We start from the raw sequence: 111,183 nt of genomic DNA, 5'->3' as shown, positions 1-111,183 counted from the left end.
GCGTGACGACGGGCGAAGGCGTCAGCCGCTCCAGCATCTGGTAGAGAAGGTCGATCTCCTCCCAATCCGTATCGACGGCGCGTTTCGCCCTTGAATGCAGTGCTGCGATCGCTGCCTGCACCTGATAGGGGCCGGGCTTGCGGTGACGGATCGCCTTGTCGAGCAGCGCCAGCGCTTCATCGATCAACGTCCGGTCCCAAAGCGAGCGATCCTGATCTTCCAGAAGGATGATCTGCCCGTCCGCATCGAACCGCGCATCCTTGCGCGATTGCTGCAGGAGCATCAGCGCCAGCAGCGCCATGGTCTCCGGCTCGGAGGGAAAGATCCGCAACAGCAGTCGGCCAAGCCGGATCGCCTCGTCAGCAAAGGCTGCCGCCTCGCGATGCGTTCCGCCGGCCGAATAGCCTTCGTTGTAGATGAGGTAGATCATGGCGCTGACAAGCGCCAGCCTTTCGCTCCGCTCCACCGCGCCCGGCGTTTCGAAGGGAACGCCTGCTGCGGCGACACGCGCCTTAGCCCTTGTAATGCGCTGCTCCATCGCGCTTTCGCTAACGAGGAAGGCGCGGGCGATCTGCTGCACCGAAAGGCCGGAAACAATGCGAAGCGCCAGCGCGATCTGTTGCGTCGCAGGCAGATCCGGATGGCAGCAGATGAAGAGCAATCGCAAAATATCGTCGCGATAGCCCGAGCCATCGAGCCGCTCGGCCAGATCGCTTTCGGCATCGCTCGTATCGGAGATCGTCTCCTCATCCGGCAGGCTCTGCAATCTCGCCTGCTTGCGCACCGTATCGATGCCGCTGTTGCGGCCGACAAAGATCAGCCAGGCGACGGGGTCGCGCGGCGGCCCCTTGTCTGGCCAGGTCTTCAAGGCCCTGAGGCAGGCCTCCTGAAAGGCCTCCTCGGCGGTATCGAGATTGCGGAAATAGCGCAAAAGCGCGCCCATCACCTGCGGCCGGGCGTTGGTAAGTGCGATGTCGATCCAGGCAATGTCGGTCATGTCGCAACAGCTCCCGGCCGGAAGACGTAAAGCGGACGGATTTCATAGGAGCCGACGCCGGGGTTGGCCGCGGCAAGCTCCTTCGAAAAATCAATGGCTTCGTCTAAGGTTTCAAAATCGACGACGTAAAAACCGAGCAACTGCTCCTTCGTTTCGGCAAAGGGACCGTCGATCACGATCGGCTCGTTCTTGCCCTTGCGCAGGGTCGTTGCCGCCGTCGTCGGCATCAGCCGTGCCACCGGCCCGAGCTTGCCAGCCTTTGCCAGCGGCTCCTGCACGGCAATCAACCGTGCCATCGTCGCTTCTTCCTGTTCCTTGGACCAGGCAAACACGGTGTCTTCGTCGTTGTAGCATAGGATCGCGTAAAGCATGGATATTCCCTTCTCCCTTTAAAGACGAAGGAATATCACCTGCACCGACAGGCTACGTCAAAAAATATCGAAGAAGGCGTCAGATGTTTCCACGAAGGATCGCCAGGATACCGGTCTTCGCATCAAGCTCCGCAATGGCTCCGATAAGCGTCAGCCGCAGATTGACCGTTGGCGAGCCCTTATCTCAAGGGTTGATGACGGCCGCAGCCGTTATCGGTGCCGGCCGCTTGGCCTTGGCATCGGCCTCCACCGTCCGACCAACCTTCGCCTTGCCGGTCCATAGCGGCAGACCGACGGATTGCGAGACGCTGGCATCAGTGGTGAACACCGGATAACCGCGTTCGATCAGCCGTTCGAGAACCTCCCGGTCCTTGCGGACGTGCAGCCGGGCGAGATTTTCCTGATTATAGACGTGTCCGCCGGAATCGGGATTGATGCCGGTGATGATGACTTCGGTCGCGCCGTTGTAGATCGCGAAGAGTATGGCGTTGATGCCGTTCGAGCATTTGTCGTCCGCGCCGAGCTCGCTGCACTTTACCCCGCCGACCCGGTCAAGCAGCGCCATGCGCTTGTAGCGATCGACGATCTCCAGCTTGTCGTAGCTGTAATTGAACCTCCGCAACCCTTCTTCCAGCCGTTCACGCTCTTTCCGCCAGAGCAGGACGTAGAGCATCTTGGTCCGTTCGCCGTTCAGAACGCGGCGCACCTCGACGGCATTGGTGTTCGTGCCTTCGATCTGGTTGAACTGGACGAGCGTCACGTCGGGCGCCTCGATCCCCCAGCCCTTCGTCACCGTCTGCGAACCATTGATGGTAATGACCTTGAAGCTTTCATCGAAATCCACCGGCTTGTTCGAAACCGGCGCCGAGCCGACGACGAGAACAGGCCCATCGAACCGCTCGGCGAGCATCGGCGGCTTCGGCCGGGTCAAATGATATTTGATCTGTCGATAGTAATGTTTCTTCAGTTCAGAAAATTGAGCAGCCATTATTCGCTTTATCGTCTCTTGAGAAGGCGTCCGCCCTCAAAGGGCACGGTCCGGCGAAATGTGGCCCGGAATCCTCCCCAAGCCACAAACAATACGAGTATCGCTGCGTGCCCTTATATAAGCAAAATAAAGAAATCTTACATGATATAACCTGGGGTGAGCAGCCGATGAAGGCCGATCATCCCTGCCGTGTACTCAAGGTGCGCGAGACGGCGCTCTTCCAGCCTTTGAGCTTCGCGTTTCGGGTCTTGTCATCCATGCCAGGCTCGAAACGCTTGTCGCGTGCCCAGGCCTTGGCGAAGCCTGCGCGATCCGGCCAGACGCCGGCCCGGCTGCCAGCGAGCCAGGCAGCGCCCAGCGCGGTCGTCTCGAGGATCGTCGGGCGGTCGACCGGTGCATTGAGCAGATCGGCAAGCCGCTGCATCGTCCAGTCGGAGGCGACCATGCCGCCGTCGACGCGCAGGACAGTCTCCTGCCCGTTGCCGTTGCGCCAATCCCTATGCATGGCGTCCAGGAGATCGCGCGACTGATAGCAGACAGCCTCCAGCGCCGCCCGAACGATCTCCTCAGGTCCTGTATTGCGCGTCAGCCCGAAAATCGCACCGCGTGCATCCGGGTCCCAATGCGGTGCGCCGAGGCCGGTGAAGGCCGGCACCAGATAGACCTCCTGCAGCGGATCGGCCTTGGCCGCCAGCTCGCCGGAGTCCGAGGCACGCTGGATGGCTTTCAGGCCATCGCGCAGCCATTGTACGGCAGCGCCCGCAATGAAGATCGAACCCTCAAGCGCATAGGTCGTCTCGCCATTCAGCCGATAGGCGATGGTGGTCAAAAGGCGGTTCTTCGAGCGCACCATGTCCGCGCCGGTGTTCAGCAGCGCGAAGCAGCCGGTGCCATAGGTGGATTTCATCATGCCGCGTTCGAAGCAGGCCTGGCCGATCGTCGCCGCCTGCTGATCGCCGGCAACGCCGAGGATTGGGATTTCAGCGCCGAAATGCGTGGCCTCCGTGACGCCGAAATCAGCGGCACAATCCTTCACTTCAGGCAGCATGGCAGCGGGAACGCGCAGGATATCGAGCAGCTCCTCATCCCATTCGTTCGCGCCGATATTATACATCAGCGTCCGCGAGGCGTTGGTCGCATCTGTGACGAAACTCCTGCCCCCTGTCAGCCGCCAGATCAGGAAAGTATCGACCGTGCCGAAGCAAAGCTCGCCCTTGGCGGCGCGGGTGCGCGCGCCTTTCACGTTGGTCAGCAGCCAGGAGAGTTTGGTACCGGAAAAATAGGGATCGAGCAGGAGACCGGTGCGGCGTGTGAAGAGCTTTTCCAGGTCCTGCCGCTTCAGTTTCTCGCAATAGCTTGCGGTGCGGCGGTCCTGCCAGACGATGGCATTGTGGATCGGCTTGCCCGTCTCGCGATCCCAGACGACCACAGTCTCGCGCTGGTTGGTGATGCCGAGTGCGGCAATATCCTTGGCGGTGATGCCGGCCGCCTCGATCGCCTTGCGTACGGTGACAAGGACGGAGGACCAGATTTCTTCCGGATCGTGCTCCACCCAGCCAGGCTTCGGATAATGCTGGGTGAATTCCTTCTGTCCGACGCCGGCAACCTTCATCTTGCCGTCGAAAACGATAGCCCGCGTCGACGTCGTTCCCTGATCGATCGCCAAGACATAACCGCTCATGCATTCCTCCCGCCTGTTGCATCCCGAAACAACAGATACGCGAGCAAAACGAATGTGAAAAGAAAGCAAAACGAAATTTTTTCGCTGAAGGTAAGCTTTTCGGTTCACAGTATCGTGGCCGAAGGGCCGCCAGCATTGCGATTGCCATATCCGGAGGTTTGGGACTAGGCTGAGATCGTTTTGCACTGCAGCAGGAAGCTGCGCTGTCCAAGGAGAAGATCATGGCAAGAACAGTTGTCGTCACCGGTTCCACGAGCGGTATCGGCCTCGCCATCGCGGCTGCCTTCGCCGCCAAGGGCGATAACGTCGTCATCAACGGCTTCGGAAAGCCCGAGGAGATCGATGCGATCAAGACGAAGCTCGAAGCCTCCGGCGGCGGCAAGGTGATCTATCATCCGGCCGACATGACGAAGCCCGCCGAGATCGCCGATCTGATCGCGACCGCCAACTCCACCTTCGGCAGCGTCGATGTTCTCGTCAACAATGCCGGTATTCAGCACGTGGAGAAAATCGAGGATTTCCCGATCGAGAAATGGGATCAGATCATCGCGATCAATCTCTCCAGCTCCTTCCATACCATCCGCGCCGCCATCCCACTGATGAAGGCGAAGAAGTACGGGCGCATCATCAACATCGCCTCGGCGCACGGCTTGGTCGCCTCGCCCTTCAAATCCGCCTATGTCGCGGCAAAACATGGTATATTGGGCCTGACCAAGACGGCAGCGCTCGAGCTTGCCGAATTCGGCGTGACGGTAAACGCCATTTGCCCCGGCTACGTCCTGACCCCGCTTGTCGAGAAGCAGATCCCGGATACCGCCAAGGCCCGTGGCATGACCGAGGAGCAGGTCAAGAACGAAGTCATCCTCAAGGCTCAACCGACGCATGAGTTTGTCAAGGCCGAGGAGATCGGCGCCCTGTCGCTCTACCTCGCAAGCGACGAGGCACGCCAGGTCACCGGCACGCACGTCTCGATTGACGGTGGGTGGACCGCGGAATAACCATAGACGGTTAGGGCCGGATTCGTTCGCGCATCCGGCCCCGACAAACGAATAATAAACGGGAACGACATGAGCGACAGCATCCGCTTTATCCTCAACGGCGAGGATATCATTCTATCCAGCCTGCGCCCCACCGAGACGCTGCTCGACTTCCTGCGCCTCAACCGACGGCTGACGGGAACGAAGGAAGGATGTGCGGAGGGCGACTGCGGCGCCTGCACTGTGCTTGTGGGACGCCTGATCGACGGCGGCCTGCACTATGAATCGGTCAATGCCTGCATCCGCTTCGTCGGCTCGCTGCATGCGACCCATGTCGTCACCGTCGAGCATCTTGCAGCTCAGAACGGCACGCTTCACCCGGTGCAGCAGGCGCTGGTCGACTGCCACGGCTCGCAGTGCGGTTTCTGCACGCCTGGCTTCGTCATGTCGCTCTATGGCCTCTGGCTGACGACGGAAAAGCCGAGCCGGGCGCAGATCGAAAAGTCGCTCCAAGGCAATCTCTGTCGATGCACGGGCTATGAGCCGATCGTCAAGGCGGCCGAACAGGTCAGCCAGAAGCGGCCGAGCGCGCTCTTCGACCCGCTCGAAAAGACAAGGGCCGATATCATCGCCCGCCTGTGGGCCATGCAGGGCGGCGATACCATTGAGATTTCCGAGGGCGAGGATCGCCTTATCGTCCCCGGTTCCGCATCAGCACTGGCACAGGTGCTTGCCGACGAGCCGCAGGCGACCGTCGTTGCCGGCTCGACCGATGTCGGCCTATGGGTCACCAAGCAGATGCGCCGGCTGAATCCGGTCGTCTTTATCAACCATCTCACCGATCTGCAGAAAATTACCGTTGACGATGCGGGCCTGACTATCGGCGCCGGCGTCACCTATAGCCGTGCCTTTACTATTGTCGGCGAAAAGATCCCGGCCTTTGCCAACCTCATCAACCGTATCGGCGGCGAGCAGGTGCGCAACATGGGCACCATCGGCGGCAATATCGCCAACGGTTCGCCGATTGGCGACACGCCGCCGCCGCTGATCGCGCTCGGTGCAACGGTGACGCTGCGCTCGACGACAGGCACGCGCAGCCTGCCGCTGGAGGATTTCTTCATCGACTACGGCAAGCAGGACCGGCATCCCGGTGAGTTCGTCGAGAGCATCTTCGTGCCCTATCCGGCCAAGGATGCGCATTTCGCTGTCTACAAGATCTCCAAGCGCCGCGACGAGGATATTTCGGCCTCCTGCGGCGCCTTCCATCTGTCATTGGATGCAGCCGGTAATGTCGAAGATATCCGCATCGCCTTCGGCGGCATGGCCGGTACGCCGAAGCGTGCCCGCACCGTCGAGGCGGAATTGATCGGCAAGCCATGGACGGAAGCGACCGTTATGGCCGCACGCAATGCCTTCGACGCCGATTACACGCCGCTCACCGATTGGCGGGCATCGGCCGAATACCGCCAGCTGACCGCCAAGAACCTTCTCATCCGCTTCTATCTTGAGACATCAGGCGCGCCGCAGGAATTGAGCCGCTTCGAGGTGCTGGCATGATGACGAATTTCGGATTTATTCGACCGTATTTCTTGGATACGGCACAGCACCTTTCGCCGGATGACGGCAGCCGCTTCCTTCCCCCTTCTCCCCTCGGGGAGAAGGTGCCCGAAGGGCGGATGAGGGGGTTACGCGGCAAAGAGCAAGCATCCTTTCATCTGATCTCAGGACACGCATCGCTTCGCGATGCATTCCCCTCATCCGGCCTGTCGGCCACCTTCTCCCCACTGGGGAGAAGGGAAACCGCGGAGGCTTGAAGCATGGACAAATCCACCTTCGAAGAGCGCAAGGTTGTCATCAACGGCTCGATGCACGGCTCGCTGCGCCATGACTCCGCGCGCAAGCACGTCACCGGAGCCGCCGATTATATCGATGATATTCCCGAGCCCGCCGGCCTGCTGCATGGAGCACTCGGTCTTTCCGATCGCGCCCATGCCGAGATTGCCGGCATCGATCTCTCAGCCGTAAAGGCCTATCCGGGTGTAGTCTGGGTCTTCACCGGCGCCGATATCCCCGGCGTCAACGATACCAGCTCCAACGGCATGCACGACGAGCCACTGCTCGCCGAGACCAAGGTCGAATTCCACGGCCAGCCGATCTTCGCCGTCATCGCCGAGACCCGCGATGCTGCCCGCCGCGCCGCCCGCCGCGCCAAGATCGATTATCGTGATTTGCCGCATTGGAGCGATATCGACGGCGCGCTCGCCAATGGCGCACCGCTCGTCTACGAGCCGATGACGCTGAAGCGCGGCGAACCCGAAACCGAGATGGCGAACGCCAAGCATCGCATCAAGGCGCAGATGCGCATCGGCGGTCAGGAGCACTTTTATCTCGAGAGCCATATCGCCATGGCAGTCCCCGGCGAAGACGATGAAGTCGCCGTCTGGTCGTCGACACAGCATCCGAGCGAAATCCAACACATCGTCGGCCACGTCCTCGGCATCCCGTCCAATGCCGTGACCGTCAATGTGCGCCGCATGGGCGGCGGCTTCGGCGGCAAGGAGACGCAGGGCAACCAGTTTGCAGCGCTCGCAGCCGTCGCCGCGAAGAAGCTCGGGCGCGCCGTGAAATTCCGGCCCGATCGCGACGAAGACATGAGCGCCACAGGCAAGCGGCACGACTTCCTGGTGGATTACGAAGTCGGATTCGACGACGAAGGTCGCATCCACGCCGTCGATGCCACCTATGCCGCGCGCTGCGGCTTCTCCTCCGATCTTTCCGGCCCGGTTACCGATCGCGCGCTCTTCCATGCAGATTCCAGTTATTTCTACCCGCATGTCCATCTGGTCTCGAAGCCGTTGAAGACGCACACCGTCTCCAACACCGCCTTCCGCGGCTTCGGCGGCCCGCAAGGGATGGTCGGCGGCGAGCGCATGATCGAGGAGATCGCCTACGCGCTCGGCAAGGACCCGCTGGAGGTGCGCCGCGCCAATTTCTATGGTCAACCAGGCTCCGGCCGGACACTGACGCCCTATCACCAGGAGGTCACTGACAATATCATCAACCGCATCGTCGACGAGCTCGACCAGAGTTCCGACTATCAGGCGCGGCGCAAGGCCATCATCGAATTCAACCGTTCCAGCCGCTTCATTCGCAAGGGCATCGCGCTGACGCCGGTGAAATTCGGCATTTCCTTCACCATGACCGCCTTCAATCAGGCGGGCGCGCTGGTGCATATCTATCAGGATGGCTCCATCCATCTGAACCACGGCGGCACCGAGATGGGCCAGGGCCTCTATACAAAGGTTGCGCAGGTTCTGGCCGACAGTTTCCAGGTCGATATCAACCGCGTGAAGATCACGGCTACGACAACAGGCAAGGTGCCGAATACATCGGCGACAGCAGCCTCCTCCGGCTCCGACCTGAACGGCATGGCAGCCTATGACGCTGCCCGGCAGATCAAGGAAAGGCTCGTCGCCTTCGCGGCTGAAAAATGGGGCGTTGGCGCCGAGGAGGTGCAGTTTCTGCCGAACCGCGTACGCGTCGGTGAGGTGGAAATTCCCTTCCCGGATTTCATCAAGCAGGCCTATTTCGCCCGCGTGCAGCTTTCCGCCGCCGGTTTCTACAAGACGCCGAAGATCCACTGGGATCGCAAGGCCGGCCGCGGCACGCCCTTCTATTATTTCTCCTATGGTGCCGCCTGCTCGGAAGTGTCGATCGATACGCTGACCGGCGAATATCTGATCGACCGCACCGACATCCTTCATGACGTCGGTCGTTCCCTCAACCCCGCGATCGATATCGGCCAGGTCGAAGGCGCTTTCGTGCAGGGCATGGGCTGGTTGACGACCGAAGAGCTCTGGTGGGATGCGAAGGGCCGGCTGCGCACGCACGCGCCATCGACTTACAAAATTCCGCTCGCTTCAGACCGGCCGAAGATCTTCAACGTCCGCCTGGCGGAATGGTCGGAAAATACGGAGGCGACCATCGGCCGCTCCAAGGCCGTCGGGGAGCCGCCCTTCATGCTCAGCATATCCGTGCTGGAGGCTCTATCGATGGCGGTCGCCAGCGTCGCGGATTACCGCGTCTGCCCGCGCCTCGATGCGCCGGCAACACCGGAACGGGTGCTCATGGCAGTCGAACGGCTGAAGGGGATGTGATTACCCTCTCCGGGTATTCGCTCCTTGCCACCTACGACAGTCGGCAGTCATCATAACGCGGCTCCCGCCCATCAAGAAATCCAAGGTCCCGCTTCACGCGGTCCGGCATCTCGTCGAGATCGAGATGCGGCGATGGCTCCGCGTGCTTGACCAAGGCCTGTGCCAACGATTCCAGAAGACGAGCCAGAATCCTTGGCCTTGCGGTTTCCACCTGTTCCACGACATAGCAATCCATGACAATACCTCAGTCGGATCAATGATATGAATTGCAGTCTGGCGCGAAAAATGCTGGAATTCCAATCGAACTATTGTCTCCATACATAAAGAAAACTTATCCATGAAGCTCTCAAAACGCCTCCCGCTGAATGCGCTCCGCGTCTTCGAGGCCGCCGCGCGGCTTGCCAGTTTTACGCGTGCAGGTGAGGAGCTTGGCATGACGCAGACGGCGGTCAGCTATCAGATCAAGTTGCTGGAAGAGACCGTGGGCGAGCCGCTATTCCTGCGTCGCCCGCGGCAGATCCTGTTAACCGAGGCGGGAGAGCAGCTGGCGCCAAAAGTGGCTGAAGCCTTTGCCCTGCTACAGGAGGCCATAGCCTCGATCAGTGGCGATGCCGAAACGACGCTGCGCATTCATTCGACACCCACCTTCGCCTCACAGTGGCTGGCTCGTCATGTCGGGTCTTTTCAGCTCAAACATCCCAATATCGCCGTCCGGCTGGATACCTCCGGCTCTATCATCGATTTCTCACGGGAGCCGTCTGACATCGCCATCCGCACCGGTCGCGGCCAATGGCCCGGCCTGCGCTCGCACCTCCTGATGAAGGTCTATTTCACGCCGATGCTGAGCCCGGCACTTGCTGAGACCATCGGCGGCATACACGAACCGGCCGATCTCCTGAAGCTCCGCATCATCGACGCAGGCGACCCATGGTGGGCGCAATGGTTCAAGGAGGCCGGCGTTCCCGATCCCGGCCTTCAGGGCCGGCCGCGAAGCAGACTGGGCGCCCAGTCCTTCGAGGCGAGCGCGGCATTGGCCGGTCAGGGCGTAGCCATCCTGACCCCGGAGTTCTATGCGGATGATCTGGCTTCCGGTCGGCTGATACAGCCCTTCGATATTCTTTCGTCCGACAATACCGACTACTGGATCGCCTATCCCGAAAACAGGCGCCATACGCCGCGCATCCGCGCCTTCAGGGATTGGATTCTCCGCGAGTTCGGCATGCCGCTGGAATAGCGCTCAATAGTCCATGTCGGGTGCATAAAAGCAGCGCGGCGTATTCTCGTCCGGAAACAGACAGAGATGATAGGCTCCGTCGGGCGAACGCATGGTTTTCTGCTGCGGCAGATTGAAGATATGCGCGTGGGTTATGTAGCGATGATCGCCCGGATTGAGCGTCACTCGATAACCGCCGGGTACAATGGTGACGGTGCGCGAGGGGATCATCTCGCAATCGCCCGTCTTGCTGTCACCATTGCAGCAATAAGGGTCGTAGGACCAGCCGGAGGGCGCCTCGTGCGCCAAGGCGAAGGCTGCGGAGAGAAGAAAAAATACGAACGTCAGAATACCACGCATGGGCAATTCTCCGTCGAAAGATAGACGGCTGCCGCGGACACGGCCCGCTCCAAGCAGCCGAGGGCGTATTATTAAAAAACTGCCATAATCTGATCTAATGCGGCCGGGGCGCCAGACAAGAGCGTAGCTTTTTGCTGACACAGCAAACTCTCCCCTTCCCTCCGTCGCGAACATTTTGCAAGGTGCGGAGTCGGAGGAAGAAAAAGGGGAACTGAATGTATGAATACGCCATAGCGTGGGAATGGCTGGCCTTTGCTGCCCGCTGGTTCCACGTCATAACCGCCATTGCCTGGATCGGTTCATCCTTCTACTTCATCGCGCTCGATCTTGGGCTGGTGAAGCGCCCGCATCTTCCACCCGGCGCCTATGGCGAAGAATGGCAAGTCCACGGTGGCGGCTTTTATCATATCCAGAAATATCTCGTGGCTCCCGCGCAGATGCCGGAGCATCTGACCTGGTTCAAATACGAAAGCTATTTCACCTGGATTTCCGGCTTCCTGATGCTGTGCATCGTCTACTATGGCGGCGCCAACCTCTTCCTCATCGACAGGCATGTGCTCGATGTCAGCGTTCCCGTTGCGATCCTGATTTCGCTCGCTTCGCTTGCCGGCGGCTGGATCGTCTACGACCTGCTTTGCAAGTCTCCGCTCGGCAACAACACCTGGGGCCTGATGATCGTGCTTTACGCCGTCCTGGTCTTCATGGCCTGGGGCTACACACATCTCTTCACCGGCCGCGCCGCCTTCCTGCATCTCGGCGCCTTCACCGCGACGATCATGTCGGCGAACGTTTTCATGATCATCATTCCCAATCAGAAGATCGTTGTCGCAGATCTCATTGCCGGCCGCACGCCCGACCCTAAATATGGCCGTATCGCCAAGCAGCGCTCGCTGCACAACAACTACCTGACGCTGCCTGTCATCTTTTTCATGCTGTCCAACCACTATCCGCTGGCTTTCGGCACCGCCTATAATTGGGTGATCGCGGCGCTGGTTTTCCTCATGGGGGTCACCATCCGTCACTGGTTCAACACGACACACGCCCGCAAGGGTCATCCAACCTGGACCTGGATCGTTACCGTCGTCCTCTTCATTGTCATCATGTGGCTTTCGACCGTTCCCAAGGTGCTGACCGAGGAGAAGGAGGCCAATGCAATTCCTCCCGCCTTCCAGCAGTATGCCTCGGATATACATTTCTCGTCCGTCAAAGAAATAGTTTCGACGCGCTGTACCATGTGCCATTCGGCCGAACCCGTCTACGAGGGGATTGTTCGGCCGCCAAAGGGCGTAATGCTGGAAAATGACGAGCAAATCGCTATGCATGCCCGGGAGATCTATATTCAGGCCGGCCGCAGCCATGCCATGCCTCCGGGCAATGTCACCGAGGTGACGCCCGAGGAACGCAAATTGCTGGTCGCCTGGTTCGAAAGCTCCATCGGAGAAAAAAGCCAATGACCACCCTTCTGCGCGGCAGACTGCTTTCCTTCAAGCGCCTGCCGCAAAGCCTCGATGATACGGGCAGCTATGCTTACGAAAGCGACGGCGGCCTGCTGATCGAGAACGGCATGATCGTCGCGACCGGGCCCTATGCTGATATAAAGGCGCAGGCGCCGGAAGGTATCGCCGAAATCGACCACCGCCCGCATCTGATCCTGCCCGGCTTCATCGACATGCACCTGCATTTCCCGCAGATGCAGGTGATCGCCTCCTATGCCGCCAACCTCTTGGAATGGCTGAACACCTACACCTTCCCCGAGGAATGCCGCTTCGTCGAAAGCGCGCATGCCGAGCGCATCGCCACGCATTTCTACGACGAGATGATCCGCCACGGCACCACGACGGCCGTTGCCTACTGCTCGGTACATAAAACCTCCGCCGACGCCTATTTTGCCGAAGCCATGCGCCGCAATATGCGCATGGTGGGCGGCAAGGTGATGATGGACCGCCATGCGCCGCAAGGCCTGCTCGACACGCCTGAGATGGGCTATGACGAGACCCGCCAGGTGATATCAGACTGGCACGGCAAGGGCCGCAACCATGTCGCCATCACGCCGCGCTTCGCCATCACCTCGACGCCGGCGCAGATGGAAGCCACGGCCGCGCTTGCCCGTGAATTCCCAGACCTGCATATCCAGACGCATCTGTCCGAGAACCACGACGAGATCGCCTTTACCTGCGAGCTCTATCCGGAAGCGATCGACTATACCGATATCTATGCGCGCTACGGGCTGCTTGGACCAAAGAGCCTGTTCGGTCATGCGATCCACCTTTCCGAGCGCGAAGCCGATGCCATGAGCGAGGCCGGTGCGGTCGCGGTGCATTGCCCGACCTCGAACCTCTTCCTCGGCTCCGGCCTATTCCCGCTGAAGGCGCTGGCCCGCCGCGAGAAGCCCGTCCGCATCGGCGTCGCCACCGATATCGGCGGCGGCTCCAGCTATTCCATGCTGCGCACCATGGATGAGGCCTACAAGATCCAGCAGCTGCTCGGCGAGCGGCTGAACCCGCTGGAAAGCTATTACTACATGACGCGCGGCAATGCCGAGGCGCTCTCACTTGTCGACAAGATCGGCACGCTCGACATCGGCACCGAAGCCGACCTGATCGTCCTCAACGCCGCAGCAACGCCGGCCATGGCGCTGAAGATGGAGGTCACGAAGAGCCTCACCGAAGAGCTGTTCCTGCTTCAGACCATGGGCGACGACCGCGCCGTCGTCGAAACCTATGTTGCTGGAAAGCCGATGAAATCGATCCTGCAATGAGGCAATCCCAACCCTCCTTAATGTAACCATCCGGAAAGCAAAGAGCCATGACCGCGCCGCTGACCATCGCCGAACTGAAAACGCTTGCGCAGCGGCGCGTGCCGAAAATGTTCTTCCAATACGCCGATTCCGGCTCGTGGACGGAATCGACCTACCGGGCAAACGAGGCGGATTTCGCCAAGATCAAGCTGCGCCAGCGCGTCCTCGTCGACATGTCCGACCGATCGCTGGCAACCACCATGGTCGGCCAGAAAGCCTCAATGCCGGTGGCGCTGGCGCCGACGGGGATGACCGGCATGCAGCACGCCGATGGCGAGATGCTGGCGGCGCGCGCGGCGGAAGAATTCGGTATCCCCTTCACGCTGTCGACCATGAGCATATGCTCGATCGAGGATATCGCTTCGGTCACGAAGCAGCCCTTCTGGTTTCAGCTCTACGTCATGAAGGACCGCGATTTCGTCCTGAACCTGATCCAGCGCGCCAAGGCGGTAAAATGCTCGGCGCTGGTGCTGACGGCCGACCTGCAGATCCTCGGGCAACGCCACAACGATATCCGCAACGGATTGTCCGCACCGCCAAGAATGACGGCGAAAAATCTCTGGCAGATGGCGATGCGGCCGGGCTGGTGCATGGGTATGCTCAAGACCAAGCGCCGCTCCTTCGGCAATATCATCGGCCATGCCAAGGATATTGCCGACATGACGACGCTGTCGCACTGGACGCATTCGCAATTCGACCCCAAACTCTCCTGGAGCGACGTCGCCTGGATCAAGGAGCAATGGGGCGGCCCGCTGATCATCAAGGGCATTCTCGACGTCGAGGATGCAAAAGCGGCCGTCGATGTCGGCGCCGACGCCATCATCGTCTCCAATCATGGCGGCCGACAACTTGACGGCGCCCATTCCTCCATCAGCATGCTGCCACGGATCGTCGATGCCGTCGGAGACAAGATCGAGGTGCATATGGATGGCGGCATACGCTCCGGTCAGGACGTGCTCAAGGCCGTAGCACTCGGCGCCAAAGGCACCTTCATCGGTCGCCCCTTCCTCTATGGCCTGGGCGCCATGGGCAAGGAAGGGGTGACGCTCGCGCTCGAAATCATCCGCAAGGAGCTGGATATCTCCATGGCGCTCTGCGGCAAGCGGGATATCAAGGCCGTGGATCGGTCGATACTCGCTGATTTCTAGTAATGGAAGCGGCATTGTAAAACGATAAGCGTTTGCCGATCGCCTTCACCTTCGACTTTGTAAATCAGCCTATGCTCTTGCGTGATGCGACGTGACCATTGCCCTTTGAGTTGATTGCGCAGGGGCTCTGGTTTGCCGAGTCCCTCAAACGGGTGGCGTAGTGCGTCCCGCAAAAGCTCGTTGATTCTAACGGCTATTTTACGGTCTCTTTCCTGCCAATATAGATAGTCCTCCCAAGCATGTGCGTGCCAGGCAAGCAACATGACGGGCTTACTTCGGATCGAGCAAATCGTGGGAAACGAGGTTCTTTCCCTCGTTTGCATCGGTAATCGCTTCCATCAATCTTGCCGCGTTTGCCGGTGTCGACAGGACATGAAGCGTCTCGATGATACCTTCATATTCTTCCTTGTCGATCAGAATGGCTGATGGCTTATCGCGACGAACAATTTCCACGGCGACACGATCCTGCGCGACTTCATCAAGCAAGCTTGCAAGTTCATTTCGTGCTGCTGAAAACATGACCGTTCGCATGTTCCGCTCCTATAACCACACTTGTACAATAAATGGTACAAGTCCAACTTAAAGTCAAGAAACATGCCTAGCGCAGCCAGCCCTTCGCCAGACCACTCGCCCACTCCCCGCGGCCATTCTGCGCGGCGAGCTTCGCCATCGCCATGTGATCATAGGCGACCGGCCGGAAGACCGGCAGCCAATGATCACCAATCTTTTCGAGAATGGCATAGGAGGCAAAGGGATGGCCCGCCTCCACCTTGTGATAGTAGGGCAGGTCATCGTCGTAGGCGGGGCAGCCGACACTCCCGGAATTGACGATCAGGCGCCCGTCGGAAAGGCGAACGGCGCGTGGAATATGGCTGTGACCGCATAAGATCAGCGGAAAATCGATGCCGGCAGCCAGCGCCTCGATCTCTTCCAGAGGCTTCAAATAGACCTCGCCGTCGGGCGAAACGGATTCGAGCCAATAGACATTATCATCAGCCGGGGTCGCGTGGCAGAGATAGGCTTCGCCAAGATAAGCTGCACTGACCGGCAAGGCGCGCAGCCATTCAAGGTGACGTTCCGTCAGTTCAGAATGCGCTGCCCGATCTGAAACATGCATCGCCTCCGGCGCCAGTTCGATCAGATAGCGGTCGTGATTGCCACGCACCGTCGGCGCATTCAGTTCCAGCAGCATGTCAGCCGTCTTGCCCGCCGTCAGCGGCCCGCTGAAGCAATCGCCGAGATTGACGATCTTAGTGATGCCTTGCCTGCGGATATCCGCAAGCACCGCCTCAAGCGCGAGGTGATTACCGTGGATGTCCGCAATAGCTGCAAAGCGCATGTCTCAGCTCCCGCGATAGGTGGAATAGCCGTAAGGCGAGATCAGCAGTGGCACGTGGTAATGCGCCGTCGTATCGGCGATGCCGAAGCGGATCGGTACGAGATCAAGGAACGCCGGCTCCGCCAGCTTGGTGCCGCTGGCACGCAGATAGTCCCCGGCCCGAAATAGCAACTCGTAAGTGCCCGCAACGAAGCTTTCGCCGATCAGGATGGGACCGCCATCCACGCGGCCGTCCGAGTTGGTCGTGACTGTCTTCACATGCCTGCGGGTATCGCCCTCGATCCTGAAGAGATCGATCACCAGGCCTTCGGCCGGCTTGCCGAGAGCGGTATCGAGCACATGGGTGGTCAGTCCGGTCATAGCGTCGGTGCTCCGATGATGAAGGGCGTGTCGAAGAAGTACTCTTCCAAATTGTTTCCGGGGCCATCGCGATCCACGATGAGGAAATCGCTCGGCTCGTCGAGTGCCATCAAGGGATAATGCCAGACATTGACCCGATAATTCACGCCCTGATCGCCACGCGCCAGGAAAACCTGCGGTCTGCCGGGCTTGCCGCCCTCATCTTCTGCAACGACGACGAGGAACGGCCAGCCATTCAGCGGCACGAAACACTGGCTGCCGAAGGGGTGGCGCTCCATCATGTCGATCGAGAAGGGAAAGGCACGCGGCTGGCCGCGAAAGAGGTTCAGGATAACCCGCGCCCCGTCGCCAAGAGCTTCGGCATTCGACAACGCATGGAACCGCTCGGTCGTGCCGCCATTGATGTATCGCATGGTCGCAGGATCGGCCTCGATCACATCGCCGAATGGCTCGAACGCTGCCTTTGTCAAAGGATTGATGTCTAGATGCTGTGTCATTGACTGATTATTCGCCTTCCGCTCGCCAGTGGCGAATGGAGTCCAGTTGCAGGAGCAACTCCGGAAGAGATTTGTGAGCGATATCCCACAGGGCTGCCAACTCGATGTCGACATATCCTTGCGCAATCCGATTCCGGAAGTCCTGCATCACATGCCAAGGCAGCTCCGGATGGTCAACGACAAACTCCGGATATTCCTCGGCAATGCGGGCGGCAACCTCGCCGATCAGCAGAAGATTCATGCCGACGGCACGCTGTTTCTCGATATTGGTGGAGAATGTCGCTTGATCGGTTTCCCTGAGGAAATGGCCGGCTTCGGATGCAGCCTGCTGCATGCGTTCGAGATAGGTAATCAGTCGATCCAGGCTCATGCCGGCTTTCCTCCGCCGGCAACGCCCGATTCCGGTGAGATGACGCGCCTCTTGGCGTCACCAATCATCCGTCCACTTCTATCTTTGTCCAATGCTTTCCGCGGCCCCATGGCTCAATATCCTGCCAAGCGGATACTAAGCCATGAGTAGACCGAAAAACAGCGCGTACCTCAACGGGAAATCAGCCCAAGGGCATGGGTTGGAAGAATCGCGGCTCTGAGGCCAAACGTCAGGCTTGAGGCAGCATGGATTGCAGACGCAGCAGCGCGATCCTTTCGACCTGAGCGGCAGCCGTCGCAAATTCCGTGTCCCGGCCGTTGCCAATCCGGGTTTCGAAGGCGGCAAGGATATCGTCCTTGCCGAGCCCCTTCACTGCAATGATGAAGGGAAAGCCGAATTTCGTCACATAGGCGGCATTCAGTTCGGTAAACCGGGCGTGCTCCTCGGGGCTCAGCCGGTCGAGCCCGGCACCGGCCTGCTCCTTGCGGCTATCCTCGGTAAGCTTGCCGGCAATCGCCAGCCGGCCGGCGAGATCGGGGTGTGCCCGCAGCACGCCAAGTCGCTCCGCCTCGCTGGCGGCGCGGAAGGCCTGCACCAGCGCGACATGCACGCCGCCGGAGGTCAACGGCTCGGCAATGGCGCCCTGATCGTAGGCGCGCTCGGCAACGAAAGGCGAATGTTCGAAGACGCCGCCGAAGCGGCCGACAAAATCATCCCGCGAGATCATATCAGCGCACGCCCCCGGGAAGGTGATTTTCATACCAATGGTTGGCGATCTCGATTCGCTTCGGGATCCAGACCTTGTCGTGCTTCTGCACATATTCGATGAATCGCCGCAGCGCGGCGGCGCGGCCGGGGCGGCCGACGAGACGGCAATGCAGACCGACAGACATCATCTTCGGGCTGCCCTGCTTACCCTCTTCATAGAGCGTGTCGAAGGCATCCTTGAGGTAGGTGAAGAACTGGTCGCCGGAATTGAAGCCCTGGGGTGTCGCAAAGCGCATGTCGTTGGTCTCAAGCGTATAGGGAATGATCAGAAACGGCTTGCCGTTGAGACCATCGACCCAGAAGGGCAGATCGTCGGCATAGGAATCGGAGGAATAGAGGAAACCGCCCTCCTCCATAACGAGCCGTAGCGTATTGTCGGAAGGCTTGCCCTGGTACATGCCGTAGGGCCGTTCGCCGGTGAGTTCGGTATGCAGCCGAACGGCCTCGAGAATGTGCTTACGCTCCAGATCCTCGGAGAAATCCTTGTATTCCAGCCAGCGATAGCCGTGGCTGGCGATTTCCCAGCCCGCCTCCTTCATGGCGGCAACCGCTTCCGGATTGCGGGCCATGGCCAGCGTCACGCCATAGACCGTCGCCTGAACCTTGAGTTCGGTGAACATGCGCCACAGCCGCCAGAAGCCGGCGCGCGAACCATATTCGTAGATCGATTCCATATTGAGATTGCGCTGGTTCGGCCAGGAGGCCGCGCCAACGATCTCCGAAAGCAGGTTTTCCGACCCCGGATCACCGTCGAGAATGCAGCTCTCCCCGCCTTCTTCATAATTGATCACGAACTGCACCGCGATGCGGGCATCGCCGGGCCATCTCGGATCCGGCGTATTGCGGCCGTAGCCGATAAGATTACGGGGATAGATTTCCGACATTGAAGCACCTTCTCTGATCGCGGAACGGTAGCATCCACGCCACGAAAGTCGAGACGGAAAGTGGGAAAATCACTTTCGCTTCAAAGCGGGGTATTGGCGTGCACGCCATCCGCTAATCTAGGCGATCTTGCGGGCGCTGACCTTTCCCATCGGATGCAGCGAATGCACCCGGAAGGGACCGCCGGCGCCCTCTTCCATCATGAGCGCGATGTTGGAAACGGGGACGGGCGCAGCCAAAGCGGGTTCGAAGAAATTGCGCAGCGCACGCTCGATGCGCGCCATGTCGGCTGGGCTTACCGTCCCTGTCAGCATCATCTGGAAGCGGAACTCGTCCATGACATGCGGATGCCCCCAGCGATGCAGATTGGCGAACTGCGTGGCGGAAAGCCCATCCGGATCGATGCGCTCTATTTCCGCTTCGCTCAAAGGAGCCCGGTATTGATCGAAGGTCTGCACCAGCGATGCCGCGAGGAAATGCATCTGCTGGCTTGGTGCGGAGGGAACAAGGCCCAGCGCACCGCCGAGGCGCGCGACCTCGAGCCTTGGGATTTCGAAGGGCGCGACCGTGCCGGAGAACCGCATCAGGTCGCGCAGCAGCCCCGCCTCGGACATATCCTCGGCCAGCCGGAACGGCGCCTTCAGAATCCCCATGAAGCCATAGCGGCGCGGAACCGCGGTGTAGAAAGCGATCTCATGGATACCAAGCCCACGGACCGCCGGCGGATCGACCATCTCGCCGGAATAGACATTGCGGCCGAGCCAATTCGCCGCCACAAGCGTCAGCGGATCGCTCGCAGACGGTGTGAAGCAAATGGCATACCGCATAAATTCCTCCAGGGCGTAACGTCAGCAGGCCAAACCGGCACCGATGGCCAAGGAGATAGGTGATTTGCGTGACAGATTGACGACCCAGAAGAGGCCTGAATTCACGTTTTATGTGATATGACTGAAATATGACTCGCTAAAGTGAAACTCTGCGGCAAGTTGAAGCGACCTGGCACCCCCGCCGCCTCGCGCACCGCCGCCTCCGCGAGCCTATGCGCCAGCCCAAAGCTCACCTTGAAGCCACCCGTGAGCGCAATCAGCGAGGGACGATCGGGATGCGCACCCACCATCGGATCGCGATCCACAGCCTTCGGACGCAAGCCCGCCCAACGCTCAACGACTTCAGCGCCAGCCAGCACCGGCGCCATGATGCGCGCCGCATTGAGCAAGTTATCGAGCTGCCCGTCCGTCGATAAGGGATCGTCAAATCGGTTCTCGCTCGTGCTGCCGACCGCGACCAACCCATTCTCATGCGGAACGATGTAGAGGCCATCGCGGAAGATAACGGGCATGTCGCCGTCGACATCGGCCTTCAGCATCGCCGCTTGCCCTTTGACCGGTTGGCCGAGCGAGGCTTTGCGTCCCTCCGTCAATTCATCAAGGATCGGAAATGAACGGTAGCCGGCAGAAAGGACGCAACGGCCGAAGCGAATGTCGCCATCGCTCGAACGCGCAATGCCCCGCTCCGGATCGATACTCTCGACGGCAACGCCCTCGCAAAGCCGAACATGTCGTGCCGCTGCCAGGAACCTCCGCAGGACCTCCAGAAACGCCCGCGGCGCGACGCGGGCCGCCAGTGTATCGTGGACAAATCCGCTTTCTCCGGCTGAAGGTTCGATCCAGCCCTCGATTGGTGCGGCATCCAGCACATGCCAGTGAAACTGCCGATCCCCATGCCGCCAACGCGTTTCCGCATCCCGGGAATGGCCAAGCGCAATCTGCCTCAGATGCGGCTTTGGCAACGGAATCAAGCGACCGACGCGACGATAACCAGCTGAAAAACCGGTCTCCGCTTCCAGGGCCGCAATCTCCTCCTCCAGCGCGACAAGCGCATCGAACTGAAACTGCTTCTTGTCCGACCATTTATCCGGCATGTGCGGCATCAGCGCGCCAAGCAGACCGCCGCTCGCCCCCTGCCCGAAACGGCCGGCTTCGACAAGCAATGTCGGGATACCAAGACGCTCGGCATGGACGGCTGCCCATAGCCCCATGATCCCGCCGCCGACGATCAGCAGATCGACGGACGATTGACCGGCAGGTCTCGGAGGATTATCGGCTCTTTCCATGACAGATCCAGTTTCCGACCAGGCCAAGGCGCCCGAAACCCATGCGGCAAGCCCGGAGCTCGAATGGCGCGACGGCGATATGCCCTATTCGACCGCATTTGGCGACCATTTTTATTGCCAGACCGATGGCAGGCTGGAATGTGGTCACGTCTTCCTGGCCGGCAATGGACTGCCTGCCCGCTGGCACGGACAGCGAGATTTCCTTATCGGCGAACTCGGCTTCGGCACCGGCCTGAACTTCTGCGAGACCTGGCGCCAGTGGCGACAGCAGGCCATCCCCGGTTCGAACCTGCACTTCATGTCCTTCGAACTCTATCCGATGCGGGCCGAGGAAATCGACCGTGCCTTATCGCACTGGCCCGAAATCGACAGCGAGCGACAGGCTCTTGCCGCAGCCTGGCCGGACAACCCGCAGGGTGTCGTGTCGCTGAGGCTAGATGCAAATACGCGCCTCTGCGTCGTCTGCGATCCGGCTCTCGAAGGCGTCAGCCGCGCCGAACAGGGTTTTGATGCCTGGTATCTCGACGGTTTCGCACCCTCCCGTAATGCCGACATGTGGTCGCCGGAACTGATGCAGACGCTCCATGACAAGACGGTTCCGAACGGCACCTTCGCCACCTATGCAGCCGCCGGTTTCGTAAGGCGAAACCTGCAGGCGGCAGGATTTGTGGTGGAGCGACGCCAAGGCTTTGCCGGCAAGCGCGAAATGCTCTGCGGCATCAAGCCCGCCTGAGGCCGGAGCGATGTACCGGGGCAGGAGGAAACCATCTCGAGGGCTCAGATGAGCTCGCCAAGATGCTGGCGAACCCACTTGGCCTCTTCCGAGGCCGTCCGCCGAAAGTGCCGTTTGAAATCCCGGCTGAATTGGGCGGCGCTGGCATAGCCGACCGATGCCGCCACCTCCGCAATCGTCCCACTTTGACGCGCAATCATCAACCGTGCCTCGTGAAGCCGTATCGCCTTCACATATTGCATCGGACTGCTGCCGGTCAGGGCTTTGAAATGGACGTGGTAGGAGGGAACACTCATCCCCGCCTCGCGCGCCAGCGCGGCAACCGAAATCTCGGAACTATAGGTTTCGCGCAATCGGGCCAGGCTTCGTACGATCTTCCCGGAAATGCCCTGTTGTTGAAGGGCTGAGATCATCGCTCCGCCCTGCGGGCCGACGAGAACCCGGTAGTGCAGCTCGCGCAGGATGGCTGTTCCCAGAACCGCAAGCTCGATGGGATCGCTGAGCGCCCGCAGCAGGCGCAGCACGACATCCTCGATCATCGGCTCCATCCTGCTTGATATTAGGCTTCTCACTTTGCCGGCCGCTGGTCCGGACTGTCTCGCTCCCACCTCAGAGGCGATCTCTGCAGCCAGAAGCATGTCGAACTCGAGATAAACGGCAAGCAAAGGGCGTTCTGCACTTGCTGATGATTCCATCCGGAACGGAACAGGCACCGACACGGCCAGATAATGCTCCTCATCGTAGAGATAGACCTCGCCTTCCAGCACGCCCTGCTTTCGCCCCTGCAGAACGAATACCGCGCCCGGCTTGTAGAGCACGGGGACATCATGAAGGACTGCTTCGGTCCTAAGAATACGAACCCCGGCAAGCGCTGTTGCATTGTATCCCTGGCTGGGAGCAAGAAGCCCCGCCAGCTCCACCAACTCCCGGCGCTTCGACCCTTCGTCTTCCGGTTTCAGAGGATTTGGCAAGATATCCATAGCTTTTGCAATCGCAGGCGATGATTTCGAAGATTATCTGTCATAGGCATCAAGCAATCAAGACGAGATTTCGACCATGTCACAGAAGACTTTTTTCATCACCGGAGCGAATTCGGGCTTCGGCTTCGCGATCGCAGCCGCCGCGAGCAGCCAGGGCCATAAGGTTATCGGCAGTGTCCGCTCGAAACAGTCACAGGTGACATTCGAGGAACGCTTGCCGATGGCACGGTCCATCCTATGCGATGTGACGGAATTCGACCGGATTGCAGACGTCGTTCGACAGACGGAAGAAGACCATGGACCGGTCGACGTGCTGATCAACAATGCCGGCTACGGCCACGAGGGAATTCTTGAAGAGTCGCCCCTCGAGGAGATGCGGCGCCAGTTCGACGTGAATGTCTTCGGCGCCGTTGCGGTCGCGAAGGCCTTCCTGCCGCGCTTCCGCCAAAGACGCAGCGGCTTCATCGTCAACGTCACTTCCATGGGCGGCATGATCACCATGCCCGGCATCGCCTATTACTGCGGAAGCAAGTTCGCCCTTCAGGGCATCTCGGAGGTCATGCGAGCGGAGATGGCACCATTCGGCGTTCGGGTGACCGCCCTTTGCCCCGGCTCCTTCCGGACCGACTGGGCCGGGCGCTCGATGGTCCGGACCGAACGATCAATCGCGGATTATGACGCGCTGTTCGATCCGATCCGGCAGGCGCGGCAATCCAAAAGCGGTAAGCAGCTCGGCGATCCCGACAAGCTTGCGGCTGCCGTTCTGGAATTGATCGAATCGGACGCCCCTCCGCCGCAGCTCCTGCTCGGCAGCGATGCCCTTGGACTTGTATCGGACAGGATCGAGCGCCTCAAGCAAGAGATGGAAGCCTGGAAATCCGTTACCGTTTCCACCGATGGCTGACGGCCGCGACCGTTGCGCTGGCCGAAAGACGGCATCCAACCATGCACCCAAGTCTAGATCTGAACACTAGTTCTTCGAGCGATCAGCCACCAGAGCGGTATCGCCCAGATAGCGCCGGATCTTCGTCTCGAGAAGTTCGGGACTGATCGGTTTGGACATGCAATCGTCCATGCCCGACTGCATGCATGTGATGCGATCAACATCCAGTGCCTGCGCCGTAACCCCAACAATGGGTACGTGCCATCCCTGCCCGGCCTGCGTCTCGAACTGCCGGATCATGCGGGTCGCCTGATGACCATTCATGACCGGCATGGACACATCCATGAGGATCAGCGACGGCCGCAGCTGGCGCCATGCGTCGACGGCCGCCTGACCGTTCTCCACGACGAGGAACCGCAAGCCGGTCGCCTGCAGGATCTGCGTGAAGACGATCTGGTTCACCTCGTTGTCCTCGGCCACGAGGACGTCGATGGCGTTGCCAGACTTGGTCGAGGTCATCCGATCCGTAGCCTCGATCGCAGCGGCCGCTTCTGCCTCCAGTGGCAGCCGACGTTCAACGGGGACCAATCGCTCCCCCAGCTTCTTCCGCCGCGATGCGCGCACGACATCGATGATCGTGCCGCGCAGCACATTGGCGCGCACAGGCTTCATCAGATGCGCCTGGCCGTTGACGGCGGCAAATTCCCTGTCGTAACCGGCGACACCCATCGACGTCAGGAACACGATCGGGAGCGTATCGAAGCGCGGATCGGCGCGCAATGCGCTCGCGATCTGATAGCCATTCATGCCTGATATGCTGTAGTCGACGATGATCGCATCGACCGACACGCCCATGTCGAAAGCAGCATCCAGAATGGCGAGCGCGGTCCTGCCATCCTCGGCGGCATACCCGTCGAAGCCCCATTGCAGCAGCTGCTCGGTCAAGATGCGCCGATGGATCGGGTCGTCTTCCACGATCAGGACGCGGGCATCCCTGATATTGGCCGGCAGCTCCGCGACTTGGCTGCGCGCTGCAACCAGCGGCATCGGCAGATGGGCGGTGAAAACCGATCCCTTGCCCCATTCGCTCTCCACCGACAGAGAGCCGCCGAACAGATGGACGAGGCCGGCAGTAATGGTAAGACCAAGGCCCGAGCCCTCAAGCCGCCGGGCAAAGGAGGAATCCGCCAGTGAGAATTTGTCGAAGATCGTATCGAGCTTTTCTTCCGGAATGCCGATACCGGTGTCTTCGACACGCAGCGTGAGCAATATATTGTCGTCTGGCGCCGGCTGGCTATCCAGCTCCACCAGCACATGCCCTCGCTCGGTGAACTTGATCGCATTGCCGACGAGATTGGTCACGATCTGGCGAAAACGTCCGGCATCGCCGAGGATTGCCGCCGGCACGCCTGGAGCGATGCGCGCCATCAGCTCGATATTCTTTTCCGATGCGGCGGCAGCCAGCAAGGTCGCGATATCCTCGACGGCCTCTGCAGGATCGAATGCCATCTTGCGCAGGTGCATTTCGCCGGTATCGATGCGGGAAAAATCGAGAATATCGTTGATGATGGTCAGCAGCGCATTGCCCGACTTGACGATGATATCGACGAAGGTCTTCTGCCGCGCATCGAGATCGGTCTTGCCAAGCAATTCCGCCATGCCGAGGACGCCGTTCATCGGCGTGCGGATTTCATGGCTCATATGGGTCAGAAACTCGGATTTCGCCCGGTCCGCAGCATTGCTGCGCGCCAGGAGCATCTGCAAATCCGCCTCGCGCTCCTTCATCTCTGTGACATCGGTCAGCGCCACCGTCCAGCGGCGATGCTCGCCGAGGGCGGCGTCGAGCTGCATCCAGCGGTCGCCTTTAATCTGGAATACGCAGGAGATCGGCTTGCCGGCCGCGATGCTTTCCCCCCAGGACGCTCGCACAGCCTCGGCATCCTCACCGAAGTCTCCGCGTTGCGCGCAATAATCGAACGCCGCGGACCAGTCTTTGCCGACTTCCAGAAGCTCCGCCGGCAGCTTCAGCATATCCTTCAGCCGGTCGTTGGCCAGCATGATCGTACCGTCTTGGACGATCATTAAACCTTGGGACATGGCCTGCATGGCATCGGCCATGAGTTCGCCGAGGCGTTCCAGCGCCAGCCTGGCCTCGGTGATCTCACGGAATTGCTGCTTGACGGCGGAAATATCCGTGTAGGACATCAGCGTCCGCCCGTTGGAAATGCGGCGCGCGTCGATGATGACGGATTTGCCGTCGGCAAAATTCACTTCCGTCTGCAGATGCTCGCCTGCCTTGCGCAGTGCCGCCAGGCGCGCTTGATAAATGTCGTCGATGCTACGGCCGTCGGAATCGAAACGCGCCAGCTCATAGTGTTTTGCGATCAGATCCCGATAGGGGCGGCCTTCGAAACGCTCATCCTTCGAGAATTCGAAAATGTCATAGAAGGCGTCATTCACGTATTCGACGACATAGCCGCTGTCGTGGATCAGGACACCGATCGGCATCGAGCGAAGAATATTGTCGAGATCCTGATGCAGTCTCCTGGCAGTCGCTTCCAGAAACACCCCGAAAATATAGATGCGGTCTTCCGAAGGGGAAAAACTCTCGATCTGGATGCGCGATCGCTCGCGACCCGATGCGTCGAAGCATAGTGCCACCTCTTCCGAACCGAAGACCAGCGCACGGCGTTCCCTGTCTTCCCTGTCGGCGCTCTCGCCCGCATCGAGAAGATCGTGACTGCGATTGCCGATGAAGTCGGAGATATCGCGCCCGAAGAACCGCGCATAGGCATCGTTGACGGCGACGTAACGAAGCTCGCTGTTCTTGATGTAGGCGGGCCTGTCCAGACTGGCGATCCGGCGGCACGCTATGTCGAGCAGTTCACCGTCCAAAGTCAAACGGAGCCTCTCTTTTCACCGCGCATGACAGTTCATGAAACGACGCTCTAGCACAATTGGCTTTAACAAGGCGTTAACCATGTTTAAACCACCGCGCCGACGTCGCGTTCAGACCATGCACTGTCCTATAACGGTCATGCCTTGGTCGCAAACGACGGCGGCATGCCGGGGGAAACTCTGCCAAGAATCCGTCAACGGATCATTGGGAGCGAGCGCCATGAGCGACGAAGAAAGCCTGACCTTGAACGAAGCGCAGATCGCAACGGCAACGGGCGAACGGCGGCGGCGGGCTGGAGGACGTGGGGCTGAACGCAGCCGCAAGCCGAGCGGCACGAAATACCTCAACCTCGTCAACAATCTCGCTCGCACGGAACTTCTGTCGCCCGAAGCGCTCGACGATATCCACGAGGCATCGCTGACCATTCTCGAAGAGATCGGCATGGATATCATCCTGCCCGAGGCGCGCGAGCGCATGAAGGCTGCCGGCGCGCATGTCACGCCCGGCAAGGAACGCGTCCGGTTCGATCGCAACATGATCATGGAGCTGATCGCTTCGATCCCCTCGAACTTTACGCTGCACGCCCGCAATCCCCTTAGAAACGTTGAGATCGGTGGCCGCAATCTCGTCTTCGCGCAGGTTGCTTCCGCCCCCTTCGTCGCCGACCGCGACGGCGGCAGGAGAGCGGGAAATCAGGAGGATTTCCGCAAGCTCATCAAGCTCGCCCAGTCCTTCGATGTCATCCATATGACCGGCGGCTATCCGGTCGAACCCATCGACATCCATGCCTCGGTGCGCCATCTCGACTGCCTTTCCGACATCGTGAAGCTCACCGACAAGGCCTTTCATTGCTATTCGCTCGGCCAGCAGCGCAATCTCGATGCCATCGAAATCGCCCGCATCGGCCGCGGCATCACAATGGAGCAGATGGAGCGCGAGCCTTCGCTCTTCACCATCATCAACTCCTCCTCGCCGCTGCGTCTCGACGGACCGATGCTGCAGGGGATCATTGAAATGTCCTCGCGCGGCCAGGTAGTCGTGGTGACACCGTTCACGCTGGCGGGCGCCATGGCGCCGGTGACGATCGCCGGCGCGCTGGTGCAGCAGAATGCCGAGGCGCTCTGCGGCCTCGCCTTCACCCAGATGGTGCGTAAGGGCGCACCGGTCATGTATGGCGGCTTCACCTCGAATGTCGACATGAAGACGGGCGCACCCGCCTTCGGCACACCGGAATATATGAAGGCGGTCATCGCGGGCGGACAGCTCGCCCGCCGATACGGCATCCCCTACCGCACCTCCAACACGAACGCTTCGAATACGCTCGATGCGCAGGCGGCCTACGAATCGGCGCTGTCGCTCTGGGCGCTGACCCAGGGCGGCGGCAATTTCGTCCTGCATGCAGCCGGCTGGAGCGAAGGCGGGCTAACCGCCTCCTTCGAGAAATTCATCCTCGACGTCGACATGCTGCAGATGGTCGCGGAATTCCTCAAGCCGCTCGATGTCAGCGCCGATGCCCTGGCACTTGATGCCGTGCGCGATGTCGGCCCCGGCGGCCACTATTTCGGCACGGCACACACGCTCGCCCGCTACGAAACGGCCTTCTATTCGCCGATCCTGTCAGACTGGCGAAACAACGAGACATGGACGGAAGCCGGGCGGCCGACAACTTACGATCACGCCAACCGCATCTATAAGGAAACGCTGGCGCGTTATGAACGCCCCCCGCTTGATCCGGCGATCGAAGAGGAGCTCGACGCCTTCGTCGCCAAGCGCAAGGCAGAGGGTGGCGTTCCCACCGATTTCTAGCTGAAAACAAAGGGCTTTTACGCCTCAAATCATGAACGAAATTTAATGTCGCGGCTCCTTTTTTGGCCGCGACTTCGCCCCCTTTCCTGCGCAACGTCAAACTCGGCTTAGGCTAGGAGCCAGCCTGTGTTTTGGGAAAGGGATGTCAATGTCTGTGCTTCGCACATTAACGACGGCCGGTTTGATCGCGCTGACGCTTGGCAGCGCCGCTGCCGTAACCACTACCACTGCCAGCGCCTCCGACCGCGGCGCCTTCTTCGGCGGTCTTGCCGCCGGTGTTGTCGGCGGCGCCTTGATAGCCGGGGCTGCACGGCCCGCCTACCCAGCTTATTATCCGGCATATCCGGCCTACTACGACGGCCCAGCCTACGAGCGCGTCTATGTACGCCCCTACCCCAGCTGCTACTGGGCATGGCGCCACGATGCCTGGGGCCGGCCCTTCCGCGTCGAAGTCTGCCGCTGAAGCCTGAGGGCACAGCAAGGTACAGACGAAGTTCCCTATCAATCGTCTCCGATCTCTCACGCCGCCGGATTTCCGGCGGCATTTTCGTCTGTCTGTTGAAAAGCTTTCGCTCACACCCCTTGACATTGGTGGCATTTAAGACCAAATGCGCTCCAGCTTTCACCTTCCGGCCGCCGCGTGAGCGTGCCCTGCGGGACAATCTGTACGCAAGAGAAGGACAAAAGCGCTTTTATGAATGAGGCCGCGCCAGGCGCTGCGGCCAGATGCGCTGGAAAGCTATTTCCAACTTACAAGTTCCCACTTCACGCGGGGTTCTTGACGCCAGAGACAGACCGGACCGCATGGTGCGACCCGGCCTATTTGCTTTGGCGCCCCCGAAAGGTATTGAATTGACTGATTTTCACTCGCTTGGTCTCTCCAAGCAGATCGTCGATACACTGTCGCAGAACAATTTCGCGACGCCAACGCCCATTCAGGCTCAGGCCATCCCACTCGTTCTCCAGGGCCGTGATCTCATCGGCCTCGCCCAGACTGGCACCGGCAAGACGGCCGCCTTCGGCCTGCCGATCATCGAAATGCTGCTGAAGGAAGCCAAGCGCCCCGACAACCGCACGGTCCGCACGCTGATCCTCGCCCCGACCCGCGAGCTGGTGAACCAGATCGCCGACAATCTGAAGCTCTTCGTCCGCAAGTCGCCGCTGCGCATCAACCTCGTGGTCGGCGGCGCGTCGATCAACAAGCAGCAGCTTCAGCTGGAGCGCGGCACCGATATTCTCGTCGCGACGCCCGGCCGTCTCCTCGACCTAATCAACCGCCGCGCCCTCTCGCTCGGCCATGTCACCCATCTCGTTCTCGACGAAGCCGACCAGATGCTCGATCTCGGCTTCATCCACGACTTGCGCAAGATCGCCAAGCTTGTTCCGGCCAAGCGCCAGACCCTGCTGTTCTCGGCTACCATGCCGAAGGCGATCGCCGATCTCGCCTCCGACTATCTGACCAATCCGGTCAAGGTCGAAGTCTCGCCTCCGGGCAAGGCGGCCGACAAGGTGGAGCAGTATGTCCACTTCGTCGCCGGCCAGAACCACAAGACCGAGATCCTCAAGGAAACCATCTCCGCCAATCCGGATGGCCGTGCCATCGTCTTCCTGCGCACCAAGCATGGCGCCGAGAAGCTGATGAAGCACCTCGATCACGTCGGTTTTGCCGCTGCCTCCATCCACGGCAACAAGAGCCAGGGCCAGCGCGAGCGCGCTCTCAAGGGCTTCCGCGATGGTGACGTCCGCGTTCTCGTCGCAACCGACGTCGCCGCCCGCGGCATCGATATCCCCGGCGTTTCGCATGTATACAACTTCGATCTGCCGGAAGTTCCCGATGCCTATGTTCACCGCATCGGCCGCACCGCCCGCGCCGGCCGCGATGGCATCGCCATCGCCTTCTGCGCGCCCGATGAAATTCGCCTGCTGCGCGACATCGAACGCCTGATGGGTATCGAGATTGCCGTTGCCAGTGGCGAAGCCCCGGCCGATCGCGGCCGTCCCGTTCGCGGCAAGGGTCGTGGTGGCCAAGGTAATGGTAATCACGGCAATGGTGGCCAGGGCAGAGGCCAAAACGGCCAGGGACGCGAGCGTGGCGAAAGCCGCCCGCAACGCCCGGCCCGCCGTCCGTTCTTCGACAAGGAAAACGGCGAGGCTCGTGGTGAGGCTGGCGATCGCCAGGATCGCCGCCCGCGCAACGATCGCCCGCAGCGAGAAAACAATCGCAATGCCGATTTCCGTGGCCAGCGTCGCAACGAACCGACGCCGCGTCAGGAACCCGACAACGACCTCGCCTCGACCTCGGACTTCCGCCCCGCTCGCAAGCAGCACAACGGCCAATCCAACGGCAACGGTGCCGCGCATGAGGGCGGAGCCCATCGCGGCCAGCGACATTCCCATGGCCGCCCCGCAGGCCGCCACAACGAAGAACGCGGCGCCCAGGGCGAACAGCGCAATGGCGGCAACGGCCGCATGAAGCGCCGTGGCCCCGGCAATGGTGGCCAGCGCCGCGAACGTGCTTGATAAAGTTCAAGGGGGCCCACTGGCCCCCTTTTTTTACGCCTCACACATCTACCCAAATGACTACCGACTCAGTCATGAGCGTAAATTCGAAACTTTGCGGCTGCCTGACATTCCGTTTCGCTTGGCGACCAATGTTTGGATAACTGTTTCCTGCCTGCAGACACTTCCCGGCATAGCTTGCAGCATGTCTGGAGGGTTGGGAGGCGCTGCATTGCAAACGACGGCAACACAGCCAATGTCGGCAAGCGACTGGGGACAACTCGTGCTTCTCGGCGCGCTGTGGGGCGGATCATTCTTCTTTGCCCATATAGCGGTGGCAGAAATCCCGCCGCTGGCGCTGGTCCTCTATCGGGTTTCGATTGCCGCGCTTGTCCTGCATGTCTGGTTGCGCCTGCGTAACATTTCCTTTGCGCCCGCCATCGCCAGATCAGCTTCGTTCCTGGGGCTCGCGCTGCTCAACAACATCATCCCGTTTTCTCTGATATTCAGCGGTCAAACCGAGATCGGAGCGGGTCTTGCCTCGGTGCTCTATGCGACGACGCCCCTCTGGACAGTCCTGGTCGCAAATCTGCTGACTGCAGACGAAAAGCTTTCCGCCAGCAAACTTGCCGGCGTGGCTCTCGGGATTACCGGCGCCGCCATCATGATCGGCCCAGGGCTCTTCGCCAATCTCGGCGGGCCGACATGGGCGAAGCTTGCGATCATCGGAGCGGCAATTTCCTATGCGTTTGCAGCCGTTTTCGCAAAGCGATTTCGAGACATGAAGCCGGTCGTCGTCGCGGCCGGCCAACTGAGTGCCTCCGCCATCGTGATGGTGCCGATCGTCCTTCTTCTCTACCATCCGAGCGAAATCGTAAGTACGAATATCTCGATCTGGCTGTCCATCGGCACTCTCGCAATTGTGACGACCGCCTTCGCCTTCATTCTGTATTTCAATCTCATCGCCTCTGCGGGGGCGACGAATGCATCGCTGGTGACGCTGCTCGTGCCGGCAAGCGCAATCATCTTGAGTACCGCATTCCTTGGAGAGCGCCTGGAACCTTACGAGTTCCTCGGATTGGCCCTGATCGTCTCTAGCCTGGTGGTTGTCGATGGCAGGCTTCTGCGATGGCGGCGACGGATCGACGCCCGCAAGAAGCCATAGAGCCTATTCCGGCACCACATCCGCCTGACGCCTGTTGGTGAGATAAATACCGATCACCACAATCACGGTACCGACGATGATCGGCAGTGTCAGCGGCTCGCCGAAGGCGATGGCCGCCTCGATGGCGACGGCAGGCGGCATCAGGTAGATCAGCGATGCCGCGCGCGACACCTGCCCGCGGCGGATGAGATAGAGAAGCAGACCAACGGCGCCCATAGACAGGCCGAAGACCGACCAGAGCAGCGACAGGATCGCCGTCTGGGTGCCGTCGAAGCGCAGGCCTTCGAAAATGAAGGCGAGCGGCACGGTGACGATCAGCGCGCCGACATATTGCAAGGTCGCGATGGTTCTGAGGTCGCCAGTCTGCAGGTGCCGCTTCTGGTAGAGCGTGCCATAGGTCACCGAGACCATACCAAGCAGATTGACGACCAGGGGAATGGCAGATTGCCAGAGATTGGCCGTATCCGTTGTCAGAAGCTTCGGTGAGATCGCGATGGCAATACCGATGAAACCGAGCAGCAGGCCAACTTTCTGCGTCGGCTGCAGCCGCTCGCCGACGAGAAGCGGTGCGGCCATGGCGGTCATCAGCGGCTGCAGCGCCGCGATGATGCCGGAAATGCCGGCCGGCACGCCCTCGGCAATCGCCCACCAGAGACCCGCCAGATAGATGCCATGCAGGAAAATGCCGGAATAGATGGCTCGGAACACGCTCGACCAATCGCGCGGCCACCGGGCGCCGACGATCGAACAGAACAGCACGAAAGCAAGTGCCGACAGGCTGTAGCGGATCATCAGGAAGGTGAAAGGGCCTGCATGCAGCGAAGCATATTTGGCGACGATCCAGCCGGTGGACCAGAGAAGGACGAAGATCGCCGGCGCGAGTTTGTCGAGGGACATGGGAATCGGACCGATATATTTGGCGCTTGGGATCCGGAATCCTGGTCGACTCGGGGTGTCGCGCGGAGGGGTTGAAGGCTGATAGCCGATGGCGGTTGCGCGGTCAAAATCGATCTGCTGAAAATAGCAATCAATTTTTCTTCACGTCTGGCGAACCACCGCACTGGTTTCAGAAGCCTCAGCGGCCACCCAGGCGCTCAGTCCGCAAAAGAAGCAGATGCTCAAATTTTGATCCACAGATTGCGACAAGACCCGGCAGGCAGCACCTCCGCTCCTCCTAAATGCCTGTAAATCCGGCATTTTTCGATGGTGCGAAATTCGCGATGGCAACTGCGCATAGTTCTTGCATTGTAAAAACCATTGTATTCAAATGGGTAAAAACACGGGGACCGCACCTTTGGCATTTGATGAAATGATTACTGCGGATGAAAGTCCGCGCGCGCCTTACGAGAAATACTTCGAGTGGTACTCAGGCCAGGACAGGGGCCACCTCATTGCCAAATCCCGCGATGCGGAAACCATCTTCCGGAAGACGGGCATCACCTTCGCGGTCTACGGACACGCAGACTCCTCCGAAAAGCTCATCCCCTTCGACATTATCCCCCGCATCATATCAGGCCGCGAATGGCGCAAGCTCGCCCAGGGTATCGAACAGCGGGTCATCGCCCTCAATGCCTTCCTCCACGACATCTACCACAAGCAGGAAATCATCCGCGCCGGCCGCATCCCGCGCGAACTGATCGAGAAGAACGACGCCTTCCTGCCTGAAATGATCGGCTTCCGCCCGCCGGGCGGTGTCTACACCCATATCGTCGGCACCGACATCGTGCGCACCGGCGAGGACCAGTTCTATGTGCTCGAGGACAATGCCCGCACACCGTCCGGCGTCAGCTACATGCTGGAAAACCGCGAAACGATGATGCAGATGTTCCCCGAGCTGTTTCACCAGAACAAAGTGCAGCGCGTCGAGGACTATCCGCTGCTGCTGCGCCAGAGCCTGGCATCGCTCGCGCCTCCCGGCTGCACCGGCAAGCCGCGTGTTGCCGTACTGACGCCAGGCATCTACAACTCCGCCTATTACGAGCATTCCTTCCTCGCCGACATGATGGGCGTGGAACTAGTGGAAGGCTCGGATCTGCGCGTCATCGACGGCAAGGTGAAGATGCGCACGACGCGGGGCTATGAGGCGATCGACGTGCTCTACCGCCGCGTCGACGACGATTTCCTCGATCCCCTCACCTTCCGCCCGGATTCCGCGCTCGGCATCCCCGGTATCATGGATGTCTATCGCGCCGGCAATATCACCATCGCCAATGCACCCGGCACCGGCATTTCCGACGACAAGGCGATCTATTCCTACATGCCCGAAATCGTCGAATTCTACACCGGCCGCAAGCCGATCCTCGAAAACGTGCCGACATGGCGCTGTTCGGAGCCGGACAGCCTGCAATATGTGCTCGATAACCTCGCCGACCTCGTCGTCAAGGAAGTCCACGGCTCCGGCGGCTATGGCATGCTCGTCGGACCGACGGCCACGAAGAAGGAGCGGACGGCCTTTGCCGAGAAGCTCAAGAGCAAGCCGAACAACTACATCGCGCAGCCAACCCTTTCGCTGTCAACCGTGCCGATCCTCGTCAACAAGGGCATTGCCCCGCGGCACGTCGATCTGCGGCCGTATGTCCTCGTTTCCGACAAGGTGCGGATCATCCCCGGCGGGTTGACCCGCGTGGCGCTGAAGGAAGGCTCGCTGGTGGTCAACTCCAGCCAGGGCGGCGGCACCAAAGACACCTGGGTTCTGGAGGACTGATCGGACATGCTGGGAAGAACCGCGAATGGCCTCTACTGGATGTTCCGCTACATCGAGCGCGCCGAAAACATAGCCCGCCTTGTCGACGCCGGCCAGCGCATGTCGCTGACCCGCAGCGATGCCGTCGATGACGACTGGGACGGAGTCCTGCAAAGCGCCGGCGTACGCGAGGCCTACGATGAGGTGCATAACAAGCTGACCGGCGCCGACGCGATCGACTATCTGATGCGCGACCGCTCCAATCCGTCAAGCGTCATGTCCTGCATCGAATATGGCCGCAACAATGCCCGCATGGTGCGCACGGCGTTGACCCGCGACACCTGGGAAGCGACCAACGAATGCTGGATCGAGCTGAAGTCGATGCTCGGCCGTCGGCTCAAGACCGCGGAATTGCCCGAGATGATCGACGTCATCAAGCAGCGCGCCGGCTTGATCCGCGGCGCCTTCCACGGCTCGATGCTGCGCAACGAGCTCTATAACTTTGCCCGCATCGGCACCTTCATCGAGCGCGCCGACAACACGGCCCGCATTCTCGACGTGAAATATTACGTCCTATTGCCGTCCGTCTCGCATGTCGGCTCCTCGCTCGACAATGCCCAATGGGAATCGATCCTGCGCTCGGTTTCCGCGCACCGGGCCTATAAATGGGCTTACGATCCTGAATACAAGCCGGCAAACATCGCCGACTTTTTGATCCTCAATGGGCAGATGCCGCGTTCGCTCGCCTATTGCTATGAAAAGATCGTCAGCAATATCGGCTATCTCAGCGCCGAATATGAAAAAAAGCTGCCAGCGCACGATACGGCGGTAGCCATCCGCAAGTCGCTGCAAAAGCTGACGATCAAGCGCATCATGGACCAGGGCTTGCATGAGTTCCTCGAGGATTTCGTCGCACGCAACAACCAGTTGGGCGCCGAAATATCCGACGGCTACCGGTTCTACGAATAGGCGGGCGATATCATGAAACTGACCATCAGCCATATCACGGAATATCGCTACGACGAGCCGGCGCAATTTTCGCTGCAGCGGCTGCACCTCACGCCGCTGACGGGCGTTGGACAGACGGTCATCGACTGGAAACTCTCGGTCGAAGGCGCCAAGCCCGAGGTGGAATATGACGACCAGTTCGGCAATCGCGCCACGCTCGTTTCCCTCGACGGCCAACAGGATTCCACCAGGATCATCGCATCGGGCGAAGTTGAAACACAGGATCTGAACGGCGTGATCGGCCCACATGTCGGGTTCAGCCCGCTCTGGCTCTTCCTGCGGGATTCGCCGCGCACCAAAGCAGGCAAGCTCACGAAGGAGCTGTTGCGCGGCGTTTCCGGCGACAACGAGCTCGGCAAGATGCACGCGTTGATGAAGGCAATCCACGAGACCGTGGAATACAAGCCGGGCACCAGTGACACTGAAACGACAGCGGAGCAGGCATTGGAGGCAAAGAGCGGCGTCTGCCAGGACCACGCCCATATTTTCCTCGCCGGCGCCCGTGCGTTGCAGATCCCTGCCCGTTACGTCTCCGGCTACCTGATGATGGAAGGCAAGAACGAGCAGGCAGCCACGCATGCTTGGGCGGAAGCCCATATTCCCGGCCTCGGCTGGGTCGGCTTCGATCCAGCCAACGACGTCTGCCCCGACGCCCGCTACGTCCGCATCGCAACCGGCCTCTGCTATCGCGACGCCGCTCCCGTGTCCGGCATGCGGATCGGCACACCGGGCGAAACACTTACCGTCAAGGTATCGGTGGCAAGCCAGGGGCAGAGCCAGAGCCAGAGCCAATAGCCGCAATTCACCCGGCAGGGAAAACCTCGACATGGCCTTTGCCGCCATAGCGAAGGATTGCATCATCGGCTGTCAGTAGCGGAATACGATGAAAGCGCGCTGTTGCCACAATAATACGGTCTGCCGGATCGGCATGGAATTCACCCGGCAGCCGAACGCTATCCACTGCGATCTGTGGCTCTATGGGAGCTAGCTCCAAACCGGGTAAGGCGAGTGCTGTACCGAGCCAACGGCCGACGTCGTCACCAAGTGCAATGCGTCCCTTTTCCGCGAGCATGGCAATTTCCCAGGGAGTGATCGCCGAGATCAGAATGCGACTGCGCGCCGTCGTTTCATCGATAAGTTCACGAGCCGGAGCGCTCAGCCTCGGATCGTCATGCATAGCCCAGATCAGAACGTGCGTATCGATGACGATCAATGCGTCGCATCCCATTCTTCAGCATCGACAACAGGCAGAAACGGATCGTCATATTGGAGAACACTGCCCTTCATCGCGCCGATGATACTGGGGCGATTTGATTTCTCCGGCGCGGGGGCCAACAAAGCGACCGGCTTTCCACGCTTCGTAATGATAATGGGCTCTCCGTCGTTGCCCATTTGATCGATCAGATGAAGGCATTTCGCTTTGAATTCGGCGGCGCCGACAGATTTGACAGACATGGACACAACTCCCGTACAGATGTACATAAAATATGGTCATCTAAAGCGAGATGGTCAATACCACAAAGTGCGGGAATGAAGAAGGGGCGGAGCTTTCGCCCCGCCCCTATCAAACTCCAGACACCAATCTCAGTGGCTGTCGCGGTTGTTCGGGATTTCCGAGCCGCGCGGGCCGACAAGGAAGTCGAGGTCGGCGCCGGTGTCGGCCTGCATGACCGACTTCACGTAGAGGCCGCCATAGCCGCCGGCGAGCGGCTTGACCGGGGAAACCCACGCGGCGCGGCGCTTTGCCAGTTCCTCGTCCGAAACCTCGAGCTGGATGGTGCGGGCGGGAACGTCGACGGCGATGATGTCGCCGTTTTGAACCAGCGCCAGCGGACCGCCATCGGCAGCTTCCGGGGCGGTGTGCAGGATGACGGTGCCATAGGCCGTACCGGACATGCGCGCATCGGAAATGCGGATCATGTCGGTGATGCCCTTCTTCAGCACCTTCGGCGGCAGGCCCATGTTACCGACTTCGGCCATGCCCGGATAACCCTTCGGACCGCAATACTTCAGCACCATGATACAGTTCTCGTCGATATCGAGATCGTCACGGTTGATGCGGGCGTGGTAGTCCTCGATGCTCTCGAAGACCACGGCGCGGCCCTTGTGCTGCATCAGATGCGGCGAAGCGGCCGACGGCTTCAGGACGGCACCCTTCGGTGCGAGATTGCCGCGTAGAACGGCGATACCGCCCGACTGCGTCAGTGCCTTTTCCTTCGGGACGATAACGTCGTCATTGTAGTTGACGACATCCTTCACACCGGCCCAGATCGTGTCGCCCGTAACCGTGATGGCGTCCTTATGCAGCAGGCCCATTTCGCCAACCGCCTTGATGACGACGGGCAGACCGCCGGCATAGTAGAACTCTTCCATCAGGTGCTTGCCGGACGGCTGCAGGTTCACGATCGTCGGCACTTCGCGGCCGAGACGATCCCAATCGTCCAGCGAGAGATCGACACCGACGCGGCCGGCGAGCGCCAAAAGGTGCAGCACTGCATTGGTGGAGCCACCGACGGCGCCGTTGACGCGGATAGCATTCTCAAACGCTTCCTTGGTCAGGATGTCCGAAGGCTTCAGGTCCTCCTTGACCATATCGACGATGCGACGGCCTGACAGTTGCGAGATGACGCGGCGGCGCGCATCGACAGCCGGGATGGCGGCATTGCCCGGCAGTGTCATGCCGAGTGCTTCGGCCATCGACGCCATGGTCGAGGCCGTGCCCATGGTCATGCAGCTACCGGCCGAGCGGGCCATGCCCTGCTCCGCATCCATGAATTCATCCAGCGACATCTCACCGGACTTCACCATTTCCGAGAACTGCCAGATCGCCGTGCCGGAACCGACATCCTTGCCGCGCCACTTGCCGTTCAGCATCGGGCCGCCGGAAACGAGAATGACGGGGATGTCGACGGACGCCGCGCCCATCAACAGGCTCGGCGTGGTCTTGTCGCAACCGCCGAGCAGCACGACGCCATCGACCGGATTGCCGCGGATCGCTTCTTCCACGTCCATGGCGGCGAGGTTGCGGAACATCATCGCCGTCGGGCGCAGCGTGCTTTCGCCGACGGAGAAGACCGGGAATTCGACGGGGAAGCCGCCCGCCTCGTAGACACCGCGCTTCACGCGCTCTGCAAGATCGCGCAGATGCGCGTTGCAGGGCGTCAGTTCCGACCAGGTGTTACAGATGCCGATGATCGGACGGCCGTCGAACGTATCGGCCGGCAGGCCCTGGTTCTTCATCCAGGAGCGATGCATGATCGCATTCTTGCCTGTGCCGCCGAACCAGTCGTAAGAGCGCAGCTTGCGCGGCCATTCAGCTTTCTTTTTCATGTCTCAGTACCCTTTGCGTCGCCCAGGCCGCCTCGTTCGCGCCTGGACTTTGAAATCGATGATCAGGCGAGCGTGTAAGCCGTCTTGACGGTGGTGAAGAATTCGGCGGCATATTTGCCCTGCTCACGCGGACCGAAGGACGAGCCCTTGCGGCCGCCGAACGGCACGTGAAAATCGACGCCTGCCGTCGGCAGGTTGACCATCACCATGCCGGCTTCCGCATTGCGCTTGAAATGCGTCGCATGCTTCAGGCTCGTCGTGGCAATGCCCGAGGACAGGCCGAAGGGCGTGTCGTTGGCCGTGGCCAAGGCTTCCTCGTAATCCCTAACGCGGATGACGGAAGCAACCGGGCCGAAGATCTCTTCGCGGCTGATGCGCATCTGGTTCGTCGCTTCCGTGAAGAGCGTCGGCTGGAGGTAAAAGCCGGGTGTGTCGCGGTTGACGAGTTCGCCGCCGAAGGCAAGCTTGGCGCCTTCCTGCCGGCCGATCTCTATATAGTCGGTATCCGTCTTCAGCTGCTTGGCATCGACGACCGGGCCGATATGCGTGCCCGACTTCAACGCGTTATCGACGTTCAGCGTCTTCAGCTTTTCCGTCAGGGCGGCCACGAACCGGTCGTGAATGCCCTCGGTGACGATGAGACGCGACGAGGCCGTGCAGCGCTGGCCGGTCGAAAAGAAGGCGGAATTGGCAGCCGCCTCAACGGCAACAGTCAGATCGGCATCGTCAAGCACGACCATCGGGTTTTTACCGCCCATTTCCAGCTGATACTTGCGGCCATGCTCGACGGAGGACAGCGCCACGCGCTTGCCGGTGCCGACCGAACCGGTGAAGGTGATGCCGGAAAGAACCGGGCTGTCGAGCATTGCCTGGCCGACGACCGAACCCTTGCCCATGACGAGGTTCAACACGCCCTTCGGTAGGCCGGCGCGGTTGAGGATATCGACAATCGCCCAGGAACAGCCGGGCACCAGATCGGCCGGCTTGAAGACGACGGTGTTACCGTAGCAGAGCGCCGGCGCGATTTTCCAGGCGGGAATGGCGATCGGGAAGTTCCAAGGCGTGATGATGCCGATGACGCCGAGCTGCTCGCGGGTGATCTCGATACCGATGTTCGGGCGCACAGAAGGCACGACCTCGCCTGCCAGGCGCAGCGCCTCGCCGGCGAAGAAATCAAAAATCTGCGCGGCGCGGATCGTCTCGCCAATCGCCTCGGGCAAGGTCTTGCCTTCCTCGCGGGCCAGCAGCGCGCCGAGCTCGTCCTTGCGGGCGAGAATCTCGTCGCTGGTCTTTCTCAGGATGGAATGACGCTCGAGGATGCCGGAACGCGACCAGGCCGGAAAGGCGGCCTTGGCGGCAGCGATCGCATCCGCGACATCCTGCGTGCTTGCGCTCGCATAGAGGCCGACGACCTCGTTCGTATCCGACGGGTTGATGTTCTCGGTGCCGTTCGTCCCCGTCCACTCGCCGGCGATCAAGTTCTGATGAATGGTCATGGCGTCATGCCTTCCTGGATCGTATTGAAAATACCCGGCCGATCCCTGGCGGCCGGGCTCGATGCATTACAGCTGGCGAACAGCCACCTCTTCCTCTGCATCGACCGCGAGAGGATTGCGTAGCGGCAGACCGAATTCGCCAACTTCGATTTCGAAGACATCGCCGACTTCCGGCTTGATGCCCTCGGCGAACGAAAGCGTCGCCGTGCCGAACATGTGCACATGCACGTCGCCCGGAACACGGAAGATGCCGTACTTGAAGTGGTGATATTCAAGGTTCGCGAAGGTGTGCGACATGTTCGCTTCACCCGACAGGAACGGCTTTTCGAAGATCACCTTGTCGCCACGCTTGATGCGGGACGTGCCGCGAATGTCTTCCGGCGCCGCTCCGATGCGGATTTCCGGGCCGAAGCTTGCCGGACGCAGCTTGGAATGGGCGAGATAGAGATAGTTGATCCGTTCGGTGACGTGATCGGAAAATTCGTTCGACAGTGCAAAGCCGATGCGGAACGGCGTGCCATCCTTGGCGATGACATAGATACCAGCCATTTCCGGCTCTTCACCACCGTCAAGCGCGAAGGAAGGCGACACTAGCGCGGCACCCGGCGCCGCGGCGCCGTAACCGTTGCCCTTGTAGAACCATTCCGGCTGCACGCCCTTCTCGCCCGCCTTCGGCTTGCCGCCCTCGATGCCCATCTTGAACATCTTCATGGAGTCGGTCAGCGTCTCCTCAGCGGCTTCCGTCGTCTTCTTGTGCATGGAATCGCGCGTAGCCGCGGAACCCAGATGCGTCAGGCCCGTGCCGGTCAAGTGCAGATGTGCAGCATCGGGATGCGTGATCGGCGGCAGGAAGCGGCCTTCGGCATAGGCCTTGTCGAGATCGATTGACTCGCCGAAACCATGAGCCTCGATGACCGAAGCGAGCGACTTGCCGCTATCGGCAGCTTCGATCGCAAGCTTGTAGACGCTGCCGCCATTGACGACGGCCTTGGCAGCTTCGCCGGGTCCATTGCGGACCGCAACGACGATCTCGCCGTTCGAACCCTTGATCTGCGAGATGAGCATGTCTTTCATCCTTTCCTAACAGACAGAGATCGGATGCGTTCTACCGTTCCGGCGCTCAGCGAGAGCCGGACTCTGTCATGGATTTGGTTTTAAAAGCTGGGTTGATCGCTAAGCGATCAACCCTTGTTCTTGTTGTAGACGTCGATGAACACGGCGGCGAGCAGCACCGCACCCTTGATCATCTTCTGCGAGTCCGTCTGGTAGCCGAGAATCGACATGCCCTGGTTCAAGACACCCATGATCAAAGCGCCGATGACGGCACCCGTTACCTTGCCGACGCCGCCGGAGGCCGAAGCGCCGCCGATGAAGCAGGCTGCGATGACGTCGAGTTCGAGGCCGTCACCGCCCTTCGCGGTTGCCGAATTCAGGCGCGTCGCGATGATGATACCGGCGATGCTCGCCAGGATGCCCATGTTGATGAAGGTGTAGAAGGTCAGGCGGCGGGTATCGATACCCGAGAGCTTCGTCGCCTTCTCATTGCCGCCCATGGCATAGATGCGGCGGCCGATCGTCGTACGCTGTGTGGCGAAGCTGTAGAGCGCGATCAAAAGCAGCATGAGAACCAGAACGTTCGGCAAGCCCCTGTAGGAGGAGATCTGATAGCCGATGAAGATGGCGGCGGCGGCAACAACCAGATTTTGGGCGACGAAAAAGCTGAACGGCTCGACATCGATACCGTGCTTTTCGTTGACGGTGCGGCGGCGCCATGACAGCAGGAACATGACGATCGGGATGGCGACCGTCAGCAGGATCGACGTCGAATGGATACCGCCCATATCGACGAAATCCGGGATGAAGCCCGTTGCAACGATCTGGAATGCCGGCGGGAACGGACCGATGCTGCTGCCGTTACCGGTCGTATTGATGATCGTATAGGTCAGGCCGCGGAAAACCAGCATGCCCGACAATGTCACGATGAACGACGGAATGCGGTGATAGGCGATGAAATATCCGTGCCAGGCGCCGACCGCGGCACCCATCAGCAGACAAATGACCGTCGCGAGCGCGAGATTCATATGCATCTGCACGACAAGGACGCCCGCTACCGCCCCGACGAAACCGACGACGGAGCCAACGGAAAGGTCGATATGGCCGGCCACGATAACAAGCAGCATGCCGAGCGCCATGATGACGATGAACGAGTTCTGCAGCACGATGTTGGTCAGGTTCTGCGGCCTGAAGAGAACGCCGTTCGTCAAGTACTGAAACAGCAGCATGATGACGACGAGCGCGATCAACATGCCGTATTCCCGGATGTTGTTGCGGATATGGTCGCCGATCGAAACGACGTGGCTGCTTTCTGTGGCTGGGTTGGCCGAACTCATTGTTGTTTCTCCCCTGAGCGCATGATAGCGCGCATGATGCTCTCCTGGCTTGCCTCTGCCTTCGGCAGTTCAGCTACGATGCGACCTTCGTTCATGACGTAGATGCGGTCGCACGTGCCGAGAAGCTCGGGCATTTCCGATGAAATCATCAGAACGCCCTTTCCGTCGGCGGCAAGCTGGTTGATGATGGAATAGATTTCATATTTGGCGCCGACGTCGATGCCGCGTGTGGGCTCATCGAGAATCAGAACGTCCGGGTTCGAGAACAGCCATTTCGACAGCACCACCTTCTGCTGGTTGCCGCCGGAGAGGTTGCCCGCTTCCTGGAAGACACCGGACGAACGGATGCGCAGCTTGGAGCGATAGTTCGTCGCCACCTGCAACTCGCGCACATCGTCGATGACGGTCGCCTTGGAAACGCCAAGCAGATTGGCAAGCGTCGTGTTGTGCAGGATGCTGTTGGTCAGAACCAAGCCGAGCTGCTTGCGGTCTTCGGTCACATAGGCAAGACCGGCATCGATCGCCTTGCGCACCGTGCTGGTATCGACCAGCTTGCCCTCGAGGAAGACTTCGCCGCTGATCTTGTGGCCATAGGATTTGCCGAAGACGCTCATGGCGAATTCAGTGCGGCCTGCGCCCATCAGGCCGGCAATGCCGACCACTTCGCCCTTGCGCACATTGATGTTGATATTGTGCAGGACCTGGCGATCACGATGCTGCTGATGGAAAGCGTTCCAGTTCTTAACTTCGAAGATCGTTTCGCCGATCGGCACCGAGCGCGGCGGATAGCGGTCAGCCAGCTCGCGGCCAACCATGTTGCGAATGATAATGTCTTCGCTGATCTCTTCCTCGTGACAGTCCAGCGCCTTCACCGTCATGCCGTCGCGCAACACCGTGATCTGGTCGGCCACCTTGCGCACTTCGTTGAGCTTGTGCGTGATGATGATCGACGTGATGCCTTGGTTGCGGAATTCCATGAGGAGATTGAGCAGAGCATCGGAGTCGTTTTCATTGAGCGATGCCGTCGGCTCGTCGAGAATGAGCAGCTTGACGCTCTTCGACAGGGCCTTCGCAATCTCGACGAGCTGCTGCTTGCCGACACCGATGTCGGTCACGAGCGTATTCGGAGATTCCTTGAGGCCCACTTTGGAGAGAAGCTGTTTGGTCCGGCCGAAGGTTTCCTGCCAATTGATCATGCCATTGGCGACAACTTCATTGCCGAGGAAGATATTTTCGGCAATCGACAGGAGCGGAACGAGCGCCAGCTCCTGGTGAATGATGATGATGCCGATGTCTTCGGAATCCCTGATGGTCTTGAACTGACGGACCGCCCCATCGTAATAGATGTCGCCGTCGTAAGTGCCGGCCGGATAGACACCCGATAGCACCTTCATGAGGGTAGATTTGCCGGCTCCGTTTTCGCCGACCAAAGCATGAATCTCACCCTGACGGACTTTCAGATTGACATTTTCCAAAGCGTTCACACCGGGGAACGACTTGGTTATGTTCCGCATTTCGAGAATGGTATTGTCCATTGTCCGTATCCAACGCCGCGATCAAACATAGCAGACCGCGCGATCGTCTTAAATATCAAAGCCAGGGCTCGCATTGAGCGAGCCCTGACCGCTATGTCGGAAGATTACTTCAGCTGATCAGCCTTGTAGTAACCGCCCTCGACGAGAACCTTCTCGTAGTTGGTCTTGTCGACTGCGACCGGGGTCAGCAGGTAGGACGGAACAACCTTGACACCGTTGTCGTAGGTCTTCGTGTCGTTGACTTCAGGCGTCTTGCCTTCCATCAGGGCGTTGACCATGTTGACGGTGACCTTGGCGAGGTCACGGGTGTCCTTGAAGATCGTCGAATGCTGTTCGCCAGCAATGATCGACTTGACCGACGGAATTTCGGAATCCTGACCGGTGACGATCGGAAGCTTCACGCCGCCGGAACCGTAGCCGACGCCCTTGAGTGCGGAAAGGATACCGATCGACAGACCGTCATACGGAGACAGAACGGCATCGACGTGACTATCGGTGTAGTAGGCCGACAGCAGGTTATCCATACGAGCCTGGGCCGTTGCCGGATCCCAACGCAGCGTACCGACCTTGTCCATGCCCATCTGGCCGGACTTTACGACCAGCTTGCCGCTGTCGATATACGGCTTCAAGACCGACATTGCGCCATCATAGAAGAAGAAGGCGTTGTTGTCGTCCGGAGAACCGCCGAACAGCTCGATGTTGAACGGGCCCTTGCCATCCTTGAGGCCGAGAGCGTCGACGATCGAGCCAGCCTGCAGGACGCCGACCTTGAAGTTGTCGAAGGTCGCATAGTAGTCGACATTGCCGCTGTTGCGGATCAGGCGGTCATAGGCAATGACCTTGATGCCGGCATCGTGAGCCTTCTGCAGGACGTCCGACAGCGTGGTACCGTCGATCGAAGCGATGACGAGGACCTTGTCGCCCTTGGTGACCATGTTCTCGATCTGCGAGAGCTGGTTCGGAATGTCGTCGTCGCCATACTGCAGGTCGGTGCCGTAACCGGCAGCCTGGAGCTGCTTGACGATGTTGTTGCCGTCATCGATCCAGCGTGCCGAAGCCTTGGTCGGCATGGCGATGCCTACCGTGCCCTTGTCCGCCGCGAAGGCAGGTACCACCAGCGTAGCGACGCCGAACGCAGCGCCGGCCATCAATGAGATAATGGATTTCATTACTCTCTCCCTTGTTGTTAAATGCGGCGGACAAAAAATGCCCGCCCGAAACTGCGGCAGGTTCCGTAGAAGGAATGATTTACTTCTAATTGTGAGAAACGAAGTAGGTCTCCTCCACGCTCTCACGGTTTATGAGCTGTACCCAGCGCACAATCGGCAAACTCGTACGATTTCGTATAACTGTCAAATAGAATAACTGGCTAAATATATACCAAGCTTGGTATAATGTTAAAAAATAGTACTTTTTTGCCGATGAAGGGGAAAATTGGCCGTTATGGAGAAAATATATAACGATTATGTGAGCGATGGCATTGAGATTCATTCCGACAGTTTTCGCGACGATGCGTTGTTGAAAGCCGGTTTGAAGCTCAATCACCTGCGCATGATCGTCACGATCGAGGATCACGGGCAAATTTCAGCGGCCGCTGAGTCCATGAACATGTCACAACCTGCGGCTTCACGCATGCTCTCAGAAATGGAGTCGATTGTCAAAAGCCCGCTTTACGAGCGTGTCGCCAGAGGCGTCGTCTTGACCCCTTTTGGCCTCGCTTTGGCCAAGCGGGCGCGCAAGATCCTGCTGGAGCTGCGCGAGGCGGGTCGGGAGCTTGGAGCCCTACGGACAGGCAGGGGCGGCTCGGTCTTTCTGGGGGCGGTGACCGCGCCTGCGATTAGCCTTGTCGTCCCGGCGATCCAGCGCGTGACACGCACCTATCCCGGCATAGAGATCAATATCGAGGTCGAGAACAGCAATGTGCTCGCGCGCGAGCTGCTGGCGGCTCGCCACGATTTCATCATCAGCCGCATCCCGGACGATCTCGATCCGCGCCTGTTCACGGCCCATGAGATCGGTGTCGAAAAAGCCTGCCTGGTGGTTCGCAACGGCCATCCGCTGCTCGATAAGGGCGTTGCCGGCCTGCATGATTTGGCCGGTTACGACTGGGTATTCCAGCCGCCGGGCACGCTGCTTCGTCGCAAGGTGGAAGACATTTTCCTTGCTGCCGGCGTGCCCTTGCCGGAAAACGTCGTCAACACCTCGTCTCTGCTTCTGACGCTTGCGGTCGTCTGCAAGACGGATGCAATCGCGCCGATTGCGCTCGACATGGCGCAATTCATCTGCGGGCAGACCTCCCAGGCGGGCGAATCCTCCATCCTGCCGATCGATTTCGATATCGATGTAAGGCCCTATAGCCTCATCACCGCCCGCGAACGCGCCATGCCGCCGAGCGCGCGGCTGCTGCACGACATGATCCTGGAAGAGAGCCGGCATCTCTCGCTGACATAAATGCAAACCATAAGCTCCGCGCCAACTTCCTCTCCTATGAAGCTTGGCGTGGAGACCACACATGCTGTTCAAGCAATCATTGTTTCAATCCGTGCTCGATCGCCTCGACGGTGAAGAGGAAGCTGCGGAACAGGAAGAGGCCGCGCATCGCATCCGCGGTCTGAACGTCAGCTTTGCCGCAACGGTGCTAGGCGGCGAGACGCCGGACACCCACCGGCCAGACGAAGCCTACCGCGACAATCTCGGCGATCCCGTCATCTTGCCGGGCCCGGACCCGGAGCCCGAACCCGCTCCGCAAAAGCCGGAGCTGCCGATCATGCCAGAACATCTGGCACGAACATCGCGGGAAGAGGTTGCCGCCGAGCTCGCAATCACCTCCGACCTCACACGCGAAGCTCTGCAGGAAAAACGCCGCAGCTTCGCCAAGGCCAACCACCCCGACAGCGTCATCGCCCTCTTCCGCGAACAGGCGACGATCCGCATGACGCTAGCCAACCAGCTGATCGACGAAGCCATACGCCGCCTCGGACGATGATTATTTCTTGTCCTCGGAGGGCGGCTCATCATCCTCGGCGGCATCGTCTTGCGCGGGCGCATCGCTGGTTGCTGCTGCAGGCGGTTGCGGCTTGAAATTCAAGAGCAGCATCCACGCCGAATAGGCGCCGAGCGCGCCCGACAGCATCGCCCAGAATGGCTGTGAGCCAAGCGTTTCCACCGCTGCCCAGCCAAAGCAGACAGCCACGATGAGAATGCGTACCCAAAGCGGCTTGTAGATGGGATGGCTGGGATCGATCAGTTGCATGGGTCTCTTTTGCCTGTTCAAGAAGACATGTCTTTAACGCATCATCGGGAAAATTGTGAAGCCGTCTGCATAAAATAAGGTTTCGCGGACGGATTTCGGCTAAGCCGCCATCGAACGGCGATTTTGAGATTGTGAAGTCCAGGCGGCTTGACGCCGCCATCGGAAAATGGAATGAAAATTCCATAGGGATTTACATTCGGTCCATTTATTCCGAATCCAGGGAGGTAAAAATGACTGTCAGATTTGGTCTGCTCGGCGCCGGACGCATTGGTAAGGTGCATGCGAAAGCCGTCAGCGGCGATGCCAATGCCAAGCTCGTCGCCGTCGCGGATGCCTTTCCGGCGGCCGCGGAAGCCATCTCCGCTGCCTATGGCTGCGAAGTGCGCACCATCGAGGCGATCGAGGCCGCCAAGGATATCGATGCCGTCGTCATCTGCACGCCGACCGATACCCATGCCGATCTGATCGAGCGCTTCTCCCGCGCAGGTAAGGCCATCTTCTGCGAAAAGCCTGTCGATCTCGACGTTGCTCGTGTCCAAGCCTGCATCAAGGTCGTCAATGAGACCAACGGCAAGCTGATGGTCGGCTTCAACCGCCGCTTCGACCCACATTTCATGGCTGTCAAGAAAGCCATCGACGAAGGCCGCATCGGAACGGTCGAAATGGTGACGATCACCTCGCGCGATCCGGGCGCGCCGCCCGTCGATTACATCAAGCGCTCCGGCGGCATCTTCCGCGACATGACGATCCATGACTTCGACATGGCGCGCTTCCTCCTCGGCGAAGAGCCCGTCGCCGTCACTGCAACTGCCGCCGTTCTGGTCGACAAGGCAATCGGCGAAGCCGGCGATTACGACAGCGTTTCTGTCATCCTCCAGACGGCATCTGGCAAGCAGGCAATCATATCCAACTCGCGTCGCGCCACCTACGGCTACGATCAGCGCATCGAGATCCATGGCTCGAAGGGCCTGGTTTCGGCTGAAAACCAGCGCCCCTTCTCCATCGAAGTCGCCAACGGCGATGGCTACACCCGCCCGCCGCTGCATGATTTCTTCATGACGCGCTACACCGAAGCCTATGCCAACGAGATCGCAAGCTTCATCGCCGCGATCGAAAAGGGCGCCACCATCACACCATCGGGTGCCGATGGTCTTGCCGCGCTGAAGCTGGCGGATGCTGCCCTGCAGTCGGTCAAGGAAGGCCGTCTGGTAAAGATCGACTGAGCCGTCTCCATTCCGCAAGGAATGTGATCCTCCCAAAAGTCCGCCGCGATTTCCATTCGCGGCGGACTTTTTCTTTGGCGCGATCCGGAACTCCCATAGAGACCTGGATGGAACCTCTTGCGAATCACATAAGTCCATGCTTATCTGTTCGACATGATAGAGAATGAGATATTCCGGGCTTTGGCCGATCCGACCCGCCGCACCATCTTCGAGAAGCTGGCGACGGGCGGCATGAATGCCAGCGCCCTGCGAGAAGGTATCGACATCAGCCAGCCGGCCATGTCCCAGCATCTCGCGGTTCTGCGAAGCGCCGGGCTGGTCAGGGAAGAACGACAGGGGCGTTTCGTGAATTACGAGGTCGATCCGGAGGGACTTGCCCTCATTGCCCAGTGGCTGGCGAAATACCGCGCATACTGGCCCGCCCGCATCGAAGCTCTCAAGGTGTTGCTGAAGGATATGGATCAATGAACAATCCCGAGATCCCCGAGCGAAAGAACGGCATCGAGCTGGAATACCAACTCGACGAACCGCCGCAAAAAGTCTGGCGTGCAATCAGCACCCCTGAGCTTCGCCAAAACTGGCTGCCGCAGGAGGCCTTGGCCAATCCCGAGGCGATATCGGTCACGCCCGGCAAGGAAGTCAGCTACAGGCTGCGAGACGACGCACCGCCCTTCCTCGAAAGCACCGTGACTTTCAGAATATCTTCAAACGCAAGCGGTGGCACCAGCCTGCGGATCATCCACGAGCTCGATGACGTTCGGATTCGCGAAACGGAAAGAGCTGCAGCAAACAATAACAGCCTGACCGTCATGCGCGCCGCCTGACGCTCTGAATAGATCAACAATTTCAAGAACATTGGAGTTCGCCGATGCGCGAAGCGATGCAACTCGTCCCTATGGTCGTCGAACAGTCCAGCAGAGGGGAGCGATCTTTCGACATCTATTCCCGCCTGCTGCGCGAGAGAATCATCTTCCTGAATGGTGAGGTCAACGACGACGTCTCGGCCCTCGTCTGTGCGCAACTGCTGTTTCTCGAGGCCGAAAATCCCAAGAGACCGATCCATCTCTACATCAATTCGCCCGGTGGCGTCGTAACCAGCGGTCTCGCAATGTATGACACCATGCGGTACATCCGCGCGCCGGTACATACACTATGCATGGGAACCGCTCGTTCGATGGGCTCTTTCCTCTTGATGTCAGGCCAGCCGGGTGAGCGCTCCGCGCTTCCAAATGCCAGCATCCATATTCACCAGCCATTGGGCGGTTTCCAGGGACAAGCATCGGACATCTTTATCCACGCGGAAGAAATGAGGCGAACGAAGCATCGCATGACGCGACTCTATGCCGAGCATTGCGGCCGCTCCTATGAAGAGTTCGAACGCGCCATGGACCGCGACCACTTCATGACGGCGGAAGAAGCTCTCGAATGGGGGCTGATCGACCGTATCCTTCAGGTCCGCGAAGACGAACAGCCTTTAGGCCTGGCAGATTGATGCAGATTGATTAAAATGACGACCCCTACGGCCAAGCGCATTGCTAAGCCTTGCCCTGTCCTCACGCCTCTCAGCCCGCTTGGTCGCGCAGCTCCACGATCGAGCCTCCCCTCTTCACGATATCATTGTCGATGATCGAGAATGCGCGGTCCAGATGCCCTTCGAAGACGAGCGTTGGCTCGTCGACGATGACGCGCAGCTCCGGCATACCCTCCATGCGCACGACATGCGATTCCGCCAAACCTTCGGTTATGCCCTCGATCAGCAGATCATAGTAGCGTACGCCCGGCCCTGTGATGACGATCGGCATTCGCTCGTGCAGGCTCAAGACACGCGAAAGGCCGTTGCCGAGCGCCAGGCCGGCCTGGCGAAAGGCCAGTACATTGCGGCGCCCCCCGTGGCGCGCGCTCGCGGCGATCTTGTCGAGCTCGGCGATCGGCACGAACTTCGCCGGGATCGTATCGAGCGGCACATCGAAGGCCGTGCGCAGCATGGCGTAGAAACCGGCATACGCCTCGATACATCCCCGCGCGCCGCAGCGGCAAAGGCCGCCGCCGGGCACATGCATCATATGCCCGAAATTCGGTGCCGATATCTGGTGATGGCCTTCATGGTCTCGGCGCACGATGCCAAGCCCGATGCTATGGCCGAGCGATAGCGCCGCCATTGCGCGAAAATCACCACGCGTATCGATTTCTTCCTGCCGCCCGAGCGCGGCAGCCACCAGCAAAGTCTCGTTGCCGAGAATGACCTGCGCCGACCATTCATCGCGAAGCACGGCGGCGAAATCGATTTCCTCGCGCCCAAAGATCGGCGACCAGCGCAGCACCGGCTCGGACGCATCGACGAGCCCCTTGCTGCTGATCGAGATCATCAGCACTTTGTCGCGCGGCAATTGCGAACGGGTGACGATGCGGTTCAAGGCATCGCGCAGTCCGGCCACGAAGCGCTCGACGCCCGTGGCGTTCTGCTGCCTGTCCTCGGTAAAGCGGTCTATCAGCCGGCCGGTATAATCGACGAGGGAATATTGCACGGCATCCGACGAAATGACGACGACGATCAGATAGCCGCAATCGCGCCGTTGCGAAAACAGGACGCGCGGTCGCCCGCGGCCGCCGGCCGCCTGTTGCTCCGCCTTTTCGATGATCTGCGCCCGCTCGAGATCCGCCGTGATGACCGATACGGTCGCGGAGGAGAGCTTCGTGAAATCAGAAAGCTCGGTATGGGCAAGCGGGCCATGCCGGCGCAGCGCCGACAGAACCAAAGCGCTGTTCTTTTGACGGACCAATTCGGTGCTCGATTTGGCCAGCATTGGCGAACTCCCTGCTCATTCAACCCTCCTCCTCCGCAGCCCGTGATAGCTTTTTCGGATGACCGATGAAACCTGGTAGTGCGGGTGTTGACAGCTGAAAAAATCTCTGACACTAAATTTCTCGACTGTCGAGAAAAAAGTCCAAAGCTTTTCTTGTCAGCATTTTCGCCGCGGCCGACGGGAGTTCAGGATACGTGCGGTCGCATTCACTCGGGAGGATCACATGAAAGCTTTCATCAAGCTGGCTGCGGGCGCGGCCATCGTTTTGACCATGCAGACCACTGCCTTCGCCAAGGATCTCGTCGTCGGCGTTTCCTGGTCGAACTTCCAGGAAGAGCGTTGGAAGACGGATGAGGCAGCCATCAAGAAGGCACTCGCGGCAGCCGGCGCCAAGTACATTTCCGCCGACGCCCAGTCGTCCGCTTCCAAGCAGTTGACCGATGTCGAGTCGCTGATTTCGCAGGGTGCCAACGCTCTCATCATTCTCGCCCAGGATTCCGATGCCATCGGCCCAGCCGTTGAAAAGGCCGCCGACGAAGGCATTCCGGTTGTCGGCTATGACCGCCTGATCGAAAATCCGGCAGCCTTCTACATCACCTTCGACAATAAGGAAGTGGGCCGCATGCAGGCTCGCGAAGTCCTGAAGGCAAAGCCGGAAGGCAACTATGTCTTCATCAAGGGTTCGTCGTCCGACCCGAACGCCGACTTCCTGTTCTCCGGCCAGATCGAAGTGCTGAAGTCCGCCATCGACGCCGGCAAGATCAAGAACGTCGGCGAAGCCTATACGGACGGCTGGCTGCCGCAGAACGCGCAGCGCAACATGGAACAGTTCCTGACCGCCAACAACAACAAGGTTGACGCGGTCGTCGCCTCCAACGACGGCACCGCCGGCGGCGCAGTCGCCGCTCTCGACGCCCAGGGCCTCGCAGGCTCCGTGCCGGTTTCCGGCCAGGACGCCGACAAGGCCGCTCTGAACCGCATCGCGCTCGGCACGCAGACCGTTTCGGTCTGGAAGGACTCGCGCGAACTCGGCAAGCGCGCCGCTGAAATCGCCCTCGCTCTTGCCGGAGGCAAGACCCAGGACCAGATCGAAGGCGTTCAGACCTTCAACGGCGGCCCGAAACACGTCGCCATGAAGTCGGTCTTTCTGACCCCGATCCCGATCACCAAGGACAACCTGAACGTCGTCATCGACGCAGGCTGGATCTCCAAGGCTGAAGCCTGCCAAGGCGTCAAGGCCGGCAGCGTCGCTGCCTGCAAATAAGCACCCGGCTTGACGGGCTGACCCGAAGATAATGCCGACGCCGCAAGGGGCTCTCCATTGCGGCGTCGAATGCGGATGAGAGGCCCGCAACCAAGCCCAGAATGGGAATGAAGGCCTCCCGCATGTGTTGCGTCATCGCATATCCGATCGGCCTGCCGGATGGCGGTCGTGGACCCGGGAGAACCGGATGGGCGAGCGATGACGTCTATTGTGACCAGCGCGGATACTGCCCAGCGATCGAGAAAGAGCATTCGCGGGCCTGCGCCCAACAAGTGGGAGAACGGCAAAGCGATGGCCGACATGACACATTCCACAACATCGAGCGGTCCGCGCAATGCAGAAGAAGGCGCCATCACGCGCTTCCTGCGTGCAACCGAAATCGATACCCGCCTGCTCGGTATGGTCGGCGCACTGCTGGTCATCTGGATCGGCTTCGATCTTTATACCGGCGGGCTGTTCCTGACGCCTCGAAATCTCTGGAACCTTTCCGTACAGACCTGCGAAATCGCCGTGCTCGCCACCGGCATGGTGCTCGTCATCGTCACCCGCAACATCGATCTTTCCGTCGGCTCGCTGCTCGGTTTCGTCGCCATGGTGATGGGCGTCATACAGGCAAAATATCTGCCGACCTATCTCGGCTTCGACAGTTCCTGGACCTGGGCGATTACCCTGGTCTGCGGCCTCGCAGTCGGCACGCTGCTCGGCACCTTCCAGGGCGTGATCATCGCTTTCTTCAATGTCCCCTCCTTCATCGTCACCCTCGGCGGCTTCCTCGCCTGGCGTGGCCTTGCCTGGTATGTCACCAGCGGCCAGACGGTCGCCCCGCTCGATGCGACTTTCCGCATCATGGGCGGCGGTGCCGAAGGCTCGATCGGCGCCACCTGGAGCTGGATACTCGGTGTGCTCGCCTGTGTCTTCATCGTGCTCGGCATTATCGGCGGGCGGCATCAGCGCAAGCGCTTCAACTTCCCGCGCCGCCCGCTCTGGGCCGAATATTTCCTCGCCATCCTCGGCTCGGTTCTGGTCCTCGGCACCATCTATGTGTTCAACATCTACTACTGGCCGGTCGGCATCGCGAAGAAATACGCGACCGAACACAATATTACCTGGCCCGAGACCGGCCTCGATATCCCCTACGGCATCGCCGTGCCCGTGCTGATCGCCGTCGGCATCGGCATTGTCATGACCTTCATCGCCACCCGACTGCGCTTCGGCCGCTACGTCTTCGCGATCGGCGGCAATCCGGAGGCAGCCGAGCTCGCGGGCATCAAGACCCGCTGGGTGACGGTGCGCATCTTCGGGCTGATGGGCTTGCTTGCGGCGGTCGCCGCCGCTATCTCCACCGCCCGCCTGAACGCCGCCGCCAATTCGCAAGGGACGACCTACGAACTCTTCACCATCGCCGCGGCCGTCATCGGCGGCACATCGCTTGCCGGCGGCAGCGGCACCATCGCCGGCGCCATGCTCGGCGCCCTCGTCATGCAGTCGCTGCAATCGGGCATGGGGCTCGCCAATGTCGATACGCCGATCCAGAACGTCGTGGTCGGCGTCGTACTCGTCATCGCCGTCTGGCTCGACATCGTCTATCGCTCGCGCGCCAAGTAAAAGGAATTCTGAACCATGACGGATCAAACCACTCCGCTTGTGGAAATGAAGAACATTTCCATCTCCTTCGGCGGCATCCACGCGGTCGACAACGCCTCGGTCGATCTCTACCCCGGCGAAGTCGTAGCGCTCCTCGGCCATAACGGCGCCGGCAAGTCGACGCTGATCAAGATTCTCTCGGGCGCCTACAAGCGCGACAGCGGCGATATCCTGATCAACGGCGAGCCTGCCGATATCCGCAGCCCACGCGACGCCAAGAAATACGGCATCGAGACGATCTATCAGACGCTCGCCGTCGCCGACAATGTCGACGCTGCCGCCAACCTCTATCTTGGCCGCGAGCTGCAGACCCGCTGGGGCACGCTTGATGACGTCGCGATGGAAGCCAAGGCCCGCGAAGTGATGGGGCGCCTCAACCCCAACTTCAAGCGCTTCAAGGAACCGGTAAAGGCGCTCTCCGGCGGCCAGCGCCAGTCGGTCGCGATCGCCCGCGCCATCCTCTTCGATGCCCGAATCCTGATCATGGACGAGCCGACTGCGGCGCTCGGCCCGCAGGAGACGGCGCAGGTCGGTGAACTGATCAAGCAGTTGAAGAAGGAGGGCATCGGCATCTTCCTCATCAGCCACGACATCCACGATGTCTTCGACCTTGCCGACCGCGTGTCGGTCATGAAAAACGGCCAGGTCGTCGGCCACGCCCGCACGGAAGACGTCACCAAGGACGAAGTGCTGGGCATGATCATCCTCGGCAAGGTGCCGCCAAAGGCCACCCCCGGCCCCGGCGCGATGAAGGAATGAGCCGATCCGGCCACCGAAACCGAGGCCGCGCGTCAAAAGCCCGCGGCCTCCCCACCAAAATGTCCGATCTCACGCTTTCCTGAATTTTCCCGATTGAAGCCAAGCGCTTCCTAGGCTAAGAACCAGCCATCGGACAGGCGATTCAAAACCGCCACGGCATGCACCCGTAGCTCAGCTGGATAGAGTGTTGGATTCCGATTCCAAAGGTCACAGGTTCGAATCCTGTCGGGTGCGCCATTTCATAAGCATTCTAGATATAACTACGAACATAACCGGGCCGGCAGCAGCTGCTGGTTCGAACTTCCGCGTGTACTTCGAGGATGAAAGCGATTGTGGCGCGGCGCTAGCTTTGGCGCAGATCGGCGCTAGCTTTGGCACGGCAAAACTGAGAGCCGTCAGATCTCATCATCTGTGTCGCCCTGCTGTGCCGGGTCATAGGGCTCGTAGAATTCCTCATCATCAGCGTTGCCGCTGACAACGATAATAGACCCTTCCAAATTCCCGATGCAAAACGGTACATCCTGTCCAATCGCGACGTCGAGAACGGCATACCGAAACCATGATCGAAGAAGCGGCAATGGAACATCGGCGACTTCGCGAATTTGATGGATACACTCCATGGTGCTGCCCGAGAAATGGTCAGCTTTCCCGCCAAAGGCTATCCACACATCGAAAATCGACTTCCGCCGGGAATAAGGGAGCGACATTGTTTACTTCCACATCTGGCAGCGGTTAATGCAATACATCGTGTAGCGCGCAAAATTGCGTGGCACAGCGCGCAAGATCAGACGGCAACTGAAATCTATTTTGAGCGTGCCTCTGAGAACGCCACATTCGGACGGGGCATTATCTCGGGATTCGGATCGGCTACGATGTGTTCGTAGAACAGCTTGCCCTTCAAGGTGAGGCAGCGTGGTCGCTGGTCGTCCGTTATCCAATCACCGTTAAATGTCGATTCCCTGGGGCCAATTAGATTCATGTTTTCCAGATCCGCAGCCATCAGGGTATTCACATCTACTAGATACTGATCATAGAACATGCCGTTTACGGCGTACTTCTCCGGTCTGGCTTGGCCCGCCCCATCTGGACTGAAATCGACATCAAGCATCTTCAAAGTGCCAGGGCCAACGCCTCCGATGCCCGACATTTGTTCTTGCTCTTTTATGTACGTCAGCATCCGCAGGTGATGGTCTGTGATCCTGTCGAGCAGGGAGAAAACCAGGACAGACATGTCGAAAGAAAACCGACGCTCAAAAATTCCCTGGACGGTCACGGCCCGTAGCGCTTCCAACTTGCGCTCGCCAATGGAACGAGCGGCTGCCTCCATTGCTCGAGTGAGAAGCGGCCGGGTTTCCGGCTTCTGTAGTGCCGCGTCCAAATCGATAACCGCCTCAGACTCTAGGCGAGCGAGATCTTGCGCCACGCCCTCAACGTATCGCTTCATAAACTCATACGAAGGATCAGTCCAAAGCTGGTCGAGGTGCAACTGCAGAATACTTCCAACTCCGGACACACAGCCTAGCAAGGCCATGCACACTTTACGAACCGGCTCAGAAGAGGAACGCGGAACAACGAGAGGCGTTTTCACTGACATAGTTCCTTCGTGCTGCTAGGATGCGAATTGGGTTATTTAGAAGGCGATTTCGTGTTGAATGCAATGCGCTCGGGCCTCTCCTATTGATCCCTCTTGAATATAGCGCCAAGAACCATCACGTAGCTGAGCGGGCGGCCCAGCGTGTCATGCGGCGAATGAAAACACGAGCAAGAGTGTGCCCGCATGGAAGGCATGTCCAAATGGTCCGACAGCATCCCGTGGCTGTCCTATCACAAAGGCGAAACGGCCTGTTTCTGGTGCCCTCGGTGCCGGATCTCGAAAAACTACAGCGTCGATTCAATGCTCAGCGTCCTGGGCGATATCAGCGTCAAGAGCCTGCCGGATGTCGTCTCCAAGGCTGTCGGCTGCCAACACTTCGCCAAGACCGGCTGGGATCGATGCCGCATGGCACCGCTGCCCGATCGGGCATTTCAAAAGGTTGAATGGTCGCCCGAAGTCAAGGTCCCTCGCGTTATCTGGAACTGAGGGACACAACCCGTGGCAACATCTCGGAATGGCAGAGCCCTCACGCAAAATGCCGCTGCGGCCACCCTGAGCAGCCCTAGATTACGTGCCGGCGGGAAATTTCCCGCCGCGCCGATGTTCTGCCTGTAGGAGCGGATCAGCCCTGCCACCCGCTCAATGATTCTTGTTCGGCCCCTTGCCGGTCGCGAAGCTGCAGGTCTTGATCTTGCAGCTCGGATCGTCGCTGGTAGGCACGCTGGCGCTGGCCATGGCACCCTGCCCCAAGCAAGCCATCGAATTCGAGACCGTCCGGCTGTACATCATCAAGCCCGGATGGTGTGAGGGGTATCTCAGCACGATCGACCCTTCCTGGGCCATCTTTTCATGCACGGCGGCGCAGGTCATCGATTTGGAATTATAGGCCGACATGGCCATCGCGTTCGTGGAGAACAGTCCAATTGCGGCAAGTATGATGATCGTCTTCATGGGGCTTCCTTTGGTCGCGCCGAAGGGCGCTATCGAAAATGAGATAGTCGTTGATTAGCATTGGATTTGTGACAGTGAACCGACTTCCCTTATCGGCTGTTTGACCACTGCCAAGGATGACCTGGCGCCCGTCTGGATACGTCTGCGCTGGAGGTCACCATGCATCGCATGGCGCCTGTCGGCAGGGTGCGATGCTGATGGAGATTTAGAAATCGTCCGTCAAGATAGATAGGGCCCGATAGGAAGACCGGGCCTCATTCTGTGAAGATCAGCCTGGGCCAAAAGCCTCAGAAGGTCCGTTCGAAACGCAGGATACCTGAGAAGGTATCGTCGCTCGGCAGATCATAGTGAACGTAGGTGAACTCCGGCTCGACCAGCAGGTTCTTGACCGGGTTGAACTTGACGTTCGTGGTCGCTTCGAAGATCTTGGAGTCGGTATAGGCAAGCTGAACGTTCCACTTCAGCTTGTCGTTGATCGGGACGCCGACGCCGCCCCAGACGGCCCAATCACCCCAACCACAATCCGCGCCGTGAACGACGCCGTCGGATGTCGTGCAGGCCGAGACGTTCTGGTTCGAACCGGCATACTGGTTGAGCTTGTCGCCATCGGTATTCCAGCCACCCATCAGGAAGGCCGAGAAGACGCCGAAATCGGCATCGATACGCGCCTTGATGGCACCTTCCTCGACAATGGAGTCATAACCGCCGACCACGCGGAACTGCCAGGCGCCGGCCTTGTAGCCCAGACCGGCGACAACGTTCGGAGCGTAGTGATCAGCCTTCGAAAGCTGCCAGCTGCCGCCATAGGCGCTGGTGGTCGTGCCGGAATTGCTGTCTTCGAGCGAGATGACGCCCGTGAAGCCCGTGCCGCTGTCGTAGTTGTAGGTCAGCTGGTTCAATTCGTACGGACCGTCATAGATGACGTCGTCCTGGATCACGTCGCCGGCATAGCCGACGAACTGGTTGTACTGAGAATCAGTTTTACCGACGGTGAAGCCGCCGAGGGTAATATAGGCCCAAAGCAAGTTCGTGCCGGTCGAGCCGCCATCGTTCCAATCCCAACGCACGATGGTCTCGGTCTTCAGCGGACCGTATTCGGTGTCGGTAGCGGTATTGAGGTTGAGCTCGGCGCGGGTATGCCACTTGGTGCCGAAGTTGCTGTCGCGATTGTAAGGATCCTTCCACTGACCTTCGGTGCGGACCTTGCCGCCGACGCGCAGGCAGGTCTCGGTGCCAGGGATGAAAAAGTAACCGGCGCCGAACGCGTCACAGATGCGCACATATTCCAGCGGCTCCGGTTCGGCGGCGACGATAGCGTCAGCCGCCTGAGCGCCGGATACGACACAGACGGCCGCAGCCGAGCCGATAAGCAAGCTCCTGATGTTCATGCTAACTCCATCCTTCAAACGAACTTGCGCGAGATACGAACCTGGGGGTGCTCGACATCAAGTTCCAGTGCCTAACTCGAAGCATAAGGCCTCGCTTCCGGATAGTAAGCTGCATTTACTATTTTGCTTTTACAAGGATTTAAGAAGGCTCCCAACATATGTGACAGCACCTACATATGGCGTGTTGCTCAAACGACGCACATGTGTATGAACGATGACAACCAGGTGACAACTGGGTGACAAAGCAGGCAACCAAGCCTGATTAGCCATGCTCTACGAGATACATTGCTGGACTGACTGCGATGAGTCTTGCTAGACTTGAAACCACACAAGCAGCATATCCATCCATGGCAAATCGCAGGCAGGATCATCATGCCGAAGATCGATGTTGCAGCCGTGCCGGAAATCAAGGGCACGCGTTATCCCGCTCCTTTCAATGATCACTCCACCGAGCGCGTCAGGCAGCGACTGGGCGATGCCGGCGGCCTCAAGGATTTCGGCGTCAACCTGATGCGGCTGCCGCCGGGCAACTGGTCGAGCCAGCGGCATTGGCATTCGGAGGAGGATGAATTCGTCTACGTGCTGGAAGGCGAGCTGACGCTGATCGAGGATGATGGCGAGACGGTGCTGCGCGCCGGCGATTGCGCGGCCTTCCCGAAGGGCTCCGGCAACGGCCATCATATGATCAACAAGTCGAATAGCACGGCAATCTATCTCGAGGCCGGCACGCGTTCACCGACCGACCTCATCACCTGCTCGGACGTCGACATGATGAGCTCCAGCACGGACGGCCGTTTCGTGCATAAGGATGGCCTGCCCTATCCGGACGGCTAGTCCTGTTCGCCGGCGCTCGCCACCGGTAACTTGAAGGACAGGAGATGAGTCGGAGCGCCATGCAGCATGACCTCCCGCTCGAAGCCGAAGCCGCATTTTTCCAGAACGCGCCGGGAGGCAACGTTGACGGGCCGCACCAGCCCGATAACGCGTTTCGCCCGCAGATCATGGCAGGCGAAGTCCAATGCCTCCGTCACCAATTCCGTCGCATAGCCGCTTCCCCAATAATCGGGGTGCAGATGATAGGAGAGATTGAGCCCCTCGAATTCCGTCGAGACGGTAACGCCGCCAAAACCGATCAGCCGTCCTTCCGTTTCGATCGCCCAGCGCCCGAAGCTGTTCACGCGCCAGTGCGCCTGATCCCGGGCGAGACGCCGGGCACTTTCCGCGGGCGAATCCGGCGTTGGATCGGGCCGATGGGCGACCAGTTCCGGCAGCGAGAACAAAGCTGTGACGAAGTCGAGATCCCGCTCTTCCGGCATCCGCAGGGAAAGGCGTGAGGTACGACGGATCATGATGCCTCTACTCGAAGGGTCAAACAGCTTCTGCGAGTTCAGGCGGATCGTAGCAGCAGGCATCCGTGGAAACACCCATGCGACATCCGCTCGCCTCAAGCGCTTCCGCGACCACTTGCACGAACAGGCGGCGGAACCATACCGAGCGGCTGTCGGCCTGATCGACGCGGCGATAGAGCATCGTCACCGGATCGGCCGGCAGCTCGAATGGCGGCTCCGAAATCGTCAGGTCGTGCAGCTGCGCCATACAGCGGGCAATCGCTTCGGGAACCGTTGCAATGGCTGGAATGGCCCGGAGCGTCGACGGCAATGCGGAAAAGCGGGGGACCGTTGCCACGACCTGCCGGCGATGGCCGAGGCGCGCGAGAGCGACGTCGACTCCCGTAGATATGGCGCCCTCAACAGAAACGGTCACATGTGGCGCGCTGGCGAAATGCTTCAGGCTCAGCGGCGTCGCACATTTGAGATGCCCGCCATCGTAGATGCAGAGCGACGCCTGTTGGAACAGCGGCGCGCGAACATGCCAAGAAGCCGGTTCGTCATGCACGGAGATGCTGAATTCAATGGCGCCCTCGTCCAGCAGCCGCACGGCATCCCGCCGGTCGAAGGCAATGCTGGTCAGCCGGGCATTCGGCGCGAGCTCGCGCAGCCGCGCCGCCAGCGGCCCAAAGAAGGAGGATTCGAGATTATCGCAAAGCCCGATGCGGAACTCGCCGTGCCAGTTTTCCGGGTCGAAGGCTGCCGGCGGGCGGATGGCGCGCTCGATGCCGGACAGCGCATCCTCGATCGCCGGCGCGATGGATAGCGCCCGTGGCGTCGGCTGCAAGCCGCGCCCGACGCGCACGAACAATTCATCATCCAGCGTCTCGCGCAGCCGGCGAAGGGCCGCGGAAAGACCAGGCTGACCGAGCAACAAGCGTTCCGCCGCGCGGCTCACATTCCGCTCCTGCATCAGCACGGAGAAGGCCAGCAGCAGATTGAGATCGATTTTTCGAAGCGTCGCATCATTCATCATCGCCAGTAATACCTGACATGGTTACTATCAATTTGCAATAGGGTTTGAAGATGTACATTTTCTCGTTCCCTGCCGCTTTCACCCTCCCAAGAACCGGCAGCCTAGAAAGGAACGATCCCGATGACTTCTTCCCAAACCCGAAGCGGGGCGGGATTGGCGTTGCTGCTGCTATGCGCCGCCAATTTCCTCGACGCCATGGACGTCTCCACCATTGGCGTGGCCCTGCCCGCAATCCAGAAAGAGCTAGGCATGCAGGCGACCTCGCTGCAATGGGCCGTCAGCGCCTATGTGCTCGGCTATGGCGGCTTTCTGCTGCTCGGCGGCCGCGTTGCCGATCTCTTCGGCCACCGCCGCGTCTTCCTTTGGTCGCTCGGCGTGTTTGCTGCCGCCAGCATTGCCGGCGGTTTCGTCGACAGCGCGCCGACCCTGATCGCCGCCCGTCTGATCAAGGGCATTGCGGCCGCCTTCACCGCGCCGGCAGCGCTTGCCCTCCTTCTCTCCGTCTTCGGCGAAGGCAATGCCCGCGCCAAGGCGCTCGGCGTCTTCTCATCCACCGGTGCGGCCGGCTTTGTGCTCGGCATGGTGCTGGGTGGAGCGGCAACCCTCATCAGCTGGCGCGCGACCCTCGTCATGGGGGCTCCCGTTGCCATCCTGGCACTGATCGTTGCCCCGCTCGTCCTGCCGGCCGACCATAAGCGGAGCGGCCCACGCGCTCGCTTCGATTGGGCCGGCGCCCTGACGATCACCCCCGGCCTGCTGCTCTTCGTCTTCGGCGTCACCAATGCTGCCGCCGATGGCTGGCAGGCCTTCGCGACCTGGGGTTCGCTCCTCGCCGCATCGATCCTCATCGTGCTGTTCCTGATCGTGGAGTCGCGCCATCATGATCCGATGGTGCCGCTTGCCATGTTCCGCCGCACCAAGCTCAGCCATGCCAATGCCGTCGCTGCGCTGTACCAGGGAGCCTATGTCGGCTTCCAGTTCATCGCGACGCTCTATTACCAGACCGTCGTCGGCTGGTCGGCCTTCGCCACCGGCTTCGCTTTCGCCATCGGCGGCACCTGCGTCATGTTCCTGGCACCACGTTTTGCAACGATCGGCCAGAATCGCGGTACGACCCTGCTTATGACCTTCGGCGTGGGGTTGCAGGCCATCAGCTATCTCTTCTGGGTACTGTCGGCCGGCCAGATCGACACGATGGTGCTCGTCGCCATTTCGCAGCTTCTGCTCGGCGTCGGCTATGCCATGACCTATCCGTCGATCCAGGTTGCGGCCCTCTCTGACGTCGGCGACGATGAATCCGGCCTGGCTTCAGGCATGCTGTTTGCCTCCTTCCAGATCGGCGGCGGCATCATCCTGGCGGCGGCGTCAGCCGTCTTCAGTGCGGCTCCGAGCTTCGGCTGGAACCCCTATATTGCCGGCATCGGTTTCGTGACGATCCTCGCTGCCGCCATCACGCTGCTTGCAGCCGTTGGCCCGCGTTCGTCGGCCACCAGGGCCGCAAATTATCAGGCTGCAGAATAGTGAAAAGAAGATGACCCGCCTCTCCGGCGGGTCAATCCTTCCGGGCGCCGGAGGCTTCGGCGGCGCGGCGCATCAGGAAATCACGCTCCCTCTGATTTTCAGCAAGCGCGGCTGCCGTCTCGAAGGCTTGCCGCGCTTCGTCGTATCGACCGAGCTTGTGGAGAAGATCGCCTCGAACGCTCGGCAGAAGATGATAATCCTTGAGAGCAGGCTCATCGCGGAGACCATCGATGATCTCCAATGCCATCTCGGGACCTTCAGCCATGCCGACGGCGACAGCGCGATTGAGTTCGACGATCGGGGAAGGAACCAGCAAGGCAAGTTCCGCATAGAGATGGGCAATCCGCCTCCAGTCGGTTTCATCGGCCGTTCGCGCCCTTGCGTGACAGGCGACGATCGCGGCTTGCAAGGCATAAACCCCGTCGGCACCGCCGAGTTCATGCACCCGCATCAGCCCTTTCAGACCTCGCTGGATCTGCAGCCGATCCCAGCGGTCGCGATTTTGATCGAGCAGCAAAATCGGATTGCCGTCGGCATCCGTCCTGGCCGCCGCGCGGGATGCGTTCAGCTCCATCAAGGCCAGCAATGCATGTGCCTCCGGCTCTTGCGGCGCCACGGACGTCAATATTCGCCCGAGCCGTAGCGCCTCATTGCACAATTGCAGCCGAAGCCAGTTTTCGCCCCGCGCCGCCGTATATCCCTCGTTGAAGATCAGATAGACGACCTCCAGCACCGAGGCGAGGCGCTGCGAAAGCTCCTCGCCATGCGGCGTCTCATAGGAAAGCCCGGACTCCGACAAGGTCTTCTTGGCGCGGACGATGCGCTGGGCGATCGTTGCCTCCGCCACAAGAAACGCCCGGGCGATTTCCTCGGTCGTCAGGCCGCAGATCATCCGTAGGGCAAGCGCCACCCGCGCTTCGCGCGAGATCAGCGGATGACATGCCGTGAAGATCAAGCGCAGCATCTCATCGCCGATCTCATCGTCAAGAGGAGTATCTAGATCGGGCATGATCTGCTCTTCCTCCTCCATCTCGCGAACGATCATCTCGTGTTTCTGGTCCAGCATCCGACACCGACGCAAATGGTCGAGCGCCCGGCGCTTGGCCGTGGTCATAAGCCATGCGCCAGGCCGCTCGGGGATGCCTGTCTTCGGCCATCGTTCCAAGGCAACGATCAACGCTTCCTGTGTCAGATCTTCAGCCAGCGGCACGTCGCGCAACAGTCGCGACAAGCTGGTGATGAGCCGCGGTTGTTCGATCCGCCAGACGGCCAGGATCGCCTGATGAGCACCGGCGGCCGTCAAGATCGCCTGCCTCGATGACAGATCGAGAGCATCATGCCCTTGCTTCGGCGAGCGGGTCGCACACACCCTCCGCATTTGGCTCGAAATAGGCGCGCACTTCACATGTGCCTTCCCAGCCGGGCATGAAATCCTTGTGCAGTTGCATGAACTCGACCGCCAGCGCCACGGCCTCCTCCTTGCTTTGCAGCTCGAAGATGGCATAGCCGCCGACCACCTCCTTGGCCTCGACGAAGGGGCCGTCGATTACGCTCAGCTTGCGATCCTTGATCGTGACGCGGGCACCCGTCGCAAGCGGCATCAATCCCGCCGTATCGATCATACGGCCAGCCTTGATTTCCCGATCGGCGAGCTTGTGCATGGCTTCCAACAGCTCCGGCGTCGGATGCATGTGGTCGCTAGAGGTGACGATAGACATGAAACGCATGGGAAGTGTCCTCCGGAAGCGAGGTGCCGGCACCATTGCCGCTGAATAAACCCGCTCATATTGACGACGAAGCAGCTTTCTGGAAATCGACAGTCGTTGCAAAAAAATCAGAACGCAGCCGCACGGCGGTAAATTCGACACCATCTGTTTATCTCAGCGGACCGGCCGCACCCGACCACTTTTAGATCAAGCTTCTGAATCAAGCGACCCGACGATCCCTCCCTTCGTTTTGTTGACTTCCCATGATCGTTGCAAGATGGTGAGACGAAATCGATCCGCGGACTTTCGAAAGCCGACGCTTCCAAGTGGCGGTCTTCCGCAAAGCTTCGCAGACAACACGGCAGGAGCTTGTTTTCATGTTCGACCATATTTCGATCGGCGTCAAAGACCTGGCGCGGGCGCAAAAATTTTATGACGCAGCCCTTTCTCCCCTTGGCTACGAGCGCGTCACCAACTTCGACGGCACGGTCGGATACGGGGCGGAGCGTGCCCAGTTCTGGGTCAGTGAGGTGGAACGTCCCGTGCCGGCCGATCGCGGTTCCGGCCTGCATTTCTGTTTCGTGGCGCCGAGCCAGGCAGCCGTCGACGCCTTCTATGCCGCCGGCATCGCCAATGGCGGCGAAGACAACGGCAAGCCGGGCATCCGGCCCGACTACAGCCAATTCTACTATGCCGCCTTCGTCATCGATCCAGATGGTTACCGGCTGGAAGCCTATTTCAAGACCGGCGAATAGGTCGCCGCGCGGGACAGAGGGCAACGCGAACACTTTGCCGCATTCATCCGACGCGGTTGTGCGGTCTTGATAGGCCTTCCCGATCATCGCCTTTCAGCCTGGCTTAAGGCTTCTGTCGTAATAGTCGCTCGATTGTGTTTTCCTGCCGCCTTAACAACGCGGACGGGCATACATCTCAACACGTTCATTCAGCGGCCGACTTTTAGATGTACGAAAACTCCGTTGCCTACACAAAACGGAACGCGCCAGTAAGCAGATACTTTTTTGTGTCTGTCGCGCTGTTCGTGCTCTGGTGGGCGCTGCTGCTTGTCTTCAATCGATTTCCGAGCATCGATCTCGCCGTTGCTAAAAGCGTCTTCACGACGGAGCCTTGCACATCGGCCATCACCGTCGGTAACGTCTGCGGTACCTTTGCCCTCGCCAAAAATCCTCTCCTCCGCATAGTGCGAAACATGACGCTCGCCTTGCCATACATCGCCATTCTTGTCCTGTTCGCTGCCCTGATTTCATCTCGGTACAAATACGGCCCAAGCTGGCGGACATTGAAAGCGGATCAGTATATCGCCGCGCTGATATCGCTTGGCGTCGGCTGCGGCCTCATCGTGAACGCGCTGCTCAAAACCTATGGCGGTAGGCCAAGACCGCGCAGCACGGATCTCTTCGGCGGCTCGCTGGATTTCGTTCAGGCAGGTTCGTTCGCCGGTCGATGTCTTGCAAACTGTTCCTTCGTCTCGGGCGAAGCGTCGTCTGGCGGCTGGCTGCTTTGCCTTGTGCTGCTTCTGCCGCCGCGGCTGCGCCTCTCCGTGGGTATCCCGCTCGCCATCATCTCGATCATGATGCCGGTCATGCGCGTGATGACCGGAGCCCACTATCTATCCGACGCGGTGCTCGGCTGGCTATTGTCTTTAGTAGTCTTTGCCGCGGCCATAGCGGTGATCGATCTCTTCCGATCACGAACGCCCGCTCAATCCTGAAACGGGCCTGCCTCAACCGGCATTGCGCATGCGGATCAGACGGCGGCGCTTCGCCGCCTTGCGGACACGAACCGCCATCTCACTCAGCGCAAAGGGCTTCACCAGATAGTCGACGGCGCCGATATCCATGGCCGTCATCTGATCGGACAGCTGATCATAGGCAGACATGACGATAACCGGGGTCGTATCCCCGCGTGCTTCCATGAGCTTGAGCAGATCGAGGCCGCTTCCATCGGGCAATCGAAGATCGAGAAGCATCACATCGTGGGCTTCAGCCGCTACGGCAAGCTTGGCGGATTCCAAATCTATGGACCAGTCTACAGACCAGCCGTCCGCATGCAGATGATCCTGCACGGCATTGCCTATAAGCGCATTGTCTTCAACCAGTAGAAGTCGCACGATTGCATCCCCAATTGCAATCGCGCAGCTATGATGCCTATTTCTGACGGCGACCTGAACCTTGGATGTGAAGCCGGCAAAAACGGGAGATAATCGGAATCCGGTCCGAAATAGCCTGCCAAAGACCTTATCGTTCAGGTAGATGTCAGGATTGCTGACCATGGTGGCCGGCTTTAACGGCCGAAGCGCACCTTGCAGTAGGGGGCTTCCCGGCGCCCAGCCGATAGCCTATGCCTCGGAGACGACCATTGACGAATGAAAATGCACCATCTGGCCGACAAATATTTCGGCCAGCCATCGGCAGCATCACGCTTTGCTTCATAGTCACTCTTTATGTACTTCTTGTGACAAACCGGATGTTTTGGACCAAGGCTTACGGCTATTTCGTCGCCGAGCCCGCCGCCTTTGCCGCCTTCGTACTTGGTATCTCCGCGGCGATCATGGCGCTCTTCACGTTCTTCTCGGCTAAATACGTCACGAAGCCGGTCCTGATCTTCTTCGTGCTGGTAGCTTCGGTATCTTCCTGGTTCAACGACCAGTTCGGCGTCATCATCGACAAGGAAATGATCCGCAATGCGGCCGTTTCGACAGGTGCCGAAAGCGGCCATCTGATCACGACGCGTTTCATCACCTATGTTTTGCTGACGGGCGTCTTGCCGTCGCTTGTCATTGCATGGGTCCGGATCGTCCATCGTCCGATCCTCAAGAAGCTCGCCTACAATACCGCCGTCATCCTCGCCTGCTCGGCGATCTTCGTCGCCGCTGGAACGACCTTCTATAAGACCTATGCCGGCATCGGCCGCGCTCATCGAGACATGATGGATACGCTTAATCCTGTGATGCCGATCACAAGCGCAGTGCGGTACGTCATCGATGCGCAAAGGAATGCAAACGTCGTTGCCCAGCCACTGGGCACGGATGCCCGCAGAGTCGGCGCCGTCGACAACGGCAAGCCGCGCGTCACGATCATCGTCGCCGGAGAAACGGCGCGTGCGCAGAACTTCTCGCTTGGCGGCTATGCCAAGATGACCAATCCGGAGCTGGCAAAGCGCAACGTCGTCTATTTCCCGAATACGAGCAGCTGCGGTACCGCGACGGCCACCTCCATACCCTGCCTGTTCTCGGTCTACACGCGCCAGCAATACAGCCATCGCAAGGGACTTGAGACGGAGAACCTGCTCGATGTCCTGACCCATGCCAAGGTCGATGTGACCTGGCTGGACAACGACACCGGCAGCTACGACGTCACTAATCGCGTCTCCTACACCTTTCTGCCGCACTCTGCCGATCCGCGCTTCTGCCAGGACGGCGAATGCAAGGACGAGATCCTCGTAGACAAGGTTGACGGCTGGCTGGACAAGGTGAAGGGCGATAGCGTGCTGGTGCTGCACCAGCTCGGCAGTCACGGCCCCGCCTACTATCAGCGCTACCCGGAAGAATTCCGGCGGTTTCAGCCGGACTGCCGCTCCAACGACTTCAGCTCCTGCTCGCAGGAGGAAATCACCAACGCCTATGACAACACGATCCTCTACACGGATCACATTGTCGCCATGGTCATCGACAAGCTGAAGCAGCGCTCAAACTCGATATCCGGCTCCGTGCTCTATTTCTCCGACCACGGCGAGTCGCTCGGCGAAAACGGCATCTATCTGCACGGCACGCCCTATATCATCGCACCCTCACAGCAGACGCATGTGCCGATGCTGGTATGGATGGCTGACGACCTCGCCAAGGCCGCCGGTTTCGACATGGCTTGCCTTGCAAAGCGCGCTGCCGAAGGCACCTACTCTCACGACAACATCTTCCACAGCGTTCTCGGCATGATGGACGTCTCGACGAAGGTCTATGATCCGAGCCTCGACGTGTTCGCCGCCTGCCGCACACCATCGAACAAGCTGGCATTGAAATGATAGACTAGGCGATGTCCGGCGGCCTCTTTTCTGAAGGAGCCGCCGGATCGCCGCATTACTCAAAGACGCTTTGGCTCGCGAATCGTCCGCTCGTTTTCGACATTGCCGGTATTCAGCGTCGTATTGCGCTCGAACAACACGACTTCGCAGGTCGGCTCGGCGACCGGGCAATGTTCTACCCCATGCGGAACGATGATGTATTCGCCAGGGCCAAGGACGATATCGCCGCCGTTTTCCTCGCGCAGCTTCATGCGCAGCGTTCCCTTGACGACGAGGAACAGCTCGTCCTCTTCCTCATGGTGGTGCCAATGGAATGCGCCTTCCAGTTTGGTGAGCTTGATCTGGAAATCGTTGATGTCGCCGCCGACGCGCGGGCTCCACGTCTCGTCGAAGGCTGCAAAAGCTTTGGTAAGATTGATCTTTTTCAGTGCGACCATGTGTTTTGTCCTTGATTCAACTAGGCTGACGTCGAAGCTAATATTGGCGTGAGTACCACCGATCGCAACGCCGGCGTTGCCGAATGTCGCCGGCTGCCATCGGCATATCGAATTCTTCGAAGATTTCAGCCGAAACTTTCCGGGTAGTGGATGGTCGGAAGCGACACTACATGCTGTCTCAACATTCTCATTTCGACACATGACAGGAAAAATCATGACGACAAACAATGTCGAATTCGGCCTGGATACTTTCGGCGACGTCACATTCGATGGCAACGGCGCGCCGCTGCCGCATGCGCAGGTGCTGCGCAATGTCGTCGAGGAAGGCGTCCTTGCCGATCAGCTTGGAATAGACTTCTTCGGCATCGGCGAGCATCATCGCGAGGATTTCGCGGTCTCCTCGCCCGAGACGATCCTGGCTGCTATTGCCAGCCGCACATCGAAAATCCACCTCGGTTCGGCCGTAACGGTACTGAGTTCGGACGATCCGATCCGCGTATTTCAGCGCTTCTCAAGCCTGAACGCGGTTTCGAACGGCCGTGCCGAAGTCATTCTCGGCCGCGGCTCGTTTACGGAGTCCTTCCCGCTGTTCGGCTTCGAGCTGTCGCAGTACGAGCAGCTCTTTGAGGAAAAGCTCGATCTGTTCGCTGCGCTCCGTAAAAACGAGCCGGTGAACTGGGAGGGCAGCATCCGCCCGCCGCTGCGCAACCAGAAGGTCTTCCCGACTATCGAAAGCGGCCAGCTGAAGACCTGGATCGGTGTCGGCGGCAGCCCGGAATCGGTGGTGCGCGCCGCTCACTACGATCTGCCGCTGATGCTGGCGATCATCGGTGGCAGCCCCTATCGCTTCCAGCCCTATGTCGACCTCTATCACCGCGCCTATGAGCAGCTCGGCAAGCGGGTGCAGCCGATCGGCATCCATTCGCCCGGCTATATCGCCGAAACGGACGAACAGGCACGCGAGGAGCTGTGGCCCTGCTTCAAGGCTATGCGCGACCGCATCGGCCGCGAGCGCGGCTGGCCACCCATGACGCGCTCGGAATTCGACAACGAGATCGAAAAGGGTTCGCTCTATGTCGGTTCGCCGGAAACGGTCGCCGCCAAGCTCGCCCCTATGGTCAAGACGCTCGGCATCAGCCGCTTCCAGCTGAAATACAGCGCCGGCGCACTCGGCCATGACAAGATGCTGCGCTGCATCGAACTCTATGGCCGGAAGGTGATCCCGGCGGTGCGCGCGGCATTGGCGGAATAGCCGCAGCCAGCTCTCTGCGCTTGCCTTACAACGCGATTAAAAAAGGGCCGCTTTGCAATACAGCGAAGCGCCCTTTGTTTGCGCTGTCATTCTTTTGCAGCAAATGCTACAGATAATATAATCGGTAGCATTCACTACAAAAGATATCCGATGTCAGAAACGACGCAGAAACCTCGTACTTTCGAAGACCGCGTTCTCGATGTGATCGAGACGCTCGCACCCGCAGAGCAGCGCATCGCCCGCTTTTTCGTCGACCAGAAGCAAGCTGCGCTGCTGAACTCAGCCGCCCAGATCGCGCAGCTCGCCGGCACCAGCGACGCGACGGTCGTCCGTACCGCCCGCGCCCTCGGCTTCGAAAGCCTCTCGACCCTGCGGGCCGCCCTGCTTGAGGAGCTGACCGGAGCGCCGTCACCCGGAATGCGGATGCAACGCACGCTGGCTGAAACGGGCAGCCACGCCGGCAATGCGCTTCACCATGTCATCGGCATGCACGAGCAGGCTTTGGATGTTCTGCGACGCGAGGAATTTGCCGTAAGCTTCGAACGCTGTGTCGATATTCTAGCCAAGGCAGCCCGACGTCACGTATTCGGCATCGGCCCCTCGGGCGCCATGGCGGATTATGCCAGCCTGCAGTTCAACCGCATCGGCCTGCCGACCAACGCGCTCTCGGTCTCCGGTATAGTGCTTGCGGATCGCCTGCTCTGGATCGGCAAGGGGGATGCGGTGCTGGTTATGGCCTATGCGCCGCTCTATCGCGAAGTCGAAGTGATCCTCGACCATGCGAGCAAACATGGCGTTCCAGTCATCCTCATCAGCGACGATCTCGGCCTGCTCACGGCCGACAAGGTGGCTGAGGTCCTGCCAGTGCCGCGCGGCAATGCCGGCCATCTCGCCATGCATAGCGGCACAATGGTGCTGATCGAAGCCCTGATCGTCGCGCTCGCCGCGAAGGGCAAGGATGCCGCCATCGACAGCCTCGATCAGCTCAGCCAGCTGCGCGGCGCCATCGACAAGACATGGAGCAAGCGCGGCACGAGGAAACGCAAGTGAATGGCAACCAGACCGCCAAGCCGGAGTGCTTCATGCGTGAGCTCATCTAGCACATGAGGAAGAATAATCCGGAAAATACCGCACGAATTCAAAGTCCTAACCGTCATTCGGGAATCAGTTCATGAACAGCCTCACACCCATTCTCTCCACCGTGACGGCATCCTTCCTCGGCTCCTTTGTCGAAGTCGTCGAGGCCTTCACCATCGTTCTTGCCGTCGGCGTCACGCGAAGCTGGCGCCCGGCACTGACCGGCGCCGCGCTTGCGCTTGCCGTGCTGGCGGCCCTCGTTCTCATCTTCGGACCGCTGCTGGCGCTGATCCCGATCGAAATCCTGCAATTCGTCGTCGGCGTTCTGCTGATCCTCTTCGGCATGCGCTGGCTGCGCAAAGCCATTCTCCGCTCGCTCGGCGTCATCGCCCTGCACGACGAGGAAGCGGCCTTCTCGAAGGAGACCGCCGCCCTGCAAGCACAATCAACCGATCGCCGTGCCGATTATCTCGCCGGCCTTGCCGCCTTCAAGGCCGTGCTGCTTGAAGGTGTCGAAGTGGTCTTCATCGTCATCGCCGTCGGCGGTGCGCATGGCCTGACACTCTATGCCGGCCTCGGCGCGCTCGCCGCCTTCGTGCTCGTCATGCTGATCGGGCTGCTGGTGCATCGCCCGCTTGCTACCGTGCCCGAAAATACCCTCAAATTCGTCGTTGGCCTCATGCTGACAAGCTTTGGCATCTTCTGGACCGGTGAAGGTATCGGCGCGCATTGGCCGGGCGAGGATCTCGCACTGATCGCCATCTTCGCGATCGTCTCGCTCGCCTCCTACGCCATCATCCGCACCATGCGCGGCAACCCAACATCAAAGGCAGCCCAATGAGCATCCTGCGCATCGCCCTGTCCGAGCTTATCGGCATGTTCATCGATGATGGCAGTCTCGCCACGCTCTGCCTCATCCTCATTCTCGTCATTGCCGGAGCGGTGGAGTTTCTCGCCATGCCGCCGCTCGCGGGTGGCGTTCTGCTGCTGATCGGCTGCCTCGCCATTTTGCTCTACAGCGTCCGTCGCGCCGTGAAACGATGAGATTCACAACCCTCTGCAAGCGCTTGGATTTGCAGAGGGTTGTCGGGTCAGCTGCCAATCCGCTTTAGCTCTCGACAGACGCTTTCGCAGATGCGAAGAATTTCGCACGGCAAATGCAAAGGAGAAACGGCATGAGCAGCGCCTATCCCGAAGTCTATCTGGTACGACACGGACAGACGGAGTGGAGCCTTTCCGGCAGGCACACCGGCCGCACCGATATTCCCCTAATCGCTGCTGGCGAAGAGGCCGCCCGCAAGATCGCCGGTCGCCTACCCCTAATCGATTTCGCCGCCGTCTGGTCGAGCCCGTCGCAGCGGGCGCAAAATACCTGCGCGCTGGCCGGCTTCGGCGACCGCCGCGTCGTCAAGGACGATTTGGCGGAGTGGGATTATGGTACCTATGAAGGCATTACCACCAAAGCGATCCTTGCCGAACGCCCCGGCTGGCAGGTCTTCCGCGACGGCTGCCCGAACGGCGAATCTGCCGCCGATGTCGGCGCGCGTGCCGACCGGATCATCGGCGAACTTCGCGGTATCAACGGCTCCGTCCTGATCTTCTCCAGCGCCCATTTCCTGCGCGTCTTCGCCGCCCGCTGGGTCGGCCTGCCGCCGGAAGGTGGCGCGCATCTGGTTCTCGATACCACGAGCATCAGCGTGCTTGGCTATGAGCACGACCTGACCGAGCCGGTCATCCGCCGCTGGAACGAGATCTGACAAAGGCGCAGCAACTCGCCACTTCTCCATGAACGTTTCGAGCGGCTTTGGGCCGCTCGAGATTTTTCAGGAAGTCAGCCTCCCGCCCTTACCAAGCCTTGAAGCCCAACAGCTTTTCACCGAGCGGCGTGAGTTTGGCCGCCGTCGCATTGTGCTTTTCCCATTCGCGAGGGTCGCCGGGAAAGGCGTCGCGCTTCGGGGAATCCAGTTCCCTCCACAGACGGATCCGTTCTTCGCGCTCGGCAACATTGTTGTATTCCGCCGGATGCATGGAGATGTACTGCGCCATGCGCACGCGGTTGTCCGAATGGTTGGGACGGACGCCGTGCGCCAGCAGCGAGTTGAATATCATCAGATCGCCCGGCTCCATGTCGATGTTGACGACCGACAGCCCTGTCATGTCTGGATGCATCGGATCGCGATCGGCTGGCTGCGTCTTTTCCCATTCCTCGAAATGCTCGAAGAGCTCAGGCACGCACTGAAATCCGCCGACATCGCCATCCTGCTTCTTCAGGCTCAAAACGCCCTGAACGCCGATCGGCAGCGGCCGGATCGAAGTATCGACGTCCCAGTGAATGAAGCCGTTCGGGTTGCCTTTCACCTTCTTCGGCGGATTGAGATTGGCACGATCGATGGTGACCCAGAGATCCTCGCGATCCCAGATGTCGACGAAGACATCGTAGATCCGCTTTTCCATGCGGTTGTCCCAGAGATACTGGTGATTATAGATCTCCAGCATGCCGGTATTGTTGAGCTCTTTCATCTTGTGCTCACGCCGCTGCGGCGCATACCAGGTGGAGGGATCGTTCGGGTCCTTCTCGTCAAAACGCCACAAGAGGTCGGCAAGCCGCTCGACATTGACAGCCGGCACAGCCTGACGCACGATCACATAGCCCTTTGTGATCCAATGCTGCCAATCGTCCTTCGACAGCACCCTGAGCGGCAATGTCTTCTGGATATCCTTCAATTGCGTCGTGACCGCGGATGCGGTCGGGTGCGCGTCTCGTTTCAAGGCAGGCTGCATAAGTTTCCTCCATCTTGGCTACCCCTTTTGATTTCGGGTGACGGAAAACTTGTAGCGCCGAAGCTCGCGCTCATGTTGCCTGGCTCTGGCCAATTCTGATACTATTCTGGCTTCTGCTATGCTATGGACGCCCCATGAGGCCCTATCTCGAAGTTTTGCCTCGATCGCCGGAAGCATCCTGGAGCATGCTGAACCGCAGGCTCGACGACTGCATTCCGTTCCAATGGCACCACCATCCGGAATTCGAGCTGACACTGACGCTGAATTCCATCGGGCAACGCTTCATCGGCGATCATAGTGGCGACTATGACGACGGCGATCTCGTTCTCATCGGCCCCAATCTGCCGCATAGCTGGGTTTCACGCGCCAAGATCGAGGAAGAAAAGCCGCATATCGCCTTGGTACTTTGGTTCAATCGCGACTGGCTATTGCAGATAACAGGCGGCGCCGTCGAATTCCGATCGATCGAAACGATGCTGCAGCGTGGAAATAACGGCCTGCGCTTTTCGCAGACGACCTCGGCCGCCGTCCGCTCCGCTTTCGAAACCATTTTCGAAAAGCCGCCGGTCGAGCGCCTTCTGGCTTTGCTCGGCATTCTGGTGAGGGTGGCGGAAGACCGGCACGCGACGCCGCTCGCAAGCGCGCCGGCGCAGGCGCCGGATCTCAAGGAAAGCCGCGAGCGCATCGACCGCATTCTCACGCACATGCATCTTCACTATGCCCGCGCGATCAGCCTCGATGAGCTGGCCGATATCGCGGCGCTCAGCGTCTCCGGCCTGCACCGCATGTTTCGCCGCCATACCGGCGGGACGATATCGGATTACCTCATGCGCATGCGCATCGGCGATGCCTGCGCCCGCCTCTCTTCCACGGATCAGGCCATCCACCATATCAGCGATTCCATCGGCTACAGCTCGCTCGCCAATTTCAACAGGCAGTTCAAAGCGCTGAAAGGCATGACACCGCGCGAATATCGGGCGATGTTTCTCAGGCGTTGACGGGCATGATCTCAAGCAGCCTGGCAATCCTCGCCGCCGCCGCATCCGCTGCCTGCGCTTCCATGCGGGCAATACCAAGCAGCAATCCGGGCCGAGCAGGTCCCAGATACAGTGCCGATATCGGCCGAACAGCGAAACCATTAGCGTTGATGATCCGCGCAACGGCGACATCATCGGTCTTTGCATCGCGGAACCAGCTTGCCAGCTGCAGCCCGCCACCACCCGCTGCAACCTCCAGCCAATTACCACAATGACGATTGAGTCCTTCGACGGTCGCCGCCATGCGCTCGGCATAAATGCCGTTCATGTGCCGCAGATGCGCACGAAATCGCCCCTCTCGCATGAAATCGGCCAGGGCGGCCTGGATATGAACGGGCACGACGGCGCCTCTCAGCCGTTGCGCCGCTTCGGTCGCCGCCAGAAGCCGCGTGGGAATGACGGCGTAAGCGACGCGCAGACCGGGCGCGAGAGTCTTCGAAAAGGTGCCGATATAAGCAACCACTTCACCGTGATCGATACCCTGCAGGGCGGCAATAGGGCGCGAGGCATACTGGAACTCGCTGTCGTAATCGTCTTCCAGCACGATCGCGCCATTGGCGCGAGCGAATTCCAGCAACGCAAGACGACGCGGCAGGCTCATGGTCACGCCGGTCGGATATTGATGCGAGGGCGTGACATAGATCAGGCGCGGCGATGGCCCGGTCCCTTGCGCGATATCGATGCCCTCGGCATTACAAGGCACCGGCACGAGGCTGGCCCCAGCCATCCGCAGGATCGCCTGCGCGCTGGCATAGCCGGGGTCCTCCATCCAGGCGATGTCACCCGGATGATCCGGCTGAAGCAATAGGCCCGCAAGCAAGCCGATCGCGGCACCCGTCGACGGCACGATCACGATCTGCTCGGGGCGAGCGACCACGCCACGTGTCGCCGAGATGTGTTCGAGTATAGCCTCGCGCAACTCGCGAATGCCGCCATGATCGCTGTAGCCGAGATCATGCACCCGCAGCGATCGGCCCCGAGCACCGAGACAGCGCGCCCATGCGGCATGGGGAAAGGTCGAGACATCGGGCACCCCCGGCTCGAACAATCCTCCCCTTTTGAATTCCGTAACGCGCGGCAGATTTGGCGGCGGTGGTGCGGACTGCCCCGACAATGGCGTCGTCGGGAATGCCGCGACGCGTGTCGCCGCACCTGATGTCGAGTGAAGGTAGCCTTCCGCCTTGAGCCGATCATAGGCGTTGACCACGGTCGACCGCGCAACGCCGAACGAGACGGCCATTACCCGCGTCGACGGCACGCGCTGCCCTGGCGGCAACTGCCCGTGCAGGATGCGGTCGCGCATCAGGCGGTAGACTTGCCCCTCCAAATCGCCCGAAATCCGGTCCAGTGCCGGCCACTGCGCCACCGCTGTCATGAAACCTCAACTGGTCTGCTAAAAATCAAAAAACTGGCTGTTTATAGCCTACCTCTTTGCTGGCAGAGATCAACGCCCGATCTGTGAGGAAGATATGGCCGATCACTATCCACCTGATACCAGCACCTACCCGACCACCGAGCGCACCCGCGTGCGGCGCAGCCCGAAGCGCGGCAGCCACGCCCATGCCGATGTCCATGCCATTCTGGATGCCGCCCCGCTCTGTCACGTCGGCTATGTCATCAATGGTGCGCCCTATGTGACGCCGACCATGCATTGGCGCGAAGGCGATTACGTCTATTGGCACGGCTCGTCCGCCAGCCGCTTCCTGCGCGCCGCGGAGGACATGCCGGTCTGCCTGACCTGCAGCATCATAGACGGCTATGTGCTGGCCCGTTCCGCCTTCAATCACTCGGTGAATTACCGTTCGGCCATGGTCTTCGGCACGGCCCGGCTGGTCGATGATATCGAGGAAAAAGTCGATGCGTTGCGCCGTTTCATCGAAGACCTGTTTCCCGGCCGCTGGAACAGTTTGAGGCCAATGACCGGGCAGGAAGTGAAAGCGACCTCAGTGATGCGGATGAAAATCGACGAGGCCTCGGCCAAGATTCGCAACGGCCCACCAGGCGATATTGACGAGGCGGATCATCCCGTCTGGGCCGGCGTCCTGCCCATCGAAAGCCGCCTGGTATCACCACAACCCGCCCCCGGCTTGCCCGACGGAATGGAACTGCCACAATCCCTAGCGGAGCTGATACAATCCGGCCGGCTCCGCTAGACAATATTTGATGACCAAAGGACTTTGACATGGATCTGACGAATTGGAAGGGGGTCGCCCGCCCCGAGCGCATTACCCTTGACGGCCGCTACGCCCGGATCGAGCCGCTCGATGCGGTCCGACATGGCGACGATCTCCTTGCCTCGGCCCGCGCCCCCGGAGCGGAAAATCGTTTCCGCTATCTCTTCGAAGACGCACCGGTCGATCGCGCCACCTTCTCGCCCTGGCTTGAGAAAGCGGCATCCAGTACCGATCCGCTCTTCTTCGCAACGATCGACAAGCGCACGGGCCGCGCCGAGGGCCGGCAGGCTCTGATGCGCATCGACAACACGCACGGCGTCATCGAGATCGGCAGCATCCTCTGGGGACCTGCCATTGCCCGCAGCCGCGTGACGACCGAAACGCTCTATCTGTTCGCATCCTACGTCTTCGACACGCTCGGCTATCGCCGTTTCGAGTGGAAATGCAACAACCTCAACGAACCGTCGAAGCGGGCAGCCGAACGCTTCGGTTTCGTTTTCGAAGGCATCTTCCGCCAGCACATGGTCGCGAAGGGTAAGAACCGCGATACGGCCTGGTTTGCCATGATCGACGCCGACTGGCCGCGGCTGAAGGCCGGCTACGAACGCTGGCTGGCCCCGGAGAATTTCGATGAGGCTGGCCAGCAGAAAACGAAATTGACATTCGCCTAGGCCCAGTCCTGTAGCTCCGGCCTATAGCAGCTTTCGGAAGTAGACCACGCGCCTGGTTTCGACAAAACCAAGCGCGGCATGGAAGGCGTGGCTCGCAAGATTGTCGATCAGTGCATCCGAGGCAAATTCGGTGCAACCAACCTCCCGCCCCCATGCGGCGACAGCCTGGCAAAGTGCCCGCGCCACCCCTCCGCGCCGATCTTCGGGACGCACGTAGATGCCTTCGAGGAAGAGAACCGGTGACGTCTTACAGCCATTGACGTAATCGTGCCGCAATGTCGCTTCAGCAAAACCGGCGACATGACCGGCAGAATTGATCGCAAGATACGCAAAAGCATTTTCATTGGCGCGAAATTGTGCCAGTTCCGCGCGATGATGTTCGTACGAACTATCTGGCCAAAGTTCGGCGCGCAACCGCGCCCACGCCTCCAGATGTTCGTCTGCCGCCTGCTCTATGCGCATGTCTTGATCTCCTATCCAACTGCCTGTTGCCGGCCAACGGAAAAATTTCGCTTTCGACTCCACAATCATCGCGCTACATATCCCGCATACTCACGCGTAAATTTTTCGCTGATCAGAATCTGAGGTTGATGGAATGACATTTCAAAGCAGTTCGCGTCTTTACGCTGCTGTTTCCTCTCTGTTGTGGCCAGCCATCCTATGCGGTGGACTAACGGGAGCCTATTTCGCCTTCGAATCGAATATGCATCTGCTCTGGTTCAACGTCGTCTATCTGTCGACGGTAGCGGTGATTGCCCTTTTCGAGCGGTTGATGCCTTACGAGAAGACTTGGCAGAAGCGCGATGGCGAGACATTCAACGATATCGCCCACACGCTGCTGAACAAGGGCGGCGTGCAGATCGCCGCTGCGATCGGCACCTCCTTCCCGATGGCCGTCGCAACCGTCGCGCAGCCGGTGCTGAGCTACCATTCGCATTTCTGGCCGGATCAATGGCCGATGGCGCTCCAGGTGGTGCTCGGCCTCGTCATCGCCGAGTTCGGTCTCTATATGGCGCATCGCCTGGCGCATGAGCATCTGTCGCTCTGGCGCTTTCATGCGCTGCACCACAGCGTCGAACGGCTATGGGTCATCAACACAGGCCGTTTTCACGTCATCGATACTCTGTTCAAGATCGCGCTCGGTCAGATTCCGCTCTATCTGCTCGGCGCGCCGTTGCCGGTCTTCCTCTGGATCGGCGCGGTCACGGCTTTCATCGGCCTTTTGACCCATTGCAATGTCGATATGCGTACCGGCCCGCTCGACCTCATATTTTCGACGCCCCGCCTCCATCGCTGGCATCATTCCAAGATCCTTGCCGAGGGAAATACGAATTATGGGGAAAACCTCGTGATCTGGGATCAGCTTCTCGGCACCTTCTACAACCCGCCGCGTCCGTCCTCGACTGATATCGGCATCACGGGCAAGGTGGCCAAGGGTTTCCTCGCCCAGCTCGTGCAGCCATTCTCCAGGGCGGGCAGCAAGGAGATTATCGGCAAGAAGCCCAAGGAACTGATTCTCAAGGAAGAACAGGCGGCAAAAGCCGCCGCCGAAAAGCAACGCGCCGCCGCCTCGATGCGCAAATCGGGCTAACATAGCCCGCGAAAGACGCACCCGTTTCGCGTTTGGGCGGGTGCGTTGTCGCGCATGCCTTGTGGACAGAAACATCATGAAAAAATACGGCCCCGTAATATGCGTATTTCCGTTTCAAACTGAGAAGAACTTGTCATTTAACGTGTATTGAAAAAGGCAGGCTGGGGGTTTACCTAACTCCCAGCATTTAATTCAGATGAAAGATCAGGAAAATCATTGAGATGGAAGGGAGGTTTGCCACAGAATACCTTAAGCAACTTCACAGAATATTTTTCATTTCCAGAGAAATAGATCGGCTTGAGCGAGAATTCATCAAGCAAGGCATAGCACATTTCCATGTTTCCGGCGCCGGTCACGAATCCACTGCGCTGCTCAACGAGTTTCTCCAGGACGACGACTGGCTGCATCTGCATTATCGCGACAAGGCCCTGATGCTGGCGCGCGGCATGCCCATTCGTGAGTTCTTCTCCAGCCTGCTTGCAACAGCCAATTCCCATTCCGCCGGCCGTCAGATGAGCGCGCATCTGTCCTCCCGCGCCCTCAACATCACGTCGATCGTCGGCCCCGTCGGCAACAATGCCCTGCATGCTGTCGGCGTCGCGGCATCCCTGAAGCATAAGCCGGGAATGCCGATCGCCATCTGTTGCGTCGGCGACGGCACCACCCAGCAGGGCGAGTTCCTCGAAGCGGTCGCCGAAGCCGTGCGCAGCCAGTATCCCGTCGTCTTCGTCATCGAGGACAACAGCTTCTCCATCTCGACACGCACGGGCAAGCAGACGTTCTTCGACCTGCCGGCTGGTCCCGCTTCCTCTTTCTACGGCATCGATATCATCCGCACGGATGGCGACGATCTCACCGCATCGCGCGACGCCTTCCGCAAGGCCGTCCGTCACAGCCGCAACAACCGCACGCCCAGCATCGTGCTTCTGAACGTCGAGCGCCTTTCCGATCACACCAATGCCGACGATCAGAAGACCTATCGCACCCTGCTCGAAATCGAGGCCGGCTCCTCGCGCGACCCGCTGCCGAATCTGCGGGCAATGCTGCAGAAGGCGGGTATCGACGCCGATGCTCTGCAAAAGATCGAACAGGAATTGATTGCGGAAGTGCAGGCAGAAGCCGCCCTTGCCCGCAAGGAAGACGCCCCGAAGGTCGAGCCGGAGGCTAAGGCTCCCTACCCAGCTTCCTTCGATAAGAGGGCAGAATATCGCGGCAACGAGACCGCATCGACGCTGACGATGCGCGAGGCGCTGAATGTCGTTCTCGACAAGCAGCTGGCCGGAAATCCCGAAGTTGTTCTCTTTGGCCAGGATATAGAGGATCCGAAGGGCGACGTTTTTGGTGTGACGCGCGGCCTCAGCACCAAATATCCTGACCGCGTCCGCAACGCCGCTCTCAGCGAATCGACAATCGTCGGCACGGCGGTCGGCCGCGCGCTGGCGGGCCAGCGCCCCGTCGCCTTCCTGCAGTTCGCCGATTTCCTGCCGCTCGCCTATAATCAGATCGTCTCGGAAATGGGCAGCATGTTCTGGCGCAGCAATGGCGCCTGGGAAGCGCCCGTCATCCTGATGGTGAGCTGCGGCGGCTACAAGCCAGGCCTTGGTCCGTTCCATGCCCAGAGCTTCGAGGGAATGCTGGCGCACACGCCGGGCATCGACGTCGTTATGCCCTCCAGCGCCGGCGATGCCGCCGGTCTGCTGAATGCCGCCTTCGAATCGCGGCGCCCGACGGTCTTCCTCTATCCGAAGGCCGTACTCAACAATTCCGACGGCCGCACTTCCGAGGATCTGGACAAGCACTTCGTCCATCCCGGCCTGTCGCGCCATGTTACCCGCGGCCGCGACATCACGCTCGTCAGCTACGGCAACACGGTTTCGCTCTGCGCCAATGCCGCGAGCGCTTTCGAGGCCCAGGGCTTTTCCGTCGAGGTGATCGATCTGCGCTCGATCTCGCCGTGGGACGAGAAGGAAGTGCTGGCGAGTGCACGGCGCACCCGCCGCCTGATCGTCGTACATGAAGATAACCGCACCGTCGGCATGGGCGCGGAAATCATTGCCACCGTCACCGAAAAGACCGATGTGCCTGTTGTCGTGCGCCGGCTCGCGCGCTCGGATGCGCACATCCCCTTCAATTTCCGTAATCAGCTTGAGACCCTTCCCTCCTATCGCAAGCTGGTCGACCTGATGGCTGAAGTGCTTGAATGCGAGGTTACCTGGCACGAAGAGGATGACAGCGGCCCGACGGCAGCGATCAAGGCGATCGGCTCCGGGCCCGCCGACGAGAACGTCCTCGTGACCGATATACTCGTCAAGCCCGGCGACAAGATCGAAGTCGGCCAACTGGTGGCCGTCGTCGAGGCGACAAAAGCCTCTGTCGAGATCTGCGCCAATATCGGCGGCGTCGTACAGGAGGTCTTCGCCAAGATCGGCGACCAGATCGCCACCGACAGCCCACTTCTGACTGTCGACGCCAATCGCGACCTTAGCGAGCAGAACTTCGCGCTCGCCTCCGAAATCCAAAACAAATTCGTGCTGCGCCGCCTGAAATCGCATGTCATCCCGGCGCTGCGCCGCCATACCGGCAGCTTCTCGGAAGTCGTCATCAACGGCATTGGCATCGCGACCGGCGCCCGCCGCGTCACCAACGAAGAAATCATCCATAACTGGCCGAACCGCCGCGCCGACGAAATCCTCGCGTTGACGGGCATCAAGAGCCGCTTCTGGGTCGGGCCTGAAGAAGGCACGCTGAGTCTTGCCACGAAGGCGGCGCGTGATCTTCTCAAGCAGAACCAGATGTCGATCCACGATGTCGATCTGGTGATCGCCGCCACCGGAACGCCCGACATCGCCACGCCGTCGCTCGCAAGCCGCGTCGCGGTTGCCGTCGCCGAAGACGGCGTGCGGCCTTCGCTTGCGGCCTATGACATGGGTGCCGCCTGCTCCGGCTATCTCTATGCGTTGCAGCAAGCTTATGATTTCATTGCACAACAGAACGACGCCAAGGTGCTCATCATCACCTCGGAAGTCCTGTCGCCGCTGCTCGACATGAACGATTTCTCCACCGCAATCCTGTTCGGCGATGCAGCGACCGCCAGCCTCGTAACCAGCCGCGATATGGCGCGCAACCCGCTCTTCACCGCGAGCCGCCCGATCGTCAGCGGCCGACCGGAGCCGGGGGACCTGCTCTATGTTCCGCTTCCGGACGATGGCGTCATTGCCATGAACGGCCGCTCGGTCTTCACCGAAGCGGTGCATTCGATGACCCGCTCGATCGAAAACGCCTGCGTCGATGCCGGCATCGAGCTTGCCAATCTTGATCTGCTGGTGCCGCACCAGGCCAACCAGCGCATCATCGACACGATTGCCAAACGCAGCGGCCGCCCGGCTCTCAGCGTCATCGAGACCTATGGCAATACCAGCTCGTCAAGCATTCCGCTTGCCATGCTGCATGTCGCCAACGAACACTCAGAGCCGCTCAATCTCGGCCTAGTGGCCTTCGGCGGCGGCATGACGGCAGGTGCTGCAATCGTGCGGACCGTGAAGTAACCGCGGTTCCTCCCCAACGCTCCACTCAAAGATTCCATACAGCGCGGCCGATTGGCCGCGCTTTTCATATGGTTTTTTCGCGCCCAATCACTACATATACGCGAGCTCACAACTTGCATGATCGCCCATAGGCGGAGAGAAGTATCAAATTTCTGCAACCTATGCGGCCCATCATTCATTACAATTCATTCATGTTTGACGCCACGCTCCCTTGAAAAGCACCGCAGCGGTGCTTTACTTGATAGCCATGGCAAAGACACACGCACCAACGCACCGCTCTCGTCTGCGATATGATCTCGCTCCCGATGACGAAGCGCGGCAGGCTCTGGACGAGACCTTTGCCGCATACGGGCAGATGATGAAACTCCTGGGCGAAATCGTTCCGGACAGAGCCGGAGCAAATCTCGTCACGCTTCACGATCTTGCCTATGAGACGATCCGCGAACGCACCGCTTTGCCCGCGCGCCTCGTGACGCTCGGCCTGCGTGATTTTGCGGCCAATCGAAGCGGGCTTGCCGATTGGAACCGGCTGCCGCTCGACGAAAAGCTCTTTGCCATCAAGGGTCCGTCAGACCTGACAATCTCGACGGTGCGCGGCCGTGTCGCCGTGCCCTTCGACGTGGCCGGCTATTTCAAAGGCTGGGACAGCAATATCCCCGCCTATCTGATCGCCGATGGAGGCCACTACGCGATTCACATCGGGGTAACACCAAACTCTCCCCGAACGGAGGATAACATGACGATGCATGAAGGCATTCTTTCCCGCATGGGACGACTGATCGCAGGCCTCGCCAATGCCGCAGTCGACACCGTAGAAGGCGCCAACAAGGTCGCCGTCATCGAGCAGGCGCTGCGCGAGATCGACGCCGCCGCCGATGAAGCGCGTGCCGATCTAGGCAAGGCGCGCGCCGAGGAATACCGCATCCGGAGCCGCCGCAGCGAAATCGGCGCCGATCTCGACGCGCTCGACGCCAAGATCCGGCTTGCGATCACGGCCGATCGCGAAGACCTCGCCAAGGCCGGCGTCGCGCGCCAGATCGACCTCGAGGCGCAGACCGCCGCGCTCGACAAGGCGCTCGCGGATGCGAACGCACAGATCGACGACGGCCAGAAGGCACTTCAGGCTGTTCTTGCCACCCGCCGCGAGGCGGAAGCACGGCTTGTCGATTTCAAGCGCAGCATCGCCCGCCATGCTCGCGAGGAAGCAACGGGCGAAAATCCACGGCCGACAGCGGCCGCCGGTGCAGCCCGCGCGGCGGCGGCCGTTTCCCGATTGACCGGCGTACCCTCGGGCGAGCCCGCAACAAGCGCCGAGCTCGATGAGCTCGACCGCCTGCATCGGGAGCAGGCCATCGAAGCACGCCTTGCCCGCTTCAAGGCCAGCGGCCAGTAACCGATGCACCTGTTTCTCGCACCCGAATGTGCGCCCTTTGCCATCGCGGCAATGATCCTGATCGGACTAACGGCAATCGAAATCCTGTCGATGCTGCTTGGCTTTTCGCTAAGCGAACTCATCGGCAAGCCGCATTTCGAAGGTCACGATGGTGTGCTCGCCGGCCTGCTGTCCTGGATCAATATCGGTGGCGTGCCGCTGCTGATCCTGATCATGCTGGCCCTCGGCATCTTCGCCGTGACGGGTTTTGCCATCCAGACCGTGGCCGACGTGATCTGGGGACCGCTGCCGGCGATCGTTGCCTCAGTGCCGGCCCTCGCCGTCACGATCCCTCTCGTCCGGGGCTCGACGCGAACGATCGCAAGGATCGTGCCGCGCGACGAGACCTACGCCGTCGAGGCCGATGACTTCGTCGGTCGCACGGGCACGGTTTCCATCGGCCCTCTGGATCAAGGCCTGCCTGGCCGCGTCAGCGTCAAGGACGCGCATGGCAACTGGCATCAGTTGCGCGCCAGCGCCGCCAAGGGTGAAAGCCCTTTGCCGATCGGCGCCCAAGTTCTGCTTGTCGACCGCAAGGCCGACATCTTCATCGCAGTTTCCGCCCCCTCGGATCTCGTGAGGTCCGATGACAAATCCTCTACGGAGCAACCTTCATGAACGGCCTTTACGACCTTATTCTTCCCACAGGCATAGGTCTCGTCCTGATCCTCGGGATCGGCTTCGTCCTTGCCTCGCTCTATGTCCGCTCGAGCCGCGATGAGGCCTATGTGCGCACCGGTCTCGGCGGCCAGAAAGTCGTGCTCGACGGCGGCTCCGTCGTGCTGCCGATTTTCCACTCGATCGCTCGCGTCAACCTCAAGACGCTGCGCCTGGAGGTCCAGCGCGGCGAGAATGATGCGCTGATCACCAAGGACCGCATGCGCGTCGATATCGGTGCCGAGTTCTATGTCCGCGTCAAACCGGACAGCTCCTCGATCGCTCTTGCCGCCCAGACGCTCGGCAATCGCACCAACGACAGCGAACAGCTGCGCCAGCTGATCGAAGCGAAGTTCGTGGACAGCCTGCGCTCGGTGGCGGCCACGATGAGCCTCGATGCCCTGCAGGAACAGCGCATGGATTTCGTCAAGGCCGTGCAGGATGCGGTCGGCTCCGACCTGCAGTCCAACGGTCTCGAACTGGAATCCGTGTCGCTGACGCGCCTCGACCAGACCGATATCAAGCACTTCAACGCCAACAACTTCTTCGATGCGCACGGTCTCGCCGCGCTGACCCGCGTCACCGAGGCGCGCAAGAAGGAGCGTAACGAAGTCGTCCGCGATACCGAAGTCGCGATTGCCCAGAAGGACCTGGAGGCTCGTCAGCAGTCGCTCGCGATCGAGCGGACGAAGCGCGAGGCGGAACTAAACCAACAGCGCGACATCGCCAACAAGTCCGCCGCCACCCGCGCCGAAACCGCTCAGCAGGAACAGGCCGCCAAGCGCGCGGAAGAGGAAGCCCGCATCGCCGCCGAGCAGGCGATCGCCGAACGCGAAGCTGCGGCAAAGCAGGCCCGCGAATCCGCCAACATCGACTCGACCCGCGCCGTGCAGCAGCGCGACACCGAAGCCCGCCGCGATATCCAGATCGTCGCACAGGAAAGCGCTATCGCGGTTGCCAACAAGAGCCGTGAGGAGTCTGAAGCCAAGGCAAAGGCAGAAGCCGCTCGCGCACTCGCTATCGCAGCCGAGGAAAAGGTCGGCACCGCCAAGGCGGTCGAGATCGCCGAACGTGAGAAGCAGATCGCCGTGATCGATGCGCAGAAGCGCGCCCAAACCCAGGCAACCGCCGTCACCATCGCTGCAGAAGCCGAAAAGCAGGCCGCGACCGACCAGGCCGACGCCATCAAGACGCTGGCAACGGCAGAAGCCGACGCTGCGATCATCAAGGCCAAGGGTATTCTCGAAACCGGTAAGGCGACGGCCGAGAGCGAAGCGCTGCTCAACGAAGCGCGCAACAAGCTCAGCCCCGCCATCATCGAATTCGAGATCACCCGCGAGCGCATCCGCATCGTGCCCGCCGCCCTTGCCGAAGCGGTCAAGCCGATCGAAAAGATCTCCGATATCCGGATCTTCGACACCGGCGGCATGCTCGGCCGCAATGGCAACGGTGCGGGCGGCGGCAGTGGCGTCGGCCTTGGCGAAGGTCTTGCCGGCCAGCTACTCTCCTACCAGGCCAACAAGCCGATCCTCGACCGCCTGCTGAAGGAGGCCGGCTTCGATGGCGACAATGCCATCTCGGCCCTGCTTGGCAATCTCGATGGCAAGACCAACGCTGCACAGCCCGAGGAAGAGGAATATTACGACGACGCCGAAGAGACGGATAAACCTGCCTAACGGCTGCTGATCGTCAGCAAACACAAAACCCCGGAATTCCTTAGGGATTCCGGGGTTTCCGTTAAATTAAACGGCCGATGAGATCAGGGTTTCGGGCGATTTCTGAACGCCTCGGCTTCGGCGTAGAACTTCTTTTCCCATTCCTTGTGGTTGTCGAGACCTTCCTTGATGAAGGGGGTGAAAATCGCCAGGTTCATCAGGGCCCAGTTGACGAAACGAGCCGGGAATTTCAGCGGCTTGACGAAATCGACGAAGAGCACCACGCGCGTCTTGTCGGAATGATTCCAGGCTTCGTGCTCATAGGCATCGTCGAAGATCAGCGCCTTGCCTTCCTGCCAATGGCAAACCTGCTTGTCGACGCGGATGGCGAGCTTCTCGTTCGGTTCCGGCACGATGAGGCCGAGATGCAGGCGCAACACGCCGTTATAGGGGCCGCGGTGAGCCGGAAGATGCTTGCCTGGTTCGAAAATCGAGAACATGGCCGTCGTCAGGCCGGGGATCTTCTGCACGGCTGCCCAGGTATTCGGGCATGCCTTGATGTTCTGCTCCGACTTCACGCCGAAGCCGAGGAGGAAGAAGGTCTTCCAGCGCGTATCCGTCGAAATGGTCTTCACGTCGGTGGAGATGTCCTGGAAGGTCGGCAGCTCGCTCTGGCGCAGCAGCACTTTTTCGAGCTCGGCGCGGATGGCCGGAAAATCTTTTTCTATCTCGGCGGCCCAGGGGAAAGTCGCTGTGTCATAGACCGGCGGATTGCCGAGCTTGGCATATTTCAGGTTGAGGCTTTCGGCCCAGGCAACGATGCCCATGAAAAAGCGGGTCATGGCGCTCGGGCGGTCCATCGGCGCAATGCCGGCGGTGCCGAAGGTCTGTTCCGGAGCAGGAGATTGGTTGGAAGTGGGAGCAGGTGCGCTCAAGGGACTCTCCGTCATGTCTGTCTTTTGGGGCGGTGCGGTCCGGGAGGAAGTTACGCGAGGAATCCGCATGCGAATCCCGGAGCGAGAACAGGCTTGTCATTGGGAGTGCTTTGCCTGTGCTTATCCTGATCGACGCCCGACTCCTTGTGTTATGCGGTGATCTTAATAGGCGATTATATGAGTTGATTAGTCGAATTTCGCAAGAGAGTCCGTTCGCAACGAGCGGTGGTTTGTCGTGGAATAAATCTCTGCGATTCTCGAGAGGGATTCACCCCATAATCGGCAAAAATGCGGCGAAATCTGCCGATCTCCAATCACTAAGCTGTTTGACCCTGAATTATTAGCCGGACAATTGCAAGCCCTGCTATCACGGCTGCAATCGACAGGAAAACGGACAGGCCGATATAGGCAATGGCCGGCATCCATTGGCCCCGCTCCCAGAGCACGACGCTCTCCAGCGCAAAAGTCGAAAACGTCGTGAATCCACCTAGAAGGCCTGTTGTCAGAAACAACCGCATCTCCTGCGACATACCGCCGCGAAAAGCGAAATACTCCGTCAGCAGCCCCATGATGAAGGCACCAAGCACATTGATGATCAATGTGCCGAATGGAAACTCGATCCCGAGCAGGCGGGCAGCAAGCTCGTTGATACCGAGACGGAATGCACCGCCCAATCCGGCACCGAGAAACACGACAAGATAGAGCACGACAACCTCCAGCCGTCCTTGCGTCAAACCTTTCCGACCTTATGGGCATTTTCCCGCCGCGTCTTCAAGCCGCGCTCGCGAATATGGCGAAGCGGCGTGTCGGCTGGGATGTTATCGGAAGCAGCGCTTTTCGCGATGCCAAGCCGTTGCGACAGATAGATGCTGGTGTGGCCGCTGCAGATATAGGCAAGGAAGCAGGCGACAGCGAGGTAGACGGTATGCGTCGCGCCGAAGAGCTCTATGCCCATGATCATGCAGGCAAGCGGCGTATTGGTTGCGCCGGCAAAGACGGCGACGAAGCCCAACGCAGCAAAGAGGTCGACGGGCGCACCGAGAATGGCGGCAAGCGCATTACCGAGCGCGGCACCGATGAAGAACAAGGGCGTCACCTCGCCGCCCTTGAAGCCGGCGCTCAACGTTACGATGGTGAAGACCGCCTTCCAGAACCAGCTCCAGTAATCGACGCGGGCGGGATCGAAGAAGCCGAAGATCGTCGCATCGTCTGGGTTGGGCGACCAGACGCCAAGCCCCAGATATTGCCGCGCGCCGAGCAGGTAAACGAGACCGATCAAGATCGCACTGGCGATGACAGGCCGTAACGGCGCGTAGGCGCAGAACCGCTTGAATGCCGCCGACGCAGCATGCGAGAGCTCGCTGAAGCAACGTGCGGCCAAGCCGAAGATGACACCGGCAAGCCCGACCTTGATGAGCAGCAGCGCATCGAGATGGAACGTGCTGGCCGGAATGCCTGAGAGATAACCGATGTGGTACTGGATATGCTCGATGCCCCAGGCGTGGCAAGTCCAGTCGGCCGCGATCGCTGCCGCAAGGCTCGGGATCAGCGCTTCATATTGCATCCGCCCGATCGTCAGGACTTCGAGAGCGAAGACGGCACCGGCGATCGGTGTGCCGAAGACCGCGCCGAAGCCCGCGGCGATACCCGCCATGAGGAGGATGCGGATCTCGGCGTGGGTGAGCCGGAACACCTTTGCAAAGGCGCTGGCAATGCTGCCGCCGAGCTGCACCGCCGTCCCTTCCCGACCCGCCGAACCGCCGACGAGATGCGTCAGGACCGTCGAGACCAGGATAAAGGGAGCCATGCGCAGCGGCACGCCGCCGCCGGGCTCATGGATCTGGTCGACGATCAGATTGTTGCCGCCCTCCGAACCACGGCCGAAACGTTGATAGACCAGCACCATGAGGAAACCGGCAACCGGCATCAGGAAGATCAGCCAGGGATGGTCGAAACGTTCGGCCGTCGCTTTGTCGAGGCTCCAGAGGAACAGCGCACAAAGCGAGCCGACGACCACAGCCATCGGCACCACGAGAACTATCCATTTGAAAAGACTGCGAAATTGCTGAAAACGATGATGAAAATAGGCGGATACGGACATCAGTTTGCCCCTCCCGCGAAGCCGACACACGGTCTTCCGGGGACAGTGAACAAGAAACAAAAGTGGGATAACGGTAAGATAATAGGCATGACTCTACTCCTTCGCCTTTTAGGCGCATTGAGTAGGAGTCATCAGCTTCCCTGGGAAAATCAGAGCAGCGGTTCGGCCACCAAGGCCCGGCAGAAATCCATTACCGTTATATTTTTCATACAGAAACAGGCCCATCGCTGTCAACGGGCAGCAGCCGTCACACCGCCCGGGCAATCATCTCGATCGGCGCAAGCAGGCCGCCCTCGACCGACACGTTGACGTTGCTCATGCGCTCACCAGCCCGCGGGCCCATCAGCGTCCGGACACCCTGGTCTCGCACCTCGCCCGCCGCAGCGGCCCTGGCGCGCGCTTCATGTGCCAATCGGATTGCGAGAGCACTACGATCCTGCTCGATCTCCACTGTGAAGCCGGCTTCGTCAAGCAGATGGCGATATATATCGGGGCTGCGGACGAAGCTCGTTTCCAACTCCATAGCCCAGGGCATCGGAAAGGGGAGCGTTCCCTCGCGCATCTGCATGATCTCATAAAGCCCGAAACGACCGCCGGGCTTGAGAATGCGCCTGACCTCGGAAAACAGTCTCGCCTTGTCCTCTATATTCATGCCGACGTGAATGAGCGTCGCACGATCGAAACTGCCGCTCTCGAAAGGCAATGCCAACGCGCTGCCCTGCCGGAAGGAAACCAGATCCTCCAGACCGCAGCGGGCCGTCAGCGAATTGGCGACCTGAACGAATTCTTCGGTGAGATCGACGCCCGACACGATGCATCCGTAGGAGTCGGCAAAATGGCGGGCAGGCCCGCCGAGTCCGGAGCCGATATCGGCAAGACGCAGGCCGGCGGAAAGATCGAGATCCCTTGCGAAATCCACTGTGGCCGCGTGACGACCCAGATGGAATTCATCGACATCAGCCAGATCGCGGATGCGAAGATTATCGATATCCTTGCCATCGGCGGCAAGCGTTTGCAGGATCGCCGTTTCCAGCGATCCGTGCGTATAGTGGCTGGCAACTTTTTCCTCGGTAGACATGCGTGCACTCCCAAGGCCTTGCCTGAAGGCTGCCTATGATATCAGACCTTCAGTTCGCGCCGTTCAACTTCAGTCACCATGGCAAGATCCAGCACGCGCTGCAAGTTCGCAGCGTGTCTGAAGCTCGGATCCTGGCTGCTGCCGGTCATGACAGCATCAGCAAAGCGCTGATAGTTGGTCTGGACCGGCGGCACATCGAGAACACGCCACGTCGCCGTTTCCGTGTCATCGCCGAGGCAACCGCGCAGTTCGGAACCATTCGGGCTATGCGACACTTCCAGGCCGCCGCGCTCGCCATAGATGCGCAGCTTCAGCTCGTTCAGGTGCCCCGTCGCCCAGCGGCTCGCATGCACGACTCCGAGCGCGCCGTTGGCGAAATCGACCGACATCGAGAAGCTGTCATTCGCATCGAGCGTATATTCGCCGATGCGCTCGCCGGGAGCCTTCGCGAAGGTCTTGAGACGGGCAAAGACGTGATCGATATCGGTCGCGGCGCCATAGGCGGCGAAATCGAGGATATGGATGCCGATATCACCGAGAACGCCGTTCGAGCCGTGGCCCGTCGACAGACGCCAAAGCCACTTGGACTCGCTGCGCCAGTCGCCCCAGGCCTTGGAGACGAGCCAACTCTGGAGGTAGGACGCCTCTACGTGCTTGACCGTGCCGATCTCGCCCGAAATCACCATCTCGCGCGCCTTCTGCAGCTGCGCGACATTGCGATAGGTCAGGTTGACCATGTTGACGACCCCTGCCCTTTCGGCAGCTTCCGTCATTTCAAGCGCCTTTTCATAATTCTCCGCGAGTGGCTTCTCGCATAGAACATGCTTGCCAGCGGCAAGCAGCGGCAAGGTCGTCGGATGGTGCGCCTTGTCCGGCGTGACGTTGGTCGCCGCATCGAACTCGCCCCAGGTGAGCGCCTCGTCGAGCGACGAGAAGCGCTTCTTGATATCGAACGTGTCGCAGAAGGCGGTGAGCCTCGTCGCATCCGTATCGACGGCGCCGACGATTTCGACGCCAGGAATGCGGGCGAAATGCTCCACATGGTTCTTCGCCATGCCGCCCGTGCCAACTACTATGAGACGCATCTGATACCTCAGCGATAACCGGCTTCGCCGGCCTGGTGCAGTTTCGGGCCGCGTTCGACGATCGGCTCCAACGCTTTTTCGACCGGCACATTCGGCGCATCATGGATGCTGGCCTGGGTACCGAGCGGGTTGTGGGCCCACTTCACGGAATTGATCAGGACCTTCTGAACGGTGCCGTTGTGATAGGTCGGGTAGGTCTCGTGGCCCGGACGGAAATAGAAGATGTTGCCGGCGCCGCGACGCCAGGTCATGCCCGAACGGAAGACCTCGCCACCCTGGAACCAGGAGATGAATACGGTTTCCAGTGGCTCCGGAACGGAGAACTGCTCACCGTACATCTCCTCGTTCTCAAGCTCGAAATGCTCGCCGAGGCCGGCTGCGATCGGATGGCGGGGGTTGATGACCCAGAGGCGCTCCCGCTCGCCGGCTTCGCGCCACTTCAGTGCGCAGGGCGTACCCATTAGGCGCTTGAATACCTTGGAGAAATGGCCCGAATGCAGGACGATGAGGCCCATACCCTCCCAAACACGCTTGGCGACGCGCTCGACGACCTCGTCCTTGACGGCGCCGTGATCCTTGTGGCCCCACCACAGAAGGACGTCGGTATCCTTCAGACGGGCTTCGCTGAGACCATGCTCCGGCTCCTGCAACGTTGCAGTGGTTGCCTCGATACTGGCATCGGCATTCAGCGCCTTGGCGATGGTGTTGTGCATGCCTTCCGGATAGATCTCGGCGACGACCTTGTTTGTTTGCTCATGAATGTTCTCGCCCCAAACGACGGCACGAATAGTCATTACGGCACTCCTCTAATACCATTAGGATTGAATAGGTTATGCGATCCAAAGCGCTTTGGGAAAGCGCCGCATTTCAAGCCTTCATCAGCCCGTTGGACCCAAGACATAATGGGTTCAAAGCGATTTGACAAAGGCAAAAACGACCATGAACAACACCTCTGTTTTCAGTGCGACACGGACTTTGAAAAGAGGTTGACGACGAGCACTCCGGCGATGATCAACGCAAGACCGATGATCGCGGCGAGATCGAGCTTCTGCCGGAAAAGCACGACGCCCACCATCGAAATCAGCACGATGCCGAGTGCGCTCCAGATAGCATAGGCGATGCCCACCGGAATGACCCGCAACGTTACCGAGAGGCAATAGAACGCCGCCGTATAGCAGATCACCAGAACGACCGTCGGGCCGAGGCGCGTAAACTGCTGCGACATCTGCAATGCCGTCGTGCCGATCACTTCAAGCACGATCGCGACCAGCAGCATTGCATAGACCGATGCGTTCGCCATTCCATTATCTCCGATAGGACTAGAGCTGAGTGAGCTCGATCAGCCGGTCGATCAGCCTTTGACGGGCACTCTCGTCCATGTCGTGGCTGCCGAGCAGGTCGGCAAGCCAGATCCCATCGGCCGCCAATCTGACGATCGCCGCATCCACCGAGGAGTCCGTGCCGACATATTCTTCGCTGCGCTCGCGTACCCATGCGTGCCACCGCTGCCGCAATTGCGGTTCGGTGAGCAGCACCATCGTCACCTGTGCCCAATCCTTGGTGCCCTGCGGTTGGTCCCGCAGCGCCAGGCAGGCATGCAGATAAGCGCGTGTAAAGCGGCCATGCGGCAACGGATCGGCCCGCATTGCTTCCTCGATTGCAGCGTCCAACCGCTCCAGCAGGCTGTCGAACAACGCTTCCAACAGCATGTTCTTGCTGGGGAAGTGATGCAGCAATCCACCCTTGCTGACACCGGAGGCGCCGGAAACGGCATCCAGCGTCACCGCCGTCATCCCTTTTTCGGAAGCAAGCCGCGCCGCTACCTCCAGCAACTGCTGGCGGACGAACAAAGGTTGCTTCTTCCTATGGTGCGCAGTGGACATGGCGACATAACATACCAGTTGGACGGTTTCGTCAACGCTCTAATCGGTAGTGTCTAGGCCTAATTGTTTGTGGATGATCTCGTGTTGTTTCCTCCTCAGTTTACGGAATGATGAGCCGCATCCTTTTCATCGAAGATGCTGACCTTCGTTGCCTCCACCACAAAAGCGATCGGCGAGCCGGTGGTGATCGTCGTCATGCCGGGATCGGTACCGATGATCTTCGAACCATCCTTGAGCCGGACGTGAACGAGCGAACGGTCGCCCAGGCGCTCCACGGTTTCGACCTGGCCGCCGATATCGCCCTTTTCGGCCGTCGTAACGACCAGATGCTCCGGCCGGATGCCGAGCGTCAGTCCTGAATTCGAGAGACCATTGAGCGCTATCGCCGTTTTGATGACAGAGCCATCCGGCAGCGTTGCCGTCGCCAGCCCGCCTGCCTCGCCAACGCCAGCTATGTTGATAAAGTTCATGCCGGGTGAGCCGACGAACTGGGCGACATAGCGCGTTGCCGGGCGCGTATAGATCTCGACGGGGGTCGCCACCTGCTCGATCTTCTTGTTGTTCAAGAGCACGATACGGTCGGCGAGTGTCATCGCCTCAACCTGGTCATGCGTCACGAACACCATCGTTGCGCCCAGCCGCTCGTGAAGCTGCGCCAGTTCCACGCGCGTACGTGTGCGCAGGCCGGCATCAAGGTTGGAAAGCGGCTCGTCGAACAGGAACACATCCGGCTCGCGCACGATGGCGCGGCCGATCGCGACGCGCTGCCGCTGGCCGCCCGAGAGCGCCGAAGGCTTGCGATCCAGCAGATGCGGCATTTCCAGGATCTTCGCGGCTTCCTCGATGCGTCTTGCGATCTCGTGCTTGGGCGTTTTGATATTTTTCAAGCCGAAGGACATGTTGTCGCGAACCGTCATGTGCGGATAGAGCGCGTAGGATTGAAAGACCATCGACACGCCACGCTCGCCGGGCGGCAGCTGATCGACTCGGCGGCCGCCGATCCAAATCTCGCCGCTGGTGATGGTCTCGAGACCCGCAATCATGCGCAGCAAGGTCGACTTGCCGCAGCCCGAGCCTCCAAGGAAGACGACGAACTCGCCGCGCTCGATCGTCAGATCGATGTCGTTCAGAACCTGCACGGCACCGAAATGCTTGGTGAGGGATTTGATATTGATACCTGCCACGTTACGCCTCCTGCGGAAAATCGAATTTATCGAACTTGCCATTCGTCGCGCCCCGCCCGGCGGCTTTCGCCGAACGGGGCTTCCGCATTGGTTATTTGACGGCACCGACCGCGACACCGCGCGTGAGGGTCCGTTGGAAAATAAGGAAGAAGATGATCGTCGGCGTTATGCCGAGCAGCGAAGCCGCGGCAATTGCCGTCGGGTCCTGGGTATTGGCGCCCGACAGCACGCCCATGGCGACGGAGACCGTCTGGTTGTTGTTGGAAACGAGGAATACCAGCGGGATCAGGAATTCGTTCCAGGTCCAGATGAAGAAGAAGGTTGCAAGCACCGCAAGCGTCGGCCTCAGCACCGGCACGATCACCATCCACAGGATCTGCCAGCGGCTGGCATTGTCGATCTGCGCCGCCTCGATGATCTCGCGCGGGAAGGTCGCCAGCACCGAAGACAAAAGATAGGTCCCGAATGCGGTATGCAGCACGCCGATGATCAGGATAACCGAGAGCATCGAGTCGAACAGGCCGACCTGCTTCGACATATAGTAGAGCGGATAGACCAAAGCCTCCTGCGGCGCCATGATGGATATTAGCAGCAGGACGAGAAGCCCTTGCCCGCCGCGCACCCGGCCTATGCCGATGGCATAGGCATTCAGGAGACTTAGGACGACGGCCAGAATGGCTGTGCATCCGCTGATGAGAACGCTGTTGAAGAGCTTCCGGGGAAAATCGACGGTCGCCCAGAAGTTCTTGAGTGCCGTCAGATCGAAGCTGTGCGGAAGAGCAAGCGGGCCATTGGCGGCATAATCGGAGGGTGTCTTGATGGCGTTGACTGCCGCGAGAAAGAACGGAAAGAGAGTGCCGGCAAGGAAAACCAGGAGAATGCCCAGAACGACCCAGCGGCCGAATCCGCTTCTTACGCGATGCTCCGCCGAAACGGTGCTTGTGGAAATCGAGGATGCCGTGGCCATCTCAATGTCCTCCTTCGGCCTGCTTCGACTGCATGCGCAGGAAGAGGATGCCGAGTATGATGGTCATGACGGTCTGCAACGTCGCGATGGCTGCTGCATATCCGACGCGGTTCGTCGTGAAGAAATGGTAGTATGACAGATAGGATGGAACCGTCGTCGCATTATCCGGCCCACCTGACGTCAGAACATAGATCGGCGCGAAGACCTTGAGCGCCGCGATCAGCGTCGTGAGTGCGACGACAAAGATTTCAGGCATCAGCATCGGAATGGTGATGGCGCGAAAACGCGCGAACCAGCTCGCATTGTCGAGCTCGGCCGCCTCGTAGAGCGAGGGATCGACGCGCGCCAATCCGGACATGAAGACGGCCAGGCAATAGCCGACCTGCACCCAGACGATGACGGCCGAAACCGCCCACAGCGCATAGCTTGCATCCCCCAGCCAGTTCTTCGCCATGAAATCGAGGCCGATCGCCTTCAGCACCGCATTGATGATGCCGATTGGGTTGAGAATCCATGCCCACAACACGCCGGCGGCAGTGAGCGGCAGGATCTGCGGCAGGTAGAAGCCTGCGCGAAAGAAGCTCGACCATGTCTCGCCGAATTGCGCACTGATATAGTCGAACAGCACGGCCGCCAGCACGAGGCCCAAAAGAATGGGCACGATCGTCATCGAGATAATGAACAGAAGCGTATGCTGAATGGAGCCCCAAAAAGCGGTATCCTGAAGCAGCCTGGCATAGTTTTCCAGACCGACATAACGCGGCGGGATGACGCCGCCCTTCCACGTGGTGAAGCTGATCGCGAAATTGGCAATCAGCGGAACAAGCACGATAAGAACAAACCCCAGCACGCCCGGGATCATGTAGAGATAGTACCCCGCCCTGCCGGCGCTCTTCGACTTATCCATCGAAATCCTCCAGTCCGATACGGCAAGGCGGCATGAAAGCCGTCTTGCCGTTGTGATTGTCGCCGATGGTGCTATTGCGCTGCCTGCACGTCGTCGTAAGCCTTCTTCAGGCGCGCCACGAACTGATCAGGCGTGGTCGAACCGTTGACCAGGCCGGTGGTGGCTTGGATCAGCAGTTCGTAATAGCCGGGCACCGGCCAGTCCGGGTAGAAGCCGAGACCGCCCTTGCTGGAGATCTGGTTGAAGAGTTCGACATTGCGCTTGCCGACTTCGTCGGTGACCGTGGCCGGATCGGCGGCGATGGCAACGCCACCGAGATTTGCCTGTAGGTTTTGGTTTTCCTTGCTCAGGACGAGATCGATGAACTCGTAGGAGAGATCCTTGTTCTTGGCACTCTTCGGCACCATGAACAGGTTACCGGTCGAGCCCACGCTGTACTTCGTGGTCGGGAAGATGAACTGGCTCCACTTGAAGTTCTTGATCGAGCTCGCGAAGTTACCGTTGTTCCAGGTGCCGCTGACGAACATCGGAGCTGTGCCCGAGGAGAAGAGATTGTCGGCGCCGCCGGTACCCTTCAAGCCGGTCGAATCCTTCGAAATATAGCCTTTGCTTACCCAATCGGCGATCTTCTGGGCGGCGAACAGGAAGGGTTTGGTATCAAGCGGCGCCTTAAGCCCCTGATAGTTCTTGACCCAGGTATCGTCAGCCTGCGTCAGTGCAAGCGTATAGACTAGATGCTGCGCGTTGGAATCCACCGTACCATAGGCAAGCGGCGTAATGCCCTTCTTCTTGAAAGTGTCCAGCGCGGCTTCGAACTCGTCCAGCGTGGTCGGCACTTTCACGCCGTTAGCCTGGAACATGTCGATGTTGTAGAAAACCGAAACGAATTCGCCATAAACGGGAATGCCGATAATCGGACCGGAACCGTAGATGCCGTTGCCATCGTATTTGCTGAGCTGGCTATTGGTTTCATTGAGGATCTTGTCCCAGCCGCGCGATTTGAATTGATCGTCGAGCGGCGTCAGCAGGCCCTGCGAGGCGACGAGGCCTGCGGTGGCATTGCCCTTGTTGTATTCAAGCACATCCGGCGCCTGATCCGAATTGAGGATGAGGCTGCCAGCCTTCTGCAATTGCTCGAACGTCTTCTGTTCGAAATTGATCGTGACGTCGGGATGCTTGGCTTTCAGCTCTTCGAGCGCCTTGGTCCATGCCTTGGCCTGCGAAGTATCCGGCAGTTCGAACCACCAGACGTTAAATGTCTTGCTCTGGGCTTGCGCTACACCGGCAGCCAACAGAAGCGACATGCCGGCTGTGATCGCCAGCTTCGAAAAAATATTCATATATTCTCCTCCACCATGCGAACCGTGACGGTATCTGTCCGATGACATGGCCCGCGCTGCCATCGGCGTTTTCCTCTTATCTGCACCAAGCGCCCGCCTGTCACATGGGACAAGGAGCGGACGCTCGGCAGTTCCTCCGTTTGGGTACCCGTCCTGCCCGAAACATCAGACGCTCCGGGCACTTCATTAACGCACAACTCGCCTCCTAAATCGATGCAGATTCGCAAATGCGCGCTTTACTCGACGAAATCACCACCCCGGCTTGCCTTGAGATAGTTCAGGCCGTGAACCTGGCCAGTCATTTCGAGCGCATCGCGATAAACCGGGTCATGCCAGCCCTCGATATCGATGGAACCGGACCAGCCCGCCAAGCGCAGCTCGGAAATGATGTCGGTCCAGTTGCTGTCACCAAAGCCCGGCGTGCGCATGAAGACGAATTTCTCCTTGCCGAAGATGCCGTGCTCCTTGATGACATCCCAACGGATCGTCGCATCCTTGCCGTGGACGTGGAAAATCTTTTTCGCCCATTTGCGGATCTGCGGCAGCGGCTCGATCAGATAGACCATCTGATGGCACGGCTCCCATTCCAGGCCGAGATTGTCGTCCGGAGTTTCGTTGAACATCAGCTCCCACGCATCCGGATTATGCGCGATGTTCCAATCGCCGGTCGCCCAATTGCCGTCCATGGCGCAATTTTCGAAGGCAATCTTGATGCCCTTGTCGGCGGCCCGCTTGGCAAGCTCGCTCCAGACCTGCTTGTAGCGTGGCAGGCTATCGGTGAGTGGTTGGTTGCGGATACGGCCGGTGAAGCCGGCAACGCAAGTCGCACCAAAATAATGGGCGTTGTCGATGCAATCCTTCCAGCCCTGCAATGTCTGCAGGTCCATCTCGCGCTCTTCAAGCGGATTGCCGAACATGCCGAGGGTAGAGATGGTGATGTCGCGATCGCCGATGGCTTCGCGGCAGCGCTTACCGAGTTCCGCAAGGTTCTGGCCGTTGGTGCTCTGCCAGAAGAAGGGCTCGAAGCTCTCGAAGCCCAGATCGGCGATCTTGGCAATGTTCTGGGCAGCATCCTCGTTCGTTGCCCTGATCATCGTGCCGATGCGGATGGCCTTTGCCGGATTTGTCATAATGTCACTGTCCTTGTGCTGAAATGTCGACGCGCTGACCTGTCTTGGCGCTCTCGATCGCGCCTAGAACCATGGCAAGGCTGCGAATATTGTCAGAGCTCGCCGTCTCGGGCGGCTTACTGGTTTTGATCGCCTCGATGAAGGATGCGATGACGCTGGCGTGGCCGTGCGTCTCCTCTTCGTGCTTCGGTCCGGGAACCTCGATCGGCGTGAAACCATGCAGCAGCCCCGGCTCGTTGCCGGCAACACCAGCCTCGAAATTGTCCTCGCCGTCCCAGGTCAGCATGCCCTTGCTGCCGGTGAGCCGCCATTCACTCTCCCAGCTCGTGCGCCGGCCCTCGGCGCACCAGGAGCCGCGATAGCTGAAGACAACGTCATCGGAAAAGTCGAAGAGCGCATGCGCCGATGCGCCATGCTTGTACCAGGAGCCTACCGGATTCTTTTCGACGCAATAGACCGAAAGCGGCACCTTGCCGGAGACGAAGCGGGCGGCATCGAAGGTGTGGATCGCCATATCGAGCAGCAGAACATTGTCCATTTCCTCGCGGAAACCACCGAAATGCGGACCGAGGAAGAAATCGCAATGAACGCCTGTAAGCGCGCCGATCGCCCCCTCCTCCACGAAACGTCGCAGACGACGGATGCCGGAGATGAAGCGGCGGTTCTGGATGATAGCATGGACCTTGCCAGTTTTAGCGGCTAGCTCGATCAGCGCAGCGCCCTCGGCGAGCGACGTCGCCATCGGCTTTTCGCTCAAGACATGGCAGCCAGCCTTCAACGCTGTCGACACGACATTAAAGCGTGCAGCGGGAATGACGATATCGAAGACGAGATCCGCTTTGGTCGTCGCAATGACCTCGGCGAGATCGGATCCGATGACGGCGCCTTCGAGAGAGAATTCTTTCGCAAGGCTTTCCGCGGTCGCTCGATTGAGATCGACCAGACCGACGATCTGAATGGATTCGGCAAGCGCCGGCGTCGAGGCGATGGCCCTGAGCCAGCCCTTGGACATAGCTCCGCACCCGCACAAAATGGCATTAAATTTCACGATATCCTCCTGCGGGCCGTGCATTACCCCTCATGACACGCGCTCCGTAAACGTTTACGATACTATGCGAAAAGATTTTCCTGTGTCAATAGAGGAGGACTCTGGAAAATGGCGCATGGAGGAAAACTGCGGCCGATGAAGGGAATTCGTCAGCTTGCCGAGCATCTCGATATCTCGATCGGCACGGTATCACGCGCATTGAACGGCAAGCCTGATGTCAACGAGGAGACCCGCAAGCGCGTTCTCGCCGCTGCCGAGCAGCTCGGTTATGTCGCCAATCAATCCGGCCGCAGCCTGCGGCAGGGCACGACCAATGTCATCGGCCTGATGATCCAGTCCAGCCGGGAAACGGTTGAAAACAGCGACAATTTCTTCCTGACCGTGACGGGCGGCCTGCAGAGCGTATTCTCACGCCACAAGCTCGATCTCATCATGCTCCCCTGCCCGCATGACGAGGACCCTTATGAATATCTGAAGCGCATGGTGGCGAGACGGATCGTGGATGCGCTGATCATCTCAGAGACGCAGCGCGTCGACAAGCGTTTCGACCTGCTTGCCAAGGCCAAAATTCCTTTCGCAGCGCTTGGCCGCAGCCTGTCAGGCACGCAGCACCCCTGGGCCGACCTCGATTTTGACGGCGTCGCCAATGCCGCCGTAGACCGGCTCGTCGCGCATGGACATCGCCGTATCGCGGTCAGCGCACCCTCAAGCGACATCAATCTCGGCTTCATCTTCGTCGATGGCTATCGCCGGGCGCTGGAGCGGCATGGCATCGCCTATGATCCCACCCTCGTCATTCGTGCCAAATCGAGCGAGCAAGGCGCTATCAGGTTGCCGACGAGTTGCTGGGCCTTGAAAACGGGCCGACGGCTGTGATCCTCATCTACGAATTGATGGCGATCGGCTTCTACCGGCGCGTGATGGAAGCCGGCATCATCCCTGGGCGCGATATTGCGGTCGTCAGCTTCCGCGAGGCGCCGCGCGCCAAATTCCTGCAGCCGGCGCTGACCTGCTTCCGCACGTCCGTGCACGATCTTGGCGTCGAATTGGCGGAAATCCTGCTTTCCAACATGCCCGCCTATAGTCAGGAATACCCCAGGAAGACACGCCAAACGGTGTGGCCGCTCGAGCTCATCCCTGGGGAAAGCGATGCTTTCCAGCTGACTGCCAAAAAATAGTAGCGCCGAAACGCCGCACCGGCCGCTTGGACAGTTGCGACAGCGCTCTTGAGTTGCCATCTAGGACATCGCAAACAGGGGTCTGGGCTTGAGCGAAGAAACCATCACACTTTACGAAGCGATCGGCGGCGACCGAACTGTGCGGGCGCTGACATCACGCTTTTACGAATTGATGGATACGCTGCCGGAGGCGGCCAATTGCCGTGCCGTGCATCCGCCGAGTCTCGAAGGCTCGCAGGAAAAATTCTACGAGTATCTGACCGGCTATCTCGGCGGGCCGCAGCTCTATGTAGAGAAGCGGGGCCATCCTCGCCTGCGCAGCCGGCATTTCGTCGCCGCCATTGGTCGAAAGGAGCGCGACGAATGGCTGCTGTGCTTCCGCCGCGCCATGGACGAAACCATAGAGAACGAAAAACTGCGCGCCATCATCTGGGAGCCGGTCGAGCGTCTGGCCTTCCATATGCAGAACAGGGAATGAGGAAGATATGACCATCGGCGCAGCAATCCGTCCGGCCACCCTGTTTATCGCCGGCGTCCTCGGCGGCGGCGGTGTGGCGCTAGCCGCAGCCGCAACTCATGGCGGCGACACGCATTTCCTCGGCGCGGCCTCCACCATGAGCCTCGCCCACGCCCCTGCCCTCTTGGCGCTCTATGCCGGCTATGAACGCATCCGCACAGCGCCGATTGCCGCGGTCCTGCTGGGATTGGGAACGCTGATCTTCGCCGGCGACCTCATCAACAGGCATTTCGGCGGAAGTTCGCTGTTTCCGATGGCCGCACCGACAGGCGGAATGGGCATGATCGCCGGCTGGGTCGTGATAGCCCTCGGCGCGTTCCTCAGGGCGAGTCCGACAAAGGCGTAACGCTAGGCCCTTAAGGGCGCTTATATCGGCGCTAATCCCGGCTCAAATGCCTGGAACGACGGCAAAACCTTCGAATTGCGGCGGCCCCCAATAGAGCCGCTTGTTATCGGCCGCGTTGCGATGCGCCATGCGAAAATGTTCGGATTTCGTCCAGTTGATGAACGCCTCTTCGCTGTGCCAGGTCGTGTGCGAGGAAAACAGCGTATAGCCCTCCTCCACGCTGGATTTTCCGCGCAGGAGACGGAACTCGAGAAAACCCGGCACCTCCGATAGGCGGGAATCGCGCCCGCGCCAAACCTCTTCGAATTCGCCCTCCAAACCGATGACGACCTTGAAGCGGTTCATGGCAATGTACATGGCAACCTCGTTCGACGATCAGACCTTCTTGTGATGGGCAACAGTCTTATCTACGGCAGGCCCAAAGGCAACGACATTTGCGCCATTCCGGCTCGCTTCATCGAGTGGCTGCTCCGGCGCCTCTCCCGGCAGCCGCGTCTTCCAAGCCGGAAATGTCGCGACATTGGCCGCCCGCCGTTGTTCCTCGGCGCGACGCATCAGCAATTCATAGAGTTCGGGCACGAGCCCGTCACCGTTCTGTGCGGCCAGCTTGTGCAGGCCGATCAGCATAAACCCGTCAGGGCCGTTATCGATCATCTTGAAGCGTCTCGTTCTTTCATGGTCTGCAGCGCCCGCTCGAGGCTGGATTTGCTGCCATTGCGCAAGGGAATGAAGGCCTTGCCGAACTTCTTGCAGCCCGTCTTCACGCGCAGGCAGGCATCATGGCTGATGCAATCGATCGGGCAGAACACGCAGTCGACCGATGGCAGCACGGTGTCGATGCGAGAGACCGCCTCGCGAAGGCCGCCATCGTGGTGGATCAGTTCAGCACCGAAGTTGCTGGCGATCTGGCGAAGATGCGCCACCTGGCAATCGCGGCCGCCCACATAAAGGAAGCTGCGCACGTCGAGAGTGGATTTTCCGGAACCCTGCGCCGGTGTCTGCGCTTCGCGGCTCTCGCGACCAGAATCCCTCTTCCCCTTACGCGCCATGCATCACCCGTTTGCTGGTTGCTCTTCCACGCTCGATTCCACCAAGCGTGAGGCGACCTTAGTAAACATGAATTTTGGAGTAAAGTATAAAGTTGAGAGTTTTCATCATATTTTAAAGCGCTTGGCAGATGCCCAGTATTTAACCCTTCCAGAACCGGCACACGGCATCTCTAGTTACACCTAACTGACTACCCTCGGGACCTATCGTCCCGTCACCTGCACTTCTTGCGTGAAAGACCAACTCGGCTTGCCCCATTCCGAAGGCAAGGGCGGGAACGGTGCCGCCCTGCGGATACCGCTGGTAACGGCTTCATCCAACTCCGGGAAGCCCGAGCTTCGCGCGATTGACAGGGAGGTCAGATCACCACTCGAACCAATGGTGAGGCGGACACGCACAGTAATGCCAGGCTCGTACTTGGATGAGAGGCGCACAGCTCGGCGGATGCGCGCTTGCACCTTGCCCGGATAATTGGCGACGGCAGCACTACCCGCACCAGTCCGACGAGCATTTGCCTGTGAATTGTTATCGGACTGGGCCGTTTCGGTGCCGTCGGCAGACCCCCTCTTCGAATTGTCCTGATTTTCGTCGCGTGAACCTGACTTTGCCTTAGCGACTTTTGCGACCGGCTTCTTCACTTCCTTCGGCCGTTCAACTGGCTTCGGCTTCTCCACCGGCGTCACAACCTCAGGCGAAGGTTCTGTCGGCTGAGCTTCGGCAACCTGACTATCAACAGGCTGCACCGGTTCGGCGGGCTGGATGACCGTCGTCTCGGCCGGCGCCTGCGTCGCCAAAATCTGCGGCTGCTCAGGCGCGGCTGCGGTGGGCTGGGTCTGCTCCACGGGCTCGACGGGCTCGGCCGTTTGAACCTGCTGCGTCTCTACTGTCTTCGGCTGAACGACATCCGGTTGCGGCGGTTGCGCCTGTTCGGGCGTGACTTCGGTCGGCTGCACCGTCTGCGGCTGCACGGCCTCGGCGGTCACCTGTTCTGGCTCCGTCTGCGGGTTTTCCTCGCCCGTAGCCATCTGATCGGCATCGGAATTGCCGATCATGATGACACTGACGGTATCGCCCGCCTCTTCCTGCGCTTCCTCAGGCGTGGCGACGAAGGTAAACAGCAGCACAATAACGATAATGGCATGGAATAGGCAGGATCCCAGGCCAGAGAAAAACAGCGACGTCTTGCGCCCAGCAACGGCTTCACCCGCCCTCTCAGGCTGCGCGTCCATCGGCAGGTGCTCTGCCGTCTCAACCGGCGCGGCCTCGCTTGGATGATCCGGATAGGAACTGATCTCGCTGAAACGGCTGTAATGCGCCACGGTTTCCGCAGTCGGCGGTCGCGCTACGCCATCGAGGCCGGTCAGTTCGTGGCCCGGCAGCACGCTCGGATAGTTGTCATTCAAGCCGCCATTGGCGCGGCGTTCCATGGAAACCTTGACCGAGCGCATTGCCATGGCTTCAGCCTTCGAAAGGAACAGATGTCTGCGAGCGCGTGTTTAGAGCGGCCTTGCATTCGCCGGCCGCCGGACCATCGCAGACCGGCGTGTCGTTGATGATGATGCGTGACACGGTCTCGCATTTGACGCCCGGCATCTCGAATTGCCGCACCCGCTTCTTGCCGAGCGGCAGGTCGCGGAAATCAAGCACGGTAACGCGGTCGACGGCATTCTTGTCGTTGAAGAAGGCAAGCTCGAACGAGATCTTGTTGATCGGTGTCGCCATATCGTTTTCGGCAACGAAGGTCATCATGCACCCCTTCTGCGAGGGAGCCAATGCATTGAGCTCGACGGTGAGCTTGTGCGCAGCCGATGCGGGTGCCGCGGAATTCGCATCCTGAGCGAAAGCAGAAACAGAAGATGCCGCTGCAAACAGCCCCGAGGCAGCGAGCGCCAAGATCGTTTTCGTCAGCATCGGCATGTCTCCTGTATGTGTTTGACGCCGCTCGCCCGACCAGCGCGGCCTTGGCGTGTATCGTCGAAATTTTAAACTTGACTCTATAGGTATCCTATTGTGTGTTTATGAAAGCATGAGTAAGAGAGTCAAGATAAATTTGGCCGCACAACGGTTCGGCCCCAGATGAATTTCAGGCAAAACTAAACAGGATGATTGCTGAGAAGACCCCTACGCCGCCGGCGCAATGCATGGCCGCACCACAGATACGAATTGTCGAGAGCACGGATATTTTCCGGGGCCAGACCGAAATCATGATCAAGCACGAGGGCGTCATCTACCGCATGAAGATTACGCGCCAAGGCAAGCTGATACTCAACAAATAGGCATGACAGATGAATAAGACGAGCCGCCCGACCCCCGCCGAAATTCGCGCTTTCCGCGCCGAGAACCCGAAGATGCGCGAGCGCGACATCGCTGCCCGCCTCGAGATTTCCGAAGCGGCGCTGGTCGCGGCCGAAGTCGGCATTTCGGCTACCCGCATCGACGCCAGCGTCGAGCGTTTTCTCGGGCGGATCGCCTCGCTCGGCGAGATCATGGCGCTGTCGCGTAACGAAAGCGCCGTGCATGAGAAGATCGGCATCTATGAAAACATGAAATTCGGCGCGCAGGCGGCGATCGTGCTCGGCGAGAATATCGACCTGCGCATCTTCCCGAAGCGCTGGGTTCATGGCTTTGCCGTCACCAAGACGGATGGCGACCAGAAGAGGCTGAGCCTGCAATTCTTCGACAAGGCCGGTGATGCCGTCCACAAGGTACATCTGCGCCCCGATTCGAATGTCGAGGCCTATCACGCCATGGTCGCCGAGCTGCGCATCGAAAACCAGTCTCAGGAATTCGCCGAGGATCGTTCAGGTTACGACAATGGCGCGACGGACGGCGATGTCAGCCGCGACGAGCTGCGCGACCATTGGAGCCGCATGACTGATACGCACGAATTCTTCGGCATGCTGAAGAAACTGAAGATCGGCCGCCAGGACGCGATCCGCACCGTCGGCGACGATTATGCGTGGAAGCTGGATACCGGCGCCGTCGCAGAGATGATGCACGCCTGCGTGCGCGAGGGTCTGCCGATCATGTGTTTCGTCGCCAACGAAGGCACCGTGCAGATCCATTCCGGCCCGATCTACAACGTGCAGACCATGGGTCCTTGGATCAATGTCATGGATCCGACCTTCCATCTGCATCTGCGACTGGATCACATCGCCGAGACATGGGTCGTGCGCAAGCCGACCAAGGACGGCCATGTCACCTCGCTCGAAGCCTATAATGCCAAGGGCGAGATGATTATCCAGTTCTTCGGCAAGCGGAAAGAAGGCTTCGATGAACGCCCCGATTGGCGCGCCATCTTGGAGAGCCTGACGAGATCAGGGACCAGCGTTGCCGCGTGAGAGATGGTCCATGACGATGTTTAAGAACTTGAAGCGCATCAGGCCGTGGGAGGTTGCACTCACCATGGTGGTGATGGTCCTGCCGCTCGTACCTGCCAATCCGATCGCCGGGCTCGGCGTGCGTCACGCGCACGCCGCCGAAACGGCCAAGACGCTGGATACCTCGCGCCTCGTCTCCATCGGCGGCGATGTCACCGAGATCGTCTATGCGCTTGGCGAGGAAAAACGGCTCATCGCCCGCGATTCCACCAGCCTTTATCCAAAGGAAGCGACCAAGCTGCCCGATGTAGGCTATATGCGCGCGCTATCGCCGGAAGGCATTCTGGCCGTCAATCCCACAGCCATCATCGCGGTGGAAGGTTCCGGCCCGCCGGAAGCCTTGGCCGTGCTGCGCAATGCCAGCTTGCCCTTTGAGACCGTGCCGCAGACCTACGATCGCGACGGCATTCTGAAAAAGATCGAAGTCGTCGGCGCGCTGCTCGGCGTGCCGGATAAGGCCAAGGTCCTGGAAGGCAAGGTCGCCGCCGATCTCGACGCGGCCATCAATGATTCCGCCAAGCGTCCGGAGGCCGAGCGCAAGCGCGTCCTTTTCGTGCTCAGCAACCAGAACGGCAAGATCATGGCCTCAGGCACCGATACGGCCGCCGACGGCATTATCAAGCTCACGGGCGCCACCAACGCGATCAGCGGCTTCTCCGGCTACAAATCGGTGACGGATGAAGCGATCATTGAAGCCAAGCCGGACGTGATCCTGATCATGGATCGCGAAGGGCCGCTGTCGATGTCGAACGAGGACCTCCTGAAGCAGCCAGCCATTTCACTGACGCCCGCCGCGAGCCACAAGGCGGTCGTGCGCATGGACGGCCTGCACCTGCTCGGCTTCGGACCACGGACGGCCAGCGCCATTCGCGAGCTGAACGCGGCGATCTACGGAGGCTGACGTGGCATTCAACGATGCCATGGCCGGGCTGAAGCAAATGTCGCAAACCACGGCACGCCGCCACGAAGGGGATCGCACCGCACTTGCGATCCTCGTCATCGCCAGCCTCGTCGTGATTTCGGCCGTTGCCTTTCTGTTTTCGATCACGACAGGCGCGTCGAATGCTTCGGTCATCGACCTAATAGCGGACATGGTGAGCGGCAGCGCGGAAAGCACGCTCAGCATTCGTGACCGCATCGTCATTTTCGATATCCGCCTGCCCCGCGCCGTCCTCGGCTTCCTGATCGGCGGCGGGTTGGCGGTTTCGGGTGCTGTCATGCAGGGCCTCTTCCGCAATCCGCTCGCGGATCCCGGCCTGATCGGCGTATCTGCGGGTTCCAGCCTCGGCGCCGTTGCCATGATCGTCCTGGGCGGTGGGGTGCTTGCTCCTATCGGGCACCTCCTCGGCATCTTCGCTCTGCCCGTCGCCGCCTTCATCGGCGGCCTGGCAACGACGATACTGCTCTATAAGGTCGCAACCCGGTACGGACAGACATCGATCGCAACCATGCTGCTGGCCGGCATCGCGCTCGGTTCGCTTGCGCTGGCGGCAACCGGAATCCTCATCTACATGGCGGACGACCGGCAGTTGCGCGACTTGACCTTCTGGAGCATGGGATCGCTGGCGGGCTCGACCTGGAGCAAGGTCGCAGGTGCCGGCCCGATCATCGTCCTTTCGCTTCTGCCCCTTCCCTTCATGGCACGCGGACTGAACGCGCTGACGCTCGGCGAGGCGGCAGCCTTCCACATGGGGATATCAGTGCAGCGACTGAAGAATATCGCCATCGTCTGCGTGGCCGCGGCGGTCGGTGCATCGGTCGCCGTCAGCGGCGGTATAGGCTTCGTCGGCATTGTCGTCCCGCATATCCTGCGCATGGTCATCGGCCCCGACCACCGTTTCCTGCTGCCGGCTTCGGCACTGCTCGGCGGCTCGTTGCTGGTCGTTGCCGATGTGGTTGCCCGCACCATCGTTTCCCCGGCCGAGTTGCCGATCGGCATTCTGACGGCAGGTGTTGGCGGTCCCTTCTTCCTGTGGATGCTGCTCAGGCAGCGCTCGCGCCTCAGCCTGTGAGCTTGCGATGATTAATGTTTCCAATCTGAGCGTCCGGCTTGCCGGCAAGCCGGTCGTGCAGGATATATCCTTCACGGCCGAGGCTGGAACGCTGACTGCCATTTGCGGGCCGAACGGCTCCGGCAAGACTACGACGATGAAAGCCGTGTCGGGCGAACTGACCTATAGCGGCTCCGTGCATATGAACGGCGCCGAAATCGGCAGTCTGGTGCCCTGGCAGCTTGCCGAAATGCGTGGTGTCCTGCCGCAGGCGAGCTCTATATCCTTTCCCTTCACCGTCCGCGAGATCGTTCGCATGGGCCTTGCAAGCGGGCGCAACCGTCATCCGGAGCAGGCCGACCGCACCGCGACCGAGGCGCTCGCTGCCGTCGATCTCGGCGGCTTCGAAGGCCGCTTCTATCAGGAGCTTTCCGGCGGCGAACAGCAGCGCGTCCAGCTCGCCCGTGTGCTCTGCCAGATTTCCGAGCCTGTCATCGAGAGCAAGCCCTGCTGGCTGCTGCTCGACGAACCTGTTTCCAGCCTCGATATCAGCCACCAGCTCACCATCATGACGCTTGCACGGCAATTCTGCCGGCGTGGCGGCGGCGTCATCGCCGTTATGCATGATCTCAACCTGACCGCGCTTTTTGCCGACCGGATGGTCCTGCTCAAGAACGGCCAGCTGCAGGCCACGGGATCGATCAAGGACGTGCTGACGGACCAGAACCTGCAGCATGTCTTTGGCTGCAACCTGCGCGTCAACCGCGTTCCCGCCAATGGAGTTCCCTTCGTTCTCACCCATAGCGCGCTGGCCGACTGACGCCGCACCTGCCCATATCCGGAACTTTTTGTTGCATCCGCGCGTTGAGATGAAGCGATCGGAATCGGTGTTCCGAGCGTGGAGTGTTCTGGTGTGTCGGAGAATTTCCGATCATCACGAAAACAGGTGCCCCAGGGGCGCCCAAGCGAAAGGGAGCTGAACATGGCCACATCCTTCCTCCATTCGACGCGCGGCAAGCGTAATGGCGGCAGCCTGCACGATGTCGAAGCAACCATCGAAGAACAGATCGAGTCGCTACGCGAAGAAGTTGCGGCCTTTGCCAAGCTGATCGGCGAGAATGGCGCAAAGCAAGGCAAGAAATGGCGCGCAAGCGCCGAGTCGGGACTTGATGATCTCGCGGTCCGTGGCGAAGAATTGCTGCAGGATCTGCAGCGCGGCTATGCAAGGGGCTCGCGCGAAGTGCGCAGAACCGTACGCCAGCATCCCGTCGCCACCATCGGCGCGGCTGCAGCCTTCGGCCTTGCCGTCGCCCTGCTACTGTCTCGCCGCTAGGGTGGTGGGATGATCGCTCCGATCCTCGGCCTGCTGCTGTCAGGCACATTCAATCGTACCGTTGCGCGGACCAAGCGCAACGGTATTTTCATTGCGATTGCCGTCCTTCTGCTGCTGACGGCCTATGCTTTCGCCTTGATCGCGGCTGCCATCTGGCTTGCGACGATCTACGGCGCTGCGGTTTCGGCGTTGCTGATAGCGGCAGGTGCGCTCTTGCTCGGCCTGATCGTCCTCGTCATCATGGCAATCATCGACAAGCAGGAACAGCGCAGAGCCCGCGAACGTCGATTGGCAATGGAATCGATGGCAGCCGCTGTCTTCGGCCTCGTGCGCAAGCAGCCGCTGATGACCGCCGCCGTTGCCGCCGCCCTCCTCTTCGGCAACCTGTTTTCATCGAGTAACGAAGAGGATTGAGCCGCTGGGCGTGAACCGCGCCGCGACTGACAAAAGAGAAGCGGCACGGATTGTTGAATGAAAAGCCTGGTCGAAA

114 protein-coding genes, 1 tRNA gene, 1 pseudogene and 1 riboswitch (1 of these 117 only partly in view) are annotated in these 111,183 nt (G+C 60.0%); of the genes and pseudogenes, 55 read left to right on the top strand and 61 right to left on the bottom strand.

Annotated features, from left to right (window positions below; translation table 11 throughout):
* The 4 genes from AC13RM_RS23095 to glpK form a co-directional block, all read right to left on the bottom strand.
* Positions 1-997, bottom strand: the 5' portion of a protein-coding gene (locus AC13RM_RS23095) for an RNA polymerase sigma factor (RefSeq protein ID WP_285173251.1). The gene continues 260 nt to the left of window position 1, outside the view; 997 of the gene's 1,257 nt are visible here — the first part of the coding sequence; the start codon lies at positions 995-997; its stop codon lies beyond the left edge, outside the window.
* The gene (locus tag AC13RM_RS23090; protein ID WP_374815358.1) at positions 994-1,368 is read right to left on the bottom strand and encodes a YciI family protein; all 375 of its coding nucleotides are present in this window, start codon (positions 1,366-1,368) and stop codon (positions 994-996) included. The genes AC13RM_RS23095 and AC13RM_RS23090 overlap by 4 nt, the downstream gene beginning before the upstream one ends.
* 184 nt (positions 1,369-1,552) lie before the next feature.
* Positions 1,553-2,356, bottom strand: a complete 804-nt coding sequence (locus AC13RM_RS23085) for a membrane-anchored protein (protein ID WP_374815360.1) — start codon at positions 2,354-2,356, stop codon at positions 1,553-1,555.
* Positions 2,357-2,534: 178 nt separating this feature from the next.
* Positions 2,535-4,037: a glycerol kinase GlpK gene (gene glpK, locus AC13RM_RS23080; protein WP_440480028.1), complete on the bottom strand. Its 1,503-nt coding sequence runs from the start codon at positions 4,035-4,037 to the stop codon at positions 2,535-2,537.
* A 221-nt stretch (positions 4,038-4,258) separates the two neighbouring features.
* Between glpK and AC13RM_RS23075 the strand changes: the two genes are divergently transcribed.
* The 3 genes from AC13RM_RS23075 (at position 4,259) to xdhB (ending at position 9,171) form a co-directional block, all read left to right on the top strand.
* Complete coding sequence (locus tag AC13RM_RS23075) at positions 4,259-5,035, top strand: 3-hydroxybutyrate dehydrogenase (protein WP_112334243.1); 777 nt, start codon at positions 4,259-4,261, stop codon at positions 5,033-5,035.
* Between the two features lie 69 nt (positions 5,036-5,104).
* Positions 5,105-6,571 carry a xanthine dehydrogenase small subunit gene (gene xdhA / locus AC13RM_RS23070; RefSeq protein ID WP_374815363.1) on the top strand — a complete coding sequence of 489 codons (1,467 nt, stop codon included), beginning with the start codon at positions 5,105-5,107 and terminating at the stop codon, positions 6,569-6,571.
* A gap of 260 nt (positions 6,572-6,831) precedes the next feature.
* The gene (xdhB, locus tag AC13RM_RS23065; protein WP_488555593.1) at positions 6,832-9,171 is read left to right on the top strand and encodes a xanthine dehydrogenase molybdopterin binding subunit; all 2,340 of its coding nucleotides are present in this window, start codon (positions 6,832-6,834) and stop codon (positions 9,169-9,171) included.
* A gap of 31 nt (positions 9,172-9,202) precedes the next feature.
* Here the strand turns inward: xdhB and AC13RM_RS23060 are convergent, their stop codons facing one another.
* Entirely contained in the window at positions 9,203-9,406 is a 204-nt protein-coding gene (locus AC13RM_RS23060) for a hypothetical protein (RefSeq protein ID WP_374815367.1), read from the bottom strand.
* A gap of 102 nt (positions 9,407-9,508) precedes the next feature.
* Between AC13RM_RS23060 and AC13RM_RS23055 the strand changes: the two genes are divergently transcribed.
* The gene (locus tag AC13RM_RS23055; RefSeq protein WP_440480025.1) at positions 9,509-10,405 is read left to right on the top strand and encodes a LysR substrate-binding domain-containing protein; all 897 of its coding nucleotides are present in this window, start codon (positions 9,509-9,511) and stop codon (positions 10,403-10,405) included.
* 3 nt (positions 10,406-10,408) lie between these two features.
* Here AC13RM_RS23055 and AC13RM_RS23050 read toward each other — a convergent pair whose 3' ends face one another.
* A complete protein-coding gene (locus AC13RM_RS23050) occupies positions 10,409-10,744 on the bottom strand; it encodes a hypothetical protein (RefSeq protein ID WP_069612748.1) in 336 nt (111 codons plus the stop codon).
* A gap of 215 nt (positions 10,745-10,959) precedes the next feature.
* Here AC13RM_RS23050 and AC13RM_RS23045 point away from each other — a divergent pair, with 215 nt between their 5' ends.
* Genes AC13RM_RS23045 through AC13RM_RS23035 form a run of 3 tightly spaced genes read left to right on the top strand, consistent with a single transcriptional unit; the run spans position 10,960 to position 14,689 of the window.
* Positions 10,960-12,198: a urate hydroxylase PuuD gene (locus AC13RM_RS23045; RefSeq protein ID WP_285173244.1), complete on the top strand. Its 1,239-nt coding sequence runs from the start codon at positions 10,960-10,962 to the stop codon at positions 12,196-12,198.
* On the top strand, positions 12,195-13,502 hold the full coding sequence (guaD, locus tag AC13RM_RS23040; RefSeq protein WP_374815369.1) for a guanine deaminase: 1,308 nt from the start codon (positions 12,195-12,197) through the stop codon (positions 13,500-13,502). Before AC13RM_RS23045 ends, guaD begins: the two co-directional genes overlap by 4 nt.
* Before the next feature lie 47 nt (positions 13,503-13,549).
* Positions 13,550-14,689 carry an alpha-hydroxy acid oxidase gene (locus AC13RM_RS23035; RefSeq protein ID WP_374815371.1) on the top strand — a complete coding sequence of 380 codons (1,140 nt, stop codon included), beginning with the start codon at positions 13,550-13,552 and terminating at the stop codon, positions 14,687-14,689.
* On the opposite strand, the gene AC13RM_RS23030 is transcribed toward AC13RM_RS23035, so the two are convergent.
* From AC13RM_RS23030 to AC13RM_RS22985, 10 genes are all read right to left on the bottom strand, one after another.
* Positions 14,686-14,952, bottom strand: a complete 267-nt coding sequence (locus AC13RM_RS23030) for a Txe/YoeB family addiction module toxin (RefSeq protein WP_374815372.1) — start codon at positions 14,950-14,952, stop codon at positions 14,686-14,688. The two genes, AC13RM_RS23035 and AC13RM_RS23030, sit on opposite strands and share 4 nt — an antisense overlap.
* Before the next feature lie 7 nt (positions 14,953-14,959).
* Entirely contained in the window at positions 14,960-15,220 is a 261-nt protein-coding gene (locus AC13RM_RS23025; RefSeq protein WP_374815374.1) for a type II toxin-antitoxin system Phd/YefM family antitoxin, read from the bottom strand.
* Positions 15,221-15,287: 67 nt separating this feature from the next.
* Positions 15,288-16,028 (bottom strand): metallophosphoesterase family protein, encoded by a 741-nt coding sequence (locus AC13RM_RS23020; protein ID WP_374815376.1) that lies wholly within the window; start codon positions 16,026-16,028, stop codon positions 15,288-15,290.
* A gap of 3 nt (positions 16,029-16,031) precedes the next feature.
* Positions 16,032-16,388: a hydroxyisourate hydrolase gene (gene uraH / locus AC13RM_RS23015; RefSeq protein WP_374815377.1), complete on the bottom strand. Its 357-nt coding sequence runs from the start codon at positions 16,386-16,388 to the stop codon at positions 16,032-16,034.
* Positions 16,385-16,885, bottom strand: coding sequence for an ureidoglycolate lyase (locus tag AC13RM_RS23010; protein WP_374815379.1), 501 nt, complete (start codon positions 16,883-16,885; stop codon positions 16,385-16,387). Before AC13RM_RS23010 ends, uraH begins: the two co-directional genes overlap by 4 nt.
* A 7-nt stretch (positions 16,886-16,892) precedes the next feature.
* Positions 16,893-17,255 (bottom strand): HepT-like ribonuclease domain-containing protein, encoded by a 363-nt coding sequence (locus AC13RM_RS23005; protein ID WP_374815381.1) that lies wholly within the window; start codon positions 17,253-17,255, stop codon positions 16,893-16,895.
* Between the two features lie 229 nt (positions 17,256-17,484).
* Positions 17,485-17,982, bottom strand: a complete 498-nt coding sequence (uraD, locus tag AC13RM_RS23000) for a 2-oxo-4-hydroxy-4-carboxy-5-ureidoimidazoline decarboxylase (protein WP_374815383.1) — start codon at positions 17,980-17,982, stop codon at positions 17,485-17,487.
* A gap of 1 nt (position 17,983) precedes the next feature.
* The gene (gene puuE, locus AC13RM_RS22995) at positions 17,984-18,907 is read right to left on the bottom strand and encodes an allantoinase PuuE (RefSeq protein ID WP_374815385.1); all 924 of its coding nucleotides are present in this window, start codon (positions 18,905-18,907) and stop codon (positions 17,984-17,986) included.
* 117 nt (positions 18,908-19,024) lie between these two features.
* Positions 19,025-19,732, bottom strand: a complete 708-nt coding sequence (locus tag AC13RM_RS22990; RefSeq protein WP_374815387.1) for a DUF1045 domain-containing protein — start codon at positions 19,730-19,732, stop codon at positions 19,025-19,027.
* 101 nt (positions 19,733-19,833) lie between these two features.
* Positions 19,834-21,018, bottom strand: a complete 1,185-nt coding sequence (locus tag AC13RM_RS22985) for an NAD(P)/FAD-dependent oxidoreductase (protein WP_374815389.1) — start codon at positions 21,016-21,018, stop codon at positions 19,834-19,836.
* Between AC13RM_RS22985 and mnmC2 the strand changes: the two genes are divergently transcribed.
* Positions 21,017-21,751 carry a tRNA (5-methylaminomethyl-2-thiouridine)(34)-methyltransferase MnmC2 gene (gene mnmC2 / locus AC13RM_RS22980; protein WP_374815391.1) on the top strand — a complete coding sequence of 245 codons (735 nt, stop codon included), beginning with the start codon at positions 21,017-21,019 and terminating at the stop codon, positions 21,749-21,751. The genes AC13RM_RS22985 and mnmC2 overlap by 2 nt on opposite strands.
* A gap of 44 nt (positions 21,752-21,795) precedes the next feature.
* Here the strand turns inward: mnmC2 and AC13RM_RS22975 are convergent, their stop codons facing one another.
* Complete coding sequence (locus AC13RM_RS22975; protein ID WP_374815630.1) at positions 21,796-22,725, bottom strand: AraC family transcriptional regulator; 930 nt, start codon at positions 22,723-22,725, stop codon at positions 21,796-21,798.
* Positions 22,726-22,807: 82 nt separating this feature from the next.
* On the opposite strand from AC13RM_RS22975, the gene AC13RM_RS22970 reads away from it, so the two are divergent.
* Complete coding sequence (locus tag AC13RM_RS22970) at positions 22,808-23,635, top strand: oxidoreductase (protein WP_374815392.1); 828 nt, start codon at positions 22,808-22,810, stop codon at positions 23,633-23,635.
* 66 nt (positions 23,636-23,701) lie between these two features.
* Here AC13RM_RS22970 and AC13RM_RS22965 read toward each other — a convergent pair whose 3' ends face one another.
* Complete coding sequence (locus AC13RM_RS22965; protein WP_488555592.1) at positions 23,702-26,515, bottom strand: response regulator; 2,814 nt, start codon at positions 26,513-26,515, stop codon at positions 23,702-23,704.
* A gap of 217 nt (positions 26,516-26,732) precedes the next feature.
* Here AC13RM_RS22965 and AC13RM_RS22960 point away from each other — a divergent pair, with 217 nt between their 5' ends.
* The 4 genes from AC13RM_RS22960 (at position 26,733) to AC13RM_RS22945 (ending at position 31,983) form a co-directional block, all read left to right on the top strand.
* Entirely contained in the window at positions 26,733-28,319 is a 1,587-nt protein-coding gene (locus AC13RM_RS22960) for a trimethylamine methyltransferase family protein (protein WP_374815396.1), read from the top strand.
* A gap of 148 nt (positions 28,320-28,467) precedes the next feature.
* On the top strand, positions 28,468-28,782 hold the full coding sequence (locus AC13RM_RS22955) for a hypothetical protein (protein WP_285173232.1): 315 nt from the start codon (positions 28,468-28,470) through the stop codon (positions 28,780-28,782).
* Between the two features lie 341 nt (positions 28,783-29,123).
* On the top strand, positions 29,124-30,839 hold the full coding sequence (locus tag AC13RM_RS22950; RefSeq protein ID WP_285173231.1) for a DEAD/DEAH box helicase: 1,716 nt from the start codon (positions 29,124-29,126) through the stop codon (positions 30,837-30,839).
* A 235-nt stretch (positions 30,840-31,074) separates the two neighbouring features.
* The gene (locus AC13RM_RS22945) at positions 31,075-31,983 is read left to right on the top strand and encodes a DMT family transporter (protein WP_374815631.1); all 909 of its coding nucleotides are present in this window, start codon (positions 31,075-31,077) and stop codon (positions 31,981-31,983) included.
* A 3-nt stretch (positions 31,984-31,986) separates the two neighbouring features.
* Here AC13RM_RS22945 and AC13RM_RS22940 read toward each other — a convergent pair whose 3' ends face one another.
* On the bottom strand, positions 31,987-32,880 hold the full coding sequence (locus AC13RM_RS22940) for a DMT family transporter (RefSeq protein ID WP_440480015.1): 894 nt from the start codon (positions 32,878-32,880) through the stop codon (positions 31,987-31,989).
* 397 nt (positions 32,881-33,277) lie between these two features.
* On the opposite strand from AC13RM_RS22940, the gene AC13RM_RS22935 reads away from it, so the two are divergent.
* The 3 genes from AC13RM_RS22935 to AC13RM_RS22925 are packed head-to-tail and all read left to right on the top strand — an operon-like array spanning position 33,278 to position 36,469.
* Positions 33,278-34,687 (top strand): circularly permuted type 2 ATP-grasp protein, encoded by a 1,410-nt coding sequence (locus tag AC13RM_RS22935; protein ID WP_113230066.1) that lies wholly within the window; start codon positions 33,278-33,280, stop codon positions 34,685-34,687.
* Positions 34,688-34,693: 6 nt separating this feature from the next.
* The gene (locus AC13RM_RS22930; RefSeq protein WP_113230065.1) at positions 34,694-35,635 is read left to right on the top strand and encodes an alpha-E domain-containing protein; all 942 of its coding nucleotides are present in this window, start codon (positions 34,694-34,696) and stop codon (positions 35,633-35,635) included.
* A 12-nt stretch (positions 35,636-35,647) separates the two neighbouring features.
* Positions 35,648-36,469 (top strand): transglutaminase family protein, encoded by an 822-nt coding sequence (locus AC13RM_RS22925; protein ID WP_488555591.1) that lies wholly within the window; start codon positions 35,648-35,650, stop codon positions 36,467-36,469.
* Positions 36,470-36,476: 7 nt separating this feature from the next.
* Here AC13RM_RS22925 and AC13RM_RS22920 read toward each other — a convergent pair whose 3' ends face one another.
* The 8 genes from AC13RM_RS22920 to chvE form a co-directional block, all read right to left on the bottom strand.
* Positions 36,477-36,887, bottom strand: coding sequence for a type II toxin-antitoxin system VapC family toxin (locus tag AC13RM_RS22920; protein ID WP_488555590.1), 411 nt, complete (start codon positions 36,885-36,887; stop codon positions 36,477-36,479).
* Complete coding sequence (locus tag AC13RM_RS22915; RefSeq protein WP_113230062.1) at positions 36,884-37,129, bottom strand: type II toxin-antitoxin system prevent-host-death family antitoxin; 246 nt, start codon at positions 37,127-37,129, stop codon at positions 36,884-36,886. Before AC13RM_RS22915 ends, AC13RM_RS22920 begins: the two co-directional genes overlap by 4 nt.
* A gap of 129 nt (positions 37,130-37,258) precedes the next feature.
* Positions 37,259-39,004, bottom strand: a complete 1,746-nt coding sequence (gene araD, locus AC13RM_RS22910) for an L-arabinonate dehydratase (RefSeq protein WP_113230061.1) — start codon at positions 39,002-39,004, stop codon at positions 37,259-37,261.
* 62 nt (positions 39,005-39,066) lie between these two features.
* A complete protein-coding gene (locus AC13RM_RS22905) occupies positions 39,067-40,500 on the bottom strand; it encodes an aldehyde dehydrogenase family protein (RefSeq protein WP_488555589.1) in 1,434 nt (477 codons plus the stop codon).
* A 66-nt stretch (positions 40,501-40,566) separates the two neighbouring features.
* Positions 40,567-41,565, bottom strand: a complete 999-nt coding sequence (gene araD1 / locus AC13RM_RS22900; protein WP_488555588.1) for an AraD1 family protein — start codon at positions 41,563-41,565, stop codon at positions 40,567-40,569.
* Between the two features lie 116 nt (positions 41,566-41,681).
* Complete coding sequence (mmsB, locus tag AC13RM_RS22895; RefSeq protein WP_374815416.1) at positions 41,682-42,890, bottom strand: multiple monosaccharide ABC transporter permease; 1,209 nt, start codon at positions 42,888-42,890, stop codon at positions 41,682-41,684.
* The gene (gene mmsA / locus AC13RM_RS22890; RefSeq protein ID WP_285173218.1) at positions 42,887-44,425 is read right to left on the bottom strand and encodes a multiple monosaccharide ABC transporter ATP-binding protein; all 1,539 of its coding nucleotides are present in this window, start codon (positions 44,423-44,425) and stop codon (positions 42,887-42,889) included. Before mmsA ends, mmsB begins: the two co-directional genes overlap by 4 nt.
* A 104-nt stretch (positions 44,426-44,529) precedes the next feature.
* On the bottom strand, positions 44,530-45,594 hold the full coding sequence (gene chvE / locus AC13RM_RS22885) for a multiple monosaccharide ABC transporter substrate-binding protein (RefSeq protein WP_285173217.1): 1,065 nt from the start codon (positions 45,592-45,594) through the stop codon (positions 44,530-44,532).
* A 274-nt stretch (positions 45,595-45,868) separates the two neighbouring features.
* Here chvE and AC13RM_RS22880 point away from each other — a divergent pair, with 274 nt between their 5' ends.
* Together AC13RM_RS22880 and AC13RM_RS22875 are read left to right on the top strand one after the other, a co-directional pair.
* A complete protein-coding gene (locus AC13RM_RS22880) occupies positions 45,869-46,876 on the top strand; it encodes a LysR family transcriptional regulator (RefSeq protein WP_374815419.1) in 1,008 nt (335 codons plus the stop codon).
* Positions 46,877-46,937: 61 nt separating this feature from the next.
* Complete coding sequence (locus AC13RM_RS22875; RefSeq protein WP_374815420.1) at positions 46,938-47,411, top strand: hypothetical protein; 474 nt, start codon at positions 46,938-46,940, stop codon at positions 47,409-47,411.
* On the opposite strand, the gene AC13RM_RS22870 is transcribed toward AC13RM_RS22875, so the two are convergent.
* On the bottom strand, positions 47,412-47,678 hold the full coding sequence (locus tag AC13RM_RS22870) for a hypothetical protein (protein WP_374815422.1): 267 nt from the start codon (positions 47,676-47,678) through the stop codon (positions 47,412-47,414).
* 230 nt (positions 47,679-47,908) lie between these two features.
* Here AC13RM_RS22870 and iolG point away from each other — a divergent pair, with 230 nt between their 5' ends.
* The 4 genes from iolG to AC13RM_RS22850 all read left to right on the top strand — a co-directional run bounded on the left by iolG (position 47,909) and on the right by AC13RM_RS22850 (position 50,393).
* Positions 47,909-48,901 (top strand): inositol 2-dehydrogenase, encoded by a 993-nt coding sequence (gene iolG / locus AC13RM_RS22865; RefSeq protein WP_374815424.1) that lies wholly within the window; start codon positions 47,909-47,911, stop codon positions 48,899-48,901.
* A gap of 153 nt (positions 48,902-49,054) precedes the next feature.
* Positions 49,055-49,369, top strand: a complete 315-nt coding sequence (locus AC13RM_RS22860) for an ArsR/SmtB family transcription factor (RefSeq protein ID WP_374815426.1) — start codon at positions 49,055-49,057, stop codon at positions 49,367-49,369.
* Positions 49,366-49,725 (top strand): SRPBCC family protein, encoded by a 360-nt coding sequence (locus AC13RM_RS22855; protein ID WP_374815427.1) that lies wholly within the window; start codon positions 49,366-49,368, stop codon positions 49,723-49,725. Before AC13RM_RS22860 ends, AC13RM_RS22855 begins: the two co-directional genes overlap by 4 nt.
* 44 nt (positions 49,726-49,769) lie before the next feature.
* Positions 49,770-50,393: an ATP-dependent Clp protease proteolytic subunit gene (locus tag AC13RM_RS22850; RefSeq protein WP_095435520.1), complete on the top strand. Its 624-nt coding sequence runs from the start codon at positions 49,770-49,772 to the stop codon at positions 50,391-50,393.
* A gap of 70 nt (positions 50,394-50,463) precedes the next feature.
* Here the strand turns inward: AC13RM_RS22850 and AC13RM_RS22845 are convergent, their stop codons facing one another.
* Positions 50,464-51,705, bottom strand: a complete 1,242-nt coding sequence (locus AC13RM_RS22845; RefSeq protein WP_488555587.1) for an ROK family protein — start codon at positions 51,703-51,705, stop codon at positions 50,464-50,466.
* Between the two features lie 223 nt (positions 51,706-51,928).
* Between AC13RM_RS22845 and xylF the strand changes: the two genes are divergently transcribed.
* From xylF to AC13RM_RS22825, 4 genes are all read left to right on the top strand, one after another.
* Complete coding sequence (xylF, locus tag AC13RM_RS22840) at positions 51,929-52,969, top strand: D-xylose ABC transporter substrate-binding protein (protein WP_095435522.1); 1,041 nt, start codon at positions 51,929-51,931, stop codon at positions 52,967-52,969.
* A 291-nt stretch (positions 52,970-53,260) separates the two neighbouring features.
* Positions 53,261-54,574, top strand: a complete 1,314-nt coding sequence (locus tag AC13RM_RS22835) for a sugar ABC transporter permease (RefSeq protein ID WP_113230049.1) — start codon at positions 53,261-53,263, stop codon at positions 54,572-54,574.
* A 15-nt stretch (positions 54,575-54,589) separates the two neighbouring features.
* Positions 54,590-55,372, top strand: a complete 783-nt coding sequence (locus AC13RM_RS22830) for an ATP-binding cassette domain-containing protein (protein ID WP_069612788.1) — start codon at positions 54,590-54,592, stop codon at positions 55,370-55,372.
* Positions 55,373-55,532: 160 nt separating this feature from the next.
* A tRNA-Arg gene (locus tag AC13RM_RS22825) sits at positions 55,533-55,609 on the top strand.
* A gap of 158 nt (positions 55,610-55,767) precedes the next feature.
* Here AC13RM_RS22825 and AC13RM_RS22820 read toward each other — a convergent pair.
* Together AC13RM_RS22820 and AC13RM_RS22815 are read right to left on the bottom strand one after the other, a co-directional pair.
* Positions 55,768-56,079: a hypothetical protein gene (locus AC13RM_RS22820; protein WP_488555586.1), complete on the bottom strand. Its 312-nt coding sequence runs from the start codon at positions 56,077-56,079 to the stop codon at positions 55,768-55,770.
* 95 nt (positions 56,080-56,174) lie between these two features.
* A complete protein-coding gene (locus AC13RM_RS22815) occupies positions 56,175-56,960 on the bottom strand; it encodes a hypothetical protein (protein ID WP_488555585.1) in 786 nt (261 codons plus the stop codon).
* Positions 56,961-57,149: 189 nt separating this feature from the next.
* Here AC13RM_RS22815 and AC13RM_RS22810 point away from each other — a divergent pair, with 189 nt between their 5' ends.
* Positions 57,150-57,452, top strand: a complete 303-nt coding sequence (locus AC13RM_RS22810; RefSeq protein WP_488555584.1) for a hypothetical protein — start codon at positions 57,150-57,152, stop codon at positions 57,450-57,452.
* A gap of 153 nt (positions 57,453-57,605) precedes the next feature.
* Here AC13RM_RS22810 and AC13RM_RS22805 read toward each other — a convergent pair whose 3' ends face one another.
* Entirely contained in the window at positions 57,606-57,917 is a 312-nt protein-coding gene (locus AC13RM_RS22805) for a hypothetical protein (RefSeq protein ID WP_488555583.1), read from the bottom strand.
* A 287-nt stretch (positions 57,918-58,204) separates the two neighbouring features.
* The gene (locus AC13RM_RS22800; RefSeq protein ID WP_095435529.1) at positions 58,205-59,305 is read right to left on the bottom strand and encodes a porin; all 1,101 of its coding nucleotides are present in this window, start codon (positions 59,303-59,305) and stop codon (positions 58,205-58,207) included.
* Positions 59,306-59,677: 372 nt separating this feature from the next.
* On the opposite strand from AC13RM_RS22800, the gene AC13RM_RS22795 reads away from it, so the two are divergent.
* On the top strand, positions 59,678-60,139 hold the full coding sequence (locus AC13RM_RS22795; protein ID WP_374815436.1) for a cupin domain-containing protein: 462 nt from the start codon (positions 59,678-59,680) through the stop codon (positions 60,137-60,139).
* Here the strand turns inward: AC13RM_RS22795 and AC13RM_RS22790 are convergent.
* Positions 60,136-60,654, bottom strand: a complete 519-nt coding sequence (locus AC13RM_RS22790) for a GNAT family N-acetyltransferase (RefSeq protein WP_374815438.1) — start codon at positions 60,652-60,654, stop codon at positions 60,136-60,138. The two genes, AC13RM_RS22795 and AC13RM_RS22790, sit on opposite strands and share 4 nt — an antisense overlap.
* 19 nt (positions 60,655-60,673) lie before the next feature.
* Positions 60,674-61,669 (bottom strand): LysR family transcriptional regulator, encoded by a 996-nt coding sequence (locus tag AC13RM_RS22785; protein WP_374815440.1) that lies wholly within the window; start codon positions 61,667-61,669, stop codon positions 60,674-60,676.
* 120 nt (positions 61,670-61,789) lie between these two features.
* On the opposite strand from AC13RM_RS22785, the gene AC13RM_RS22780 reads away from it, so the two are divergent.
* Entirely contained in the window at positions 61,790-63,190 is a 1,401-nt protein-coding gene (locus tag AC13RM_RS22780) for an MFS transporter (RefSeq protein WP_374815442.1), read from the top strand.
* A 31-nt stretch (positions 63,191-63,221) separates the two neighbouring features.
* On the opposite strand, the gene AC13RM_RS22775 is transcribed toward AC13RM_RS22780, so the two are convergent.
* Positions 63,222-64,493, bottom strand: a complete 1,272-nt coding sequence (locus tag AC13RM_RS22775; RefSeq protein WP_374815443.1) for an RNA polymerase sigma factor — start codon at positions 64,491-64,493, stop codon at positions 63,222-63,224.
* A gap of 31 nt (positions 64,494-64,524) precedes the next feature.
* Positions 64,525-64,917 carry a YciI family protein gene (locus tag AC13RM_RS22770; RefSeq protein WP_113230039.1) on the bottom strand — a complete coding sequence of 131 codons (393 nt, stop codon included), beginning with the start codon at positions 64,915-64,917 and terminating at the stop codon, positions 64,525-64,527.
* A gap of 356 nt (positions 64,918-65,273) precedes the next feature.
* On the opposite strand from AC13RM_RS22770, the gene AC13RM_RS22765 reads away from it, so the two are divergent.
* Both AC13RM_RS22765 and AC13RM_RS22760 read left to right on the top strand, forming a co-directional pair.
* On the top strand, positions 65,274-65,651 hold the full coding sequence (locus AC13RM_RS22765) for a VOC family protein (protein WP_015340769.1): 378 nt from the start codon (positions 65,274-65,276) through the stop codon (positions 65,649-65,651).
* Between the two features lie 266 nt (positions 65,652-65,917).
* Entirely contained in the window at positions 65,918-66,625 is a 708-nt protein-coding gene (locus AC13RM_RS22760; protein ID WP_374815446.1) for a phosphatase PAP2 family protein, read from the top strand.
* Positions 66,626-66,637: 12 nt separating this feature from the next.
* Here the strand turns inward: AC13RM_RS22760 and AC13RM_RS22755 are convergent, their stop codons facing one another.
* Positions 66,638-67,024, bottom strand: a complete 387-nt coding sequence (locus tag AC13RM_RS22755; RefSeq protein WP_285173204.1) for a response regulator — start codon at positions 67,022-67,024, stop codon at positions 66,638-66,640.
* A 230-nt stretch (positions 67,025-67,254) separates the two neighbouring features.
* Here AC13RM_RS22755 and AC13RM_RS22750 point away from each other — a divergent pair, with 230 nt between their 5' ends.
* Entirely contained in the window at positions 67,255-68,934 is a 1,680-nt protein-coding gene (locus AC13RM_RS22750; RefSeq protein ID WP_488555582.1) for a phosphoethanolamine transferase, read from the top strand.
* A 59-nt stretch (positions 68,935-68,993) separates the two neighbouring features.
* Here AC13RM_RS22750 and AC13RM_RS22745 read toward each other — a convergent pair whose 3' ends face one another.
* Positions 68,994-69,371, bottom strand: coding sequence for a cupin domain-containing protein (locus tag AC13RM_RS22745; protein ID WP_285173202.1), 378 nt, complete (start codon positions 69,369-69,371; stop codon positions 68,994-68,996).
* 214 nt (positions 69,372-69,585) lie between these two features.
* Between AC13RM_RS22745 and AC13RM_RS22740 the strand changes: the two genes are divergently transcribed.
* The 5 genes from AC13RM_RS22740 to AC13RM_RS22720 all read left to right on the top strand — a co-directional run bounded on the left by AC13RM_RS22740 (position 69,586) and on the right by AC13RM_RS22720 (position 73,457).
* Positions 69,586-70,623, top strand: coding sequence for an LLM class flavin-dependent oxidoreductase (locus AC13RM_RS22740; protein WP_285173201.1), 1,038 nt, complete (start codon positions 69,586-69,588; stop codon positions 70,621-70,623).
* A 150-nt stretch (positions 70,624-70,773) separates the two neighbouring features.
* The gene (locus tag AC13RM_RS22735; RefSeq protein WP_285173200.1) at positions 70,774-71,673 is read left to right on the top strand and encodes a MurR/RpiR family transcriptional regulator; all 900 of its coding nucleotides are present in this window, start codon (positions 70,774-70,776) and stop codon (positions 71,671-71,673) included.
* A gap of 121 nt (positions 71,674-71,794) precedes the next feature.
* Positions 71,795-72,541, top strand: a complete 747-nt coding sequence (locus tag AC13RM_RS22730) for a COG4280 domain-containing protein (protein WP_285173199.1) — start codon at positions 71,795-71,797, stop codon at positions 72,539-72,541.
* Complete coding sequence (locus AC13RM_RS22725; RefSeq protein ID WP_285173198.1) at positions 72,538-72,744, top strand: hypothetical protein; 207 nt, start codon at positions 72,538-72,540, stop codon at positions 72,742-72,744. The genes AC13RM_RS22730 and AC13RM_RS22725 overlap by 4 nt, the downstream gene beginning before the upstream one ends.
* A gap of 131 nt (positions 72,745-72,875) precedes the next feature.
* A complete protein-coding gene (locus AC13RM_RS22720; RefSeq protein WP_285173197.1) occupies positions 72,876-73,457 on the top strand; it encodes a histidine phosphatase family protein in 582 nt (193 codons plus the stop codon).
* Positions 73,458-73,545: 88 nt separating this feature from the next.
* Here AC13RM_RS22720 and AC13RM_RS22715 read toward each other — a convergent pair whose 3' ends face one another.
* Positions 73,546-74,481, bottom strand: a complete 936-nt coding sequence (locus AC13RM_RS22715) for a phytanoyl-CoA dioxygenase family protein (RefSeq protein WP_285173196.1) — start codon at positions 74,479-74,481, stop codon at positions 73,546-73,548.
* 134 nt (positions 74,482-74,615) lie between these two features.
* Here AC13RM_RS22715 and AC13RM_RS22710 point away from each other — a divergent pair, with 134 nt between their 5' ends.
* Entirely contained in the window at positions 74,616-75,479 is an 864-nt protein-coding gene (locus AC13RM_RS22710) for an AraC family transcriptional regulator (RefSeq protein WP_285173195.1), read from the top strand.
* Here the strand turns inward: AC13RM_RS22710 and pdxR are convergent.
* A complete protein-coding gene (gene pdxR / locus AC13RM_RS22705) occupies positions 75,469-76,893 on the bottom strand; it encodes a MocR-like pyridoxine biosynthesis transcription factor PdxR (protein ID WP_488555581.1) in 1,425 nt (474 codons plus the stop codon). The genes AC13RM_RS22710 and pdxR overlap by 11 nt on opposite strands.
* 94 nt (positions 76,894-76,987) lie before the next feature.
* Between pdxR and AC13RM_RS22700 the strand changes: the two genes are divergently transcribed.
* Both AC13RM_RS22700 and AC13RM_RS22695 read left to right on the top strand, forming a co-directional pair.
* Positions 76,988-77,671, top strand: a complete 684-nt coding sequence (locus AC13RM_RS22700) for a pyridoxamine 5'-phosphate oxidase family protein (protein WP_374815465.1) — start codon at positions 76,988-76,990, stop codon at positions 77,669-77,671.
* A 29-nt stretch (positions 77,672-77,700) separates the two neighbouring features.
* The gene (locus AC13RM_RS22695) at positions 77,701-78,363 is read left to right on the top strand and encodes a GNAT family N-acetyltransferase (protein ID WP_374815466.1); all 663 of its coding nucleotides are present in this window, start codon (positions 77,701-77,703) and stop codon (positions 78,361-78,363) included.
* A 21-nt stretch (positions 78,364-78,384) separates the two neighbouring features.
* Here the strand turns inward: AC13RM_RS22695 and aac(6') are convergent, their stop codons facing one another.
* Entirely contained in the window at positions 78,385-78,825 is a 441-nt protein-coding gene (gene aac(6') / locus AC13RM_RS22690; protein ID WP_374815467.1) for an aminoglycoside 6'-N-acetyltransferase, read from the bottom strand.
* Positions 78,826-78,958: 133 nt separating this feature from the next.
* Here aac(6') and olsE point away from each other — a divergent pair, with 133 nt between their 5' ends.
* From olsE to AC13RM_RS22665, 5 genes are all read left to right on the top strand, one after another.
* A complete protein-coding gene (gene olsE, locus AC13RM_RS22685) occupies positions 78,959-79,954 on the top strand; it encodes an ornithine lipid hydroxylase OlsE (RefSeq protein WP_488555580.1) in 996 nt (331 codons plus the stop codon).
* A 221-nt stretch (positions 79,955-80,175) separates the two neighbouring features.
* Entirely contained in the window at positions 80,176-83,499 is a 3,324-nt protein-coding gene (locus AC13RM_RS22680) for a thiamine pyrophosphate-dependent enzyme (RefSeq protein ID WP_374815471.1), read from the top strand.
* A gap of 247 nt (positions 83,500-83,746) precedes the next feature.
* Complete coding sequence (locus AC13RM_RS22675; RefSeq protein WP_374815472.1) at positions 83,747-84,892, top strand: PspA/IM30 family protein; 1,146 nt, start codon at positions 83,747-83,749, stop codon at positions 84,890-84,892.
* A gap of 3 nt (positions 84,893-84,895) precedes the next feature.
* Positions 84,896-85,549, top strand: a complete 654-nt coding sequence (locus AC13RM_RS22670) for an OB-fold-containig protein (protein ID WP_374815474.1) — start codon at positions 84,896-84,898, stop codon at positions 85,547-85,549.
* Positions 85,546-87,264: a flotillin family protein gene (locus AC13RM_RS22665; RefSeq protein ID WP_374815476.1), complete on the top strand. Its 1,719-nt coding sequence runs from the start codon at positions 85,546-85,548 to the stop codon at positions 87,262-87,264. Before AC13RM_RS22670 ends, AC13RM_RS22665 begins: the two co-directional genes overlap by 4 nt.
* An 83-nt stretch (positions 87,265-87,347) precedes the next feature.
* Here the strand turns inward: AC13RM_RS22665 and olsC are convergent, their stop codons facing one another.
* The 14 genes from olsC to AC13RM_RS22595 form a co-directional block, all read right to left on the bottom strand.
* Complete coding sequence (gene olsC / locus AC13RM_RS22660; RefSeq protein WP_285173188.1) at positions 87,348-88,193, bottom strand: ornithine lipid ester-linked acyl 2-hydroxylase OlsC; 846 nt, start codon at positions 88,191-88,193, stop codon at positions 87,348-87,350.
* Positions 88,194-88,495: 302 nt separating this feature from the next.
* Entirely contained in the window at positions 88,496-88,885 is a 390-nt protein-coding gene (gene crcB, locus AC13RM_RS22655) for a fluoride efflux transporter CrcB (protein ID WP_374815478.1), read from the bottom strand.
* 23 nt (positions 88,886-88,908) lie between these two features.
* Positions 88,909-90,279, bottom strand: coding sequence for a voltage-gated chloride channel family protein (locus AC13RM_RS22650; protein WP_374815480.1), 1,371 nt, complete (start codon positions 90,277-90,279; stop codon positions 88,909-88,911).
* Positions 90,280-90,394: 115 nt separating this feature from the next.
* Positions 90,395-90,483, bottom strand: a riboswitch (Fluoride riboswitch).
* A 43-nt stretch (positions 90,484-90,526) separates the two neighbouring features.
* A complete protein-coding gene (locus AC13RM_RS22645) occupies positions 90,527-91,357 on the bottom strand; it encodes a class I SAM-dependent methyltransferase (protein ID WP_374815481.1) in 831 nt (276 codons plus the stop codon).
* Between the two features lie 41 nt (positions 91,358-91,398).
* Entirely contained in the window at positions 91,399-92,442 is a 1,044-nt protein-coding gene (locus AC13RM_RS22640; protein ID WP_285173184.1) for a Gfo/Idh/MocA family protein, read from the bottom strand.
* Between the two features lie 8 nt (positions 92,443-92,450).
* Positions 92,451-93,236: a ThuA domain-containing protein gene (locus AC13RM_RS22635; RefSeq protein ID WP_113230014.1), complete on the bottom strand. Its 786-nt coding sequence runs from the start codon at positions 93,234-93,236 to the stop codon at positions 92,451-92,453.
* A gap of 164 nt (positions 93,237-93,400) precedes the next feature.
* Complete coding sequence (locus AC13RM_RS22630; RefSeq protein ID WP_285173182.1) at positions 93,401-93,742, bottom strand: DMT family transporter; 342 nt, start codon at positions 93,740-93,742, stop codon at positions 93,401-93,403.
* A 19-nt stretch (positions 93,743-93,761) separates the two neighbouring features.
* Entirely contained in the window at positions 93,762-94,325 is a 564-nt protein-coding gene (locus tag AC13RM_RS22625; protein WP_349956092.1) for a TetR/AcrR family transcriptional regulator, read from the bottom strand.
* A gap of 95 nt (positions 94,326-94,420) precedes the next feature.
* Positions 94,421-95,509 carry an ABC transporter ATP-binding protein gene (locus AC13RM_RS22620; protein WP_113230011.1) on the bottom strand — a complete coding sequence of 363 codons (1,089 nt, stop codon included), beginning with the start codon at positions 95,507-95,509 and terminating at the stop codon, positions 94,421-94,423.
* Positions 95,510-95,600: 91 nt separating this feature from the next.
* Entirely contained in the window at positions 95,601-96,476 is an 876-nt protein-coding gene (locus AC13RM_RS22615) for a carbohydrate ABC transporter permease (RefSeq protein ID WP_113230010.1), read from the bottom strand.
* Between the two features lies 1 nt (position 96,477).
* The gene (locus tag AC13RM_RS22610; protein WP_488555579.1) at positions 96,478-97,383 is read right to left on the bottom strand and encodes a carbohydrate ABC transporter permease; all 906 of its coding nucleotides are present in this window, start codon (positions 97,381-97,383) and stop codon (positions 96,478-96,480) included.
* Between the two features lie 71 nt (positions 97,384-97,454).
* Complete coding sequence (locus AC13RM_RS22605) at positions 97,455-98,723, bottom strand: ABC transporter substrate-binding protein (RefSeq protein ID WP_113230008.1); 1,269 nt, start codon at positions 98,721-98,723, stop codon at positions 97,455-97,457.
* A gap of 236 nt (positions 98,724-98,959) precedes the next feature.
* A complete protein-coding gene (locus AC13RM_RS22600; protein ID WP_374815485.1) occupies positions 98,960-99,853 on the bottom strand; it encodes a sugar phosphate isomerase/epimerase family protein in 894 nt (297 codons plus the stop codon).
* A 4-nt stretch (positions 99,854-99,857) separates the two neighbouring features.
* Positions 99,858-100,901, bottom strand: a complete 1,044-nt coding sequence (locus AC13RM_RS22595; RefSeq protein ID WP_374815487.1) for a Gfo/Idh/MocA family protein — start codon at positions 100,899-100,901, stop codon at positions 99,858-99,860.
* A 135-nt stretch (positions 100,902-101,036) separates the two neighbouring features.
* On the opposite strand from AC13RM_RS22595, the pseudogene AC13RM_RS22590 reads away from it, so the two are divergent.
* The 3 genes and pseudogenes from AC13RM_RS22590 to AC13RM_RS22580 all read left to right on the top strand — a co-directional run bounded on the left by AC13RM_RS22590 (position 101,037) and on the right by AC13RM_RS22580 (position 102,942).
* Positions 101,037-102,079 (top strand): annotated as a pseudogene (locus tag AC13RM_RS22590) (substrate-binding domain-containing protein).
* Positions 102,080-102,167: 88 nt separating this feature from the next.
* Positions 102,168-102,557 (top strand): group II truncated hemoglobin, encoded by a 390-nt coding sequence (locus AC13RM_RS22585; RefSeq protein WP_374815491.1) that lies wholly within the window; start codon positions 102,168-102,170, stop codon positions 102,555-102,557.
* Between the two features lie 7 nt (positions 102,558-102,564).
* On the top strand, positions 102,565-102,942 hold the full coding sequence (locus AC13RM_RS22580) for a DUF423 domain-containing protein (RefSeq protein ID WP_374815493.1): 378 nt from the start codon (positions 102,565-102,567) through the stop codon (positions 102,940-102,942).
* A gap of 42 nt (positions 102,943-102,984) precedes the next feature.
* Here AC13RM_RS22580 and hmuQ read toward each other — a convergent pair whose 3' ends face one another.
* The 5 genes from hmuQ to AC13RM_RS22555 form a co-directional block, all read right to left on the bottom strand.
* Positions 102,985-103,299 carry a heme-degrading protein HmuQ gene (hmuQ, locus tag AC13RM_RS22575; protein WP_069611668.1) on the bottom strand — a complete coding sequence of 105 codons (315 nt, stop codon included), beginning with the start codon at positions 103,297-103,299 and terminating at the stop codon, positions 102,985-102,987.
* 18 nt (positions 103,300-103,317) lie between these two features.
* Positions 103,318-103,596, bottom strand: a complete 279-nt coding sequence (locus AC13RM_RS22570; RefSeq protein WP_374815495.1) for a hypothetical protein — start codon at positions 103,594-103,596, stop codon at positions 103,318-103,320.
* Positions 103,593-103,991 (bottom strand): DUF2325 domain-containing protein, encoded by a 399-nt coding sequence (locus tag AC13RM_RS22565; protein WP_374815497.1) that lies wholly within the window; start codon positions 103,989-103,991, stop codon positions 103,593-103,595. Before AC13RM_RS22565 ends, AC13RM_RS22570 begins: the two co-directional genes overlap by 4 nt.
* 201 nt (positions 103,992-104,192) lie before the next feature.
* The gene (locus AC13RM_RS22560; protein WP_374815498.1) at positions 104,193-105,443 is read right to left on the bottom strand and encodes a cell envelope integrity TolA family protein; all 1,251 of its coding nucleotides are present in this window, start codon (positions 105,441-105,443) and stop codon (positions 104,193-104,195) included.
* A gap of 4 nt (positions 105,444-105,447) precedes the next feature.
* Positions 105,448-105,900 carry a hypothetical protein gene (locus AC13RM_RS22555; protein WP_374815499.1) on the bottom strand — a complete coding sequence of 151 codons (453 nt, stop codon included), beginning with the start codon at positions 105,898-105,900 and terminating at the stop codon, positions 105,448-105,450.
* Between the two features lie 191 nt (positions 105,901-106,091).
* Between AC13RM_RS22555 and hemP the strand changes: the two genes are divergently transcribed.
* The 7 genes from hemP (at position 106,092) to AC13RM_RS22520 (ending at position 111,107) form a co-directional block, all read left to right on the top strand.
* On the top strand, positions 106,092-106,265 hold the full coding sequence (gene hemP / locus AC13RM_RS22550; protein WP_374815501.1) for a hemin uptake protein HemP: 174 nt from the start codon (positions 106,092-106,094) through the stop codon (positions 106,263-106,265).
* Positions 106,266-106,274: 9 nt separating this feature from the next.
* Positions 106,275-107,330, top strand: a complete 1,056-nt coding sequence (locus AC13RM_RS22545) for a hemin-degrading factor (protein ID WP_374815502.1) — start codon at positions 106,275-106,277, stop codon at positions 107,328-107,330.
* 10 nt (positions 107,331-107,340) lie between these two features.
* Positions 107,341-108,270 carry a heme/hemin ABC transporter substrate-binding protein gene (locus AC13RM_RS22540; protein WP_374815503.1) on the top strand — a complete coding sequence of 310 codons (930 nt, stop codon included), beginning with the start codon at positions 107,341-107,343 and terminating at the stop codon, positions 108,268-108,270.
* 19 nt (positions 108,271-108,289) lie between these two features.
* Complete coding sequence (locus AC13RM_RS22535; protein ID WP_488555599.1) at positions 108,290-109,381, top strand: FecCD family ABC transporter permease; 1,092 nt, start codon at positions 108,290-108,292, stop codon at positions 109,379-109,381.
* 7 nt (positions 109,382-109,388) lie between these two features.
* Positions 109,389-110,180, top strand: a complete 792-nt coding sequence (locus tag AC13RM_RS22530; RefSeq protein ID WP_488555578.1) for a heme ABC transporter ATP-binding protein — start codon at positions 109,389-109,391, stop codon at positions 110,178-110,180.
* 162 nt (positions 110,181-110,342) lie between these two features.
* Positions 110,343-110,693, top strand: coding sequence for a glycine zipper domain-containing protein (locus AC13RM_RS22525; protein WP_285173166.1), 351 nt, complete (start codon positions 110,343-110,345; stop codon positions 110,691-110,693).
* 9 nt (positions 110,694-110,702) lie between these two features.
* Complete coding sequence (locus AC13RM_RS22520) at positions 110,703-111,107, top strand: hypothetical protein (RefSeq protein WP_488555577.1); 405 nt, start codon at positions 110,703-110,705, stop codon at positions 111,105-111,107.
* Positions 111,108-111,183: the final 76 nt, after the last annotated feature.

It is taken from the genome of Martinezella sp. CNPSo 3732 (assembly GCF_057784515.1).
This window is presented reverse-complemented; position numbering and strand designations above follow the sequence as displayed.

Excerpts from the sequence above, each read along its gene's own strand:
- AC13RM_RS23090 (WP_374815358.1), bottom strand. The coding sequence starts at position 1,368 with ATGCTTTACGCGATCCTATGCTACAACGACGAAGACACCGTGTTTGCC.
- AC13RM_RS23085 (WP_374815360.1), bottom strand. The coding sequence starts at position 2,356 with ATGGCTGCTCAATTTTCTGAACTGAAGAAACATTACTATCGACAGATC.
- glpK (WP_440480028.1), bottom strand. The coding sequence starts at position 4,037 with ATGAGCGGTTATGTCTTGGCGATCGATCAGGGAACGACGTCGACGCGG.
- AC13RM_RS23075 (WP_112334243.1), top strand. The coding sequence starts at position 4,259 with ATGGCAAGAACAGTTGTCGTCACCGGTTCCACGAGCGGTATCGGCCTC.
- xdhA (WP_374815363.1), top strand. The coding sequence starts at position 5,105 with ATGAGCGACAGCATCCGCTTTATCCTCAACGGCGAGGATATCATTCTA.
- xdhB (WP_488555593.1), top strand. The coding sequence starts at position 6,832 with ATGGACAAATCCACCTTCGAAGAGCGCAAGGTTGTCATCAACGGCTCG.
- AC13RM_RS23060 (WP_374815367.1), bottom strand. The coding sequence starts at position 9,406 with ATGGATTGCTATGTCGTGGAACAGGTGGAAACCGCAAGGCCAAGGATT.
- AC13RM_RS23055 (WP_440480025.1), top strand. The coding sequence starts at position 9,509 with ATGAAGCTCTCAAAACGCCTCCCGCTGAATGCGCTCCGCGTCTTCGAG.
- AC13RM_RS23050 (WP_069612748.1), bottom strand. The coding sequence starts at position 10,744 with ATGCGTGGTATTCTGACGTTCGTATTTTTTCTTCTCTCCGCAGCCTTC.
- AC13RM_RS23045 (WP_285173244.1), top strand. The coding sequence starts at position 10,960 with ATGTATGAATACGCCATAGCGTGGGAATGGCTGGCCTTTGCTGCCCGC.
- guaD (WP_374815369.1), top strand. The coding sequence starts at position 12,195 with ATGACCACCCTTCTGCGCGGCAGACTGCTTTCCTTCAAGCGCCTGCCG.
- AC13RM_RS23035 (WP_374815371.1), top strand. The coding sequence starts at position 13,550 with ATGACCGCGCCGCTGACCATCGCCGAACTGAAAACGCTTGCGCAGCGG.
- AC13RM_RS23030 (WP_374815372.1), bottom strand. The coding sequence starts at position 14,952 with ATGTTGCTTGCCTGGCACGCACATGCTTGGGAGGACTATCTATATTGG.
- AC13RM_RS23025 (WP_374815374.1), bottom strand. The coding sequence starts at position 15,220 with ATGCGAACGGTCATGTTTTCAGCAGCACGAAATGAACTTGCAAGCTTG.
- AC13RM_RS23020 (WP_374815376.1), bottom strand. The coding sequence starts at position 16,028 with ATGCGCTTTGCAGCTATTGCGGACATCCACGGTAATCACCTCGCGCTT.
- uraH (WP_374815377.1), bottom strand. The coding sequence starts at position 16,388 with ATGACCGGACTGACCACCCATGTGCTCGATACCGCTCTCGGCAAGCCG.
- AC13RM_RS23010 (WP_374815379.1), bottom strand. The coding sequence starts at position 16,885 with ATGACACAGCATCTAGACATCAATCCTTTGACAAAGGCAGCGTTCGAG.
- AC13RM_RS23005 (WP_374815381.1), bottom strand. The coding sequence starts at position 17,255 with ATGAGCCTGGATCGACTGATTACCTATCTCGAACGCATGCAGCAGGCT.
- uraD (WP_374815383.1), bottom strand. The coding sequence starts at position 17,982 with ATGATCTCGCGGGATGATTTTGTCGGCCGCTTCGGCGGCGTCTTCGAA.
- puuE (WP_374815385.1), bottom strand. The coding sequence starts at position 18,907 with ATGTCGGAAATCTATCCCCGTAATCTTATCGGCTACGGCCGCAATACG.
- AC13RM_RS22990 (WP_374815387.1), bottom strand. The coding sequence starts at position 19,732 with ATGCGGTATGCCATTTGCTTCACACCGTCTGCGAGCGATCCGCTGACG.
- mnmC2 (WP_374815391.1), top strand. The coding sequence starts at position 21,017 with ATGACAGATCCAGTTTCCGACCAGGCCAAGGCGCCCGAAACCCATGCG.
- AC13RM_RS22985 (WP_374815389.1), bottom strand. The coding sequence starts at position 21,018 with ATGGAAAGAGCCGATAATCCTCCGAGACCTGCCGGTCAATCGTCCGTC.
- AC13RM_RS22970 (WP_374815392.1), top strand. The coding sequence starts at position 22,808 with ATGTCACAGAAGACTTTTTTCATCACCGGAGCGAATTCGGGCTTCGGC.
- AC13RM_RS22960 (WP_374815396.1), top strand. The coding sequence starts at position 26,733 with ATGAGCGACGAAGAAAGCCTGACCTTGAACGAAGCGCAGATCGCAACG.
- AC13RM_RS22955 (WP_285173232.1), top strand. The coding sequence starts at position 28,468 with ATGTCTGTGCTTCGCACATTAACGACGGCCGGTTTGATCGCGCTGACG.
- AC13RM_RS22950 (WP_285173231.1), top strand. The coding sequence starts at position 29,124 with ATGGTGCGACCCGGCCTATTTGCTTTGGCGCCCCCGAAAGGTATTGAA.
- AC13RM_RS22945 (WP_374815631.1), top strand. The coding sequence starts at position 31,075 with ATGTCGGCAAGCGACTGGGGACAACTCGTGCTTCTCGGCGCGCTGTGG.
- AC13RM_RS22940 (WP_440480015.1), bottom strand. The coding sequence starts at position 32,880 with ATGTCCCTCGACAAACTCGCGCCGGCGATCTTCGTCCTTCTCTGGTCC.
- AC13RM_RS22930 (WP_113230065.1), top strand. The coding sequence starts at position 34,694 with ATGCTGGGAAGAACCGCGAATGGCCTCTACTGGATGTTCCGCTACATC.
- AC13RM_RS22925 (WP_488555591.1), top strand. The coding sequence starts at position 35,648 with ATGAAACTGACCATCAGCCATATCACGGAATATCGCTACGACGAGCCG.
- AC13RM_RS22915 (WP_113230062.1), bottom strand. The coding sequence starts at position 37,129 with ATGTCTGTCAAATCTGTCGGCGCCGCCGAATTCAAAGCGAAATGCCTT.
- araD (WP_113230061.1), bottom strand. The coding sequence starts at position 39,004 with ATGAAAAAGAAAGCTGAATGGCCGCGCAAGCTGCGCTCTTACGACTGG.
- AC13RM_RS22905 (WP_488555589.1), bottom strand. The coding sequence starts at position 40,500 with ATGACCATTCATCAGAACTTGATCGCCGGCGAGTGGACGGGGACGAAC.
- araD1 (WP_488555588.1), bottom strand. The coding sequence starts at position 41,565 with ATGCTCATCTCGCAGATCAAGGGTTCGAACGGCGAGATCGTCGTTGCG.
- mmsB (WP_374815416.1), bottom strand. The coding sequence starts at position 42,890 with ATGAGTTCGGCCAACCCAGCCACAGAAAGCAGCCACGTCGTTTCGATC.
- mmsA (WP_285173218.1), bottom strand. The coding sequence starts at position 44,425 with ATGGACAATACCATTCTCGAAATGCGGAACATAACCAAGTCGTTCCCC.
- chvE (WP_285173217.1), bottom strand. The coding sequence starts at position 45,594 with ATGAAATCCATTATCTCATTGATGGCCGGCGCTGCGTTCGGCGTCGCT.
- AC13RM_RS22880 (WP_374815419.1), top strand. The coding sequence starts at position 45,869 with ATGGAGAAAATATATAACGATTATGTGAGCGATGGCATTGAGATTCAT.
- AC13RM_RS22875 (WP_374815420.1), top strand. The coding sequence starts at position 46,938 with ATGCTGTTCAAGCAATCATTGTTTCAATCCGTGCTCGATCGCCTCGAC.
- AC13RM_RS22870 (WP_374815422.1), bottom strand. The coding sequence starts at position 47,678 with ATGCAACTGATCGATCCCAGCCATCCCATCTACAAGCCGCTTTGGGTA.
- iolG (WP_374815424.1), top strand. The coding sequence starts at position 47,909 with ATGACTGTCAGATTTGGTCTGCTCGGCGCCGGACGCATTGGTAAGGTG.
- AC13RM_RS22860 (WP_374815426.1), top strand. The coding sequence starts at position 49,055 with ATGATAGAGAATGAGATATTCCGGGCTTTGGCCGATCCGACCCGCCGC.
- AC13RM_RS22855 (WP_374815427.1), top strand. The coding sequence starts at position 49,366 with ATGAACAATCCCGAGATCCCCGAGCGAAAGAACGGCATCGAGCTGGAA.
- AC13RM_RS22850 (WP_095435520.1), top strand. The coding sequence starts at position 49,770 with ATGCGCGAAGCGATGCAACTCGTCCCTATGGTCGTCGAACAGTCCAGC.
- AC13RM_RS22845 (WP_488555587.1), bottom strand. The coding sequence starts at position 51,705 with ATGCTGGCCAAATCGAGCACCGAATTGGTCCGTCAAAAGAACAGCGCT.
- xylF (WP_095435522.1), top strand. The coding sequence starts at position 51,929 with ATGAAAGCTTTCATCAAGCTGGCTGCGGGCGCGGCCATCGTTTTGACC.
- AC13RM_RS22835 (WP_113230049.1), top strand. The coding sequence starts at position 53,261 with ATGGCCGACATGACACATTCCACAACATCGAGCGGTCCGCGCAATGCA.
- AC13RM_RS22830 (WP_069612788.1), top strand. The coding sequence starts at position 54,590 with ATGACGGATCAAACCACTCCGCTTGTGGAAATGAAGAACATTTCCATC.
- AC13RM_RS22820 (WP_488555586.1), bottom strand. The coding sequence starts at position 56,079 with ATGTCGCTCCCTTATTCCCGGCGGAAGTCGATTTTCGATGTGTGGATA.
- AC13RM_RS22810 (WP_488555584.1), top strand. The coding sequence starts at position 57,150 with ATGGAAGGCATGTCCAAATGGTCCGACAGCATCCCGTGGCTGTCCTAT.
- AC13RM_RS22805 (WP_488555583.1), bottom strand. The coding sequence starts at position 57,917 with ATGAAGACGATCATCATACTTGCCGCAATTGGACTGTTCTCCACGAAC.
- AC13RM_RS22800 (WP_095435529.1), bottom strand. The coding sequence starts at position 59,305 with ATGAACATCAGGAGCTTGCTTATCGGCTCGGCTGCGGCCGTCTGTGTC.
- AC13RM_RS22795 (WP_374815436.1), top strand. The coding sequence starts at position 59,678 with ATGCCGAAGATCGATGTTGCAGCCGTGCCGGAAATCAAGGGCACGCGT.
- AC13RM_RS22790 (WP_374815438.1), bottom strand. The coding sequence starts at position 60,654 with ATGATCCGTCGTACCTCACGCCTTTCCCTGCGGATGCCGGAAGAGCGG.
- AC13RM_RS22785 (WP_374815440.1), bottom strand. The coding sequence starts at position 61,669 with ATGATGAATGATGCGACGCTTCGAAAAATCGATCTCAATCTGCTGCTG.
- AC13RM_RS22780 (WP_374815442.1), top strand. The coding sequence starts at position 61,790 with ATGACTTCTTCCCAAACCCGAAGCGGGGCGGGATTGGCGTTGCTGCTG.
- AC13RM_RS22770 (WP_113230039.1), bottom strand. The coding sequence starts at position 64,917 with ATGCGTTTCATGTCTATCGTCACCTCTAGCGACCACATGCATCCGACG.
- AC13RM_RS22765 (WP_015340769.1), top strand. The coding sequence starts at position 65,274 with ATGTTCGACCATATTTCGATCGGCGTCAAAGACCTGGCGCGGGCGCAA.
- AC13RM_RS22750 (WP_488555582.1), top strand. The coding sequence starts at position 67,255 with ATGCCTCGGAGACGACCATTGACGAATGAAAATGCACCATCTGGCCGA.
- AC13RM_RS22745 (WP_285173202.1), bottom strand. The coding sequence starts at position 69,371 with ATGGTCGCACTGAAAAAGATCAATCTTACCAAAGCTTTTGCAGCCTTC.
- AC13RM_RS22740 (WP_285173201.1), top strand. The coding sequence starts at position 69,586 with ATGACGACAAACAATGTCGAATTCGGCCTGGATACTTTCGGCGACGTC.
- AC13RM_RS22735 (WP_285173200.1), top strand. The coding sequence starts at position 70,774 with ATGTCAGAAACGACGCAGAAACCTCGTACTTTCGAAGACCGCGTTCTC.
- AC13RM_RS22730 (WP_285173199.1), top strand. The coding sequence starts at position 71,795 with ATGAACAGCCTCACACCCATTCTCTCCACCGTGACGGCATCCTTCCTC.
- AC13RM_RS22725 (WP_285173198.1), top strand. The coding sequence starts at position 72,538 with ATGAGCATCCTGCGCATCGCCCTGTCCGAGCTTATCGGCATGTTCATC.
- AC13RM_RS22720 (WP_285173197.1), top strand. The coding sequence starts at position 72,876 with ATGAGCAGCGCCTATCCCGAAGTCTATCTGGTACGACACGGACAGACG.
- AC13RM_RS22715 (WP_285173196.1), bottom strand. The coding sequence starts at position 74,481 with ATGCAGCCTGCCTTGAAACGAGACGCGCACCCGACCGCATCCGCGGTC.
- AC13RM_RS22710 (WP_285173195.1), top strand. The coding sequence starts at position 74,616 with ATGAGGCCCTATCTCGAAGTTTTGCCTCGATCGCCGGAAGCATCCTGG.
- pdxR (WP_488555581.1), bottom strand. The coding sequence starts at position 76,893 with ATGACAGCGGTGGCGCAGTGGCCGGCACTGGACCGGATTTCGGGCGAT.
- AC13RM_RS22700 (WP_374815465.1), top strand. The coding sequence starts at position 76,988 with ATGGCCGATCACTATCCACCTGATACCAGCACCTACCCGACCACCGAG.
- AC13RM_RS22695 (WP_374815466.1), top strand. The coding sequence starts at position 77,701 with ATGGATCTGACGAATTGGAAGGGGGTCGCCCGCCCCGAGCGCATTACC.
- olsE (WP_488555580.1), top strand. The coding sequence starts at position 78,959 with ATGACATTTCAAAGCAGTTCGCGTCTTTACGCTGCTGTTTCCTCTCTG.
- AC13RM_RS22680 (WP_374815471.1), top strand. The coding sequence starts at position 80,176 with ATGGAAGGGAGGTTTGCCACAGAATACCTTAAGCAACTTCACAGAATA.
- AC13RM_RS22675 (WP_374815472.1), top strand. The coding sequence starts at position 83,747 with ATGGCAAAGACACACGCACCAACGCACCGCTCTCGTCTGCGATATGAT.
- AC13RM_RS22670 (WP_374815474.1), top strand. The coding sequence starts at position 84,896 with ATGCACCTGTTTCTCGCACCCGAATGTGCGCCCTTTGCCATCGCGGCA.
- AC13RM_RS22665 (WP_374815476.1), top strand. The coding sequence starts at position 85,546 with ATGAACGGCCTTTACGACCTTATTCTTCCCACAGGCATAGGTCTCGTC.
- olsC (WP_285173188.1), bottom strand. The coding sequence starts at position 88,193 with ATGACGGAGAGTCCCTTGAGCGCACCTGCTCCCACTTCCAACCAATCT.
- AC13RM_RS22650 (WP_374815480.1), bottom strand. The coding sequence starts at position 90,279 with ATGTCCGTATCCGCCTATTTTCATCATCGTTTTCAGCAATTTCGCAGT.
- AC13RM_RS22645 (WP_374815481.1), bottom strand. The coding sequence starts at position 91,357 with ATGTCTACCGAGGAAAAAGTTGCCAGCCACTATACGCACGGATCGCTG.
- AC13RM_RS22640 (WP_285173184.1), bottom strand. The coding sequence starts at position 92,442 with ATGCGTCTCATAGTAGTTGGCACGGGCGGCATGGCGAAGAACCATGTG.
- AC13RM_RS22635 (WP_113230014.1), bottom strand. The coding sequence starts at position 93,236 with ATGACTATTCGTGCCGTCGTTTGGGGCGAGAACATTCATGAGCAAACA.
- AC13RM_RS22630 (WP_285173182.1), bottom strand. The coding sequence starts at position 93,742 with ATGGCGAACGCATCGGTCTATGCAATGCTGCTGGTCGCGATCGTGCTT.
- AC13RM_RS22625 (WP_349956092.1), bottom strand. The coding sequence starts at position 94,325 with ATGTCCACTGCGCACCATAGGAAGAAGCAACCTTTGTTCGTCCGCCAG.
- AC13RM_RS22615 (WP_113230010.1), bottom strand. The coding sequence starts at position 96,476 with ATGGCCACGGCATCCTCGATTTCCACAAGCACCGTTTCGGCGGAGCAT.
- AC13RM_RS22610 (WP_488555579.1), bottom strand. The coding sequence starts at position 97,383 with ATGGATAAGTCGAAGAGCGCCGGCAGGGCGGGGTACTATCTCTACATG.
- AC13RM_RS22605 (WP_113230008.1), bottom strand. The coding sequence starts at position 98,723 with ATGAATATTTTTTCGAAGCTGGCGATCACAGCCGGCATGTCGCTTCTG.
- AC13RM_RS22600 (WP_374815485.1), bottom strand. The coding sequence starts at position 99,853 with ATGACAAATCCGGCAAAGGCCATCCGCATCGGCACGATGATCAGGGCA.
- AC13RM_RS22580 (WP_374815493.1), top strand. The coding sequence starts at position 102,565 with ATGACCATCGGCGCAGCAATCCGTCCGGCCACCCTGTTTATCGCCGGC.
- hmuQ (WP_069611668.1), bottom strand. The coding sequence starts at position 103,299 with ATGTACATTGCCATGAACCGCTTCAAGGTCGTCATCGGTTTGGAGGGC.
- AC13RM_RS22570 (WP_374815495.1), bottom strand. The coding sequence starts at position 103,596 with ATGATCGATAACGGCCCTGACGGGTTTATGCTGATCGGCCTGCACAAG.
- AC13RM_RS22565 (WP_374815497.1), bottom strand. The coding sequence starts at position 103,991 with ATGGCGCGTAAGGGGAAGAGGGATTCTGGTCGCGAGAGCCGCGAAGCG.
- AC13RM_RS22560 (WP_374815498.1), bottom strand. The coding sequence starts at position 105,443 with ATGGCAATGCGCTCGGTCAAGGTTTCCATGGAACGCCGCGCCAATGGC.
- AC13RM_RS22555 (WP_374815499.1), bottom strand. The coding sequence starts at position 105,900 with ATGCTGACGAAAACGATCTTGGCGCTCGCTGCCTCGGGGCTGTTTGCA.
- hemP (WP_374815501.1), top strand. The coding sequence starts at position 106,092 with ATGATTGCTGAGAAGACCCCTACGCCGCCGGCGCAATGCATGGCCGCA.
- AC13RM_RS22545 (WP_374815502.1), top strand. The coding sequence starts at position 106,275 with ATGAATAAGACGAGCCGCCCGACCCCCGCCGAAATTCGCGCTTTCCGC.
- AC13RM_RS22540 (WP_374815503.1), top strand. The coding sequence starts at position 107,341 with ATGACGATGTTTAAGAACTTGAAGCGCATCAGGCCGTGGGAGGTTGCA.
- AC13RM_RS22535 (WP_488555599.1), top strand. The coding sequence starts at position 108,290 with ATGGCCGGGCTGAAGCAAATGTCGCAAACCACGGCACGCCGCCACGAA.
- AC13RM_RS22530 (WP_488555578.1), top strand. The coding sequence starts at position 109,389 with ATGATTAATGTTTCCAATCTGAGCGTCCGGCTTGCCGGCAAGCCGGTC.
- AC13RM_RS22525 (WP_285173166.1), top strand. The coding sequence starts at position 110,343 with ATGGCCACATCCTTCCTCCATTCGACGCGCGGCAAGCGTAATGGCGGC.
- AC13RM_RS22520 (WP_488555577.1), top strand. The coding sequence starts at position 110,703 with ATGATCGCTCCGATCCTCGGCCTGCTGCTGTCAGGCACATTCAATCGT.